Source organism: Methylovulum psychrotolerans, from assembly GCF_002923755.1.
GTDB classification, from domain to species: Bacteria; Pseudomonadota; Gammaproteobacteria; order Methylococcales; family Methylomonadaceae; genus Methylovulum; species Methylovulum psychrotolerans.
The window spans coordinates 392,038-473,077 of sequence record NZ_PGFZ01000001.1 but is presented as its reverse complement, the minus strand read 5'-3'; the positions used below and the strand labels follow the sequence as shown (position 1 = coordinate 473,077).

At 50.7% G+C, this 81,040-nt stretch carries 67 protein-coding genes, 2 tRNA genes and 1 pseudogene; 37 read left to right on the top strand and 33 right to left on the bottom strand.

Features of this window, described 5'->3' with window-relative positions; all coding sequences use genetic code 11:
* From AADEFJLK_RS25810 to AADEFJLK_RS02205, 3 genes are all read right to left on the bottom strand, one after another.
* Positions 1-403: calcium-binding protein (locus tag AADEFJLK_RS25810; RefSeq protein WP_428839014.1), on the bottom strand; the 403-nt coding region annotated here is incomplete at its 3' end.
* A gap of 401 nt (positions 404-804) precedes the next feature.
* Complete coding sequence (locus AADEFJLK_RS02210) at positions 805-3,906, bottom strand: efflux RND transporter permease subunit (protein ID WP_103973148.1); 3,102 nt, start codon at positions 3,904-3,906, stop codon at positions 805-807.
* Positions 3,907-3,909: 3 nt separating this feature from the next.
* The gene (locus AADEFJLK_RS02205) at positions 3,910-5,010 is read right to left on the bottom strand and encodes an efflux RND transporter periplasmic adaptor subunit (RefSeq protein ID WP_103973147.1); all 1,101 of its coding nucleotides are present in this window, start codon (positions 5,008-5,010) and stop codon (positions 3,910-3,912) included.
* A gap of 567 nt (positions 5,011-5,577) precedes the next feature.
* On the opposite strand from AADEFJLK_RS02205, the gene AADEFJLK_RS02200 reads away from it, so the two are divergent.
* The 6 genes from AADEFJLK_RS02200 to AADEFJLK_RS02175 all read left to right on the top strand — a co-directional run bounded on the left by AADEFJLK_RS02200 (position 5,578) and on the right by AADEFJLK_RS02175 (position 13,654).
* Positions 5,578-7,386, top strand: a complete 1,809-nt coding sequence (locus AADEFJLK_RS02200) for a DUF2341 domain-containing protein (RefSeq protein WP_249027954.1) — start codon at positions 5,578-5,580, stop codon at positions 7,384-7,386.
* Between the two features lie 28 nt (positions 7,387-7,414).
* Positions 7,415-7,819, top strand: a complete 405-nt coding sequence (locus AADEFJLK_RS02195; protein WP_088619391.1) for an ExbD/TolR family protein — start codon at positions 7,415-7,417, stop codon at positions 7,817-7,819.
* Between the two features lie 9 nt (positions 7,820-7,828).
* Entirely contained in the window at positions 7,829-8,494 is a 666-nt protein-coding gene (locus AADEFJLK_RS02190; RefSeq protein ID WP_088619390.1) for a TonB C-terminal domain-containing protein, read from the top strand.
* Between the two features lie 20 nt (positions 8,495-8,514).
* Positions 8,515-10,212 carry a putative porin gene (locus tag AADEFJLK_RS02185; RefSeq protein WP_103973145.1) on the top strand — a complete coding sequence of 566 codons (1,698 nt, stop codon included), beginning with the start codon at positions 8,515-8,517 and terminating at the stop codon, positions 10,210-10,212.
* Positions 10,212-11,060, top strand: a complete 849-nt coding sequence (locus AADEFJLK_RS02180; protein ID WP_103973144.1) for a hypothetical protein — start codon at positions 10,212-10,214, stop codon at positions 11,058-11,060. Before AADEFJLK_RS02185 ends, AADEFJLK_RS02180 begins: the two co-directional genes overlap by 1 nt.
* Before the next feature lie 209 nt (positions 11,061-11,269).
* Positions 11,270-13,654 carry a tetratricopeptide repeat protein gene (locus AADEFJLK_RS02175; RefSeq protein WP_103973143.1) on the top strand — a complete coding sequence of 795 codons (2,385 nt, stop codon included), beginning with the start codon at positions 11,270-11,272 and terminating at the stop codon, positions 13,652-13,654.
* 296 nt (positions 13,655-13,950) lie between these two features.
* Here the strand turns inward: AADEFJLK_RS02175 and hda are convergent, their stop codons facing one another.
* Genes hda through wrbA form a run of 3 tightly spaced genes read right to left on the bottom strand, consistent with a single transcriptional unit; the run spans position 13,951 to position 15,621 of the window.
* Positions 13,951-14,652 carry a DnaA regulatory inactivator Hda gene (gene hda, locus AADEFJLK_RS02170; protein ID WP_103973142.1) on the bottom strand — a complete coding sequence of 234 codons (702 nt, stop codon included), beginning with the start codon at positions 14,650-14,652 and terminating at the stop codon, positions 13,951-13,953.
* Between the two features lie 2 nt (positions 14,653-14,654).
* On the bottom strand, positions 14,655-15,008 hold the full coding sequence (locus tag AADEFJLK_RS02165; protein ID WP_198328556.1) for a DUF2069 domain-containing protein: 354 nt from the start codon (positions 15,006-15,008) through the stop codon (positions 14,655-14,657).
* Between the two features lie 19 nt (positions 15,009-15,027).
* Positions 15,028-15,621 carry an NAD(P)H:quinone oxidoreductase gene (wrbA, locus tag AADEFJLK_RS02160; protein ID WP_103973141.1) on the bottom strand — a complete coding sequence of 198 codons (594 nt, stop codon included), beginning with the start codon at positions 15,619-15,621 and terminating at the stop codon, positions 15,028-15,030.
* A gap of 161 nt (positions 15,622-15,782) precedes the next feature.
* Between wrbA and ubiA the strand changes: the two genes are divergently transcribed.
* The 3 genes from ubiA to AADEFJLK_RS02145 all read left to right on the top strand — a co-directional run bounded on the left by ubiA (position 15,783) and on the right by AADEFJLK_RS02145 (position 19,777).
* Entirely contained in the window at positions 15,783-16,640 is an 858-nt protein-coding gene (gene ubiA / locus AADEFJLK_RS02155) for a 4-hydroxybenzoate octaprenyltransferase (RefSeq protein WP_088619384.1), read from the top strand.
* Positions 16,641-16,894: 254 nt separating this feature from the next.
* Positions 16,895-18,256: a Trk system potassium transporter TrkA gene (gene trkA, locus AADEFJLK_RS02150; protein WP_088619383.1), complete on the top strand. Its 1,362-nt coding sequence runs from the start codon at positions 16,895-16,897 to the stop codon at positions 18,254-18,256.
* 63 nt (positions 18,257-18,319) lie between these two features.
* Positions 18,320-19,777 carry a TrkH family potassium uptake protein gene (locus AADEFJLK_RS02145; protein WP_088619382.1) on the top strand — a complete coding sequence of 486 codons (1,458 nt, stop codon included), beginning with the start codon at positions 18,320-18,322 and terminating at the stop codon, positions 19,775-19,777.
* Between the two features lie 54 nt (positions 19,778-19,831).
* Here AADEFJLK_RS02145 and xseA read toward each other — a convergent pair whose 3' ends face one another.
* The 4 genes from xseA to AADEFJLK_RS02125 form a co-directional block, all read right to left on the bottom strand.
* Positions 19,832-21,181 (bottom strand): exodeoxyribonuclease VII large subunit, encoded by a 1,350-nt coding sequence (gene xseA, locus AADEFJLK_RS02140; RefSeq protein ID WP_103973140.1) that lies wholly within the window; start codon positions 21,179-21,181, stop codon positions 19,832-19,834.
* A 183-nt stretch (positions 21,182-21,364) separates the two neighbouring features.
* The gene (glyA, locus tag AADEFJLK_RS02135) at positions 21,365-22,618 is read right to left on the bottom strand and encodes a serine hydroxymethyltransferase (protein WP_088619380.1); all 1,254 of its coding nucleotides are present in this window, start codon (positions 22,616-22,618) and stop codon (positions 21,365-21,367) included.
* 41 nt (positions 22,619-22,659) lie between these two features.
* Complete coding sequence (locus tag AADEFJLK_RS02130) at positions 22,660-24,000, bottom strand: glycerate kinase type-2 family protein (protein WP_103973139.1); 1,341 nt, start codon at positions 23,998-24,000, stop codon at positions 22,660-22,662.
* 6 nt (positions 24,001-24,006) lie between these two features.
* A complete protein-coding gene (locus tag AADEFJLK_RS02125; protein WP_103973138.1) occupies positions 24,007-24,864 on the bottom strand; it encodes an NADP-dependent methylenetetrahydromethanopterin/methylenetetrahydrofolate dehydrogenase in 858 nt (285 codons plus the stop codon).
* 211 nt (positions 24,865-25,075) lie between these two features.
* Between AADEFJLK_RS02125 and AADEFJLK_RS02120 the strand changes: the two genes are divergently transcribed.
* Positions 25,076-26,053, top strand: coding sequence for a malate dehydrogenase (locus AADEFJLK_RS02120; RefSeq protein ID WP_103973137.1), 978 nt, complete (start codon positions 25,076-25,078; stop codon positions 26,051-26,053).
* 127 nt (positions 26,054-26,180) lie between these two features.
* Here AADEFJLK_RS02120 and AADEFJLK_RS02115 read toward each other — a convergent pair whose 3' ends face one another.
* From AADEFJLK_RS02115 to hflD, 4 genes are read right to left on the bottom strand one after another with little or no spacing between them, the layout of a single operon-like run.
* Positions 26,181-27,473 (bottom strand): GldG family protein, encoded by a 1,293-nt coding sequence (locus AADEFJLK_RS02115; RefSeq protein ID WP_103973136.1) that lies wholly within the window; start codon positions 27,471-27,473, stop codon positions 26,181-26,183.
* A complete protein-coding gene (locus AADEFJLK_RS02110) occupies positions 27,470-28,222 on the bottom strand; it encodes an ABC transporter permease (protein ID WP_103973135.1) in 753 nt (250 codons plus the stop codon). The genes AADEFJLK_RS02115 and AADEFJLK_RS02110 overlap by 4 nt, the downstream gene beginning before the upstream one ends.
* On the bottom strand, positions 28,219-29,145 hold the full coding sequence (locus AADEFJLK_RS02105) for an ABC transporter ATP-binding protein (protein WP_103973134.1): 927 nt from the start codon (positions 29,143-29,145) through the stop codon (positions 28,219-28,221). The genes AADEFJLK_RS02110 and AADEFJLK_RS02105 overlap by 4 nt, the downstream gene beginning before the upstream one ends.
* Positions 29,146-29,150: 5 nt before the next feature.
* Positions 29,151-29,774, bottom strand: a complete 624-nt coding sequence (hflD, locus tag AADEFJLK_RS02100; RefSeq protein WP_088619373.1) for a high frequency lysogenization protein HflD — start codon at positions 29,772-29,774, stop codon at positions 29,151-29,153.
* A 169-nt stretch (positions 29,775-29,943) separates the two neighbouring features.
* Here hflD and AADEFJLK_RS02095 point away from each other — a divergent pair, with 169 nt between their 5' ends.
* From AADEFJLK_RS02095 to AADEFJLK_RS02070, 6 genes are all read left to right on the top strand, one after another.
* Positions 29,944-30,159: a heavy-metal-associated domain-containing protein gene (locus AADEFJLK_RS02095; protein WP_088621579.1), complete on the top strand. Its 216-nt coding sequence runs from the start codon at positions 29,944-29,946 to the stop codon at positions 30,157-30,159.
* Between the two features lie 19 nt (positions 30,160-30,178).
* The gene (locus AADEFJLK_RS02090; protein ID WP_103973133.1) at positions 30,179-32,410 is read left to right on the top strand and encodes a heavy metal translocating P-type ATPase; all 2,232 of its coding nucleotides are present in this window, start codon (positions 30,179-30,181) and stop codon (positions 32,408-32,410) included.
* A 72-nt stretch (positions 32,411-32,482) separates the two neighbouring features.
* Entirely contained in the window at positions 32,483-33,109 is a 627-nt protein-coding gene (locus AADEFJLK_RS02085; protein WP_103973132.1) for a paraquat-inducible protein A, read from the top strand.
* Positions 33,106-33,735, top strand: coding sequence for a paraquat-inducible protein A (locus AADEFJLK_RS02080; RefSeq protein WP_088619370.1), 630 nt, complete (start codon positions 33,106-33,108; stop codon positions 33,733-33,735). The genes AADEFJLK_RS02085 and AADEFJLK_RS02080 overlap by 4 nt, the downstream gene beginning before the upstream one ends.
* Positions 33,732-35,345 carry a PqiB family protein gene (locus AADEFJLK_RS02075; protein WP_088619369.1) on the top strand — a complete coding sequence of 538 codons (1,614 nt, stop codon included), beginning with the start codon at positions 33,732-33,734 and terminating at the stop codon, positions 35,343-35,345. Before AADEFJLK_RS02080 ends, AADEFJLK_RS02075 begins: the two co-directional genes overlap by 4 nt.
* Before the next feature lie 2 nt (positions 35,346-35,347).
* The gene (locus AADEFJLK_RS02070; RefSeq protein WP_103973131.1) at positions 35,348-35,926 is read left to right on the top strand and encodes a PqiC family protein; all 579 of its coding nucleotides are present in this window, start codon (positions 35,348-35,350) and stop codon (positions 35,924-35,926) included.
* 1 nt (position 35,927) lies between these two features.
* On the opposite strand, the gene bchE is transcribed toward AADEFJLK_RS02070, so the two are convergent.
* The 4 genes from bchE to AADEFJLK_RS02050 all read right to left on the bottom strand — a co-directional run bounded on the left by bchE (position 35,928) and on the right by AADEFJLK_RS02050 (position 41,525).
* Positions 35,928-37,472 (bottom strand): magnesium-protoporphyrin IX monomethyl ester anaerobic oxidative cyclase, encoded by a 1,545-nt coding sequence (gene bchE, locus AADEFJLK_RS02065; RefSeq protein WP_103973130.1) that lies wholly within the window; start codon positions 37,470-37,472, stop codon positions 35,928-35,930.
* Between the two features lie 155 nt (positions 37,473-37,627).
* On the bottom strand, positions 37,628-39,058 hold the full coding sequence (gene pntB / locus AADEFJLK_RS02060) for a Re/Si-specific NAD(P)(+) transhydrogenase subunit beta (protein ID WP_103973129.1): 1,431 nt from the start codon (positions 39,056-39,058) through the stop codon (positions 37,628-37,630).
* A 13-nt stretch (positions 39,059-39,071) separates the two neighbouring features.
* Positions 39,072-40,616, bottom strand: a complete 1,545-nt coding sequence (locus AADEFJLK_RS02055; RefSeq protein WP_103973128.1) for a Re/Si-specific NAD(P)(+) transhydrogenase subunit alpha — start codon at positions 40,614-40,616, stop codon at positions 39,072-39,074.
* A 126-nt stretch (positions 40,617-40,742) separates the two neighbouring features.
* On the bottom strand, positions 40,743-41,525 hold the full coding sequence (locus tag AADEFJLK_RS02050) for a DUF5765 domain-containing protein (protein WP_103973127.1): 783 nt from the start codon (positions 41,523-41,525) through the stop codon (positions 40,743-40,745).
* Positions 41,526-42,253: 728 nt separating this feature from the next.
* Between AADEFJLK_RS02050 and AADEFJLK_RS02045 the strand changes: the two genes are divergently transcribed.
* The 3 genes from AADEFJLK_RS02045 to rsfS are packed head-to-tail and all read left to right on the top strand — an operon-like array spanning position 42,254 to position 44,525.
* Positions 42,254-43,510: a glutamate-5-semialdehyde dehydrogenase gene (locus AADEFJLK_RS02045; protein WP_103973126.1), complete on the top strand. Its 1,257-nt coding sequence runs from the start codon at positions 42,254-42,256 to the stop codon at positions 43,508-43,510.
* Positions 43,510-44,136, top strand: a complete 627-nt coding sequence (gene nadD / locus AADEFJLK_RS02040) for a nicotinate-nucleotide adenylyltransferase (RefSeq protein ID WP_088619362.1) — start codon at positions 43,510-43,512, stop codon at positions 44,134-44,136. Before AADEFJLK_RS02045 ends, nadD begins: the two co-directional genes overlap by 1 nt.
* Before the next feature lie 35 nt (positions 44,137-44,171).
* Complete coding sequence (rsfS, locus tag AADEFJLK_RS02035) at positions 44,172-44,525, top strand: ribosome silencing factor (RefSeq protein ID WP_088619361.1); 354 nt, start codon at positions 44,172-44,174, stop codon at positions 44,523-44,525.
* Between the two features lie 67 nt (positions 44,526-44,592).
* On the opposite strand, the gene ntrC is transcribed toward rsfS, so the two are convergent.
* The 4 genes from ntrC to glnA all read right to left on the bottom strand — a co-directional run bounded on the left by ntrC (position 44,593) and on the right by glnA (position 50,504).
* Positions 44,593-46,002: a nitrogen regulation protein NR(I) gene (gene ntrC / locus AADEFJLK_RS02030; protein ID WP_088619360.1), complete on the bottom strand. Its 1,410-nt coding sequence runs from the start codon at positions 46,000-46,002 to the stop codon at positions 44,593-44,595.
* A complete protein-coding gene (gene glnL, locus AADEFJLK_RS02025) occupies positions 45,995-47,044 on the bottom strand; it encodes a nitrogen regulation protein NR(II) (protein ID WP_088619359.1) in 1,050 nt (349 codons plus the stop codon). Before glnL ends, ntrC begins: the two co-directional genes overlap by 8 nt.
* Before the next feature lie 585 nt (positions 47,045-47,629).
* Positions 47,630-48,913: a tyrosine-type recombinase/integrase gene (locus AADEFJLK_RS02020; protein ID WP_103973125.1), complete on the bottom strand. Its 1,284-nt coding sequence runs from the start codon at positions 48,911-48,913 to the stop codon at positions 47,630-47,632.
* 181 nt (positions 48,914-49,094) lie between these two features.
* Complete coding sequence (gene glnA / locus AADEFJLK_RS02015; protein ID WP_088619357.1) at positions 49,095-50,504, bottom strand: glutamate--ammonia ligase; 1,410 nt, start codon at positions 50,502-50,504, stop codon at positions 49,095-49,097.
* A 473-nt stretch (positions 50,505-50,977) separates the two neighbouring features.
* Between glnA and AADEFJLK_RS02010 the strand changes: the two genes are divergently transcribed.
* Positions 50,978-52,339, top strand: coding sequence for a porin (locus AADEFJLK_RS02010; RefSeq protein ID WP_103973124.1), 1,362 nt, complete (start codon positions 50,978-50,980; stop codon positions 52,337-52,339).
* A 101-nt stretch (positions 52,340-52,440) separates the two neighbouring features.
* On the opposite strand, the gene AADEFJLK_RS02005 is transcribed toward AADEFJLK_RS02010, so the two are convergent.
* Positions 52,441-52,704 carry a hypothetical protein gene (locus tag AADEFJLK_RS02005; RefSeq protein ID WP_146054490.1) on the bottom strand — a complete coding sequence of 88 codons (264 nt, stop codon included), beginning with the start codon at positions 52,702-52,704 and terminating at the stop codon, positions 52,441-52,443.
* 396 nt (positions 52,705-53,100) lie between these two features.
* Between AADEFJLK_RS02005 and AADEFJLK_RS02000 the strand changes: the two genes are divergently transcribed.
* The 3 genes from AADEFJLK_RS02000 to AADEFJLK_RS01990 all read left to right on the top strand — a co-directional run bounded on the left by AADEFJLK_RS02000 (position 53,101) and on the right by AADEFJLK_RS01990 (position 55,080).
* Positions 53,101-53,439: a P-II family nitrogen regulator gene (locus AADEFJLK_RS02000; protein WP_088619354.1), complete on the top strand. Its 339-nt coding sequence runs from the start codon at positions 53,101-53,103 to the stop codon at positions 53,437-53,439.
* A 13-nt stretch (positions 53,440-53,452) separates the two neighbouring features.
* Positions 53,453-54,856 carry an ammonium transporter gene (locus AADEFJLK_RS01995; RefSeq protein WP_088619353.1) on the top strand — a complete coding sequence of 468 codons (1,404 nt, stop codon included), beginning with the start codon at positions 53,453-53,455 and terminating at the stop codon, positions 54,854-54,856.
* Between the two features lie 134 nt (positions 54,857-54,990).
* Positions 54,991-55,080, top strand: a tRNA-Ser gene (locus AADEFJLK_RS01990).
* Positions 55,081-55,265: 185 nt separating this feature from the next.
* Here the strand turns inward: AADEFJLK_RS01990 and AADEFJLK_RS24315 are convergent.
* From AADEFJLK_RS24315 to AADEFJLK_RS01945, 9 genes are all read right to left on the bottom strand, one after another.
* Complete coding sequence (locus AADEFJLK_RS24315) at positions 55,266-55,409, bottom strand: hypothetical protein (RefSeq protein ID WP_170065011.1); 144 nt, start codon at positions 55,407-55,409, stop codon at positions 55,266-55,268.
* A 43-nt stretch (positions 55,410-55,452) separates the two neighbouring features.
* On the bottom strand, positions 55,453-55,725 hold the full coding sequence (locus AADEFJLK_RS01980; RefSeq protein WP_103973121.1) for a hypothetical protein: 273 nt from the start codon (positions 55,723-55,725) through the stop codon (positions 55,453-55,455).
* 86 nt (positions 55,726-55,811) lie between these two features.
* Complete coding sequence (locus tag AADEFJLK_RS01975) at positions 55,812-56,816, bottom strand: tetratricopeptide repeat protein (protein WP_103973120.1); 1,005 nt, start codon at positions 56,814-56,816, stop codon at positions 55,812-55,814.
* A gap of 244 nt (positions 56,817-57,060) precedes the next feature.
* Positions 57,061-59,178, bottom strand: a complete 2,118-nt coding sequence (locus AADEFJLK_RS01970) for a YfjI family protein (RefSeq protein WP_146054489.1) — start codon at positions 59,176-59,178, stop codon at positions 57,061-57,063.
* On the bottom strand, positions 59,175-59,525 hold the full coding sequence (locus AADEFJLK_RS01965; RefSeq protein WP_103973118.1) for a CHC2 zinc finger domain-containing protein: 351 nt from the start codon (positions 59,523-59,525) through the stop codon (positions 59,175-59,177). Before AADEFJLK_RS01965 ends, AADEFJLK_RS01970 begins: the two co-directional genes overlap by 4 nt.
* A gap of 109 nt (positions 59,526-59,634) precedes the next feature.
* Positions 59,635-59,847: a hypothetical protein gene (locus AADEFJLK_RS01960; RefSeq protein WP_103973117.1), complete on the bottom strand. Its 213-nt coding sequence runs from the start codon at positions 59,845-59,847 to the stop codon at positions 59,635-59,637.
* Between the two features lie 390 nt (positions 59,848-60,237).
* The gene (locus AADEFJLK_RS01955) at positions 60,238-60,420 is read right to left on the bottom strand and encodes a helix-turn-helix transcriptional regulator (RefSeq protein ID WP_103973116.1); all 183 of its coding nucleotides are present in this window, start codon (positions 60,418-60,420) and stop codon (positions 60,238-60,240) included.
* A 177-nt stretch (positions 60,421-60,597) separates the two neighbouring features.
* Complete coding sequence (locus AADEFJLK_RS01950) at positions 60,598-61,404, bottom strand: hypothetical protein (protein ID WP_103973115.1); 807 nt, start codon at positions 61,402-61,404, stop codon at positions 60,598-60,600.
* Positions 61,404-62,600, bottom strand: coding sequence for a tyrosine-type recombinase/integrase (locus AADEFJLK_RS01945; RefSeq protein WP_103973114.1), 1,197 nt, complete (start codon positions 62,598-62,600; stop codon positions 61,404-61,406). The genes AADEFJLK_RS01950 and AADEFJLK_RS01945 overlap by 1 nt, the downstream gene beginning before the upstream one ends.
* Before the next feature lie 430 nt (positions 62,601-63,030).
* Between AADEFJLK_RS01945 and AADEFJLK_RS01940 the strand changes: the two genes are divergently transcribed.
* The 14 genes from AADEFJLK_RS01940 (at position 63,031) to AADEFJLK_RS01875 (ending at position 80,876) form a co-directional block, all read left to right on the top strand.
* On the top strand, positions 63,031-63,669 hold the full coding sequence (locus AADEFJLK_RS01940) for an HAD-IA family hydrolase (RefSeq protein ID WP_232463807.1): 639 nt from the start codon (positions 63,031-63,033) through the stop codon (positions 63,667-63,669).
* Between the two features lie 239 nt (positions 63,670-63,908).
* Positions 63,909-64,436 (top strand): hypothetical protein, encoded by a 528-nt coding sequence (locus AADEFJLK_RS01935; RefSeq protein ID WP_232463806.1) that lies wholly within the window; start codon positions 63,909-63,911, stop codon positions 64,434-64,436.
* Between the two features lie 307 nt (positions 64,437-64,743).
* Positions 64,744-65,478 carry a DUF5765 domain-containing protein gene (locus AADEFJLK_RS01930; RefSeq protein ID WP_088619351.1) on the top strand — a complete coding sequence of 245 codons (735 nt, stop codon included), beginning with the start codon at positions 64,744-64,746 and terminating at the stop codon, positions 65,476-65,478.
* A gap of 233 nt (positions 65,479-65,711) precedes the next feature.
* The gene (locus AADEFJLK_RS01925) at positions 65,712-67,616 is read left to right on the top strand and encodes an ATP-binding cassette domain-containing protein (protein WP_103973113.1); all 1,905 of its coding nucleotides are present in this window, start codon (positions 65,712-65,714) and stop codon (positions 67,614-67,616) included.
* A 77-nt stretch (positions 67,617-67,693) separates the two neighbouring features.
* Positions 67,694-67,781: transfer RNA gene (locus tag AADEFJLK_RS01920), tRNA-Ser, on the top strand.
* A gap of 164 nt (positions 67,782-67,945) precedes the next feature.
* Entirely contained in the window at positions 67,946-69,151 is a 1,206-nt protein-coding gene (locus AADEFJLK_RS01915) for a tyrosine-type recombinase/integrase (protein WP_103973112.1), read from the top strand.
* A gap of 107 nt (positions 69,152-69,258) precedes the next feature.
* Positions 69,259-69,783: a hypothetical protein gene (locus tag AADEFJLK_RS01910; protein ID WP_146054488.1), complete on the top strand. Its 525-nt coding sequence runs from the start codon at positions 69,259-69,261 to the stop codon at positions 69,781-69,783.
* An 85-nt stretch (positions 69,784-69,868) separates the two neighbouring features.
* Positions 69,869-70,117, top strand: a complete 249-nt coding sequence (locus AADEFJLK_RS01905; RefSeq protein ID WP_103973110.1) for a helix-turn-helix transcriptional regulator — start codon at positions 69,869-69,871, stop codon at positions 70,115-70,117.
* Between the two features lie 395 nt (positions 70,118-70,512).
* The gene (locus tag AADEFJLK_RS01900) at positions 70,513-70,773 is read left to right on the top strand and encodes a hypothetical protein (protein ID WP_103973109.1); all 261 of its coding nucleotides are present in this window, start codon (positions 70,513-70,515) and stop codon (positions 70,771-70,773) included.
* 122 nt (positions 70,774-70,895) lie between these two features.
* Positions 70,896-71,246, top strand: a complete 351-nt coding sequence (locus tag AADEFJLK_RS01895; protein WP_103973108.1) for a CHC2 zinc finger domain-containing protein — start codon at positions 70,896-70,898, stop codon at positions 71,244-71,246.
* Positions 71,243-73,387, top strand: a complete 2,145-nt coding sequence (locus AADEFJLK_RS01890) for a YfjI family protein (protein WP_146054487.1) — start codon at positions 71,243-71,245, stop codon at positions 73,385-73,387. Before AADEFJLK_RS01895 ends, AADEFJLK_RS01890 begins: the two co-directional genes overlap by 4 nt.
* Positions 73,388-73,563: 176 nt before the next feature.
* On the top strand, positions 73,564-78,555 hold the full coding sequence (locus AADEFJLK_RS01885) for a DEAD/DEAH box helicase (protein WP_103973106.1): 4,992 nt from the start codon (positions 73,564-73,566) through the stop codon (positions 78,553-78,555).
* Positions 78,556-79,157: 602 nt separating this feature from the next.
* A complete protein-coding gene (gene hemL / locus AADEFJLK_RS01880) occupies positions 79,158-80,438 on the top strand; it encodes a glutamate-1-semialdehyde 2,1-aminomutase (RefSeq protein WP_103973105.1) in 1,281 nt (426 codons plus the stop codon).
* Positions 80,439-80,453: 15 nt separating this feature from the next.
* Positions 80,454-80,876, top strand: a complete 423-nt coding sequence (locus AADEFJLK_RS01875; protein WP_103973104.1) for an HIT domain-containing protein — start codon at positions 80,454-80,456, stop codon at positions 80,874-80,876.
* A gap of 44 nt (positions 80,877-80,920) precedes the next feature.
* Here the strand turns inward: AADEFJLK_RS01875 and AADEFJLK_RS25420 are convergent.
* Positions 80,921-81,040: pseudogene (locus AADEFJLK_RS25420) on the bottom strand (IS1595 family transposase); the annotation flags it as partial.

The following is an 81,040-nucleotide window of genomic DNA, read 5'->3' as shown; positions in this document are numbered from 1 at the left end:
GCCAGTTGGTGTCGCTGTAATAAAAATAATTGTCGATGGTGACCTGGTCGCCGCTGCCGTACTGGAGGACGAGGCCGTAGTTGCCGTTGTCAAACAGGGCGGTCAGGCCGGACGACGCGAGGTTGGTGAACTGCACGGTGTCCATGCTGTTGTCGGTGTCGTAGTTGTAAACCTCGTCTTGCCCGTCGCCTATGCCGAACACATAGGTGTCCATTCCACCATCACCTTGCAGGTAGTCGTTGCCCGTACCGCCTTTTAAAATATCATTACCACTACCGCCATTTATGTAATCATCGCCCCCTGCACCATTAAGGGTATCATTGCCCCCATTGCCATAAATGGTATCCGCCGCACTTGTACCATTGTAGGTGTTATTATTGTTATTGCCGTTATAGGTTGCCATCGCTTATCCTTAAAATACATTAATGTATTGATAATATTGTTATTTTTTCGATATTATACTGCGTCTTATACTGTATGCCTAAGATAGGGATGCCATCGCCAATTAATCGGCACAGACCAATCCGGCTTTAAGGCCGACCGTTAGCCTGTATGTTTATTCTGTCGTTTGCTGAATGTCGGCCCCATAGTTTTACCCATTATTTGGTTTTTTGCCATTTTATTTTCCAACCCAGCATATTTTAAAATTCATTATTTAAAACAGATATTTATTACGAAGGACACGAATTTTTTAAGTCGTTTCTCGATGTCTTTCAGGTTGACTTTATCATGAAAGGCTTAACGAACTATGAATGGCCATGTGTACAGAAACTAAAAGTTAACCGTTTAGAATACTTGCCAGTATCAACGCTTTTCCTCAAACCACCGATACAGCGTCGGCAGCATCACCAAAGTCAGCAATGTTGAGGTAATTAGGCCGCCGATAACCACGATGGCTAGGGGTTTTTGCACCTCCGAGCCTGGGCCGTTGGCGAACAGGAAGGGTACTAGGCCGAGCAGGGCGATGGTGGCGGTCATCATGACGGGGCGGAAGCGTTGGGCGCAGCCTTGGCGGATGGCTTCCAGTTGGCTGAGGCCGCTATCGCGCAGGTTACGGATGTAAGACACCAGCACCACGCCGTTCAGCACCGCGATACCCCATAAGGCGATAAAACCGACCGAGGCGGGGACGGACAGGTATTCGCCGCTGATGAACAGCGAGACCACACCGCCGATGGAGGCAAAGGGCAGGACTAAGATGATGAGACTGGCAAAACGTAGCGAGTTAAAGAGCATGAACAATAAAAAGAAAATCGCGCCGATGGTGATCGGGATGATGATTTTTAAATGCCCCAATGCCCGTTCCATGTTTTGGAACTGTCCGCCCCATTCCAGATAATAGCTTTCCGGTAGTTTGACTTGGCTACCGACCGCCTGTTGCAGTTCGGCGACGAAGCTGCCCAAATCCCTATCTTTGACGTTAACGCCGATGACAATCCGGCGTTTGCCCATTTCGCGGCTAATTTGTGAGGGGCCATCGTTCAGGCGGATGTCGGCCAAATCGCCTAAGGGAACCCGTGCACCGTTGGTGGAAGTTAACAGAATGGCATCAATGGCTTCGATGCTGTTGCGGAAGCTTTCGGGTAGGCGCACAGCGGCGGAGAAGCGGCGTTCACCTTCGTAGATTTCGGTGGCGATTTTGCCGCCGATGGCGGTTTCGATGACATCATGGATGGCGGCGGCGTTAATGCCGTGTCTGGCAATAGCTTCGCGGTTGACGGTAATGGACAGGTATTGTTGTCCGGTCAGGCGTTCGACGCGGATGTCTTGAGCACCTGGGATAGTACCGGCGACTTTGGCGATGGTATTGGCGGTATTTTTAAGCTGTTCCAAATCATCGCCGAAGACTTTTATCGCCAAGTCGGAACGTACTCCGGTGAGCATTTCATCAACGCGGTCGGAAATGGGTTGGGCCATGACCACTTGCACACCGGGCAGGCTAGTGCTGAGTTTATTGCGGATGGCATCGGCGATGGTGTCTTGATTCCAGCCCTTTGGCCATTCGTTTCTGGGTTTCAGGCTGACGATAGGTGTGGATTCGTTTTGGCTTTGCGGGTCGGCGGGGCTTTCGCCGCGTCCGATGTTGGTCACAGCCAGGCTTACGCCGGGAATGTCCATAATCATGCGCATGGCGGCCATTTCCATGTTAATGCCTTCTTGCAAGGAAATGTTGGGGACACGGTTAATGGCGGGGACAATGGAGCCTTCTTTCATTTCTGGGATAAAGGAACTGCCCAAGAACGGCATTAACGCTAGCGTACCGGCAAACAAAGCCGCCGCCACAGCAACAACTAGCTTGCCGTGCTGTAAGGACAAGTCGAGCAGTTGCAAGTAGGGCTTTTTCATGACCGCGATAATGCGGGTGTCATGGTCTTTATGAGAGTGGCCTTGGAGCAGAAACGAACACAGCACAGGTGTTAAGGTCAGCGATAAGATGAGCGAAATCAACAAGGCAATGGCGATGGTGTAGGCGAGGGGGGCGAACATTTTGCCTTCCATGCCTTGCAGGGTCATTAAGGGCAAAAACACCACGATGATGATGCCGACCCCAAACAGAACAGGGGTGGCGACTTCTTCCGCCGCCGCCATGACCACTTTCAGGCGGCTGGTCGTGCCGCCTTTGCGTAAGGTCAGCAGTGTGAAGGCGTTTTCGACTACTACCACCGAACCATCGACAATCAACCCGATGGCTATCGCTAAGCCGCCCAAGGACATTAAGTTAGCGGAAAGCCCCAGTTGGTTCATGACAATAAAAGTAATCAGCGGAGTGATGAGTAGGGTGCAGACCACGATGACGCTGGAGCGTATGTCCCCTAAAAACAGCAGCAAGATGACGACGACCAGGGCGACCCCTTCCAGCAATACTTTGGTGACGGTGTGCAAGGCCGCATCGACCAGTTCGCTACGGTCATAATAAGGGACAATTTTCAAATCTTCCGGCAACATGTTTTTGTCGTTGATTTCCTGAACCCGTGCCTTGATGCGGCTAACCACTTCTTTGGCGTTGCCGCCGCGCAGCATCATGACAATACCGCCTACGGCCTCGGTATAGCCGTTTTTTAGCACAGCACCCACCCGGCCTTCATGGCCTATTTTCACTTCGGCGACATCATGGATATGAATGGGGACACTGTTTTCTTCTTTCAGGACGATATTGCCAATATCGGTGACATCCCGGATCAGACCCACGCCACGGATCAGGTATTGCTCGGCATAATGCGGCAACACCCCGCCGCCGCTGTTGGCATTGTTTTGGGCAAGTGCGTCAAACACTTCACTAAGGGCGATATGGTAATGGTGCATCCGGTCTGGATTGACCAGCACTTGATATTGCTTGTTATAGCCGCCTTGCGAGTTGATTTCCGCGACTCCGGCAATGCCGCGCAATAAGGGGCGCACCACCCAATCTTGAGCTTCCCGACGGCGCATCAGTTCTTCGGGGCTTAAGGCACGTTGCCCGTCATCAGTCCGCTCCAAGGTATATTGGTAGACTTCACCCAGACCAGTCGAAACGGGGCCTAAAATAGGCATGACTCCTTCGGGCATGGTGTGGCTGACTTCCATCAGCCGTTCCATGACCAATTGCCTGGCGAAGTACACGTCCGTGTCATCCGTGAAGACGAGGGTGATCAGCGACAGGCCGTTTTTGTTGAGCGAGCGCATTTCCGTTAGTCCCGGCAAGCCGGTCACGGCAATCTCCAGCGGTACGGTGATAAAGCGTTCGACTTCTTCAGGCGAGCGTCCGGTGGCTTCGGTGGCGATTTGCACTTGGACGTTAGTGACATCAGGAAAGGCATCAACCGATAGGGATTGCAGGGCTTTTATGCCAAACAGACCCAAGCCCACCGCCAATACCAGCACCAAAATACGGTTCTGTAAACCGCCATGGATCAAGGCTTCAATCATGGTTTACCCCAATTCTTTGCGTTGGCGTTCGCTGTTCAGGTGGAAGCCACCCTCGATAACGACTTTTTCGCCTTGTTGCAATCCGTCAATAACTTGGCGTACCGTGCCATTACGCGCACTGAGTTTAACGGGTTTTAAGGTAAATTCATCCGGCGCGGTTTGGACAAAAACATGGTCACGGTCATCAACGCGGATAATCGCCGAGTCGGGCAGCGCCAATTCTTGCGTACTTTGCTTATAGATGACTAAGGTGGCCAGCATTTGCGGCTTAAAAATGCGCTGGGGATTGGGGATGTCCATGCGCAAGGTGACGGTGCGGGTTTGCGGATCGACCATATCGGCGACATAAATCAAGCGCCCGCGTTGTTCTTGTTCGGGGATAGCCGCTAAGGTGACCGAAGCCTCATCGCCTTCATGCGCCCAATGCGCCTGCTGTTCGGGTAGTTCGGCCACCACCCAGACATGGGAGAGGTCGGCGACCGTGAATAGTGCGTCGCTAGGTTGTACCACTTGCCCTAAGGTGACGGTGCGCTCGACGATAGTGCCTTGGATGCTGGCAGTGATCGGCAGTAGCGAATGGATTTTCCGCTCTTTTGCCAAACGCGCCAAATCTGCGTCCGACATGCCAAATACCCGCAGTTGGTCGGTCGCGGTACGCAAATCAATATCGGCTTCGCTCAGCAGGCTTTCCCGTTCCTCCAATTCCGCCTTGGGGATGATGTCGCTAGCAAACAGGCGTTTGGCGCGGTTGGCGACCAATTGTCGCAAAGCCAATTGCGAGCGGGTCTTTAAATAAGCCGATTGGGCCATGCCCAGTTCGGTGCTGTTGAGGGTCGCCAAGCGTTCGCCCTTGTGGACTTCTTGGCCGATAACCGCTTGGGTTTCGGTAATGCGTCCGGTGACGGTCGCACCAATACGGGCAATCCTTTCTTGGTCGAGTTCGACCCGGGCGGGTAAGCGCAAGGATTCATGCACTTGGCTGGAGCCTAAGGTAATGATTTTTATTTGTTGCATCAGCAGTGGCGAAGCCTTAACGGTGAGGGGCGTTTGCGCGGCAGCTAATGGGGCTAACAGCAATACTATTAATAAATATATAAACTTCATAATATTAGGTTCTCTATAAAGAGGGATTGACTAAAGCTCTGCCGATCTTTGGTTACTATTACGGGGTAGGGTGGGGCTTATCAGGGCGGCCTTGGCTGTTTCGCCTTTGTTAATGCCTTTAAGGCAGGCTTTATTGAGCCATCATGGTGCATGACAGTGATGGCCGGCTTTAGCTAGACAGCCGTAATCCCCAGCACTAACGTATTTAAGCTTTTAAAATAGTTGACGCTTGCCCGTCTTATGCCTATTAAACCCCATTTGTCCTGAAACCCATAGTTTAAAAGTCATTCGCCGCAAAGGCCATAGCCTTTTTCAAGCCTTAACCTTGAGTTCTTCATAATAAAAAGGATTAAATTTAAACTACGGCTTTCAAGTCATTTTAGGAGGTGTCATTGTCCAAGCAATATGTATACCTTTTATATGATCTATTCCGCACAAATCTGCGCTTATACCCATCGGCTAACGTCTATAGTCCGTTAATTTTAGCCGTTATGGCTGGGTTTTTTGAGAAAACCCGCCAATTTCATAATACTGTAACGAAATTTTGTGATAATTGAGTCATTAATTATGAAATTGAGAATAGCAATGAAACGGTTTGGCCTCCTACTGATTCTTTTAACACTCTTCCCGTCATTCGCCTCTGCATGGTGGAACGATGATTGGGGCTATAAGAAGAAAATAAGCTTTGATGCAAAAAAAATGCAGCAAGACGGGGTCACTATGCCCCAAGATGCTTTTGCCTTGGTGCGTTTGCATACAGGTAACTTTACTTATTTCTTAGATCTTGCCGAAAAAGGCAAAGATATCCGTGTCTTGGCGGCTGATGAAGCGACACCGTTAAAATTTTATATCGAAAAACTCGACCCCGTTAACGAAATGGCCTTTATCTGGGTGAAATTGCCGAAAGACATTAGCAAAGACCCCGAGCCCAGTTTCTGGTTGTACTATGGCAATGCCGAAGCGGTTGATGGCCAAGATGCCGCTAACGCCTTCGATGCCAGCGAAGTCTTGGCATATCAGTTTGACCAAGCGGCCATTAAAGATTTGACCGCCTATGCGCATGTCGCCTCAGACGCAACGGCCACGAATAGCGAAGGGGGCTTGATTGGTGCCGCCGCCGCTTTCCAAGGTAGCCAAATTATCCGTGTCGCCAGCGCACCGTCACTGGCAATGTCCCCAACGACTGGCTGGACAGTGGAAACTTGGGCCAAAGTTGAACAGGCCCAGCAAAATGCCGTTATTTTCCAACGGGCAGGCGTTACTTTGGCGGTAAAAGAACTGACCCCCACTTTGCAAGTGACCGATGCCTCAGGCAGCAAAAAAGAATTTGCCGCCACTGCGCCGTTAACTGCCGCGACTTGGCAACATTTGGCGGTGGTAGCCACTGCCAGCGACATCACCCTTTATGTTAATGGCGCGGCGGCGGGTACTTTTCCGGTAACGCTAGCGGAACTGACAGGCGATTTGACCTTAGGGGCTGACACTAGCGGCACTAGAGGCTTGACTGGAGCGTTAGACCAATTCGTGGTCTACAAAATCGCCCGCGATGCCAATTCCGTTAAATTTGACGCGCAAATGCAAGGCGCAAACTCGGCGATGCTGACTTACGGCGAAGACGCTACGCCTGATAGTGAAGAAGGCGAATCTTATATTATGGGTACGCTTAACAGCGTGACCATCGACGGCTGGGTCATTATCGGTATTTTGGGCGTGATGTTTGTCATCAGTTGGATGGTAATGATTTCTAAGGCGATTATCCTCAGCCGCACCGCCAAACAAAATAAAAAGTTTGAAGAAGCCTTTGCTTCTTTAAACGTTCAAGATATGGCCTCGTTAAATCATGAAGACACCGACGAAGATGCGGATTATGAAGAATCACCCTTGTTATTGTCGCTGACGGCGAGCCACGGCGAATTCACCGGCTCTTCGCTGTACCGCGTTTACCATGTCGGTGTCGAAGAAATGAACCGTCGTTTAAACAAAACCAAAACTAACGATATTGCGTTGAGCGCCCAGGCCATGAATGCGGTTAAAGCGTCAATGGATGCGGTTGTGGTGCGGGAATTACAAAAGCTGAATGCGCAAATGGTCTTGTTGACCATCGCTATTAGTGGTGGCCCCTTCTTGGGGCTATTGGGTACGGTAGTCGGGGTTATGATTACCTTTGCGGCAATTGCCGTAAGCGGCGAGGTTAACGTCAACTCTATCGCCCCAGGTATTGCGGCGGCGTTAACGGCCACCGTTGCCGGCCTGATGGTGGCTATCCCTTGTCTGTTCGGTTACAACTATTTGGGCGGACGTATCCAATCCATTACGGCTGACATGCACGTTTTTGTCGATGAGTTCATCGCAAAAATGTCCGAACAGCATACCTAGGATCATCCCCCGTACCTGAGCAACCGTTATGAAAGTACAAGAAGAGAATGCGGCGTATGACGAGATTAACGTCACGCCGATGTTGGATTTAGCTTATGTGTTATTGGTGGTGTTCATCCTGATGTGTACTGCATCGGTGCAAGGCATTACCGTTGATCTGCCTAAGGCCAGTGATGCGCCAAGCCTTGCCAAACCACAGACCAAGGCCATTACTGTTACCGCTGACGGCACTATTTTTTTGGATACTTATCCGGTCGATATGGCGCAACTGGAATCTATGCTCCAACAGTTTAAGGCGGTCAACCCTGCCTTGCCCGTGGTTATTAAGGGCGATGCCAGCGTGCAGTACGTCAAGATCGTCGATGTACTGGCATTGCTGGGTAAACTGGACATTACCCAGATCGGGTTGGTTACGCAAAATCTGGTTAAATAAAAACGCCCAATGACGACAAAGAAGAAACATTTTCGGGTTTATTTGCCCACCATTATCGGTGGCCTCATCTTGCTGGCCGTTACGGTACTTATTGTCCGGGCGATCAGTAATATGGAAGATAAGCCGGAGAAAAAAGAACGCACCATCCAAAAGATTACCTTAACTAAACCGCCCCCCCCTCCGCCTCCCCCCCCTAAGGTGGAAAAACCACCTGAGCCGCAGATGGAGGAAAAGGTTGAGCAAGAGCCTGAACCGGAACCCGAAGAAATGCCTGATGTCGCCGATGCACCACCGCCCGGTGATTTAGGTTTGGATGCCGAAGGTTCGGCGGGTTCTGACGGCTTTGGCTTGGCGGCGCGTAAAGGCGGCAAAGGCCTATTAGGTGGCGGTGGCGGCGGCGACCCTAACGCTTGGTATGGCGGTATTATTAAAAACGATATTTTGGATATTCTTTCCGAACACGAAGAGCTGCGCATTAAAGGCTACACCGCAATCGTCAAGTTATGGGTTGAAGCAGATGGCACCATTTCCCGCTTCGAGCTAGCGAAAGGCAGTAATGACAGCGAAATAGACGAGCTGATCAATCAGTTATTGACCAAATACAAAAAGGTCAACGAACCGCTCCCCGTGGGGATGGAACAGCCGATTAAGCTAAGAATTACATCAAAAATCTAAATTAATGTACAGGTAGACAAATGGATAATAAAAAGCAGCTAATGACCATGGTGCTTTGTGGTATGGTGGGCATGGCTCATGCGGGCGAAAAGGAAGAATTGCTCAAATTGCGCAATACCACGACCAATTTGATTAAAGAATTAGTCAAACAGCATGTGTTGACTGAGCAGGCCGCCCAAGAAATGATCAAACGGGCCGAGGCTGACGCAGAGGCACAAGTCGCCGCCCAGCAGGCCGCTAAACCGGCGGGCAAAGATGTGCCGCCCGAACAAGGTGAAGTCAGGGTGCCTTATGTGCCCGACTTCATCAAAGACGAGTTGCGCCAGCAAGTCCGTAACGAATTGCGCGGCGATGTGGTCAAAGATGTCATGCAACAAGCCAAAACCCAAAAATGGGGGATGCCTGAAGCCTTACCTGAATGGATTAGCCGCTTTAAATTATCCGGCGATTTACGCCTGCGTTCGCAAACCGAAATAATGGCACAGGGTAACGCGCCGCTGGGTTCTTATTATGCTAACTTCCAAAATATCAACCAATTCGGCGGTTTGACGGCGGCGGGCTTAAATGGTTACTTAAACACCAATCAAGATCGGCAGCGCTTTCGTGAACGCTTGCGTTTAGTGGTCGATGCCGATGTCACCGAAGGCCTGAAAGCCAGTGTGCGTATGGCGACCGCAAACGTTTCCGCTGGTGGTAATAATCTATGGTATGACCCGACATCGACCAACCAAACGCTGGGCAATTACAGCGGCCAGTATCAGTTCTTAGTCGACCGGGCGTTTCTTAAATACGACGCAACTGATAAAGACGGCTTTAAATGGTTGACCTTAACAGGCGGTCGGATTGCCAGCCCTTGGTATGTCGGCGGCGGTGAGTTCAGCGGCGGCAGCGAATTGGTTTGGGATACGGACTTAAATTTTGAAGGTTTCGCCGCCACGACGCGTAAGGCATTAGGCAATAATAACGGCCATTCGTTATTTGCCACCCTTGGCGCTTTCCCATTACAAGAATCGGCGTTAAGCTCAGGCAATAAATGGCTGTATGGCTCACAAGTAGGGGTGGATTGGGGCTTTGCCAACCATGACCAGTTTAAAATGGCCGTGGCGTTTTATGATTATGAAAATATCAAAGCCAAACCCAACACCAATACGCCAGCCACTTGTGACACCAATAACGCGAATAACAATTTTTCGGTGCCACAATACATGCAGTTTGGCAACACGGTCGGCATTATCTGTTATGACAGCAACAACATTCCGGCCCGTTATGGTTTAGCCTCCGATTACCGGATCGTGAACGCTAATCTTGCATACGACTTTGCGATGTTTGCCCCACACCATTTGATTGTCGGTGCGGATTATGCGAAAAACGTCGGCTTTGACCAGGCGAGTGTGCAAAGATTGGCGAAAACCACCGTGGGTGACAATACCAATGCTTGGCAAGTGCGGGTCGATTTCGGTTGGCCAAGGGTAAACCGTGCGCATCAATGGAACGTCTTTAGTATTTACAAATATGTCCAAAGCGATGCCGTCTTGAGTGCCTTTACTGATTCTGATTTCCATTTAGGCGGTACGAACGCCAAAGGTTGGGTCATCGGGGCAAACTATGGTCTGATGAAAAATGTTTGGGCGACTGGCCGCTGGTTAAGCACCGATGTGATTACTGGCCCACAATACAGCAATGACGTATTGCAATTGGATTTGAACACGAGCTTCTAATGACTGCGGATAACACTATTATGAAATCAGTGGCTAGGGTTATATTGCTGGCGGCGGTAGCGACAGGTGCGGCGACTGCCGCACCGCGTGACGCGGGCGGCGGCAACGCGAAGGCGGCGGTCAATAAATTACAGACGATGGTGAAAGAAATCACCACCGAGCGCGACACCCTAAAAGCCGAAAACGCCAAGGTGGCCGCCGAATTGGAGGCTTTAAAAAGCCAACAAAAGCAAAGCCAAGATGCTGTTACGGCGGCAGGGCTTGAGAAAAATAAATTGGCGGAAGATTTGGCGGCGCAAAAATCCACCGCCGAAGAAGTCCATCAACGCCTTGACAACACCACCGCAAAATTGCGCGAAGTGGTGGATAAATACAATGCCTTAAATAAAGCCAAAAATGATTTGGCAGTGGCCTATACGGCGTTGCAAAATGCCCAGCAAGCGACATCGTCAGACTTAAAAACCTGCGAAGCCAAAAACGTTAAGATGTTTGAAGGCGCGAAAGCGGTCATGGACGGCTACCAAAGCTGCCAAAAACGCGGCATTGTCGATACGCTGATCGGCTCGGAACCGTTTTCTCAGGTCAAGGATGTCGAATTTGAAAACGCCATGCAAGATTACGAAGATAAGCTGAGAAAGCAAAAATATCAAGGTAAAAAAGCCCCGTCTTCAGCGCCTGCACAAGCGCAGGCACCAGAAGAGCAGGCCGAACCGGCAGTTCCTCCTACCGGACAAGCGGCAAAACCAGCGGCTCCGACTGCCGCCGCCCCTACAGCACAAACTGCCAAGCCAGGAGCCGTACCTAACGCGGCCAAACCTGCTGTACAACCCGCCCCAAGCAACAAATAATCGGGTTATCTTGTTTACTGCCAAGCCCTACCGGAGAATGCCACGGCATTCAGGTAGGGCTTTTTTTATCGAATACGGGTATATTTATGCCCGGAACAGCTTTAATAAGCCTTATCCTTCCTAAATCAGCAGATCCAGCCGTTTTGCTTACACACTTCCCCCTCTTTTTCATGATGTCGCTTGCCAATGGCTAGCGATAGGATTTGACTATGCCGACACTAGCACATTCTGTAAAACTTTTACTTCTTGCCTCTCTGCTCAATGGCTTATCCGCTTGTGACCAGAATTCCAAAAGCTCGGAAGCTATCGAAAAAGGCCGCCAAGCCTTTAAGGCGGGTGATTATAAAACCGCCCAAGCGGCTTTTGAGCAAGCTATTGGCGATGACCCTAAAAATACGGCAGGGCGGTTTGCCGTTGCCGAAGCATTAGGGCAATTAGGCGATGTGCAAAGCGCCGTCAGCCAATATCAAGAAGTCGCCAAGCTAGATCCTAAGCATTTGCAAGCGCGGTTAAAGCTGGGCAATATTTACTTGCTGGCGGGTAAACCCGCGTTGGCCGAACAAATGGCGAAAGAGGCCTTGGCTATCGCCCCCGATGACACGGATGCCATGGTCTTAATGGGCAGTGTCTTAGCAGCAGAAAACAATAGCGACGGCGCTTTTGTCCAAGCCCAAGCCGTATTGGCGAAAAAGCCCGACGATGCCGCCGCGACGCTGTTATTGGCCTCGTTACACGCGAAAACCGGCCAAGCCGATGCGGCGTTAAAGTTGCTGCAACAGTTTATCGGCAAACATCCCGAACATGTTGCCGCCCAACTCATGCTGGCGAATTTGTACAACCAATTGGGGCAAACCGATAAGGCAGAGGCCAGTCTGACTGCCCTGATTAAAACCGAACCGCAGCAACTTGACCATCGCCAACGCTTGGCGGCCTTGCTGTTGGGGCATAAACAGGCCGATGCCGCCGAAAAGGTCTTGCGTTCCGCCGTAACGGACTTACCCGACAATGAATCGGCAAAGGTGCTGCTGATAGAATTTTTAGCCGTGCACCGCTCGCCAGAGGTCGCGATAGCGGAAGTGTTGCCTATGTTGGATTCTGAAACGCCTTATTATGAATTGCGCTTTAAGCTAGCCGATTTGCAATGGGCGCAAAAACAACCGGATAAGGCCGAAGAAACCTTAAACGACATTATCAGCTTGGATAAGGACGGCAAAGAGGCTGCGAAGGCGCGTAATAAATTGGCGCGTTTGTATAAGGCGACCCAACGTTTTGATGAGGCCAAGGCCTTAATTAAAACCTTATTGACCGCCAATGCCAAAGACCTTGATGCGCGGATTTTAGACAATGAAATGGCCTTGGCGGAATACCGCTTAGGCGAAGCGATCAGCGGCTTTAGGAACTTGCTTGCTGAATACCCTAACAATACCCAGTTACTCAAACTGTTGGCGGCGGCGCATGTCACCAATAACGAACCCTTGTTAGCCCGGGAAAATTTAGCTAAAGTTATCGAATTGGTACCCAATGATGAGGCCGCCCGCTTAGATTTGGTCAATTTATTGCTGCAAACCGGTGCCAAAGACCAAGCCACTGAGCAGCTTAATGCCTTGTTTAAGCGCAATCCTAACAGTAAAAACGGCTTGGAAGCGTTGTTTAGGATTTATATGGCGCAAAAACAATGGCAACAGGCACTGGACATCGCCAAGCAATTGGAAACCGCTTATAAGGACGACGCGGCAGGCTTTTATATGACCGGCTTGGTGTACCAAGCCGCCGGGCAATTGGATAAAAGTGCCGCCAGTTTTGCCCAAGCCCTTGCTAAGCAGCCGGAGGCGGTTGAACCGCTGACCCAATTGGTAAAAACCTATTTGGCGTTAAAGCAAACCGATAAGGCGGTGCAAAAGCTGCGCGAATTGACCGTGCAAGACGCCAAACATTTTTATGCCTATTCCTTGCTCGGTGATGTTTATGCCAACAGCAATAAAACCGCCGAGGCGATAGCTGCCTATCAAAAAGCTATTGCCATCAAGCCCGAATGGTCTGATGCGTATCGGCATTTGGCGGTGCTGTACCTTAACCATAAACAAACCGATAAAATGCTGGAAATCCTCAATGAAGGCAAGCGCAACACCCATAATGCCTTGGATGTTGTGACGGATTTGGCGGCGGTCTACCATCAGGCTGGCCAGCACCAACAAGTCATTGCCTTATACGAAGAGCTCTATCAGCTCTATCCGCACGCCTTAGCGATACGGCAACGCTTGGCCAGCTACTTGTCGTTGTACGCGCCAGAGCCTACCAATATAGCGAAAGCCGCCAAAATTGCCGAGCCGCTGGCGAATACCCCAGACCCGCAAATGCTTGATACTGCCGGATGGATTGCCTATCAGCAAAACGATTATCCGAAAGCCCAAAGCCTCTTGGCAAAAGGCCAAAAACTGAATGCCGAAAATCCGATGCTCAATTATCATTTAGGCATGACTTACTTACGGCAGGGCGATAAAGTACAGGCAAAAGCTTTGTTAAACAAGGCACTTGCCAGTAAGCAAAAATTTATCGGTCTGGAAGATGCCCAAGCGGCAGTGAAAGGCTTATGACAAATTGGGGTGTAAAGGTTAAAGCCCTTGCACCTCCAATTAACAGATTAGCCTAAGCCATATCCAGAAAAAAGCGGTAATTGTAATCATCCAAAAATGGCTCAGGGTCACGGTGATAACTTTCCCATTCCCTTTTTCTGGCTTTGGTTCTGGCGGGCAGGTTTAGTCCGTGAACACGCCTACTTGATGTAAAGCCAGGGCTTCTATGCGATAGGGATTAGTCATAATCAGGCCTTCAGAAACTGAGTAAAAAAAGCGTCAAACACAAGCGCGTACATAAACACTTAACACCTTGCTCATACGGGATGTTGCAGAATCTTTTTCACAAAAGGCAGGGTAATCTTATGCTTCGCCGCTAACGAGGCGCGGTCTAAGGTGTCCAACAACCGCCAGAGCGAGGCCAAGTCACGGTCGTAATGGGTCAGTAAAAACCGCCCCGCTTGCGGGGATACTTCAAAACCCATTTGGTTGGCCTTAAATATTAAGGCATTGATGCTGTCATTTTCGGTCAGGGGCTTTAGCTTGAGCGTCAGGCCCCAATTTAGGCGGGTTTTTAAGTCAGGCAGTTGAATGTCCAGCGTTTGCGGCGCGGCATTAGCGGAGAGTATCAGCTTATGCTCATAGCTACGGTGGCGGTTGAAAAAATTGAAAAAAGCTTGTTCCCAAGCCGTGTTATGGGCGATATGGCCGATATTATCGACACAAACCAGATCAAATTCGTCCAAATCCGCCAGTATTGCCGGGTCTGGCAGGGCAGCTTGTGCAGGCAAGGAAAAATAAAACGCATCCAGGTTATATTGGTGTGCCTGATGGCAACAGGCTTGCAATAAGTGGCTTTTGCCTAAGCCCTTATCACCCCAGATGAACACTTGCTGTTCGCCGGTACCGTCCAGGCATTTTTTCAGATGGTCAATAATTTCTTGATTACCGCCAGGGAAAAAATCGTTAAAGGTCTGATTGGCTCTAAATTCAAAATTAACGGGGAGTTGTTCGGCCATAATCAGGGGGCAGGGGGTGAAAAACGCAAATACAGGGTAGTGCCGAGAAACAGCATAAAGCTCAGTAAGGCTTCTAAAGAAGCGTACAGCCGCTCATCGGCATTGCTGTAAGCTTCCATGGTGCCGTGGATGAAATAGAACAAGCTAATATAGGCCGCCCAAGTGCAGCTTTTCCGATGGCGGTTTAACAAGCCGCGCATGGGCAACAGTAAGGGCGTGACACTCAGCAATAACATTAAAGCTACCGGGAGTTGGCCGGAAGGGGCAAGAACAGTGTGCCAAAGCATTAATAAGGCAAACAGCCCAAAAAAGCCAATCAGGGCGGCAATGTAAAAATACTGGGCGTTCAGTTTCATGGGGTAGGTAGCGGCAATGTTAAACAGATTTTAAAGACAGGGCGGTTTTTGCCAAGCGTGCGCCTAGGGCTTGGCACAAGATTTTTTCGTGGTCGGTCAGCCCCGCACCTTCCGAAGCCAAATGGCTAGGGCCATAGGGTGTGCCGCCGGCAGCGGTCTCGCGCAGGGCGGCCTCGGTATACGGCAGACCCATCAGTAACATGCCATGATGCAATAAGGGCAACATCATGCTTAATAAGGTGCTTTCTTGGCCACCGTGCAGGCTGCCTGTAGAGGTGAATACCCCGGCCGGCTTGCCGACCAACGCCCCGGTAAACCACAGCGCGGTGGTGCCATCAAGGAAATATTTCAGCGGTGCGGCCATATTGCCGAAATGCGTAGGGCTACCGAGTGCCAAACCGTCGCAGTTGTGCAAATCGTCCAATGTGGCATACAAGGCACCATGTTCAGGGATGGTGTCGGCGAGTTTTTCACAAACCGCCGAGACATCCGGTACTGTCCGCAATATGGCTTCTGCACCCTGTACCGACTCCACCCCCCGTGCGATATGGTTAGCCATAGTGGCTGTCGTGCCATGACGGGAAAAATAGAGGATCAGGATTTTTGTAGTCATAGAACAGCCTCTTAATGGTCAGAACAGGGTTATGCGCATGGGTGATGGTTGCGGCAACGGAAAGAGCGGCAGATAGGCCAAGCACACGCTTAGCGAAACAAAGGCTATAATAGCATTTTTACTTCAACTCATACGCTGAAAAAGTATCAGCAGGTTTGGCAATGATAATCGAAAGGCTCAAACAATACGCAGTACTGGCCCGTTTTGACCGCCCCATAGGCATCCTAATTTTATTATGGCCGACCTTATGGGCCTTATGGGTAGCCAGCGACGGAAAACCTGATACACTGGTTTTTAGCGTCTTTGCGTTGGGGGTCGTGCTGATGCGGGCGGCGGGCTGTGTCATTAATGACTATGCCGACCGCGATTTTGACCCGCATGTGGAACGTACCAAACAACGGCCTATTGCCGCCGGGAAGGTCAGCCCCAAAGAAGCCTTGGTGGTGTTCGCTGTGTTATGCCTGACCGCGTTCGCGCTGGTCTTGTTGATGAATACCTACACCATTTTGCTGTCTTTTGCGGGGGCATTTTTGGCCGCCAGTTATCCGTTTATGAAACGCTACACCCAATTGCCCCAAGCCTATTTAGGCATGGCGTTCGGTTGGGCGGTACCTATGGCGTTTGCCGCCCAAACCAATACGATTCCGGCAGTGGCTTGGGTGTTATATTTGGCGGTAATGCTCTGGGCCTTAGTTTATGACACCATGTACGCCATGGTCGACAAGGACGACGACCTGAAAATTGGCGTTAAATCGACGGCCATTTTGTTTGGCGCTTATGACCGCCAGATTATCGGCCTGTTACAAGTTATTATTATCGGCCTGTTACTGACTGTAGGGCAGTGGCAGCACTTGGCTTGGCCGTATTATCTGGGGGTGCTGGTTGCCGCAGGCCTGTCGGCCTATCAGCAAAAGCTGATTTTTCAGCGCCAAAAAGCCCAATGTTTCCAAGCGTTCTTAAACAATAACTGGTTTGGCATGGCGGTTTTTATCGGCTTGGCTGGAGCTTATTTAGTGTAGGCAGGAGCGGGCGCTATGAGTGCATTAAGAAAACACCCTCCCTTAAGTGAAGAAGACGCTGTACTTTCTTAGGGCTATAGCAAACCCAATCTGCTGTCCTGCAAGGTTTTAAGCAATGGGAAGGGTTAGCAAAGACTCAAATAAGCGCAGATAGTTCAGATGGAAATTGAAAAAAAGCCCTATTACCGCTATAATTATTAAATTTTTGTGACGGCATTCTCAAAATCTGACGGTTTACAAAAGGGATAAGCACATTGAAAATAGTGATTTTAGGCGCAGGCGTTACAGGATCCTCGGTTGCCGAAGCGTTGGCAAGCGAAGAAAACGATATTGTTGTCATCGACTTTAAACCGGAGCTGTTAGAGGCTCTAAAAGAACGGGTCGATATTGCCACGGTCACGGGTAACGCAGCCCATCCTAGCGTCCTTGAACAGGCGGGGGTTGGTATCGCCGACATTGTCATTGCGGTCACAGACCGGGATGAAACCAATATGCTCGCCTGCCTTATCATTAACACGCTCTATAAACGCCCCAAAACCATTGCCCGTGTCCGGGCCATCGATTACCTGACCCATCCCCACTTGTTTAGCCCCAAAGGCATCCCCGTCGATTTTGTCATCAGCCCTGAGCAGATCGTTATGGAATCCATCCGCAATCTGATTGAATTTCCGGGTGTCTTGCATATTTCCGATTTTGCCGGCGGCTTAGTGCGGCTGTTCTCCGTCAAAGTGGTTGCCGACGGCTTTCTGACGGGTAAAAAAATTAAGGCCTTAAAAGAAAAATTCTCGAACGGCAAAATCCGTATCGCCGCCATTTTCCGGCAGGGGCAGCCGTTGGTCGTTAACGGCGAGGCCACCATAGAAACCGACGATGAAGTGTTTTTTGTCGCCCCGCGTAAAGAAGTGCGGCGGGTTTTAAAAGAGCTGAACAAATTGGAGGCTCCCTTAAAACGCATTATTATTGCGGGTGGCGGGCATATCGGCAAGCGCTTGGCATTGGCTTTGGAAAAAGACCATCAAGTCAAAATTATTGAAAAAGACAGCCGCCGCGCTAAGAAAATAGCCGATGACCTGCACAACACCACCATCTTACTCGGCGATTGTGCCGATGAAACACTATTGATCGATGAATCCATTGAAAGCACCGATTTGTTTTGCGCCATTACCAACAATGATGGCGTTAATATCATTTCCGCATCATTGGCAAAAAGTTTAGGGGCGCGTAAGGCCATTTGCTTACTTAACCATGTTTCCTACAGCAAGCTATTGCCGGGGACGGGCATTGATGTCGCCGTGCTGCCCAATCAAGAAACCTTGGGCAGCATCCTTAAGCATGTCCGCCGTGGTGATGTGGCGCAAGTCAGTTCCTTATGCGGCGGTACTGCCGAAGCCATCGAGGCGATTGCCCATAAGAGCAAAGGCCTTAATTCTGTGGTCGGGCGGCCTGTCCACAGTATCAACCTGCCTGAAGGCATTGTTTTGGGTGCTTTAATCCGCAACCAGCAGGTTATTCCCGTCCATCACGATACCTTATTTGAAGAAAATGACCATGTAGTCATGTTCGCCATTGATAAAAAGCTGGTCTCCAGTATTGAAAAAACCTTTCAGCCGATTTAACCGCGTAGCTTACTACAGCTCCCACCCCATTAGCCGCTAGGCATATTTCATCCTACCATTGCCATGAATGTCATTTTTACTATCATCCATATTTTCGGCTTAGTGACAATGGGCTTTAGCGGTCTTATGCTAACCTGTTTAATAACGGCATTGTTTGCTGCCGATCCCGCCGTCAATGCCTTTCTGATGTCTGCGCCCATTACGTTATTAGCGGGCATGGCCATGTTTCTTCCGACCTTAAAAACGCCCAAAAAAGTGTCGCGGCAAGCGGGTTTTTTATTGGTGTCGATGACGTGGTCGTTAATCCCGGTTTTTTGTACGCTGCCGCTGCTGTTTTATATGCCGCAACTCAGTTTTGTCGATGCGTATTTTGAGGTCGTTTCAGGGTTGACCACCACGGGAGCGACGGTTTTGAGCGGCATTGATAACTTGCCCATGTCAATCAACTTGTGGCGGCATGAATTGAATTGGATTGCCGGTATGGGCATTATTATTTTCGCGGTCGCCATTTTGCCGATTTTAGGTATAGGCGGGATGCAGCTTTACATTGCCGAAACACCGGGCTCGGTTAAAGAATCGGATTTACCACCGCGTATCGCCCAAACTGCCAAAGCCTTATGGATGGTGTATGCGGGCATTTCGCTGGTTTGTATTCTGGCCTTAAAACTGGCGGGCATGAATTGGTTTGATGCCATTTGCCATGCTTTTGCAGCAATGAGTTTAGGGGGCTTTTCAACCCATGACAGCAGTGTCGGGTATTTTAATTCCTTGCCGATTGAAATCGTCCTAACTGTATTCCAGTTGATTGCCGCCATTAATTTTGCCTCCCATTTTATCGCCCTAAGAAAGCGGTCTTTCAAGCCGTATATTTATGATATGGAGGCTAAAGCGTTTTTATTGCTGGTACTGAGCAGTTGTGTCCTAACCGCTTCAGTCTTATGGCGTAGCGGCACTTATCCTGATTTTCTGACTGCCTTACGCCATGCGACATTTAATCTGGTGACCATCGCCACCGATTGCGGCTTTGCTTCCCAAGATTTTAACCAATGGCCTATCTTTGTGCCGATGTGGATGTTGTTTTTAAGCTGTTTGTCCGCATCATCCGGTTCGACGGGTGGCGGTATCAGAATGATCAGGACTATTATTTTAATGAAACAGGCGCGGATGGAGTTGTTCAAGTTTATTCATCCGGCGGCGATACGGTCATTACGGATCGGTGATACCGTCATTAACCACAACATCGTCACCTCGGTGATGGGTTTTATCTTCTTATATTTCATCAGTATTGTCATACTGGTGTTCACCTTATTATTTAGCGGCATGGATTTTATTAGCGCGTTCAGCGCCATTATTTCCTGCTTTAACAATGCCGGCCCCGGCCTTAACCAAGTCGGCCCTGCCGGTAATTACGCTAGTCTCAGCGATTTCCAAACCAGCGTCTGCACCTTCGCCATGCTTTTGGGGCGAGTACAGATTTTCTCCATCGTCATCCTGTTTGTGCCGGAGTTTTGGCGTAAATAAGCCCTATTATTTGAGGTAAATGCAGGTTTATCCGCTATTGGCCGCATCCTCGCATCATTCCTCAACCGATAGCACTGCACTGGACACCCTACCTTGCCCTAAGCGCACAGCCAGTTTATCGCCGACCTTAAGCTGTTGGCTGGAGCGGATAATCTCGCCGGATTCGGCGGCACTGACCAGGGCGTAGCCCCTGCTTAAGGTTGCCAACGGGCTGACCGCATGTAAGGTTTGGCTGGTCGCCGCCAAGCGTTGCCTAAAGCCCGTCAGTTTATGCGCCATAGCCTGAGCCAACCGTTGTTGCAAATACTGCTGGCGTTGGCCTAATTGGCGGATTTTTGCCGCCGGATGGTGTTGCCATAACCGGGCTTGTTTCGCTTCCAGCCAATGCCGATGCCCACGCCACGTTGCCGCCATGACTTGGTTTAGGCGCATATCCAATTCATCCAAGCGCTGGGCATTACGCGCCAGCCGTTGCCCCGGCTGTTGCTGTTGCAGGCGTTGTGCCAGCCAAGCCAAGCGTTGCTGCTGCTGGCCAATTTTGCGGCGCATCAGTTGCTGCAAGCGTTGTTCGGTATCGGCAAACTGCGCCAACCAGACTTGCCCGTCCGGCACGACGTGTTCGGCGGCGGCCGAAGGGGTCGGCGCACGGAGATCGGCGACAAAATCGGCAATGGTAAAATCAGTCTCATGGCCGACCGCCGAAATCACCGGCAGACGGCTGGCAAAAATCGCCCGCGCCACCCGCTCTTCATTAAACGCCCATAAATCTTCCAAAGAACCGCCGCCGCGCCCGACGATCAGCACATCACAGCGCCCTTCGGCATTAGCGGTCGCCAAGGCTTGGGCAAGCTCGTATTGGGCATTGTCGCCCTGTACCGAAACGGGATAAATAAGCACCGCCACCGCCGGAAAGCGCCGCTTCAACACGCTCAGAATATCCCTGACCGCCGCGCCGCTAGGCGATGTTATCACCCCAACAGTGCTGGGTAAGGCAGGTAAAGCCTGTTTATGGCGGGCATCAAACAAACCTTCCTCCGCCAATTTGCGCTTAAGCGCGGCAAATGCCTGTTGCAGTTCGCCTTCTCCGGCTGGCTCCAGGCTTTCGACAATCAATTGATAATCGCCACGCGGCTCATACAAACTGACCTGCGCCTTGACGCGTACCTGCTTACCGTTTTCCGGCCTGGCCTTTACGCCGCGCTGGGAATTTTTAAACATCGCACAGCGCACCTGCGCTTGGGCATCTTTTAACGAAAAATACCAATGCCCAGAAGAAGGCGTGCTTAAATTAGAAATCTCCCCAGCCACCCATACCGAGCAAAAATGCTCACTCAGCAATTGCCCGGCGGCACGGTTGAGTTGGGAGACGGTTAGGGTGGCAGAGGCTTCGGTAGGGTAGGGCATAGATTAAGCTATTTTATTGCGGACTTAGTGTTTGTTAAATCCTAACCAAGCTGAAAACGGTTAAACATAATCCGCCACGAAGGACACGAAGAGGCTAACTGAAAACGTCGTGTCCTCTTCGTGATGAATGATCTTTAAGTCATAGGTTTAGGTGCTATAGGTTGCATTAGGCACAACCATTGATTAGCCATAAACCGGAAACCTAGCGCAAAGCTCGGCGACCCGGCTCTGCACAGAGGCAATTACCGTTTCATCGTCCAGGTTTTCCATCACATCACACATCATGTGGGCAATTTCGGTCACTTCTGCTTCTTTAAAGCCACGGGTGGTGGGGGCAGGGGTGCCGACGCGGATGCCGCTGGTGACGAAAGGCGATTGCGGGTCATTGGGTACGGCATTTTTGTTGACGGTGATATGGGCGCGGCCTAAAGCGGCATCGGCAGCTTTGCCGGTAATGCCTTTAGAGACCAAGGACACCAGCATCAGATGGTTATCAGTACCGCCGGACACTACGTCAAAGCCGCGTTCCATAAACACTGCCGCCATGGCTTGGGCATTGGTGATGACTTGTTGTTGGTAGGCTTTAAATTCCGGTTCCATCGCTTCCTTAAAGGCCACGGCTTTGGCGGCGATGACGTGCATGGAGGGGCCGCCTTGGATGCCGGGGAAAATGTTCGAGTCGATTTTTTTCTCCAGATCCGGGTTACTACGGCAAACAATCAAGCCGCCGCGTGGGCCGCGTAAGGATTTGTGCGTGGTGCTGGTGACGGCATCGGCAAAAGGCACGGGGTTGGGGTATAAACCCGCCGCGACCAGACCTGCGACATGTGCCATATCGACGACAAAATAAGCCCCGACTTTATCGGCAATATCGCGGAAGCGTTGCCAATCCCAAATTCTGGAATAGGCGGAAAAGCCCGCGACCAACACTTTAGGCTTATGCTCTAAGGCTAGGGCTTCAACTTGCTCATAATCAATCTCGCCAGTGTCGGCATCAAGCCCATATTGCACCGCGTTGTAGAGTTTTCCGGAAAAGTTCGGTTTTGCCCCATGGGTTAAATGGCCGCCACTGGCTAGGCTTAAACCGAGAAGGGTATCGCCCGGCTGCATCATCGCCATAAATACGGCCATATTGGCTTGTGAGCCAGAATGGGCTTGAACGTTGGCATAGTCTGCGCCAAATAACGCCTTGGCGCGGTCAATAGCGAGCTGTTCGGCTTTATCGACAAATTCGCAGCCGCCGTAATAACGTTTGCCAGGATAACCTTCGGCGTATTTGTTGGTCAGTTGTGACCCTAACGCTTCCATCACCCGTGGACTGGCATAGTTTTCTGAAGCGATCAGCTCAATATGGTCTTCTTGGCGCTGGCGCTCTTCTTCCATAGCGTTAAATAAGTCATCGTCAAAGCCTTGGATGGACATGGATTTATTAAACATGGTATCTCCTGATTGTGGGTTGTTCGGTAAGAGGCATAAGGCTAAACGGCTGCGGGTATCAGCAGCAGGACTTGCAGGTCGGCGACATTAGTGCCTGTCGCGCCAGTGACCAGTAAATCGCCGGCGCGTTGTAAAGCTGGGTAGGAATCGTTATTTGCCAAGTGGGCCGCTGCCGAGTCTGGGCTTATCATACGGCTTATTGTACCTGCGTCAACCAAGCCCCCGGCCGCGTCGGTCGGGCCGTCGCGGCCATCAGTGCCGCCGCTTAAGAAAGCCCATTGGCCACCTAAACCTTGTTGTTGTGCGGCCAGGGCAAATGCTAAGGCCATTTCTTGGTTACGCCCGCCACGCCCGTTGCCTTGTAAGGTGACGGTGGTTTCGCCGCCCGCCACTAACGCTACGGGCTGCTGTAGGGTTTTGGCGTACGTCACCCAATCCTTGGCAACTGTGCGGGCTTCGCCGCATAAATGGCCGCTGTACAACTGGCTAGGATAGCCTAGTCGCCGTGCGGTCTGAAGCATGGCATTGACGCTGAGGGCATTGCTGCCAACTAAGGTTTGGCTGTTACGCGAAAAAATCGTGTCATTCGCTTTGGGGGTTTCGGCGATAGCGCCCTGTACCCCTTGGTGCAAATGCTGTTGCACGGCGATGGGGATTTTGTCCCAAGCCTGTCTGGTTTTTAAAATGGCAACCGCATCGCTATACGTCGTCGGGTCGGCGACTGTAGGGCCGCTGGCAATGGCGCTGAGGTCGTCACCCAACACATCCGATAAAATCAAGGCATGGACATCGGCGGGATAAGCCAGTTTTGCCAAGCCACCGCCTTTTAATTGCGACAAATGTTTGCGGACACAGTTAATTTCATTAATGGTCGCGCCGCTCGCCAGCAACACATCGGTGGTGGCGACTTTTTCTGCTAAGCTAATGCCGGACACAGGGTAGGGGATTAAGGCGGAGCCGCCGCCACTGACTAAAACTAACAGCAGTTCGCCTTGCTGGGCATCACTGGCTATCTCGGCAATGCACTGGGCGGCATAAAAGCCTTCCGCATCAGGCAAAGGGTGGCCTGCCCCGACAACTTTAATGGCCGCCAAATCGGTGACGTTTTCATAATTGGTCACGGCAATCGGGTGAGCATCCAGCAAATAGGCGGGAATGCTGTCGTGTGCGGCGCTTGCCATCGCACAGGCTGCTTTGCCGAAGGCAATAAGATGGATTTTTGTCCAGCGGCGGGTGTGCGTGTTGCCGTCATTCAGACGGATGTCCAGCAAGGTGCCGTTAGCCGTCAAACAGCGTTTAACGGCTTGGTAAGGATCGGCGGCGGCAACACCCGCCTGAAAAATAGCTTGGGCGTGTTGCCTTAATTGCGCGGTTAAGGGCATCAGCTATTAAGCCATTTCTTTGGCTAAGGCGAAGATATTTTCGGCATCCAGCACCTGTTTGTTATCAGTAAATAATCGGGCGATACAGGCGCGGTGCAAGGCTAGCTTTAATGCCCCGAAGCCAATTGCCCCCCACATAATTTTACCGTGCCGCATAATGCCTTTGTCCATCATATCCATGCCGCCTATCCCTAAGGGCGGTGTGGCATTGGCATCAGCCAGCATTTCCAGGTGTGGGTTATCCTGCCAATGTTCGGGTTTCAGCAATTCAACTCCGGCCGCTCCGGTCGCCAACACAATCTGGGCATCGGCAATGGCGGCGGCGCGGGCATCATGGTCGTATGCTTCCACAGGGGTCAGTTCAACGCCAAACCGCGCCCGCATCGTGTCACAGGCTTGTTCGGCACGCGCTAAGGTCCGCGCCGTTAAGGACACGCTGGCACCTTCTTGAGCGAGCATGACTGCCGCCCGTTGCCCGACCGGGCCAGTACCCGCTAAGACCACGGCTTTTTTGCCTGCCAACGTACCGCTAACCGCCAGTTTGGCGACCGCCGCCGCCGCCGTGGTGTTGCTGCCATTGCTGTCCAGCATGACCGACACTTGAAAACCAGGGAAAAAATGGCTTTGCACGGCGACCAATAAGGTTTGTCCCGCGATCATGTCGCTGCCGCCAATAAAAATAGCGGTATTTTTTTTGTCTTTGGGGGCGCGGGTAAAAATAGCGCCTTCCACCAAGGGTTTGACAGTTTCTGGAGTCAGTCCGCCGTAACCGATAACGTGATCGGCACCGCCGTCATAGCCGACCACCGTATCAAAAACGGCCGGGTGCAGATCGGTATCGAACTGAAATAACAACTTTTTCATGATTAACCTGATAAGTCTGTGTGAAAAAAGGTGGGGTTCGGTATTATACGCGATATTGTAACCCTGCTAGGCTGAAGCCAGTTAGGATTTAAAATGGATAATGCGTGATTTTATTCAGCTATGAGTGATACGATTGCAGGAATTGTAGCGATTAGTTTTGGTCAGAAAGGTAGCAGTTAATAATGATAACAATAAAAGCACAGGAACATAGATGAAAACCCCTATCCATATCGCAGTGACCGGAGCCGCCGGACAAATCAGTTATTCTTTGTTATTCCGTTTGGCGGCAGGTTTGCTGTTAGGCCCCGATCAACCCATTGTCTTGCATTTGCTGGAAATTGCCCCGGCAATGCCCATCTTAAAAGGCGTGGTCATGGAACTGCAAGATTGCGCCAGTCCCTTATTGCACCGTATTGTCGTGACAGACGACCCGCTGGTGGCGTTTAAAAATGTCGATTACGCGTTTTTGGTCGGTGCGCGGCCGCGCGGGCCGGGTATGCTGCGCAAAGATTTACTGGAAGTCAATGCGGAAATTTTTGCCGTGCAGGGCAGAGCCTTAGATGCCGTGGCCAGCCGGGGTGTCAAAGTGTTGGTGACGGGCAACCCCGCCAATACCAATGCGCTGATCGCCATTAAAAACGCCCCTGGCTTAAAGCCGGAAAACTTTTCCTGCATGAGCCGCTTAGATCATAACCGCGCCATCAGCCACCTGGCGGAAAAATGCGGGGTGCTGGCCACCGACATTAAAAATATGACCGTCTGGGGCAACCATTCCTGCACCCAATACCCGGATCTGCACCATGCCAAAGTCAAAGGCCAAGATGCCTTATCGTTGGTGCCGAAAAAATGGTTTATTGAGGATTTTATCCCCACCGTCCAGCAACGCGGCACGGAAGTGCTGACAGCCAGAGGGCAGTCCAGCGCCGCGTCCGCCGCCAATGCCGCCATCGACCAGATGCGGACGTGGATATTTGGCACCGATACCAGCGATTGGGTCAGCATGGGGATTTTGTCTGACGGCAGCTACGGCATAGAAGCCGGGCTGGTCTTCTCGTATCCGGTCACTGTGCTTAACGGCGAAGTCAGCATTGTTAAAGGCTTGGATATTAACGAGTTTAGCTTGCAACGCTTGCGCGTGTCGGAAGCGGAATTGAAAGAAGAGCGGGATGCGGTCAGATATTTGTTTTAATAGGGCCTAAGGGCACGTTGCCGTAACGGACTGCGTTAAGGCATGTCTAGGAATAAGTCAGTCAAACGCTAAAGAATGTAGGATGGAGGGAGCGCGGGCATCTTGCCCGCGTTCCCTCCATTGCTCTCTACTGGCGTTTACGCCGATACCAAATGACAAAGCCTGTCACCACCAAGGCCAGCGGTAGGCCGAGCAGAAAACCGAAGCCGATGACGGCGACGGCAAGAGACGGCAGGTTTAAGCTTTTGTCGGTCGCCGTTTGGATGGGAATATCAATAAATTCGTCATTTTGCAGCAACCAGTTAATGATGCGCATCCCCACATCCAAATTGCCGACATTGCCCAGATAAGCGTTAGCCAGAAAATCACTGTCGCCGATAGCCACTATCCGCTGCTGCTTTTTATCGGCATTACGCGTCAGGGTATAGGCAAACACTTGGCTAGGGTTGGCAGACATTGCCGAGACTTGCCCGGCACTTTCCAACAACGGCTTGGCCTGGAAGGGGCTGCTTTTATCGGTGCTTAAGGCCACCGCCGCCGGATAAACGCTAATCAATTGCAAGCCACGGGTGATCGGGTGGTCGGGGTAAGCGCTGGCAATCACAAAGCTAGGGTCGTCTATGCCATACAGACGGGTGCTGGTGTCGATAATCGCCGTGGGCGCTTGCTGCAAGCCCAGGTCTTTTTGCAAAGCCGCCAGATGCTGGTTGCCCGGTTCGGCCAGCAGCAACAGATTGCCGCCCTTATCGATATACTGGCGGAGCATCGCCAGTTCGCCCGGCAACAGCGGCACACTGGGGTCTGCAATCACTAATGCCCCGGAATTGTCGGGAATACTGGTGACATTCGCCAGATTCAGCGGTAAGGCGGTGATGTTGCGCAAGGCCAATTCTTTGCCGAATTGCCCCCAGGCAAAATTAGCGACACCGTCGGGTGCGCGTTCGCCGTGTCCGGTCAAAAAGCTCACCCAGCGCCGCTCGGCGTGGCTCAGTTGCAGCAACGCATTGCTCAGGGTCGATTCGTCAACAAACTTCAGTTTTTCCGTATGTCCGCGATACTCGACCAGCACCATGCCTTCCGGGCCGATTTCCAATTCACGGGTTTTTTCCGGCTGGCTGTCAGGATCGATAAAACTGAGCGAAAAATTCGCTTTGTGGCGGCTGTAGCGTTCCAGCAATTGGGCAATCTGTAAGCGTACCGGCTGGCCTTTTTTCAGATAAGCCGTAATTTTAACGTCGTCCGGCATGGCCGCCAATAATTTTTGCGAGGCGACCGACAAGGTGTTGCCGGCATGGGCGGTCATATCCCAACGTAGCGGATACAAGGTGCTTAACCAACCGGCTAAGGCCAATAAGCCCAGTATCGCCAAAGTTAACAAACGGTTTTTTAAACGCGGGTAGCGGGTTAGGGATAGGTTCATTTTTGGTAGCGAAGGTTAGCCAAGCTGCGGACACTGAGCAAGAGAAAGCCGCCGATGAACAGCAGAAAATAGCCGACATCAACAGAGCTAAGCAAACCGCTTTGCAGGTTTTGGAAATGCCGTAACAAAGACACATAGTCCAGCCAAGCACTGCGCGTGTCGCGCATCTGCGTCCCCGTGTCAACTAGCCATAACAGCAATAGCAGGCCAAAGCTGCCGATACCCGCAACAATCGGGTGCTGGGCGAGGCAGGATAAATACAGTCCGGCGGCGGTCAGGGCAGCTACTAGCAACAGTAAGGCCAAAACATTGGAAAACAGTTTGCCCATATCCAATTCGCCGCCTAATAATAGCGATAAGGGCATAATAGTGATTAATAAGACCACCACCGCCAATAGCCCAAAACAGCCTAAAAATTTGCCGATGATAATCTCACTATTGGTAAGTGGCGCCGACAGCAACAGCGGCAAGGTTTTGTTGCGGCGTTCTTCGGCAACTAAGCGCATAGTCAGCAGCGGTACGACCAGTAACAAAATAATGGCGGCATTGCCGAACAGCGGCGGCACCACAATATCGGTCAGGCCGGGGCCGCTGGGGATGGCTGACAATTTAGGCTGCAACACCATGAAAGTCTCCACTTGTTTTAGGAACAAATAGCCCAATATTAGCTGCAATACCGCCAAAATACTCCACGCAATCGGGGAGATGAACAGGGTCTTAAATTCGCGTGTGGCGATGGTCAAGATCATGGCCGTTTATCCTCGGTCAGGCTGATAAAAATATCTTCCATCGATTTTTTCAAAGGGGTGAGTTCCTGTAATTCCCACCCGGCGGCGATAATGGCCGCAGTCAGGGCTTGGCTGGGGTTGGCGCTGAGCCGATAATGGATGTGCAAATGCGTGGCGGTTAAGGCTTCAATGCGCAGTACGCCAGGGATGGCGGCTAAGCTGTCGGTATCGGGGGCAAGCCGGGTAGCCACTTGCAAAATGCCCGTGTCCATAAATTGTGCCAGTCCGGCAATGCTTTCATGCAGGATAAGTTGCCCTTGGTGGATGATTTGCACATGGGTACAGGAGTCCTGTACTTCACTGAGGATATGTGTCGAGAGGATAACCCCGTGGCTTTGCCCCAACTCACGGATTAAGGCGCGGATTTCGCGGATTTGTAAGGGGTCTAAGCCGACGGTAGGCTCGTCGAGAATAATCACGTCAGGGTTATGCAAAATGGCTTGGGCGATGCCTAAGCGCTGTTGGAAACCTTTAGACAATTGCCCGATCAGCCGCCGTTTGACTTCCAGAAGGCCGCAGCGTTCTTGGGCTTGGCTAATGGCGGGCAATAACGCGGTTTTGCTGAGGCCGTGCAGTTGTCCGCAATAGTGTAAATATTCCTGTACAGTCAGGTCTTTGTAGAGTGGCGGGGTATCGGGCAAATAACCCAGGCTTTGTTTGGCGGTTTTTGCATTTGCCGACAAATCAACACCATTGATTTTAATGCTGCCGGAACTGGGGGTCAGTAAGCCGCAGAGCATTTGCATGGTCGTGGTCTTGCCCGCACCGTTAGGACCTAAAAAGCCCAGCACTTCGCCGCGTTTAAGGGTAAAACTCACATCTTTAACAGCACACTGTTTGCCGTAATAACGGTAAAGATGTTCGGCCTCTATCAATAAGGTCATGGGGCTTATACCTGAGTTAACAATTTCTCTAATTCGGCTTGGATTTTTTTCCGGTAAAACAAAAATTTCCAACGGGTACCGCCGCATTGCCGCCATAAGATAACGGAGCGGATGCCCGCTAACAAGCACGCGCGGATTTTATCGGCGGTATGGGTATTGGTCAAATAATGGCTATCGCCGTTGACCATGATTCTGGGTTGCAATTTGCTGATAGTGTTGCTGTAAATATCGGCAAGGTTGGCAATGACATTTTCATGCAGCAAACCGAAATGGCCGGCTTGTATCTGGGCTTTTTCAACGCCTGTCGTGATAATTCTGAGCGATTTGGGTTGTTTGGACAATTGGTTTTCCAAAAACACTAATGACGCGGAATAACGCGCCTGTTCGGCATTGGCGATTTTATAGTTGGTCATTTGCTGTTGTAGTTGCACTAGCCCCAAATGAAGCCCCGCCAAGCTACCATAAACGTCAAGCACCGTATCGGTATCTATTTTTAACACACTGCCTATACTCGCCTCCATAGCGGTGGCATCGGCGGTTCCGGTGGTGGCTAGCTGCTGCACCAAAGCGGCGGCTTGGGCGACTCCGGCTAGCGCGATAGTCTGGTGGGTGATGGTTTGTAATTGCATAGTTATTGCTATGGTTGGGGAGGGTTGCTATCGTATCAAGAATAAACGCCGCTGTTCAATTTAGTTTAGCGGATAAAGGGCGTAATATAGGCCATGCTAAGAACTTTATAGCTTACAGTTGGCAATTGTCCATAAAAATAACAATAAATCATCATTGGAGAAAGAAATCATGCGTGAATCGGTCATATTAAAAGTAACTGGCATGAAATGTGGCGGCTGTGAAGCCAATGTGACCCATAAGCTGAATGATATTGATGGCGTGGTCTACATTAAGGCTTCCAGCCAAGAGCAACAAGTGCAAGTTGATTTTAATGCTGAAAAAACCACGCTTGCCGCGATTAAAGATGCCATTACCAATGCGGGTTATACCGTTGTCTCCCTTTAAGTCCGGCATTAGGTGACCCATGAATACTGAAGAACATAACGATGCTATGCGCCTGTCTATTGCGGGTATGCGTTGTGCGGGCTGTGTCAGTGCCGTGGAAGGCGCTTTAGCGGCAGTGCCTGGCGTTACGGCGGTCAGCGTTAATTTTGCTGACCATTCGGCTTCGGTCAGCGGTTCAGCGGATGCCGGGTTATTGACTGAAGCGGTCAGGCAGGCGGGTTACGATGCCGCCGTGATGGAGGGGCTTGAAGACTTGAGCGCCCAAGAGCAGCAAGAGGCTGTCCGTTATCGGCAGTTGCTGAACAAAGCCATGGTGGCGGGCGGTTTTGGGCTGTTATTAATGTTGGGCGACCATTGGCAATGGTTACCCGCCATAGGCTCACCGGCGGGCTTATGGTTGTGGCCGGAACTGGCCTTAATCAGCTTAGGCATTATGGCCTATTCCGGTTGGCATTTTTATAGCGGGGCGGTTAAGTCTTTGCAGTTGGGGCAAGCCAATATGGACACCCTGATTGCCTTAGGTACGGGGTCGGCTTGGCTGTATTCCTGTGTGGTCATTGATTACCATGCGGTGTTGCCGTCACTGGCAAAGTACGCCTATTTTGAAGCGGCGGTGGTTATTTTAGCCTTCATTAATTTGGGTACGGCCTTGGAAACCCGCGCTAGAGGCAAAACCTCTGGGGCAATCCGCCAGTTAATCGGTTTGCAGCCGCGCACCGCACGAGTGCTGCGGGACGGCGCGGAAATTGACATTGCCATAGAGCTGGTCGGTTTGGGCGAAACGGTACGGGTTCGGCCAGGTGAGAAAATCCCCGTGGACGGGCTGTTGCTCTCAGGCCACTCGACGGTTGACGAATCTATGTTGACGGGCGAGCCACTACCTGTGGAAAAAGCCGTCGCCTCTAAAGTGGTGGCCGGCACGGTTAACCAATCCGGTAGCTTTTTGTTTACCGCCACCCACATAGGCCGAGACACGGCTTTAGCGCAAATCATTAAAAGCGTCCGCCAAGCGCAAAACAGCAAACCCGATATTGCCCGTTTGGCGGATAAAATATCCGGTGTTTTCGTGCCGGTCGTTATCGGTATCGCTGTGCTGACTTTTCTGGTCTGGTGGTCGTTCGGGCCAGCCCCGTCATTAGGCTATGCGTTTGTCACCTCAATGACGGTGTTGGTCATTGCTTGTCCTTGCGCCTTAGGTTTGGCGACACCGATTTCGGTCATGGTGGCGGTCGGGCGGGCGGCGCAAGCGGGCATCTTGATCCGTAACGGCGACGCATTGCAAATGGCGGGCAAACTGACCTGTCTGGTGGTCGATAAGACCGGCACAGTGACGGAAGGTAAGCCGACCGTCGCCGTGATTGAACCGATGGCCGACTTGGACGCAAACGCCGTGCTGCAATTGGCGGCGAGTATTGAAGCGGCTTCCGAGCATCCTTTAGCGGCAAGCATCTTAGCGGCTGCCAAACAAAAACAGTTGCCCCTTAAAACTGTCAGCGATTTTGCCGCCATTACAGGTTTAGGTGTCAGCGCAATCTGTGAAGGCCAACGCCTGTTGTTCGGCAATAAGGCGTTAATGGATAAGGAAGGTGTTAAATTTACCCGCTATAATAACAAATTGGAAAAATTGTCGGCATTAGGGCAAACCCCGATGTTATTGGCGGTAGATGATAAGATTGTCGGCATGATCGCCGTCGCCGACGCGCTGAAAAAAGACTCCCAAGCGGCGGTCACGCAATTGAAAAGCTTGGGTATCCGCATTATTATGGTGACTGGCGATAACCAGATCACCGCCCATGCCATTGCCAAACAGGCGGGCATTGCCGAAGTCAATGCGCAAGTGTTGCCGCAGGATAAGGCGGCTTTAATTAAGGCCTTGCAAGAGCGCGGCGAAATTGTCGGCATGGTTGGGGATGGGATTAACGATGCGCCCGCCTTAGCACAGGCCGATGTCGGCTTAGCGATAGGTACAGGTACCGATGTCGCGATAGAAAGCGCCGATGTGGTGATCTTACAAGGCTCCTTGTTGAAAGTGCCGGAAACCATCGCCTTATCGAAAGCCACCGTCGCCAACATCCGGCAAAACTTAGTGGGGGCGTTTTTTTACAATGTCCTCAGTATTCCCGTCGCCGCCGGATTGTTGTATCCTGTTTTCGGCATTCTGTTAAATCCTATGATTGCAGGGGCGGCAATGGCCATGTCGTCATTGACCGTTGTCACCAATGCCAACCGCTTACGTTGGATGAAGTGGTAAGCAAGACGGGCTGTGTGCGCTAACACGGCCCCTCTTATTAAAACCCAATATCAGATGTACCGTCACCCCCCTATGAGCAAGCCGCTAGATGTCTGCCCTGAATGTGATTTGGTGCTAAAGCCTGTGCAGTCGGCCATCGGGACAAAAGTCGATTGTCCGCGTTGCGGTTATTTACTGCATAGGCCGCGCCCCCAAAGTATTGAGCGGGTTTTGGCCCTATCCGTCGCCGGTTTGATTTTGGTGCTCCCCGCCAATCTTTTGCCGCTGATCGGCATCCGTTTTATGGGCAACAGCAACGAAAGCACCCTCTGGGCGGGTACGGTCGGACTATTTGCCGAAGGTCTATGGTTGGTGGCCCTATTAGTGTTTCTGGCAAGCATCTTTGTACCGTTGCTGAACATTACCTTGGCCTTTCTGGTCAGCCTGCACCTTTACCTGAAACGCCCGCATCCCCATCTCGCACATTGGTTGCGCTGGTGGCAACATTTGGAGGAATGGGCGATGCTGGAAGTGTATATGCTGGGCATTATCGTCGCTTGCGTTAAACTTTCGGACACCGCCGATGTGCAGTTTGGTTTTGGCCTATATGCTTTTATCGCCTTGTTGCTGGTCAATGTCATGTTAGCAACCAGCTTAGACAGTTATTTGTTTTGGCAAAGCATCGCCGACTTAGACAAAAAAACCCATGAAAACCCATGAAAACCCCTGAGCAAACCGCCTTAGCCCAACATTTGCTACGTTGCCCTATTTGCGGCCATCTGTGCAAACTGCTCAACCGCCGCCACGCCCGTTTATGCCCGCTCTGCGGGGAGCCGTTGCATGTCCGCAGGCCACATAGCCTGCAACAAACCTGGGCCTTATTGCTCAGTAGCTATGTGCTGTACATCCCCGCCAACATTTTCCCGATTATGACCGTCACCCAACTCGGTATGACCGAACGGCACACCATTATCGGTGGCATTATCGCCTTGGTGGAAAAAGACATGGCACCTATTGCGGTGCTGGTTTTCATAGCCAGCATCGTCGTACCGCTGTTAAAATTAATCGGGCTGAGCTTATTACTGCTCAATGTCCAACTACGTTGGCAAGCCCGGCCACATTTATGGATGCGCATTTATCGCCTGATTGTGTTTGTTGGGCGTTGGTCTATGTTAGATATTTTTATGATTTCCATTCTGGTTGCCGTGGTCGATTTAAGCGGCGGCGTTTCACAAGTGATCGCAGGTTCGGCGGCAACGGCTTTTGCGGCGGTGGTGGTGTTGACCATGCTGGCGGCAAAAAGCTTTGACCCGCGTCTGATCTGGGATAAGCAGCATAAGCTATGAACGATTTTATTGACCCCGATGCGTATCAGGCCGAAGAGCCTGTCATTGATAAAAAACTCCGTTTCCCTTTGGTGTGGTTGTTACCGCTGATTGCCCTGCTTATCAGCGGTTGGCTGATTTATAAATCGGTCGCCGCCAAAGGCCCGACAATCACCATCAGCTTTCCTAATGCCGACGGCTTGGAAGTGGACAAAACCAAAATCAAATTCCTGAATGTCGAAGTCGGCAAAGTGACCGATATTACCATCAGCGACGATCTGCAAACTATCCAAGTGAGCGCCCAAATGCACAGTGAGGCGGAGCGTTATCTGAAAGAACAGACCAGTTTTTGGGTGGTCAGGCCGCAAGTCGGCTTAGGGGGCGTGTCGGGTTTGGGTACATTGTTATCAGGGCCTTATATTGAAGTGAAGCCCGGCGATGGCGGCGACCAAACACACTTTGTCGGCCTAGTTGCCCCGCCATTACTGAAAACCAATGCCGAAGGGCGGCAATTTGTTTTGGAAACCAATAACCTGGGTTCCTTACATGCGGGGACGCCGATCAGTTTTCATGGCATCAGTGTCGGTGAAGTGCTTAGTCATGAATTGTCCACTGCCGCCGATGCCATTAAGCTAAAAGTGTTCATCAATAAACCTTACGATCAGTTTGTCAGAAAAAACACCCGCTTTTGGATGGATAGCGGCGTGGATTTGTCCGCCAGTGCCGACGGCTTTAAAGTCCGCACGGGCCCGCTGATTTCCTTATTGAGCGGCGGCATTGCTTTCCGCACGTCTGTTTATGATAAGGCCGGCGATGTGCAACCGGAGAACAGCGAATTTACCCTATACGACAATTATGAGCAGTCCGAAGAAGTCTTTTCCGGCGACACCCTAAAATACGTCATGTACTTTAACGGTTCCGTGCGCGGCCTGACCGAAGGTGCGCCCGTACAGTTGCGCGGTATCCCTATCGGCAAAGTGTCCCATATCAAACTGGAACTGGATGAAAAAACTGCCGAAATCCGCATTCCGGTTACTGTAGAGCTGCAACCTAACCGTATTGAGACGGTCAATAATTTGCCGGACATCAGCCATAAAGACATTATGGAAGAATTGGTTAAAAAAGGCTTACGCGCCCAATTGCAAACCGGCAGTTTATTAACCGGACAACTGCTGATTGATTTGGATTTTCACCCCAAAAATAAAATTAGCCTGACCAGCAACAATTCCAGTATCTATCCTGAGTTTCCGACCATACCCAGTTCTTTAGACCAATTTACCCATTCTGCCCAAACCATTATGGATAAAATCGCTAAATTGCCTTTGGAAGAATTGACCGAAGAAACGACGAAAACGATGCAGACCTTGCAAACGACGTCAAAAGCGGCCACCGATACCTTGGTCGGCGCTAAAGATACGTTGTCCGGTGTTAAAGAGACATTGGTCAATGCCGATAAGACTATCGCTGCCGCGCACCAGTTATTAAATTCATTGGAGCCGGGCTCTACAACCCATTATGAATTAGATAGGCTATTGCAAGAGTTTTCCCAAACCGCTAGTTCGGTCAAACAGTTAGCCGACTATTTGCAACAACATCCAGACACCTTAATTCGCGGGAAAAAGGCCGATTGATCATGATAAAAAAATCTCTAGCGTTATTGGCTATGCTACTGGCCGGGTGCGCTTCGACCCCGGCGACGCATTTTTATGTCTTGGAAGCGGTTAGCCAACCTGCCGTACCCACCGTTAAGGATATGAAAAAACGCCTGATCGGTGTCGGCCCCATTACCCTGCCGCCCTTATTAGACCGTAAACAAATAGTCACCCGCACTTTGATGAACGGAATTGACGTGGCGGAATTCCATCAATGGGCCGCCCCGCTAAAAGATAATGTCTTGGATGTGCTGACCCAAAACCTGACCCAATTACAACCGGAAAATTTTATTAGGCCCTACCCATGGAGCGCTTACGGCACGGTCAATTATCGGGTGCTGGTGGACATCACCCGCTTTGATACCCGTCCGGGCATTGCGGTTAATTTTGAAGCGACGTGGGCAATTATGGATGAAAGTAACCACAAAATTATTGATAATGGCCGTAGTAAAATCAGCCATGCGCTGATAGACACCTCGTATCCGGCTAGCGTACACGCGCTCAGCCAAGTATTGGGGCAGTTTTGCTCGGAATTGTCGGTAGCTTTGCAGAAACTGTAAGCTAAAGGGAGATATTGGTTTGGGCAGCCACTTTTTTATGTCCCTTAGCCAATGCTTGTTCTTGCTTATGCAGCGATGTCCCCCAGAATTCCTCTAAGGTTGGCCCGTCTGCTAAAGGCTTAATCCGGCACAGAAAGGCTTTAATTTCATGTAACCATACCCGTCTGCCCATGCGGGTATACCAGCGCATGGCATGGCGGAATTCTGCATCATAACCAAAAAAAAGCCGCAAGATAGCTTTAGGACGGGCCTGCATGACCAGTTCAATCGTTTTTGCCCATAAAAACACCCGCCACGCCGGCACTTGTGTGGTGGCTAAGACTTGGTGCTTGTAATCCCATTTACGCGTATCGGTCTGGATGACTTTTCGGTTGGCGACTGTGGGGAAATAGGGTGTCCAACGGTGCGGGGTCACATAAACCAATTGGATTTGGTCAGGATCGTAGGCCAACAAAAATTGTAATGAGCGCCAATAATTGCGGTCGGTCTCTTCTTCGAAACCGATAACGTAAGTCGCCATAGAAATGATGCCGTGCTGACGGAGCAAGCGGATAGCCTCCTTGTCCTCGGTTATAGTCGTGCCTTTTTTGATGGTTTGCAAGGTTTCTGCATCATAGCCTTCAATGCCCAGCAAAAAACGGATGACCCCAGCTTTTTTGTATAAATGTAAAATGTCCGCGTCCCTGACAATATCGCCCGCGCGGGTCGAGCCTACCAGCGTTAAGTTGACATCTTCGGCAATCAACGCCTCAAGAAAAGTCCGCCATGCTTTTTTCGAGCCGGTCGGCAACTCATCAGCAAAGTTAATCAGCTGAACACCCTGTTCCCGATGCAGTCTGGCCAGTTCTTTGGCGAATTTTACCGGATCCCGATGCCGCCATTGTGTCCAAAAGCCGCGCTGGCCGCAATAACTGCATAAATAAGGGCAACCCCGCGAAAATTGCACTACCACCGCCCGTCGGTGGCCCCAATACGAATAGCGGCTATGGTCAATCAGCTCCCAGCCCACACGGAACGCATCCAAATCTTTGAGCATTTCCGCAGGCGGCGTGGCGACAGTTTTACCCGCTTTCCTAAAGGCAATGCCTTTCACGGTTTCCAGATCGGTTTTTGCCAGTAATGCCTGAACTAATAAAACGGTTGTGCGTTCACCTTCGCCGCGCACGATGTAATCGATTTGCGGGTTACCGTCCAGCACATCTTGCCAATGGTAAGTCGGAAACACGCCACCGTAAATTATTTGGATGGCGGGCAGGGCGGCTTTAGCCAAGGCCGCAATCTGCATGATGGTCTCATGTGCTGACGTGGAACCCGAATGCCCCATCAGCAGCAAATCCGGTTGCACGGCTTTAATCTGTCCGGTAATCGCCGCTAATGGCAGCGGGCCGAATTCGGCATCTAACAATTCGACATTAAAGCCCGCATCTAGCAGTGGCCCGCCAACACTCAGTAAACCCAGGGGCGGCAACTGCTCTTTGGGGATACGGCTGCCTATCGCTGTATGGGGTGGGTTAACCAGCAGTATTTTATAAGGGTTACTATTCATCGTCTGCTCGCTTAGATGTGTTGCGCAAGGATTATCGCTAAAGCAATAACTAGCAGATATACCGTTTTGATAAAGGGCTTCGTAGCGGGGAAAGGCTCCCACCCAATGGCATGGGCAAGGAACCCTGACGGCCTATGCCGCCAGGGAGGTGTGGTTTAACCCCTCAACGCCTTCAAAACCGCCTGCATGGTCGCATTGGCATCGCCAAACAACATGCGGGTGTTTTCTAAGACAAACAGCGGGTTGCCTACGCCGGCATAACCGGAGGCCATGCTGCGTTTGAGGACGATGGTGGTTTTGCCTTTCCAGCATTCCAATACGGGCATTCCGGCTATCGGGCTGTTTGGGTCGTCTAGGGCCGAGGGGTTAACGATGTCGTTGGCACCGATGACGATGGAGACATCGACATTGGCAAAATCGTCGTTAATCTCTTCCATTTCAAACACGATGTCATAAGGTACTTTGGCTTCTGCCAAGAGTACGTTCATGTGGCCGGGCATACGTCCGGCGACCGGATGGATACCGAAGCGGACTTTTTTGCCTTTCTCACGCAACAGTTTGGTGATTTCGTAGACGGTGTGCTGGGCTTGGGCGACGGCCATGCCGTAACCGGGGATGATCATGATATTTTTGGCATCCAGCAACAGTTGTGCGGTTTCGTCGGCATCAATCGGCTGCACGTCGCCTTCGATCACCGCCGCTGCACCGCCTGAGGCGGTACCAAAGCCACCCGCGATAACGCTGAGGAAGTTACGGTTCATGGCATGGCACATGATATAGCTCAGGATTGCCCCGCTGCTGCCGACTAGCGCGCCAGTGACGATCAGCAAGTCATTGCTTAACATAAAGCCGGTCGCCGCCGCCGCCCAGCCGGAATAGCTGTTGAGCATGGACACGACCACTGGCATATCGGCCCCGCCTATCGCCATAACCATGTGTACCCCAAAAACCAAGGCAATGACGGTCATGATCAACAAGGGCAACGCGCCGTTATGGTTAAGGAACAGCATCGGCAAGCTGCCGCCGCCCTCTTCGGTTTGTCCCAGGAATTGGGCACCGAGTATGAACACGGCAACCAACAACAGCAGGTTAAACCAGTGGCGGCCAGGCAGTAACAGCGGTTTGCCGCTGATTTTTTCGCTCAGCTTGCAAAAGGCGATCACTGAACCCGAAAAGGTGACGGCACCAATGAGGATGCCGATATAAATTTCGATTTCATGGATGGTTTTTTCAACCCCTTCCAAGCCGCTGGCGCTGTCCATAAAGTTGGCGAAACCGACCAGTACCGCCGCCATGCCGACTAAGCTGTGCATGATGGCGACCAGCTCAGGCATTTGTGTCATGGCGACTTTAGCGGCCAACATAGAGCCGATTGTGCCGCCGATTAATATCGCAATGATTAAGATAGGATAAGCCGAAATGCTCACCGCCCCGCTTAAGGCGGTGGCGATAATGGCAATCGCCATACCTGCCATGCCGTAATAATTGCCGCGTCGGGCGGTTTCTTGGTTGCTTAAACCGCTTAAGCTCAGAATGAACAGAATGGCGGCAATAATGTAAGACATTGTAACTAAACTATGGGACATTTCGCTTCTCCGCTTATTTTCTGAACATGTCTAACATGCGGCGCGTGACCAAAAAGCCCCCACCGATGTTGATGGAGGCAATCAAGATTGCCAAACCCGCCAGTAAGCCGACTGCGGGTGACGATACTTGGACAATCGCGCCAATGACGATAATGCCGCTGATGGCGTTGGTGACGCTCATTAAAGGCGTATGTAGGGAGGGCGAAACATTCCAGATAACTTGATAGCCGACAAAACAGGCCAAAACAAACACCGTAAAATGGGTCATGAACGATTCGGGCGCAACCGCGCCGATACCGAACAAGGCCAAGCCGCCGATGAGTAACGGCAACAGTTGCTTAAGCACAGAGGGTGGAGCAGGTGGGGCTTTAATAACCGCTTCGGCTACCGCCGCAGGTTTTGCCGCCGCGACGGAGAGAGTCGGGGGGGGCGGTGGCCAAGTGATTTTACCTTCTTTAATGACGGTTGCACCCCGGATGACCTCATCCTCCATATTGACGTTAATAACGCCATTCTTGCCCGGGCACAGCTCGGTCAATAAGTGCCGCAAATTGGTGGCGTACAGTTGGCTGGATTGGTTGGCTAAGCGGCTGGGCAAATTGGTGTAGCCAATAATAGTAACATCATGGGCTACCGTCACTTTGTCTTTCTCGGTCAATTCGCAGTTGCCGCCCTGTTCTGCCGCCAAATCGACAATGACGCTACCCGCTCTCATGGATTGCACCATCTCGGCGGTAATCAGTTTAGGGGCGGGTTTACCGGGGATCAACGCCGTAGTGACGATAATATCGACTTCTTTGGCCTGTTCGGCAAATAAGGCCATTTCGGCGGCGATAAATTCCGGTGACATGGTTTTGGCATAACCGCCAACCCCCGCGCCTTCTTCCTTAAAATCGAGCATTAAAAATTCCGCATCCATGCTTTCGATTTGCTCTTTCACTTCGGGGCGGGTATCAAATGCCCTAACAATCGCCCCCATGCTTTTCGCCGTACCGATTGCCGCCAAACCGGCGACCCCGGCACCAATAACTAAGACCTTAGCAGGGGGGACTTTACCCGCTGCGGTAATTTGCCCGGTAAAAAAGCGGCCAAAATGCTGGGCCGCTTCGATAATCGCCCGGTAGCCGGCAATATTGGCCATAGAGCTGAGCGCGTCCATTTTTTGGGCGCGGGACATGCGCGGCACGCTGTCCATTGCCAGCACAGTGGCGTTTTTATCCGCTAAGGTTTGCATCAACTCGGCGTTTTGGGCAGGCCAGATAAAGCTGATCAGCGTCTGGCCTTCATGCAAGGCCGCCAGTTCATCTATGCCTAAGCGCGGACGGCGTTCAGGGGCACGGACTTTCATGACAATATCGGCATCCTGCCATAAGGTTTTCTGGTCAACCACGGCCACACCTGCCGCTTGATAAGCTTCATCGGAAATGTTGGCGGCCAGCCCCGCCCCACTTTCTATCATGACGCTAAAGCCAAGCTGGATAATCTGGGCGGCGGCTTCCGGGGTCGTAGCGACCCGCTTCTCGCCCCGGTGAATTTCTTTAGGTATACCGATCTTCATACAGTCTCCTGTGAGTTATGTTTAACCAAGGCCAAAGGTTTATGAAAATAGTCAAACCTTCAGCCCTGAGCATAAAAGATTAATGGCGGCTTATCAATGAAAAAACCCGCCTGATGCTTAATCAGTCTAAGGCTTGAGGACAGATGGTACACCTGTTTCTACGCTGTCGCTGGCGGCTTTGTTATAAAACGGCCAGCTTTTTACATGCAGATGTTTCCGAATCGGCGTTTTAATGACCGATACGCACAAGGCGATTGAAAACAGACACCACACCGCCGCATACTCATTCGGGTCATTGGTGGTGACATCGGATATCCAAGGGCCAATCACATAATGGAACGCGACGAACCGCCAAGAGCCGTAAATGACCGGCAAACAGAAAGCGACAAGGATATAGGTAAGGGCATGTAAGCCCCATCGAAAATCAAACAACCAGGTAATCGGATCGGATAACAGGCCATTTAACGGCATGTGCCAGGCGATATGCCACGCGCCGTGGGTAGAACACACTTCCGGGCCGCAAAAGCCTTCAATGCCGACATTGCATGTCCCCGCCCAGACGAACGGGTACATTTTTACCAGCATCGCCAAAGAGCCTACGGCACAAATTGTGTACACAGCGGTGCGTATTTTCAGCTTTACCGCTTCGGGAATAAAATACATCGCCACCATATTGACAAAAAACGGCTGGAAGGCGACGTGCAGATAGCCAAATAAGGTGAGTATCTGATTATTCGGATTGTCACACAAATCAATATAGACATAGGTAAATGCCTGTAACAATTCCATTAGGGCGAAATAAGTCAGCGGAATCCATAACTCTTTGGATTCGCCCTTCATAGCAACATAGACAGCGGTACTCAGACCTGCGGCGGCCAAAACGCCTGACGCTTCTCCACTCCAACACATAAAACTTAACCTCTTTATTTATTATTATGTACATACCGCCAGTTCACACAACCTCCAAAGGGTGTGGGCTGCAATAACGGTACTATCCTTTTCTTAAACGGGTATAAAATTCGTTTTGCCCTAGGCTTGTCCGGTTGTGTCAACCCGAAAAGCCCGGCTACCCATTTTAGCGTCTTTAAGGCCTGCCAAACAGTCCGGCATCCAGCAAAACCCTTTTATTCTATTACAAATAAACAGGGATTGATAAATAACTGACGTTACGAAGTAACGTGCTTTACCCCCGTTTGCCGCGCCGAGCATCGCAGGTTTTGTCGGGATCAGCCCGAATACCCATAGGGCATAAAGGGGCGCGGCAAGGATGCCGCGCGTCGGCAGAGGGGCAGGAGCCCCTTCTGCCGACCCCCGACAAAACCGAGAAGCGCAGGATCAAGCGGCAATCGGGCCGCCTTTTCTTTGGATACTTTCTTTTGGCGGAGCAAAAGAAAGTATCTCGCCTTCGGGTGCGAGAACCCGATTAAAAAAACCATCGCGATAGCGACTCATCGCTACATTTTTCAATATCGCAAAAGTGACTGCGTAACATTAGTAAATAACCTCTACCGTTTGCCGCCATTTAAGCCTTCGTCACATTAAAAATGCAAAATCAGTGACTTAACCGATAGAGAGGCTGTTAATGCTAAGCATTAGCCGTTATAATCATCCGTTAACCTCCAACCTGTTGGTGAAAAATGGACATTAAAGACTATATGCAAACGCTGGGCAGTAATGCCAAGCACGCAGGGCGGGTACTCAGCCGCACCGAATCAGGCCAAAAAAACCGCGCCTTACTGGCTATCGCCGACGCGATTGACCACAGCCGCAGTGTCTTGGCGAGCGAAAACCAAAAAGATTTGGTGGCAGGCTTGGCCAATGGCCTGCCCGCCGCCGCGCTGGATAGGCTGGCCTTAACGCCCAAAGCCATTGATGCGATGATCGAAGGCTTAAAGCAAGTTGCCGCCCTACCGGATCCGGTCGGCGAAATCACCGATTTAAGTTACCGTCCCAGCGGCATCCAAGTCGGGCAAATGCGCGTGCCTTTAGGCGTTATCGGTATCATTTACGAATCCCGTCCGAATGTGACGGTGGATGCGGCGGCGTTGTGCCTAAAATCCGGCAACGCCTGCATCTTGCGCGGCGGTTCCGAATCCCTGCATTCCAACCAAGCGATTGCCGCCTGCATTAGCCAAGGCTTACAAGCGGCAGAATTGCCCGACACCGCCGTGCAGATTGTCGCCACCGCCGACCGGGCCGCCGTCGGCGAACTGATCACCATGAACGCCTATGTCGACATTATTGTGCCGCGCGGGGGCAAAAGCCTGATTGAGCGTATCAGCCAAGAAGCGACCATTCCGGTCATTAAGCATTTGGACGGCATTTGCCATGTTTATATCGACGACCAAGCCGATATTGCTAAGGCGGTGGCGATTGCCGATAATGCCAAAACCCACCGTTATGGCGTGTGCAATGCGATGGAGACCCTGTTGGTCGCCGAAAGCATCGCCCATCGGGTGTTACCGTTATTGGCGGACATTTTTTTGGCAAAAGGGGTCGAATTGCGGGGCTGCCTAAAAACCTGCTCACTAATCCCCGAATGTAGCCGCGCCACCGAACAGGACTGGCATACCGAATACCTCGCGCCGATTTTGTCTATCCGTATTGTCGATGGCATAGACCAAGCGATGGAGCATATCAGCCACTACAGTTCGCAGCATACCGAAGCCATCGTCACCGAAAACTATACCTTAGCGCGGCGTTTTCTGCGTGAAGTCGATTCCAGCTCAGTTATGGTTAATGCCTCCACCCGTTTTGCCGATGGCTTTGAATACGGCTTGGGCGCGGAAATCGGCATCAGCACCGACAAGTTGCACGCCCGCGGCCCTGTCGGCCTAAAAGGCTTAACCTCATTAAAGTTCATCGTGTTAGGTGACGGGCATATCCGGCAATAATGATAGGTGTGTTAGGCGGGACGTTTAATCCCATCCATTATGCGCACTTGCGCTGTGCCATCGAAGTCAGGGACTTATTCGGTTTGGCGCAAGTGCGGCTAATACCCAACGCCCAGCCGCCGCACCGGCAAGCGCCGCAAGTCAGCCCCGAAAGGCGTGCTGACATGCTGGACTTGGCGTTGGTCGGCCATACTGGCTTAATCTGTGACCGCCGTGAGTTACAACGCCCACAGCCTTCCTTTATGGTCGATACATTGGCCTCGTTGCGCGGCGATTTTCCCGATCAGCCTTTGCTGCTGTTTATCGGCAACGATGCCTTTAACCATCTGGGCGGCTGGCACCGTTGGCAACAGTTGTTCGATTACGCGCATATTGTCGTGATGACCAGACCCGGCAGTACGGCCAAGCGCGTAGAGGGGTTCTTACGCGGTCGCTGTACGCGCAATAGCCAAGACTTATGCGGTGTCTTAGCGGGAAAGCTGTTTTTTCAGGCCGTCACCGCCTTGGACATTTCTGCGACAGCCATCAGAAACTGTATCGCCAGACAGCAAGACCCCAGTTTTTTATTGCCTGATGCGGTTATCGCCTACATCAGGCAACACCAACTTTATCAAGTGCCCGAATAAGCTTCGGGCGCACACTTTTAACGTCAGGAAATTGAATGCAAACAGAAGAATTATTGAAAATCGTCCAAACCGTTTTGGATGACCGCAAAGGTCAACACATCACGACGATAGATGTCAAAGAAAAGACCAGTTTTACCGATTATATGGTATTAGTGACCGGCACCTCCGACCGCCACTTAAAATCCATGTGCGAGCATGTCGCCTCGACCGTGAAAGAACAGGGCTTAACGCCGCTGGGTATGGAAGGTGATTTGGGTTCCGATTGGATTTTATTGGATTTGGGTGATGTGATTGTCCACGCCATGACCGCCCAAACCCGTGAGTTTTACCAATTGGAAAAATTATGGTCGGTCGACGCGCCTAGAGAAAGGGCTTTCGTGGCTGGTTAACGATAAACGGGGGCTTAGGGATGGCATGGACTGGCGGGTCAGCAGTATCCTGCCAACCCGCTAAGCACTAATCCTCTATCCCCAATTCCTTAATCTTACGCGTCAGGGTGTTGCGCCCGTAACCCAGTAAAATGGCCGCTTCGTGGCGTTTGCCATGGGTAAAGTTCAGTGCCGACTTAATTAAGATGGCTTCCACCGTCGGGATCGTCTGTTTGGCGACTTCGTTTTCTTTATTAAACAATTGCTGGTCGACCCAAACCCTCAGTAACGATTCCCAATCGGAACCGGCGGTAATTTTTTCCGCCGGGGTATTAAGCAATTCCGGGGGCAAATCATGCAAATGGATCTCCCGCCCTGATGCCATCACGGTTAGCCAACGGCAAATGTTCTCTAATTGCCTGACGTTACCCGGCCATTCCAACGTGCTTAAAAAACCTTCCGCTTCGGCTTTTAACGTCTTTATCTCGGTATTTAGCTCTTGTCCGGCTTGGTTTAAAAAATGCCGTAATAATAACGGGATGTCCTGCTTACGGTCGCGTAAGGGCGGGATGTGGATGCGGATGACATTCAGGCGATGGAACAAATCTTCACGGAAACGGCCTTGCTGTACCAGCACCTCCAGATTTTGGTGGGTGGCGGCAATGATACGCACATCGACTTTTACCGAAGCATGGCCGCCGACCGGATAAAACTCGCCATCGGCCAAGACCCTTAACAAACGGGTCTGCAACTCGGCGGGCATGTCGCCTATTTCGTCAAGGAATAAAGTGCCGCCGTTGGCTTGCTCAAAACGCCCGGCCCGCCGCGCCGCCGCGCCGGTAAACGCGCCTTTTTCGTGGCCGAATAATTCCGATTCCATCAAATCTTTAGGAATCGCCGCCATATTCAGGGCAATGAACGGATTTTTGGCGCGTGGGCTGTGCCGATGCAAAGCCTTGGCGACCAATTCCTTGCCCGTGCCGGATTCGCCGTTAATCAGCACGGTGATATGGGACTTTGCCAAGCGGCCAATGGCCCGAAACACCTCCTGCATCGCCGGGGCCGCGCCAATAATCTCCGGTGTCGCTTCCAGCGTGGCATGTTCCTCGGTAACAGAATGCTGTTGCCGCCCGTGGATACAGGCACGGTGCGCCAAATCCACCACTTCTTTAATGTCAAAAGGCTTCGGCAGATATTCAAAAGCCCCGCCATGAAAAGCCGACACCGCACTTTCCAAGTCAGAATGCGCCGTCATGACAATGACGGGCAGCTTAGGATGGTTGTCTTGAATTCTTTTCAATAACTCCAATCCATCCATGCCCGGCATTCTGATGTCGGTAATTAACGCGTCGGGGATATCATGCTCTAAGGCAACCAGCAACTCTTTCGCGCCCGAAAAGCTGCGGGTGTTGATGGCGGCTTTTTGTAAAGCCTTTTCCACCACCCAACGGATAGATTTATCGTCATCAACAATCCAGACGGTTTCGGAGTTATTCATTGCCGGTCTCCACGGGTAAATAGATTGAAAATACGGTATTGCCAGGTTCGCTGTTGCATTCAATAATGCCGTTATGCTGGTTAATCAGGGATTGGGCAATTGACAGCCCCAAACCCGTGCCTTCGGCCCGGCCTGTTACCATGGGATAAAAAATTTGGTTCAGCATATCCGCATCTATGCCTGGGCCGTCGTCAATAATGTCCACTTTTGCCGCCAGCTTGTAATGTTTGCGGCCTATCGTCATGTGCCTATGGATACGGGTTTTGATAATAATATGCCCTTTGCCTTCGGTGGCTTGGACTGCATTACGGGTGATATTTAAAATTGCTTGGATCAGCAAATCCTTATCACCGAGTATATTTGGAATACTTGGGTCGTAATCATGTTTTACCATGAGATTGCCGCTGGATTCGACCTGCACCAATTGCCTGACGCGCTCCAATACTTCATGGATATTCAGGGATTTTTTATTGGGGAGCTTATTAGGGCCAAGCATTTTATCCATCAGACCTTGGAGGCGGTCAGATTCGGCAATGATAATTTGCGTGTATTCTTTCAGTTCAGGGTCATGCAATTCCAAGTCCAACAATTGCGCAGCCCCCCGCAAACCGCCCAAAGGGTTTTTGATTTCATGCGCCAAGCCCCTGACCAATAATCTGGCGGTATTTTGCTGGGTCAGCAGGCGCTCTTCTTTAGAAATGCGCAAATGCGAGTCCACTTGCTGAAGCTCAAGCAGAATTTCGATAATTTCATCTTTATTTAACAGCGGCGTGGCGCTGAGGTTAACGGTGATATTCTGGCTCATCCGGTTGAGCGTTAATGACCGCTCAACCAAGGGCTCGCCCATGGTCAAGCATTGTTTTAGATTTAACAGCAAAGCTGAGTCAGACGACTTAAACAAATCGCCAGCATTTTGATCGACCAAGTGATGGAAGCTGTCCGCCAGCAAAATTTCCCCAGCCGTATTGATATAGGTAAGGACTAAATCCCTATTAAAGAGCAATATGGCGGTGTTAAGGTGGTCAAGAATGCGTTTATACATGATGTGGGTAAGTCCATTTTAAGTTACGCTAGGGTATAGCAATTATTAGACCAATTGTCTACGGTGCGTGTAAGGGTTATTGCAGTTGCACCTTAGGCGAATCAGAAGGCTTTTAGCCGCACAAGTATAACCTATGAGGCAAAAAATGCGCCATAGTGGTGCGTTTTAGCTTGGCTAAAATAGTGCGGATAGGATTATAAAAAGTGATAAATAAAAAACGCCCCCATTCGGGGCATTTTTAAGAAAATACGGCAATAATAACTAAATGGATGTTGCTTGGCTTAATGGGGCAGGGAAAACGAGCCCTCCGTCCACCACCACATTTTCTGTGCTGTGCTGTGGGGTATCGGTTTTTACAGTCCCCCTCCAAAAAATCCGAGCGAAAGGGATGCTATCGGGATCTTGGCACGACATAGTGCCATGTACTAGGGTAGATAGTACATGGCACTATTTTTATCAAGGCCTATAGTGGCAATAAATGAAAACAGGGGGCTAAATAAGGGGCTTTTGTGCGGGACGGTCATTTTGCGCAGAAATTTACCCGAAAGCACAGCTTGCCTTATTGGAGTATCCGGTTTGCGGTGATCACAAGACTTTTCTAAAGGTCGCCTGTATCACCGTCCGCTCGGTCATCACAGTATCAAGAAAATTGGCCCATGATTGCAGCATCTCTAGCCGCTGGTTTTTATATTGGGCATGAGAATAGGTACCTGCCATGCCGGGGATGGCGTGGCTTAAGGCAGTTTCCACCACTTCGGGGGAGTGGCCTTGCTCCCTAAGATGTGTCGATGCGGTGTGGCGATGGTCGTGGATGTTGTAATCGGCAATCTCACCCGCTGCCAAGGCCGCGTTATGAGCGCCGTCAAGATTATTGCTGTGCATGGCTCGGTTTGGGTTGGTGGGCATGGGCAGAACCCATGGGCTGCCGCCGCCAAAGCGTTGCAGTTCTTGCAGCATTTCTGCCGCCTGAGCAGGCAGCATGACCAAGTGGTCTTTTTTCGTTTTCATACGCGCTGCGGGTATCAGCATTTCGCCTTTGTCGAAATCTATTTCACACCACGCCGCGCCGCATAATTCGCTTTTGCGTAACGCCAACATTAAGAGCAGGTGCAGAGCCAGTTTGTAGCCCCGATAACAATCCGCTTGGTACAGTCCGGTTAGGTAACGCCTGATTTCCGGTGTCGATAGCCAGCGGGTGCGCTTGGTGCGGTTGCCGACTCTAGCGGCCTTAATCAATACTGCCGGGTTGTGCGTGCAATAGTCATGCTCAACGGCATAGCCGAATATCCGGTTCGCCCAACCATGGCAGGAAAGGGCGGTCACCACGCCTTTATGCTCTCTCAAGTCATAAATTAACTCTCTCAGCAAGGCCACATCGATTAATTCCAGCGGGGTATCTGCTAGTTTTGGCAATAAGTGCAATCTGACCGGCGCCCAGCCTTTATCAGGGGCTTTCCACTTTTTATCCACCCACTCCGCTTTATACTTGCCAGCGGCTTCGCCAAAAGTCATCATGGCTTGGATGGCTTCGGCTTTTTGGTGGGCGATGGCCTGAATTTCCAGTTCTTTAATGCCGCAGCCGTCAATGACCATCCGTTTGGCTTGCGGATGGTCGAGCAGCGTTGCCGGGTGCTTGCCAAATTCGACAAGCTGTCTGGCCACCGCATGAATCTTACGCGCATTGTCCAAGGTCATTTCTGGGTAATTGCCGTATCCGTACCGGAATTTTTTACCGTTAAGCCGTAATTCACCGCGCCAAAACTTCCCTCCCGCTGCCCGTATCACTAGCACCAGCCCCTTAGCATCGGCTTTTTGGTAGTCCTTGCCGATCGCTTTTAATTTTCTGATTTCCGTATCGGTCAGCGCCATTTTCACCCCCTATTTTTTGATATTGCCGATAATTCTACAGGAAACGGATGGGGCAGGGGGCAAAAATAGCGGATTTAATGCTTTAGCACAAGGGTAATCATGGCATAAAAAACCCCGCTAAGCCAAAGGGCTTGCGGGGTCATTGTATAAAGCGTGAGCCTGTATGGAACAGGCGCAAACGTTACAGGCTGTAGTACATGTCAAACTCGACAGGGTGTGTGCTCATGCGCAAACGAGTCACTTCCTGCATTTTCAGTTCGATATAACCATCGATTACGTCATCCGTGAAAACGCCGCCACGAGTCAAGAACTCACGGTCTTTGTCCAGCGCGTCCAATGCTTGGTCGAAAGCGTGGCACACTTGTGGGATAGCTTTTTCTTCTTCAGGTGGCAAGTCGTACAAGTCTTTGTCCATCGCTTCGCCTGGGTGGATCTTGTTTTGGATGCCGTCCAAGCCGGCCATCAACATCGCAGCGAACGCCAAATAAGGGTTGGCGGTGGAGTCAGGGAAGCGCACTTCGATACGGCGACCTCTAGGGTTGCTGACGAAAGGGATGCGGATAGAAGCGGAACGGTTACGCGCTGAATAAGCCAGCATAACAGGAGCCTCAAAGCCAGGAACCAGACGTTTGTAGCTGTTGGTTGAAGCATTGGTGAACGCGTTTAAGGCTTTGGCGTGCTTAATGATGCCGCCGATGTAATACAGGGCTGTTTCGGACAGGCCACCGTACAGATCGCCTGAAAACAGGTTAACGCCGTCTTTAGCCAAAGATTGGTGGACGTGCATACCGCTGCCGTTGTCGCCGACCATAGGCTTAGGCATGAAAGTAGCGGTTTTGCCGTAAGCATGGGCGATATTGGCGACCACATATTTCAGGCCCAACACTTCGTCGGCCTTTTTAACTAAGGTATTGAATCTAACGCCGATTTCGCATTGGCCAGCTGTCGCCACTTCGTGGTGATGGACTTCGGTCATCATGCCGAATTGCTCTAAAGTCAAGCACATGGCAGAGCGCATGTCTTGGAACGAATCGACTGGCGGAACGGGGAAGTAACCGCCTTTAACGCCTGGGCGGTGGCCGATGTTGCCGTCTTCATAGACTTTTTCTGAGTTCCAACCCGCTTCTTGCGAATCTATCTTATAAAAAGAGCCGCTCATGTCAGTGCCCCAGCGAATATCGTCAAAAATAAAGAATTCGTTTTCTGGGCCAAAGAATGCCGTGTCGGCAATGCCGGTTGATTTCAAATAAGCTTCGGCGCGTTTGGCTAATGAACGGGGGTCACGCTCATAACCTTGCATGTTTTTAGGCTCGATAATATCGCAACGGATAATCAGCGTGTTGTCGTCATAAAAAGGATCCATAACAGCGGTTGACGGATCAGGCATCAGAATCATGTCGGATTCGTTGATGTGCTTCCAGCCCGCGATAGAAGAGCCGTCAAACATATTGCCTTCTTCAAAGGTATCTTCATCAATCGTATGGGCAGGGAAGGTAACATGCTGTTCTTTACCGCGGGTATCACAAAACCGGAAATCGACGAATTTCACGTCGTTTTCTTGAATCATCTTAAGTACATTTTCTACAGACATCGTTGTCTCCTATTTATGGTTATTATAATGAAGCCAGCATTTTTACTGCTGAACACTCATAACGATAACATTTTTTTTGCTGGCTTAGCCAATAAAAAATGCACTGTGTGGGAGAGCGTTTAGGGACGCATTTTTGTTGGCACGATCTTCTTCATTTAGGCATTTTATTGAAATGTATAAAAAATCACTATCGATAACAAATAAGTTAGCAAAAAGCTACAATTGTTGCTATTGTGGCTGTGCTGCAACTTAATTGCGCACAAAAAAGCGTTAAATAATTTATTTGCACTAATATAGTGCAATATAAGTAATCTATCACAACTAAAAATACACTAACAAATTGTTTTTAAAGAAAATTTATATATGGCATAATCATTGCTAAACCTTATTCAGTGTTTTTCTGAAATACTGAAACTGTTGCTAAAAAACAACAAATCTTATTATTCAGACCTTATTTTAAGGGGGCTTCAAAAATGAAAATTATTTTAAAACGCAAAAATCAGATATTGTTTGCGGCGATCAGCGGCATATTATCAACGGCAGGCATGACAGACGCAAACGCTAGTGGCGCCTATAAGGAAATTGAAAGCGCGTTCGACCACTCCGGCTTCGTCGTCGGCGCTTGGGCGAATGCCGGCGTTACCTATAACGGCAACGAACCCGAAAATAATTTTAATGGCCCGATAACGTTCGGCGACCGTGCTGCCGAGTTCCAAGTCAACCAATTGAACGTGTACCTACAACGCGCTGTAGCGACTGAAGGCAGCAAATTTGACCTAGGCGGCCGCTTCGACTTTATGTACGGCACCGACTCCATCTTTACCCAAGCTTATGGCGTACCGTCCTTTGACGTTAACAGCGCTGCGGCGTTGCAACGTAGCGACTGGGACTTGAGCATGCTGGGCAGCAACAGCAACCGCTTCTATGATATCGCCTTGCCACAAGCATACCTGGAAAGTTATGTGCCAGTCGGAACGGGTTTAAACCTGAAAGTAGGTCACTTTTACACGCCGATTGGTTATGAAACCGTTCCTGCACCTGATAATTTCTTCTACACCCATGCTTACACCATGCAATACGGCGAGCCTTTCACGCACACCGGCATCTTGGGCAATTACAACGTCGACAGCAACTGGGCGCTGATGGGCGGCCTGTTGACCGGCAGTGCAACAGGCGGCTGGGATGGCGGCTGGGATCGCCAGTTGGGCAATTGGTCTGGCATTATGGGCGCCACCTACACCACCGATGACAAAGCGACTTCTTTGAACATCGCGGGTACTTATGGCGACACGTCCGAAACCAGCAAAGCCACTTGGGCATTGTATAGCATAGTCTTAAAGCATAACATTAACGAAAAAACTCATTTGGTTTTGCAACATGACCACGGCTTTGCCGACAATACCTATAACTATGCCACAAGCACACCCAACTCAGTGGATGCCGAATGGTATGGCGTTAACTCCCATCTGTACTATGACATCAGCGACAAAGTGGTCGCCGGTATCCGTGCCGAATGGTTCCGCGACCAAAACGGCTTGAGAGTGTGTTCGCCCGGCAGAATTGGCGCCGCTACCGATAACCAAGGCGTCAGCTATGCCGCCGCCGGACAATATCTGTCAAGCTGCGCCCCAGCCACTTATTATGAATTTACTGCTGGTGTTACTTGGAAGCCTAAAGAATGGTTGAGATTGCGTCCAAACGTCCGTTATGACATCGTTGGCGATTCACATGGCTACTCGCCGTTTGTTATCCGTGGCAACAGCTTCGCCACCACCCCCGGCAACAATGTTACTGATCAAATCACCTTCTCTACCGACGTGACAGTAACGTTCTAACCACGCCGCTTTGGCATAAGACCCGCCAATTAGCGGGCCTTATTAGCCGCCGCCCCTTAATTTAAGATCCGCAGCGGCAAGCTTTTGCCACTGCAACCCCGTTAAAAGCGCACCCACACCAGATGGGTTGCCGCTATCCGCTCGGCTTGGCTAAATACCGCGTATTTAGCCAGCTTCTGCCAGCCATTATTTTTACCATAACCCGAATTGCCGACAACCTTCTGAAGATACCGACAGCCCTTTATCTCCGGCGGCTGCGCCACCTGCGGCATGGCAAAACTTACCGAAGAAAAGCCCGACAGACACAGGATAAGCCCGAGTAAGGGTAACAGATGCCGACAGGCGGAGAAGGTGTGGTAAGCCATATATTTTTCCATAATATGATTTTTTTAATAGGGCAGGGTGGTAACAATCCTGTTGGCCTAATCCGCCAGCGGATGGCAGATCCGCTGGCGGATTTTCATTCGCCTTCGGCAAATTCTGTGATAAAGCCGCTTTGGCGGAATGGGGCTGGGCTAACAGCATTGAGGAGAGGGGCAGCAAGCCCCTCTGGCAGGGAATGATACATGGTATCGACTCGAAATTAAATGCCCGCCCGCCCCTTTTTGCACCTTAATCCTACAAACCGCTCTATTTTAGTGCGCTATTGGCAAGGTATCAAAGAAGGTAGCCAGATAACAAGCCTATTGATTACCCTGAACAATTGGCACACTCCATGCTTTAGCTAATTCTGAATCGTTACTATACGCAAAGAGGATGAAATGAAACTAATAACCGCTATTGTTAAACCATTTAAGCTGGATGATGTCCGCGAGGCTCTTTCAGACATAGGAGTTTCGGGTGTCACCGTTACCGAAGTCAAAGGCTTTGGTCGCCAGAAAGGTCATACTGAGCTGTATCGTGGTGCAGAATATGTTGTTGATTTTTTACCAAAAGCCAAAATTGAAGTCGCTGTGGGCGAAGCCTTGGTCGATGCCGCTGTTGAAGCGATCACCAAAGCCGCCAACACCGGCAAAATTGGCGACGGCAAAATATTTGTAACTAATTTAGAGCAGGTTGTTCGGATCCGTACCGGCGAAACTGGCGATGAAGCACTGTAGTTAAGGAGAAAACATGAAACAACATAAATCACTCATCACTACACTGCTAGCATTCGCCTTGTTAGGGTTTAGTCAATTCGGTTTCGCCGATGCCCCCCCGCCTCCGACTGTCAACAAAGGCGATACCGCTTGGGTTATGGTTTCGACCGTCTTAGTCATCCTCATGATCGTGCCGGGTCTTGCGCTGTTCTACGGCGGTATGGTGCGTGCCAAAAACATGCTGTCAATCCTTATGCAGGTTTTTGTCATTTTTGCAATGACGGCTATCCTTTGGGCCATTTACGGTTATAGTATCGCCTTTACCGAAGGCAATGCCTTCTTCGGCGGCCTTAGCAAAATGTTTTTGGCAGGCATTACGCCCGACTCTATGGCGGCAACCTTCTCTAAAGGCGTTGCCATCCCGGAATTTGCTTATGTTGCCTTCCAGTTGACGTTTGCAGGCATCACTCCTGCTTTGATTGTCGGTGCGTTTGCCGAACGGGTCAAATTTTCAGCCATCTTGGTCTTCATCCTGTTGTGGTTTACCTTCGCTTACTTGCCCATCGCCCACATGGTTTGGTACTGGACTGGCCCTGACGCGTATACCGATGCGGCAGCGGCAGAAACGGCAGGCGCAACCGCCGGCTTCCTGTTTCAAAAAGGCGCTTTGGATTTTGCAGGCGGCACAGTTGTGCATATTAACGCCGGTATTGCCGGCTTGGTCGGCTGTATTATGGTCGGCAAACGCTTGGGCTATAAAAAAGAATCCCTCGCCCCACACAGCGTTACCTTCACCATGGTCGGCGCCTCCTTGTTATGGGTGGGTTGGTTTGGCTTTAACGTCGGCTCAAACTTGGAAGCTAACGGCCTTGCCGCACTGGTTTTTATTAACACCTTATTGGCCACCGCAGCGGCGACCTTGTCTTGGGTTGCGGCAGAATGGCTGATGCGCGGCAAACCCAGCATGTTAGGCGGCGCGTCAGGCGCTATCGCCGGCTTAGTTGCCATCACTCCCGCTTGCGGCTGGGCAGGCCCTATGGGTTCCATTTTCTTAGGCCTGTTTGTTGGCGCGGTCTGCTTCTGGTCGGTCTCCAGCATGAAAAACATATTCGGCTATGACGATTCCTTAGACGCTTTTGGCGTTCACGGTGTCGGCGGTATCATCGGTGCGTTGGGTACGGCGGTGGTCGCCAGCCCTGCGTTAGGCGGTACTGGCGTTTGGGATTATGTCACTAATGCTGTCGCCCCTGACTACAGCATCATGACTCAGTTAATCAATCAAGCTTGGGGTGTCGGTGTTGCCATCGTCTGGTCAGGTGCCGTGTCTTTTGTCGCCTACAAGTTGGTCGATATGGTTATTGGCCTGCGCGTCAGCGAAGAAGTCGAACGGATCGGTCTTGACGTGTCCGAGCATGGCGAATCCGCTTACCACGACTAAAAATTTGCAAGGTCATCCAAAGCAAAAACGGGTGTCCGCACCCGTTTTTTGATAAGCCTTTGTCGGATTATCCGGCAATAAATAAAACCAAAGCTTGACAAGACAACCTGTACTGTATATCATGTACGGCTGTTGGAGAGGTGGCAGAGCGGCCGAATGCGGCGGTCTTGAAAACCGTTGAGGGTTGATCCCCTCCCAGGGTTCGAATCCCTGCCTCTCCGCCATACTATCAATGTAACATATTGTTTTTATTGAAAAATAATTTTACAAATCAAAGCCTACCGTATTCCCTACCGTGCTTTCGGCATTGGGAATATTAATCCTGCTTAATTTCTTTTTATCCGCACCTGTTGCCGGATTTTAGACGCAAAAAAACACCCGAAAGCGGCCTTTATCTGGCGCGTTTCAATCAATCCTTAGGATTTTCTTGGGGTCTTTGCTGAATCGCCCGCGCACGGTCGTAAAACTCTGGCAAGCTATTGACCCTCTCGAAGGCTTCGGGCGGCACTTCGCACCCCCAGTTATACATCCATTCAAGCGGTATACAACGCATGTCATTGGTCTTGTTCGCCGCCTCCAGCTTCGCAACACGTTGCTTAATGCCCATTCTTGGCCTCCAGTGCTTCAATACGCTTTTCAAGGTCTGAACCTTCGATAGCCTTGCCGACTGCCTGTAAGCACCATGTAAGCTTGGTGGCTTCCTGCACGTCCACTAGGCCGCTTCGGGCTTCGCGGTAAACCTTTGCCATCTCGCGCTTAACATCCCCTAGGCTGTCCAGTTTGCACCGATACCGCTGCCCCTTGTGTGGGGGTAGGGTCTCGACTTCGCCCGTTATGCCGTCTATCTCTACGGGTAGGTTATTGTTCATTTATGGGCCTCCTATGAGCCAAAATTTGCCCGTTGCCGACATTCTTTAATAGGTCAGTAACTTATATACTCCCTTTACTTAAGACTTCATTCATACCAAGGCATATCAGCAATCCGAGGAACATCATAATTTATCTGATATTTTTTTATTGTATTATCATCATTAAAATAAATATCATTAGTATCATCCGACATTTTCTCCAATACTAATTGGCCTCGCGTAAAAAAATCAATTCGCTTATCGCAATATTCATCTGTGATGCCTAAATAGTTACAAGCTTTTTTTGCGTTTGATATTTCTGTTGGGCAATAATCAAGCAGTTTCGCTGTCCAATAATACATATTTTTTCGAGTTAATGATTCGTGTTTGGCAAGCCATTGCTTTTTAATCTTTGGTATGTTTTTATATGCGCAATTACTTATATCTAAAAACCCGGTCTGTCCGTCAGCAATTTGATGCCAGTAAAGACTATCAGACCAATATTTAGATTGGTATGGCCAGCCTGGTAAACTATGATCACTCGAATACACTTTTGTTAATCTAAAAATTGCTTTTACATTCCTTTGTGATGCCGACTTGTGAAACCACGCTATGGCTTCATATCTATCACTTTCATTTACCACTTCATTTCTAGCATACGCCATACCTAAATTATATTGCGCTTCGGCATTTCCTTGTTCGGCGGCTTCGGCATAAGATATAATTTTGAAGTTTTTTTGTGCATCAGCGTTCCCCTGCTCGGCGGCCTTGCGATACCACATGGCCGCTTGGTTTTTGTCTTTGGCTACTCCTTGGCCATTGAGATAACAACCCGCCAAAAGCCCTTGGGCAATGGCTTGTCCTTCTTGGGCGGCTTGTTGCCAAAAGGCAAGGTAAATGGGGCAGTCTTTTGAATAATAGCTTTCACTTGAACCGGTTTTCTTAATAATTCTATCTCTTTCTGCTTCCGTTATCTTTAAGGAAGCCTGTGTATTATGTGCTTGATCAAGCATTGGGTCGGCAAAGTTTGGGTGAGTTTCATTTTTCGGAAAACATCCGGTTAAACCGCTGATTGCAAAAATGCACACTAAAGCCCAAAATGATTTTTTCATTTAAAATTCCTGAAAGCCCAATTAAAAGGATGATGGATAATTTCTAGGTAGTATAAGTTAAACCTAATACTTTTAAAAATTACCGCACTTCACGGGTTTGCTGGCGCGTCGCCTAAGTGCCGCCATGCCATTCATTCTGTAAATCCTTGCCGGAATGTCCGGCCTTAAATATGATTTTTCTGGAAATGTGCGGGGTATGCCCCTACTAAACCTACTTTACTGGTTTGGTAGGTTTGGTAGGCTCTTAACTGGCGCGTTTTTGAAATTTCGGGTGTATTGCATATTTTACGGAAGGCCTCCCGCCTAATGTGCCTCCGGGCTGCCTGTGTTCCCGAAGCCATCCGTAATCAACCAGCCGCGCCAACGCCGCTTTAATTGCATCCAATGTGTCAAGCCCCGTCCAGCCGCCGCGCTTCACATCCCCCGTCCCAAACCAGTCCGGCAATTTTCCCGATCCGATTTTGGCCAGAATGGTTTTTGCATTGGCATCCACGGGGTCAAGTGCGGAACCGTAAACCCGCAACATGTGGGTTTTAAGGTAATCGCACCAAGCCATAGCCTTTTTTACCGCGTCAATGCCCACTGTGTCGCCGTGATAAGGGTCATCAGCCAAGTGAACAAGTACGGCAAGGCTTGGCATCATTGACTTGTATTTGCCAAGGTGTGATTCAATCGCGGGGTGGATGTCATCCGCCCTCAATTCTTCGTGAAGCCTGCAAAACCAAGCGTCAAACGCTTTTTGCCCATCTTCGCTGAACCGTGCGGCTTCCATGTACCCTTCCCAATCATTAAGCCGGGTGAAAACATCTGCGGCGGCATCCTTGGCGGAATTATCCGGCCATTGGTCAATGTGCCGCCAATCGCCCAAGTCAGGCCACACCATTAGCTGGAACCGTTGGATCATGCCGTCATCGCTTGCAGTGCCATTTTTCGCATCATTAAGATAAGGGCGCAACACCCCCGGCTGGATATTGCCCAAAATTGATAGGCAAACGCTACTGATGTCGATTGTTCCACGCCCTATGCGGTCAAATGTATAAGAACCCAAGCCATTGAAAGCCTCGATATAAAAGGCGCGGTCATTGCTGCGATCCTCGCGATCAATCGTCTTTAGCCAGCCGCTGATTTCGTCCCGATACAGTAGTAAGCCATTGGGGTTTTCATTAAGCAACTCACCCAGTTTTTCTATGGTCGTATCATTGATGATATAGCGGCGGCGTGTGGGCTTGTCGGATTCCGACGGGTTATCAACCAGCAACCGCCTTGCATCGTCAAATTTCTTGGCCTTGATCAATTCCTTTGCCTGTTTCTCTGCCAATTCGCGGCCACCCTTATTAATGAACTGCTCCACCTCATTGGCTTCTAATGCCTGTTTAAACGCTTCCTTAGCCGTGATTTCCAGCCAGTTCAGCGGCTTCATGGCTTCATTGGCGGCGGGGGTCTTCATGACGCTTGGTCGTCCGATATTCAGTCCCCAGAGGTTTGGGCTAACCGTCCAGTCATCTTTTGATTTGGGTTTGATCAAGCCTTTCTTGCCGACAACGGCGGACAGGGCAATTATTGCCGCCACGGCTACATAGTCGGGCGGGCATTGCATCCGGTGCGCAATGTCCGCAACCCAAGCCCTAAAGGCATCGGGCAACGCATCCAATGGAAAAGGTGCAACCGGCTTTAAATCCGCCTTTATCTCAATGGGTTCTGGCCAACCGCTTGGCAGGCCATCGTCAATTGTTGCCCAATCGCCCGGCACGGGTTCGGCATTTTTTACCTTGGCCTGTAATTCAGCCATGGCCCACGCGGTCGAATCCGCCGGAAATGGCGCGTAACCATCCCAATCCGGCGCGTAGTTTTGCAACCAGTCCACAATATCGCCGCCGTCCGGCAAGCCTTCCAGCCGAATTATTTTAACGGTCGGCGGTGAGTCCAAGGCCATTAACGCCCTGTAAACGGTTTGCGCGTAGTGTTCGCCCGGTTTGTCATTGTCAGGCACAATATAAACGGTCTTGATACCATTGAACGGTGTCCAATCGGTGTTGTTTGCCGCGTTTGCGCCGCCTAGGGAAGTGACCGCGCAAACACCAAGCCCCTGCAATGCCGCCGCTGGTTTCTCGCCCTCAGGAATCATAACGGCTTTGTCTTTCGGTTGTTTTTCCAGCCTGTCCAGCCCAAACAAAGGGCGCGGGTCATCAGGTGCGCCCGCCGCCCAACCGGAACTGCTGCGTTTAAAAAATGGCACGATGTCTTTCTTGCCGCTGCCGTCCTGATACCTGCCAACAATCCCGATAATTTCGCCTTGGCGGTCACGATAAGGCCATGCGTGGATTAAGGGCTTGCCCTTATAAATTTTGGGTATGCCGCTCATAAAAGCCCCCAATCGTCCGCCAGCTTTGCCAGCGCATCGGTAAATTTAAGCCCGTACAGGCTCATGGTGAAGGCGATCACATCACCGCCCCCCACGCCACATGAAAAGCATTTAAACGCGCCTGTCTCCAGATTGACGCGAAAACTGCCCGCCCTGTTGTCGTCATGGAACGGGCATAAACCGCCGTCGTTCCAGCCGTGTTTTTTTAGCGGTGCGCCGGGCAGTTCGTGGCGGTAAAAATCCGCCGGGCTTAGGGTTTGCCGGATATGGTCGGCGTTCAATGGGCGGGTGTGCCGCCGTTGGTTTATGGGTAGCCCTGATGGTCGGCTATAGTTTTGTTTGCTCATGTTGGTTTACCCTTGCATTACGCGGGTGGCGCACGGCTTGGCAATCGGGTATTATTAACCCTGCTGATTGATTGCTGTTACCGCACACAAAAGCCCGCTAATTATCCGATTAGTGGGCTTTTTTATGCCTGTTGGTTTTGCGTTCTGCATTCTTCAGGGTGAAGGGCGGAACGCAAAACGGCAAGGAACAGGCCGTGCAGGTTTTGGGTATCCCTAAGCCCTGTTTGTCGGCGGCTGGGTTCTCGCGGGTGCGAGGTGGAGGGTTTGGGGCGGCTTGGCCTTGGGTAGGCGGATTTTGGGCGTGGGTGTCTTGTGGGTTCATGCGGTGAATCCTGTTCTAAGAAGGGATAACCGCCGCCCATGCTTCCTACGGCATGGGTGGCGGGATTGAGTGGGTGTAGGAATACCGCGAACAGGTGCGGCCAGCCTTTCGGCTGCCCAAACAATCCCACCATAATGAATAGGCGGCGCAAAGCCAGCCTAAATGAAGGGCATAAAAAAGCCACAATGGGCTGTGGCGAATTTTCGCCTGTTCCAAACGGGTTCCTACGCCCGACTACCAGCAATGCACTGACAGTGTAGCGATTGTCCAGTAATAGCCGTGGCGGTGTCAAGCCGTCCGCCCGATTTTCGTACCCTTGCCTAAATATTGCTATTGTTCCGGCGTTAAACGATGGTAAAACCTTGGCATTCCTGTTGTGCGTTGTACCGATCATGCAGCACCGCCCGCGCTCTGAATGTCGGTAAGGAAGCGGTCAAGCTCGGACTGCATCACGCCAGTAGCACGTTTGCTTATTTTTACAGTTGCCAGTTTTTCATCTTTTACCAATCGCCAAAACGTGGCCATTGAGATTCCTAATGTTTGGCATACGGCCTTGGGTCTAACAATTTGCATTTTTTTACCTTCTGCTGTTGTCTGAGATTTTTTGACATTATAACTAATTGATTAGTATCAAAAAATATAGAAAACAGCCGTCCCTATAATTTCTATAATTCCCTATAATTTACGGCCTTAATTTTCCTGATGGCACAAAAAAGGGGCTTTTCGCCCCTATAATTAATTCCTTCATTTTCACTTGTTGCTTGGCCGTCCAGCCTTCTTTTTTATCCCGTGCGTGTCTGCGTATCTGCCCCAGAATTCCGTCCTAAAAGAATTAAGATTGATTTTCCACAACTCCCCGTTTGTTTGCGCCATCTGTTCAAAAATTGTTTTTACCTTTAAAACAGTTATGTCTACTTTTGACTCTTCAAGCCAAGCATTAAAACTAGCCTCCCTCAAATTGTAGGTATCACCACCTGTAACGGTGGTGGGCTTCTTTTCCGATCCGCTACCACCTCCCAAAGTATGGTTAATACCGTACTGATTGAGGAATGCAACCAGCGCGGTGCGGTCAAAGCCTATTTGCCAACGGCGAAAAAACTTATCCATCCTGTATTGCCCGCTGTGTATATCTCGCCCCGGCCCCACTGCTATCTTTTTGGGTATTTCTCTGTGCTGGAGAACAGAAAGCTCTTCCTTCTCGTGGTCGTCAAGCGAGGGCATTGCCCGCAAAAATGCCAGACGATGGTCAATATAACGCTGTTCGGCTCTATGGGTCTCTGCCCTAAGTGTGGACTCACGTTGATACCAGCCCGCCATGTGTATTAGCATTTTCATCCCTTCGTCACAAACGGCATCATTCTGTAAGTATCTGCCCGTTTCTTTATGACGTTCCATCCATTTTGGGCGCAAGTCAGGGAAATTGTGCAATACCTCATGAAAAGTTGCCGCCACTTTGGAAAATTTCAGCTCGGCGGCTTCGTCGGCATCAACCCTAGGGCTTACGGTTACGCAATCGGCCATGCTGTTAAGCACGTCATCTAGGCTAACAAATTCCATCACTCCTCCGCCCCATTACAAAACCCCGCCCATTCATTCATGATGTTAAGCCGTTTTTCCAGCAAATCACCACGCCGATAAGCCGCCTCCGCTTGGTTCTTAATCGTATGGGCCAGGCACATTTCCAGTACAAAGTTTTCATGGTGGGTGGTTTCCGCCGCCCAATCCCTGAACGTGGAACGGAACCCGTGGACGGTCAAGCCTTTGCGCCCCATGCGTTCCAGTAGTTTGAGCATTGCCATATTGCTTAAGCCGCCGCCGCGTCCGCCAGCAAAAACATAATCATTTTGCTTTATCACTTGCATGGCTTCGAGCAAAGCCAGACACGCGCCGGACAACGGCACAAGATGCTCTTTATCGGCTTTCATCCGCTCCGCTGGGATTGTCCAGACTTTCGCCCCCAAGTCGATTTCACCCCATGTTGCCCCTATGGTTTCGTTAGTCCGTGCCGCCGTCAATAGGGTGAATTCGAGGCAACGCGCCGCTAAATTGTCTTGCTGTTTGAGTTCGGACATAAAAGCCGCCATGTCGGCATAGGGTAGGGCGGGGTGGTGTCGGGTGTTTTGCACCTTGTTGGGTTTGGCTAGTAGCTTGTCAAGGTGTCCGCGCCACCGCGCCGGATTGTCGCCCGTGCGATACCCGCTAACCGTTGCCCATGACAGAACCTGTTCAATGCGTCCGCGTACCCGTGAAGCGGTCTCATTTTTGGTTGTCCATATAGGATTAAGGCAATCCATAATTAAGGCGGTATCAATCACTGACACGGGCAAGTCACCGATAAAAGGGAAAGCGTAATCTCTGAGGGTGTTTTGCCATTGCTGAATATGCTTGTCGTTCTTCAATTCGTGTTGGTGTTTCTGAATGAAAAGCTCCGCGCATTGTTTGAAGGTTATGGCTTTGGTTTTGGCAAGCAAACGGGCTTGGTCGGCCTTGCGTTTTTCTGTCAGCGGGTTTATGCCTTTGCGTAATTGCTTGCGGTAATCCTCTGCTTTTTCCCGCGCGTCCGCTAACGATAGGGTAAACAGGCCACCTAAGCCTATTTCGTGTTTTTTTCCCTCACGCCGATAGATAAACAGCCAGCTCTTAGAGCCTGTGCCGCTAATTTGCAAATACAGGTTGCCGCCGTCACCGTAGTAACCCGGCTCTTTGAGAGAGTCAACTTTCTTGACTGTCAATACTTTTGAGTTTCTTTTCATATCTACCCCATCAATCCTACCGTGCTATCCTACCGTACTATGGGCAGTGGATTTTATGATAATATATGATAAGAGCTGATACAATCTATTTGATATAAGCTTATGAATCAATGGCTTTTTGAGACGTTTTGATTTTTAATGATTCATGAGTTTGGCGGACTGCCTCTCCGCCATTTAATTATGTAAGCTATTAATCTTTATGGTTAAGAATAATAGTTAAGTTTATAACCCATGCTTTACCCACCCACCTTTATCTTATGCAACAGCCCTGTTGCAAATCCAAACTAAAAATCGTTTTATCATATACACTGCTATCAGTGTACAAAAAAATCGCATTCCCATTGAAAAAATCCTTAGCCTGCCCAAAAGCCTTTAAATAAAACGGCATTATCAGCTTCCAAAACCCAATAAAGCCATGACCACTATCTGTGTGATTTTTGATTTGGACGGCACACTGATTGACAGCGAGGGAATTTGCAATCAAGCCTTTCTTGATCTGCTGCCACAGCTAAATGATACGGTTGCGTCATTGACGGCGCGGTATCGCGGCAAAAAATTAGCCTTAATTCTTACAGATATTGAGCATCGGCTTTGCCAGACGCTGCCAAGCGCGTTTGAAGCCCGTTATCGCCAGCGTGTCGCGGAACTGTTTTCACATGAGCTGAAACCTATGCCGGGTGTGCTTGAAATGCTCGAACACATCAGCTTTCCTAAGTGCATTGCTTCAAGCGGGCCGCTTTTAAAAATCCGTCAGGCACTGCAAATTAGCGGCCTCGCACCTTACTTTGGGGACAACATCTTCAGTTCCTATGAAGTAGGCTCTTGGAAGCCCGAACCGGGTTTGTTCCAACACGCAGCAAACGCGATGGGCTTTATGCCCAGCCAATGCGTGGTTGTAGAGGATAGCGATGTGGGGATTGAAGCAGCCGAGGCGGCAGGAATGGCTGCATTCCAATATATGCCCAACGGTGACGCTTTACCCTGCCGAAGCGGAGTGCCGTTTGACGATATGTCGCAACTTCCTCTTCTCCTTAGGCACTTTGCCAGCAGCAGCAACCAACACCACTAGCCTATTGCCTGTCCCGCCCTACCGTACCCACTACCGTATTTCCGGCTTGAGAAACGCCAACGCCATAGCACTTACCCGACCCCATCCAGCTATCGGATAAGGGAGCGACAACACGCTTGGCACACTTAAATCCCTATTAATAATACGGTTTTTGATGTTTTGAATGGCAAAAACCGCGTTAATTCGTTTAATCTTCATAAAAATTATGCTAAAGTCCGCATCGTCATGTGGCTAATTAAATGCGCTTTATATCTAAGCAGTTGCAGACCCAAAAGAATAATAACAACAAACGAGGTTTATTAATGAAATTATTAACAAGCACTGCGCTAGCGGCTACATTGGCTCTTTCTTTAGGATCGTTTTCGGCGAACGCCGATGTGTGTTTAGGCATGGCCTGCATGTACAACAGAATGACTCCTGTCGAAGGGATTGACGCGACTATGGGGGAGATTACACAAGCGTTGAAATCCATCAATGATAATGCCGGGGCTGATGCGATTATCGAAAATATCAAAGAAGCTTTAAAGTTAAGCAAAGAAATCAATGCCAACGATAAAGTTGACCGGAACCGGAACCGTGCCAATGATTCTTTGAAAAAAGCCCGGGGAGCCGTAAAAGAGGGTGACTTGCCGAAAGCAACAGAGCAACTAAAAGAAGCTGAAAAACGTTTTGCCGAACTTAAAACCATGCTTGACTTAACCTTAGATGATAGGGTCTCGCAACAAACCCCCATGATTAACCGTATTTTGGACACGCCTGACCGATAAGCGCCAACTAACCTAGAAGCTTATCCGCCCTCGTTAGTAGGGCAAAATGCCCAAAACTGCGGGCGGCGATCTATGCTATCGCCGCCCGCAGTCAAAGCTAAGCCAGCTTATGGGGGCATTCAGCGCCATCTATCCCACTCTATCCGCAATAAAAAACCCATAATCTAAAGGGCAGTAACCAATAACCTTGTAAATTAGGTGCTATTAGCTATCGACAACTCACAATTGCCCCGATTATACTCTACGGTTAGTCATACGACTTGAGGTTACCCCTTTTTTCATCAACCTTAAAAGTATAGGTTTACTTATGTGTTTCAGTGCAAATATGTCGCTCGGCCTAGGTGTGGTCGGTTTTGCCGCCTCCGCCGTAACCTTTTTCGATAAACAAGAACCTTTGTGGGTACGCTCCGCTAGGGCGTATGCCATCTTCCACTTCTCCTTAATGGAACTGATCCAATATTTTGCCTATCCGGTCGCTGACCAGTGCGGCTATGGCTCGAATTTATTCTTAAGCGAGCTGTCGACTTACCATATCTGTTTACAAGCCTTTGCCATCATGCCCGCCTTGGCGACCTATTCATCCGACCCTACTGCGCTAAAAAAAGCCGCCCTGTTAGGGGGAGGGCTGAGTGCCATTTTTTTGGTCTGTAGTACGCTGCCGACCACCTTACAGCTTACCAATGAGCCCGGCACGTTTATAGGCAATATCATCGCCTGTATGCAAATGGGCAAATACCATATTGCCTATAGGATTGCCAGCGCTTATGGTGAAGTGATTATGTACGGCTCATTGTTCGCTTTAGCGCTGAGCGGCTTTGTCTGGAAAAACAATCAGCGTATCGCCACTTACCATTTCGTCATGGCGATTTTTACCCTGTATGTACCGCAATGGCTGTTTGGCGTGGACACCGGCGAAGCGGGGGCGATTTACTGCTTTTACTCCATCCCCATTACCGCCAGCTTTATGCCGCAGTTTAAAAAATTCTTCACCGCGCAAGTTTACGGTTATGAAGAAGACGAGCCTTTAAAAGAAAGCACTTAGAAGGGTTTAACAGTAATGGGCTTAGGCCTTTCAGATTTTCATCCCCGCAAGGGCGCAAGAAACCTGAAAGGCCTAGGTAACATCTGCATAGGCTGCACCCATCCAAAAATCAAGCGATAACCGCCTGTACGGCCTCTAACAAAACAACGGCACTAAAAAACCGCGCCCAAAGCCGCTGACTCTATATAATAGACGGCTTTATCCTCTCTCTTAGCTTCTGTAGACATTCATTCATGCCTTTATTACGTTTAACCAACACCTCCATCGCATTTGGTACCCACGCCTTACTCAAAAACGCCGATTTTCAACTGGATGCAGGGGAGCGTGTCGGCTTGCTCGGACGCAACGGTGAAGGCAAATCGACCTTAATGAAGATTATTGCGGGCAACATCTACGCCGACCACGGCGACATCTGGCGGCAACCCGAACTGCGTCTGGCATGGCTGGAACAAGCCCCGGAACTGCCGGACGGCGCGACCATTTACGATGCCGTGGCCGACGGCCTGGGCGAACTGGGGCATTGGCTGACCCGCTACCATGCCCTGTCCATGACGATGGACTACGAAGACCCTAAGGCTCTGGATGAACTGGGCGATTTGCAGCACAAGCTCGAAGCCCATAATGGTTGGCACTTTCAACAACGGGTCGAAACCACCCTCAGCAAACTCGGCTTACCCGGCGAAAAAGACGTTAACAGCCTGTCCGGCGGCTGGAAGCGCCGGGTCGCCCTAGCTCGTGCCTTAGTCATAGACCCCGAAGTCCTGCTGCTGGACGAGCCGACCAACCACCTCGACTTTGAAAGCATCACTTGGCTGGAAGAACAAATCCTCGCCTTTCAAGGCGCGGTCTTGTTCGTCACCCATGACCGTTCCTTCCTGCAACGTCTGGCCACCCGTATTGTCGACCTGGATCGCGGCAACCTCGTGTCTTGGCAAGGCACTTACGACGACTATCTGCGCCGCAAAGCCGCCGCCTTGGAAGACGAGGCCAACCAAAACGCCGAATTTGACAAAAAACTCGCCGATGAAGAAGTGTGGATACGCCAAGGCGTAAAAGCGCGGCGCACCCGCAACGAAGGCCGCGTCCGCGCCCTGGAAAAATTACGCGCCGAACGCGCCGAACGCCGCAATACCCAAGGCACCGCTCGCTTGGCAATGGAAAAAGCCGATGCCTCAGGCAAAAAAGTCATCGAAGTTAAAGACATTTGTTTTGGCTATGGCGAAAAAATGCTCATTAACAACTTTTCCGCCCTGATTCAGCGCGGCGACAAAATCGGCCTGATCGGCGCAAACGGCGCGGGCAAGTCCACGTTATTAAAACTGCTGCTCAAACAATTGGAACCCAGCACGGGCAGCATAGAGCAGGGCACACGGCTAGAAATTGCCTACTTCGATCAATTGCGCGACCAACTCGACCCCGAAGCCACCGTCGCCGAAACCGTCGCCAATGGCAGCGACTACGTCGAAATAGCAGGCAATAAACGCCACGTCATGTCCTACCTGGGCGATTTCCTGTTCGCCCCCGCGCGTGCCCGCTCGCCCGTCAAAAGCTTGTCAGGGGGCGAAAAAAACCGCCTATTATTGGCACGGCTGTTCACCAAGCCCGCCAACCTCATCGTCATGGACGAACCGACCAACGATTTGGACTTAGAAACCCTAGAATTGCTGGAAGAAAAACTGATTAACTACGAAGGCACCTTATTGCTGGTCAGCCATGACCGTGCTTTCCTCGATAACGTCGTCACCAGCGTCTTCGTGCTGGACGGCTCCAGTAAAGTGCAGGAATTTATCGGTGGCTATACCGACTGGCTAGACTATTGCCAAAGCAAACCCGCCAGCCCCGCACCCGCGAAAAAAAATCCGTCCGCCCAAGCAGCACCAACACCGGAACCCAGCAGCGGTGCGAAAAAGAAAAAGCTCAGCTATAAAGAACAACAAGAGCTTAAGCAACTGCCGGAGCTGATAGACCAACTGGAAACCCAGCAAGCCGCCTTAACCCAACAAATCGGCGACCCCGGCTTTTATAAAAACGCGCCGGATAAAGTCAATAAAGCCCTGGATGACTTAAAGAAGCTGGAAACCCAATTGGAGCAGACCTATCAGCGCTGGAACGATCTGGAAGCCGCCAACGAAGCGTAAAAATCCCAAAACCGCTTGCAAAACAGCCCGATTTGCCTTATCCTATCGGGCTATCTGTAGCTCTACAGAAAGTATCAGGAGAGATGGCCGAGCGGTCGAAGGCGCACGCCTGGAAAGTGTGTATACGGTAACGTATCGAGGGTTCGAATCCCTCTTTCTCCGCCAAACAAGCATCCGCCGGGGTGCAAAGAAGTACAGAAACCCGCAAGCTGTAAGGCTTAGCGGGTTTTTTATTGTCCAACGAAGTGCAACAAGATACATTGACATACCCCTAAGCGTGGGGGTATCTTTGGGGGTATATTGCATCCTTCCAATGGAGATACCCCCAAATGGCCTTATCTGACCCCACCTGCAAGAACGCCAAGCCCAAAGAAAAGCCCTATAAGTTAGCGGATGAAAAGGGTTTATATCTTTTGGTTAAACCTAACGGCTCTAAATATTTCCGCTTTAAGTTTCGGTTTGCCGGACATGAAAAGGTATTGGCCTTGGGGGTATATCCTGAAATAGGCCTTAAGCAAGCGCGTGATAAACGCGATGAAGCCCGTAAGCAATTGGATAGCGGCATAGACCCTAGCTTAACCCGCAAAATCGAAAAGACAGGCAGTGCGGAAAACACGTTTGCCGCGATTGCCAAGGAATTCATGGCGGCAAAACCCAACTGGAGCGAAAGCCACCGCAAACACGTTAATGAATGTTTTGAACGTGATGTATTCCCGTGGCTTGGCAATAGGCCGCTTAAGGACTTGTCCGCCGTTGAGGTGCTGGCGACCTTGCGGCGCATTGTTGACCGGGGCGCGATTGAAACCGCCGCCAGAACCAAGCAGTTTATCGGGCAAGCCATACGCTACGGGATCGCCACGGGCAGGGCAGAGCGCGACGTAACCGCCGACTTGCGCGGGGCATTGCCTTCGCCTGTACGCGGCCACTATCCGGCGATAACCGAACCTAAGCCGTTAGGGCAATTGTTACGCGATATTGATGCCTATAAAGGCGGTTTTGTGGTCAGAACCGCCCTGCAATTGCAACCCTTGATATTTGCCCGACCTGCCAACCTTGCGGCGGCGGAATGGGCGGAATTTGACCTTGAAGCGGCGGAATGGCGCATAGCCAGCGACAAAATGAAAATGAAGGACGCACACATCGTGCCGTTAAGCACTCAGGCAATCGCCTTGCTGAGAGACATTCAGCCGCTTACGGGCAACCAACAATATGTCTTTGCCAGCAATCAAGGGCAAAACGGTGAAAAGCACATTAGCCGTGAATCTATCGGCATGGCAATCCGGCGCATGGGCTACCAAGGCCAGCATACCGCCCACGGGTTCCGCACCACCGCCAGCACCCTTTTACACGAACAAGGCTTCCATTCGGACATGATCGAACGCCAGTTAGCCCACGCCGAACGCAACCGCGTAAAAGCCGCCTACAATCGGGCGCAGCACCTGGCCGAACGCCGGAAAATGATGCAGTCATGGGCGGATTATCTGGACGGTTTGAAGAATGGGGCGCAGGTGATCGCGTTCAAAAAGGCAGGATGACAGTATAACCAAATTTAACCGGATAGCCCGACGGGGCGACAAGTAGGAGTCATTACCCTATTTCCGGTTAATCCTTCGTAATGATTGCACTTGATGGAGTGTGTTTAATGAAAAACGACATAGACTATGAGCTTAAGGTTAAATGGGCGTTGCGTCTGCCGGATGAGGTTAACACCGACAACGCCTTAAACTCATTGCAAGTTTTACAGCATTTTTCAGCAGCCGTAACCAATGGAATACAGCCAGACGAAAAGGTTATGAAAGCAATTGCAAAGGTGTTTTCATCTTATATCTGCCAGCACCAAATTGTTGGGGAACCGGAAAAATTCAAATCATTAGACGAATCTTTCAATTTAAAGCCCAAGAAAGGTACAGGACATCCTATTAAGCAGTATAGTAATCATGCTGTAAGGCTGGGGTTTCTTCATAACATGTTTTTGTACCGGATGGCTACCAAGAACCGTGGGGAACCGTCAACGCTTATGGAGTCGGCTGAATGGGTATCAAACAGTTGGAAAATCAACGGCGAGTCAATAGATGCCGACACGTTAAAACGTTATTACACTGAGATAGGCGGCGATGACTTTTTTATAAATCAAGCGTATGCCTTTGAAAAGTATATGGGGATTTAAAACGGCTTTTTGAATCCCTGACAAGTTAAAAAATATGCCTAGAATACCGTAGCTATGTACAACAAGCATCAAAGAGGTGCAAAGCATGGCTACACAATCCAACCACCAACCCCACCACCTGCAAGAGTGCGCATTATTGCGGCTTTGGCAAATTATCGGCAACCCGAAGGCTAACCCGCCCATTCCCGCCATTCTGCCCATTGGCCGAACCACGTTTTTAAACGGTGTCAAATCGGGAAAATACCCCAAGCCCGTTAAATTGGGAGAGCGTTCGGTTGCTTGGCGTTCCGAGGACATCCGCGCTTTGATTGAATCAATGGGCGGTGCTGTATGATCGACACAACGCACAATAGAAATAACAAGGTTTATACAAGGTTTAACGCCGGAAAAATAGCAAGGTTTAGGCAAGGGTACGAAAATTGGGCGGACGGCTTGACACCACCACGGCTATTACTGGACAATCGCCACACTGTCAGTGCATTGCTGGCAGTCGGGCGTGAGAACCCGTTTTTTAGCATAGGCGATAAAACGCCACGGTTATCTGTGGTTTTTTTACGTCCTTCATTTTGTGCGGCCTTGTGTCGCCCATTCATTATGGCGGGCTGTTTTGGGAAGCCTTCGCGGCTTGCCGCACCTATGCGCGGTATTCTCACCCCATTACAGTCCGCCACCCATGCCGTGAGAAGCATGGGCGGCGGTTATCCCCTTCTTAAGCATAGGTTTCACCGCATGAACCCACAAGACACCCACGCCCAAAATCCGCCTGCCCAAGGCCAAGCCACCCCAAACCGTCCACCCCGCACCCGCGATAACGAAGCCCAAACCTTGGGGAAACCTTGGGGTTGTTCATCACAGACCGCCCCGCACCCGCGAGAACCCAGCCACCGACAAACAGGGCTTAGGGATACCCAAAACCTGCACGGCCTATGCCTTGCCGTTTGGCGTTCCGCCCTTCTTGAAGAATGCAGAACGCAAAACCAACAGGCATAAAAAAGCCCACTAATCGGATAATTAGCGGGCTTTTGTGTGCGGTAACGGCAATCAATCAGCAGGGTTAATAATACCCGATTGCCAAGCCGTGCGCCACCCGCGTAATGCAAGGGTAAACCAACATGAGCAAACAAAACTATAGCCGACCATCAGGGCTACCAATAAACCAACGGCGGCACACCCGCCCATTGAACGCCGACCATATCCGGCAAACCCTAAGCCCGGCAGATTTTTACCGCCACGAACTGCCCGGCGCACCGCTAAAAAAACACGGCTGGAACGACGGCGGTTTATGCCCGTTCCATGACGACAACAGGGCGGGCAGTTTTCGCGTCAATCTGGAGACGGGCGCGTTTAAGTGCTTTTCATGTGATGCGGGGGGCGGTGATGTGATCGCCTTCACCATGAGCCTGTACGGGCTTAAATTTACCGATGCGCTGGCAAAGCTGGCCGACGATTGGGGGCTTTTATGAGCGGCATACCCAAAATCTATAACGGCAAGCCCTTAATCCACGCATGGCCTTATCGTGACAGCCAAGGCCAAATTATCGGGATTGTTGGCAGGTATCAGGACGGCAGCGGCAAGAAAGACATCGTGCCATTTTTTAAACGCAGCGGTTCCGGTTGGGCGGCGGGCGCACCTGATGACCCGCGCCCTTTGTTTGGGCTGGACAGGCTGGCAAAACAACCGAAAAATAAAGCCATTATCCTTCCTGAGGGCGAAAAATCAGCAGCGGCAGGGCAAGGGCTTGGTATTTGCGCGGTCACTTCTTTAGGTGGCGCAAACGCGGCAAACAACACCGATTGGACACCCTTCAATGGTTTCAAGACCGTTTATTTACTGCCTGACAATGACAAACCGGGCGAACACTACGCGCAAACCGCTTACAGGGCGTTAATGGCCTTGGACTCACCGCCGACCGTTAAAATAATCCGGCTGGAAGGCTTGCCGGACGGTGGCGACATTGTGGACTGGTTACAAAACCACGCGCCGGATTGGGATGGTTACGCGCCATTTCCGGCGGACTCGACCGCGTGGGCGGTGGCTGAATTAAAAACCAAACTGAAAACCGCCGAACCCGTGCCGGATAGCTGGCGTGTGGCTGATGAAAATATCAACGTTCCTGAATGGGAAGCCCCCACGCCGATTAGCATCACCCTAAAGCCCGTGCAAGCCTTTGACGGCACGATGTTACCCGATGCCTTTGCCGTATGGGTTCAGGACATAGCGAGGCGGCAAGCTTCACCCGTTGATTATGGGGCAATCGGGGCAATGGTGGCCTTGTCGTCGGTGATCGGCAAAAAGGGCGCGGTTCAGCCCAATAAATGCAGTGATTGGATTGTCGTGCCTAACTTGTGGGGCTTGGCAATCGGCAGGGCTTCCGCCAAAAAATCCCCCGCCTTGTCAGAAGTGCTTAAGCCTTTGGATCGGCTTGAAATTGACGGCAAGCAACAATTTGACGCTGAAAAATCCAGAAACGATGCCGAACTGATGACCGCCAAAATCATACGGGATATTGCCGAAAAGGACGCTATCGACTTACTTAAGAAAAAAGACAACAAAGCCGAAAACCGAGCGGTGGCGGAAATTCTGTTACGCGAGTCCGCCGACAGCATGGCGAACATACAGGCCCCCACTAGGCGGCGTTTTAAGGTCAATGATGTGACCATCGAAAAATTGGGCGAACTGTTAAACGAAAACCCAAACGGGTTGCTTTTGTACCGTGACGAAATCGCCGGATTTTTAAAAACCATCGACCGCGAAGACCGCGCCAATGACCGCGCCTTTTATCTGGAGTGTTTCGACGGCAAAGGGCGGTACACTTTCGACCGTATAGGGCGCGGCACAATTGATATAGAATCGACGTGTGTGGCCTTGTTGGGCGGCATTCAGCCGACCCGCTTACAAGGTTATTTACATCACGCCATGAACGGCGGTTCGGGCGATGACGGTTTTATCCAACGGTTCCAATTGATGGTTTACCCTGATTTGACCAAAGACCACCCCATCGACACCTACCCCGACACCCAAGCCAAAAACGCCGCTTATGCCGTGTTTGACCGCTTGGCCGTCTGGGAGGGTTTTGGCGACAATCCGGCGCGGTTCGCACCCGATGCCCAAGCGGTTTTTGATGATTGGTATCTTGACCTGTTCGACAGGCAACGGGCGGACGACATCCACCCCGCGATTGAATCGCACCTAGGCAAATTTAACAGCCTTGTGCCTTCATTGGCGGTGATTATCCACTTGGCCGATGACAGTACCCATAATGACAGGATAAGCCTGAAATCCTTATTAAAAGCCATTGCGTTTAGTGGCTACCTCGAAAGCCATGCCATGAGAATTTATGGCAGTGCCATTGACCCGATAGAAGCCCATGCCAGCACGATACTGAAAAAAATCCAGTCCGGCCATTTACAGGACAAGTTCACCCCGCGCGAGATAAAACAAGGCGGCTGGACGGGCTTGGACACAATGGACACTATCAACGACGCATTGGCGGTATTGGTAGAGTTGGGTTATTTGCGGCCATTCATCACTAAAAAGCCGTCCGGTGGCAGGACATCAAAAAAGTTCTTGATACACCCCGAAATAGCAAAAGCCCCCAAGTAAGCCACCTACAAAACCTACGAAACCCCAAAAAACACAGTTTTGTAGGTTTCGTAGGCGGGTTGCCTAAGCGTTTTCAGATTTTTACGGCTAATCAAACCTAGCCATAAATGCCCGCTTGCCCATACAATGGGATAGACTTAACCCCTATAGCCTATCGACCATTGCCCCATAATTTCATGACCGCCTTACAGACCCTGCTTGACACCTACCGCGAAGCCGCCCAAACCGAACGTGAAAAAGGCACTTACTTTGAAGACCTAATTTGTGTGTATTTGCGCAACGAGGCCAGCTATAAGGATTTATATAGCCAAGTATGGACGTATGCCGATTGGGCGCGTGAACAGGGCTTAAACGCGCAGGATGCGGGTATCGACTTGGTGGCGAAGACATCCGGCACGGACGAGTACCACGCTATACAATGCAAGTTTTATGCGGCGGGCTATCGGGTGCAGAAGTCCGACATCGACAGCTTTTTCACCGCGTCGGGTAAAAGGCCGTTCAGCCACCGGATCATTATCAGCACCACCAACGACTGGAGCGGCCACGCCGAGGACGCGCTGCAAGGCCAGCAGCCGCCCGTCACCAAAATAGACCTGAACGACTTGGAAAACAGCCAAATTGATTGGGCGAGTTACCAGCCAAACCTACCGCCCGCGCTTAAGGCCAAAAAGAAGTTACGCCCACATCAAATATCGGCTGTATACGGTGTCAGCACGGGCTTGGAGACCGCCGACCGGGGCAAGCTGATTATGGCGTGTGGCACGGGTAAAACCTTTACCAGCTTGAAGATTGCCGAACGGATCGCGGGCAAGGGCAAGCGGGTGCTGTTTTTAGTGCCTAGCCTGTCTTTATTGTCGCAAACCCTGACCGAGTGGACGCAGGAATCCGCCGCACCGCTACACAGCTTTGCCGTCTGTTCTGATAGCGACATCGGCCACAAGCGCAAAAAAGACGACGACATCGTGCAGACCTTCACCCATGAGTTGCGCTACCCCGCCACCACCAACGCGCAGCGGCTGGCCGTGGAAATGGCGAAGCGTTCCGACATCCACCACATCAGTGTGGTGTTTTCCACTTACCACTCCATTGAGGTTATCAGCAAAGCCCAAAAAGAATACGGCTTGCCTGATTTTGACTTGGTTATCTGTGACGAGGCGCACCGCACCACCGGGGCGACCTTTGGCGACGAGGACGAATCTAATTTTGTCAAAATCCACGATGCCGACTTTATCAAGGCCAGCAAACGCCTGTACATGACCGCCACCCCCCGCATTTATGGCGAAATGGCGAAGGCCACCGCCGAAAAGGACAGCGTGGCCTTGTGTTCTATGGACGATGAAACCCTGTTCGGGCAGGAGCTTTACGTCATCAGCTTTTCGGAGGCGGTCAAGCAAGGCTTGTTGGTCGATTACAAGGTGATCGTGTTGTCGATAGATGAAGGCCATGTAAGCCGACGGCTGCAAGAGCTGTTGGCCGATGACAGTAACCAGTTAAAGGTGGACGATGCCGCCAAGATCGTCGGCTGTTGGAAAGCCCTGTCTAAGCAAGGCACACGCCAAGACTTGACGGACGATGCCGACCCGATGCGCCGCGCCGTGGCCTTTTGCCAAGTCATCGAACCCGCCACCAACCCGAAGACCCACAAAGTCAGCTCTAAAAACATAGCAAGGATGTTTAAGGCCGTGGTGGACGCTTACCAACAAAACGAGCAGGAACAGGGCGACGCGCCCCGCACCGACACGGCAACGTACCTGCAATGCGAAGCCGCACACATTGACGGCGGCATGAACGCCAGCGAAAAGGAAGCCCAACTCACTTGGCTGAAAGCCGCAACGCCTGACAACACTTGCCGGATATTAAGCAATGTCCGTTGTTTGTCCGAAGGCGTGGACGTACCCGCCTTGGATGCCGTGTTGTTTTTGACCCCTCGCAACTCACAAGTGGACGTGGTGCAATCGGTGGGACGGGTGATGCGCCTGTCCGAGGGCAAAAAACGCGGCTATATCATCCTGCCCGTGGTCATACCCGCAGGTATGGAACCCCACGAGGCCCTGGGCGACAACAAGACCTATAAAGTCGTCTGGCAGGTGCTGCAAGCTTTACGTTCCCATGATGACCGTTTTGATGCCATGATTAATAAACTGGACTTGATCGGCAAGGACACGTCCAAAATGGAGGTTATCGCCATTACCGACAAAATCCAGAAAAAACCCAAGAAACCCGCCGACACCAACACCACTAAGGCCGCTAAAGCCAAAAGCCAATACGGCATAGGCGAAACCGTCAAAAAGCCCAAACAAACCGACGCGATAGAAACCTTTGAGGTGGACGACATCCAACGCGCCATTTACGCCAAGGTGGTGCAAAAGTGCGGCAACCGGAGCCATTGGGAAGATTGGGCGAACGACATAGCCAAAATAGCGCGTACCCACATTACGCGAATCCAAGCCATTTTGGACACCCCCGCCAACGTGGCCGAAATAACCGCGTTTAAGGCCTTTGGTGAGGAATTGCGCGACGACCTGAACAACGCCATTACCGACAGCGAAATTGTCGAAATGCTGGCACAGCACCTGATAACCAAACCCGTTTTTGATGCCCTGTTCCAAGATTACAGTTTTGCCCAGCATAACCCTATGTCGGTAGCCATGCAGGACATCTTGGACAAATTGCAGGAACACCACCTCGACAAGGAAGCCGACACCCTGCAACGCTTTTATGACAGCGTGAAGCTACGCGCCCAAGGGATCGACAACGCGGCGGGCAAGCAAAAGATTGTCGTCGAGCTGTACGACAAGTTTTTCCGTAACGCCTTTCCGCGCATGACCGAAAAACTGGGCATTGTTTACACCCCCGTGGAAGTCGTGGACTTCATCATCCATAGCGTCAATGACGCGCTACAAAACGAGTTCGGGCAGACCTTGGGTGATGAAAACGTCCACATCATCGACCCGTTTACCGGAACCGGAACCTTTATCACCCGCTTGCTGCAAAGCGGCCTGATTAGCCCCGCGCAACTGCCCTACAAATACGCCAACGAAATACACGCCAACGAGATCGTTTTGCTGGCCTATTACATTGCGGCCATAAACATAGAGGCCGTTTACCATGACATCGTGGGCGGCGCGTACCAGCCTTTCAACGGCATTTGCTTAACCGACACTTTCCAACTGTACGAAAAAGAGGATTTAGTCAGCCAGATGCTGGTGGACAACCACGCGCGGCGCAGCAAGCAAAAGGCCTTGGACATTCGGGTTATTATCGGCAATCCGCCGTATTCAGTGGGGCAAGGAAGCGCGAACGACAATAACGCCAACGTGGCCTATGAATCGCTGGATAACAGAATCCGTGCAACTTACGCGGCAAATTCAAAAGCAGCTTCAACAAAAAACCTTATGGATTCCTATATCCGTGCTATCCGTTGGGCAAGCGACCGTATAAAAGATACGGGCATTATTGGTTTTGTGTCTGGGAGCGGCTTTATTGAAAAAACGGCAATGGACGGTATCCGTAAGTGTCTGGTCGATGAATTTAGCAGCGTTTATGTTTTCAACTTACGCGGCGATATTCGTAAGAACATGTTAAGCAAAGGCAGGGCGAAGGAAGGCCAAAACGTGTTTGGCAGTGGCAGCATGACCGGGATAGCCATTACTTTTTTTGTTAAAAACCCTGATGCCCAAGAACAGGGGAAAATCTATTATTATGATGTGGGCGACGATTTAAAACAAAGTGAAAAGCTAGAAAAGTTGAATAGCTTAAGAAGCCTTAACGGCATTACGGCGGCGGATGGCTGGATAACACTTACACCTGACCAGCATAATGATTGGTTAAAACAGCGTGATGACAGTCTTAGTAACTTTATGATATTAGGTAATAAAAAAGATAAGTTTACTGAAAATATGTTTGAAAATTATTCACTTGGAATTAATTCTAATCGAGACGCATGGGTATACAACTTTTCAAAAAATCAACTATCCAAAAACGTTGAATCGACAATTGCTTTTTATAATTCTGAATTAGAAAGATTTAAAAATAGTGAATCAAATGGAATATCTGTTGATTCAGATAAGTTTGTCAGCAATGATGAAACTAAAATTAAGTGGTCTAGTAGCTTAAAAGCAGATTTTAAACGTAATAAAAAGGCACGTTTTTCTGAAAAGCGGATCGTTGTCTCTATGTATCGCCCTTTTATTAAACAATATTTGTATTTTGATGGCATGTTTAATCATCGTACAGGACAAATGCCGCATATTTTTCCAGATTCATCAGTAGAAAATAAGGTTATTTGTGTCAGTGGTGTGGGGGCAAGAAGTGGCTTTTCTGTGCTGATTAGCCAGACCTTGGCTGATTTAGAAATAATTGAAAAAAGCCAATGTTTCCCCCTAAAGCTTTACGAACCCGCTATTAATGCCGATGACGGCCAGCAACCCAGCGGCGTGAAACCCCAAGGCGACTTGTTCAGCACCGACCAGATCGGGCTAACGGTGGACGTGTTTGAGCAGGTGGCCGACCAGCCGCGCTATACGGTTAAGGACGGCATTACTGATGCGGGGCTTGCCCACTTCCAAGCCGCTTACCCTAAGGAAACCCTTAGTAAAGAAGATTTGTTTTATTACATCTATGGCCTATTGCATTCAGAAGACTATAAAAGTCGCTATGCCGACAACCTCACCAAGGAGTTGCCGCGTATCCCTTGCGTGAACAAGGCGGCGGATTTTTGGGCGTTCAGCAAGGCGGGGCGGGCTTTGGCGGAGCTGCATATCCATTATGAAACCGTTGCACCGTACCCCGTGACGTTGGAATGTGGAGCCGCCGCTTTTGATGACCTTAAGGACACGGATTTTTACGTCACACAAATGAAGTTTGTCAAAAAGGGCGACAAGTCGAAAGTGGCTTATAACCATAAAATTATCATGACTGATATTCCGGTAGCGGCTTATGACTATGTGGTGAACGGCAAGCCCGCGCTGGAGTGGGTAATGGAACGCCAAGCAGTCAGTACCCATAAGGACAGCGGCATTAAGAATGACGCTAACGACTGGGCGATTGAAACAATGGGCAACCCGCGCTATCCGCTGGAGCTGTTCCAACGGGTTGTTACGGTAAGCCTTGAAACCATGAAAATAGTTAACGCCTTGCCGCCTTTGGAGATCGAAAAAAGCCATTAACGGCAGTTTGTGAATTAACCCCATGTAGCATAGGGGTTGCTGGCTTGTTTTGGAGTTTTTGAGGACTATAAAAAGGGGAGTTCAACCAGTACGCGCGGGCGAGGGATTATAACCCTTAGCTAAACCTTATCATTGGCCGTTAGCAACCAGTACGCGCGGGGGATTAATCGGAGCCGGAAACCTAGCAAAACATTTTTCATCCTGCGATAATTAGATGGCACTGGCCTGTTTGTGCGGAAAACAGGGGCAACCTTTAGCATGTGGGGGTACTTTTGGGGGTACATTTTAAAAACAAACATTTAAAACCCTTATAAATAAAGGCATGTAGCGGATTGTTTGGTTGTCTATTTCGCCAAACAAGCATCCGCCGGGGTGCAAAGAAGTACCGAAACCCGCAAGCTGCAAGGCTTAGCGGGTTTTTTATTGTCCGGTGAAGTACAATGACATATACCTACATCATAAGTGGCAGGCAATCGCACTATTGGCGGGTTTATGGGTTTTTCTGGCTCGCCTAAAATCTGAACTGTTGATTTTAATATTAAAAACTTGATCATCGGGTAACCCCTTTTTTTCAGCCCTTCTTTTTTTCCTGGTTATTGACTATGACTGATGCGACTTTATTATTTTCCGATGCTAAGCAAGTTATCCCTGGCGGTGTAAATTCCCCCGTGCGTTCGTTTAGCGGGGTCGGCGGCACACCCGTGTTTATTGACCATGCCAGCGGCGCGTTTATTTATGATGCCGACGGCAAGGCCTATATTGATTATGTCGGCTCATGGGGGCCGATGATTTTAGGCCATGCCCATCCTGAGGTCATCGCGGCGGTACAGGCCACCGCCGCAAAAGGCTTAAGCTTTGGTGCGCCCACCGAGTTGGAAACCCTCATGGCGCAAACCGTCTGCCGCTTGTTGCCGTCTATGGATTTGGTGCGCATGGTCAGTTCGGGTACCGAAGCGACCATGAGCGCGATACGGTTGGCGCGGGGCTATACCGGACGCGATAAGATTGTTAAGTTTGAAGGTTGCTACCACGGCCATTCCGATTCCTTGCTAGTTAAAGCCGGATCGGGCGCGTTGACGTTTGGTGTACCCAGTTCGCCCGGCGTACCTGCCGCGCTGGCGGAACACACCATTACCCTGACCTATAACGACAGTGCGGCAGTAGCGCAATTGTTCGCCGAATGCGGCGGGCAAATTGCCGCCATTATCGTCGAGCCGGTGGCGGGTAATATGAACTGCATCCCACCCGTGCCTGGCTTTTTGGAAACTTTACGGCAAGTCTGCGACGAACACGGCAGCGTGTTGATTTTTGATGAAGTGATGACCGGGTTCCGGGTCGGCTTGCAAGGGGCGCAAGGCCTTTATGGCATCACCCCGGACTTGACCACCTTGGGCAAAGTTATCGGCGGCGGGATGCCCGTCGGGGCGTTTGGCGGTTGCCGGAAGATTATGGAAAAACTGGCTCCGTTAGGACCGGTGTATCAGGCGGGTACTTTGTCGGGTAATCCGGTGGCGATGGCGGCGGGTTTGAAAACCTTGGCCCTGATTAGCCAAGCGGGCTTTTATGACACCCTCAGCGCGAAAACCGAGCGTTTGGTGACGGGCTTAAAAGCGGCGGCGCAACAAGCGGGCATCCCTTTGAGTACCCATAACGTCGGCGGCATGTTCGGGCTGTTTTTTAGCGAAACCGCCAACATCACCCGCTTCGCCGAAGTGATGCACTGCGATCAGGAACGCTTTAAACGCTTTTTCCATGCCATGTTAGCGGAAGGCGTGTATCTGGCCCCGTCGGCGTTTGAGGCCGGCTTTGTCTCCATTGCCCATACCGATGCCGACATCGACAGCACCATCGCCAAAGCGGCGGCGATCTTTAAACACCTGTAACCCTAGACCCCGACCATGACCGACGCTTTCCAATTGCATCCGCGCCTACAGGAAGACTGTATCTTGGTCGGCGCTTTCCCGCTGTGCCAGTTATTGTTAATGAATGATAGCCAATATCCTTGGTGTATCCTCGTGCCGCAAGTGCTGGGGCTACGCGAGCTTTACGAGCTAAGCCCAGAACAGCGCCAGCAGTTTACTGAAGAGTCCTGTTATTTGGCGCAGCAGTTGGCGGATTTATATCAGGCCGATAAGATGAACATCGCCGCCATTGGCAACATGGTGCCGCAACTGCATATCCACCATATTGTCCGCTACCAAAGCGATAAGGCTTGGCCCGCGCCCGTGTGGGGGAAGTTTGCCGCTGTGGCTTATACGCCGGAGCAATTGGCTGGGCGGCTGGGGGAGCTTAGGGGGGCTTTGGTGGGGTTGCGGAATTGAGTTGGGTTTTTGAGCCTTAGGAACGTGCATAAAAAACCTCCTGATTAGCAAGATGCTTCAGCCGAGGGGATCCAAACCTCTGGGCGAGGCCCAACGGCGATGGCGGCAACAAGCAGGCGCATGGGAAGCCTATCGAGCTGGAACCTGCGGTTGAAGCGATAGGC

Excerpts from the sequence above, each read along its gene's own strand:
- AADEFJLK_RS02125 (WP_103973138.1), bottom strand. The coding sequence starts at position 24,864 with ATGAAAAAGTTGTTATTTCAGTTCGATACCGATCTGCACCCGGCCGTT.
- hflD (WP_088619373.1), bottom strand. The coding sequence starts at position 29,774 with ATGCAATTACAAACCATCACCCACCAGACTATCGCGCTAGCCGGAGTC.
- AADEFJLK_RS01925 (WP_103973113.1), top strand. The coding sequence starts at position 65,712 with ATGCCTTTATTACGTTTAACCAACACCTCCATCGCATTTGGTACCCAC.
- AADEFJLK_RS01950 (WP_103973115.1), bottom strand. The coding sequence starts at position 61,404 with ATGGAATTTGTTAGCCTAGATGACGTGCTTAACAGCATGGCCGATTGC.
- AADEFJLK_RS02145 (WP_088619382.1), top strand. The coding sequence starts at position 18,320 with ATGAATGTCATTTTTACTATCATCCATATTTTCGGCTTAGTGACAATG.
- AADEFJLK_RS01960 (WP_103973117.1), bottom strand. The coding sequence starts at position 59,847 with ATGAACCCACAAGACACCCACGCCCAAAATCCGCCTACCCAAGGCCAA.
- AADEFJLK_RS02090 (WP_103973133.1), top strand. The coding sequence starts at position 30,179 with ATGAATACTGAAGAACATAACGATGCTATGCGCCTGTCTATTGCGGGT.
- AADEFJLK_RS01980 (WP_103973121.1), bottom strand. The coding sequence starts at position 55,725 with ATGAACAATAACCTACCCGTAGAGATAGACGGCATAACGGGCGAAGTC.
- AADEFJLK_RS02205 (WP_103973147.1), bottom strand. The coding sequence starts at position 5,010 with ATGAAGTTTATATATTTATTAATAGTATTGCTGTTAGCCCCATTAGCT.
- AADEFJLK_RS02185 (WP_103973145.1), top strand. The coding sequence starts at position 8,515 with ATGGATAATAAAAAGCAGCTAATGACCATGGTGCTTTGTGGTATGGTG.
- AADEFJLK_RS01905 (WP_103973110.1), top strand. The coding sequence starts at position 69,869 with ATGGCTACACAATCCAACCACCAACCCCACCACCTGCAAGAGTGCGCA.
- AADEFJLK_RS01955 (WP_103973116.1), bottom strand. The coding sequence starts at position 60,420 with ATGCAAATTGTTAGACCCAAGGCCGTATGCCAAACATTAGGAATCTCA.
- pntB (WP_103973129.1), bottom strand. The coding sequence starts at position 39,058 with ATGTCCCATAGTTTAGTTACAATGTCTTACATTATTGCCGCCATTCTG.
- glnL (WP_088619359.1), bottom strand. The coding sequence starts at position 47,044 with ATGTATAAACGCATTCTTGACCACCTTAACACCGCCATATTGCTCTTT.
- AADEFJLK_RS02045 (WP_103973126.1), top strand. The coding sequence starts at position 42,254 with ATGGACATTAAAGACTATATGCAAACGCTGGGCAGTAATGCCAAGCAC.
- glyA (WP_088619380.1), bottom strand. The coding sequence starts at position 22,618 with ATGTTTAATAAATCCATGTCCATCCAAGGCTTTGACGATGACTTATTT.
- AADEFJLK_RS01900 (WP_103973109.1), top strand. The coding sequence starts at position 70,513 with ATGAACCCACAAGACACCCACGCCCAAAATCCGCCTGCCCAAGGCCAA.
- AADEFJLK_RS02130 (WP_103973139.1), bottom strand. The coding sequence starts at position 24,000 with ATGCCCTTAACCGCGCAATTAAGGCAACACGCCCAAGCTATTTTTCAG.
- bchE (WP_103973130.1), bottom strand. The coding sequence starts at position 37,472 with ATGAATAGTAACCCTTATAAAATACTGCTGGTTAACCCACCCCATACA.
- AADEFJLK_RS02190 (WP_088619390.1), top strand. The coding sequence starts at position 7,829 with ATGACGACAAAGAAGAAACATTTTCGGGTTTATTTGCCCACCATTATC.
- AADEFJLK_RS01970 (WP_146054489.1), bottom strand. The coding sequence starts at position 59,178 with ATGAGCGGCATACCCAAAATTTATAAGGGCAAGCCCTTAATCCACGCA.
- rsfS (WP_088619361.1), top strand. The coding sequence starts at position 44,172 with ATGCAAACAGAAGAATTATTGAAAATCGTCCAAACCGTTTTGGATGAC.
- AADEFJLK_RS02050 (WP_103973127.1), bottom strand. The coding sequence starts at position 41,525 with ATGTGTTGGAGTGGAGAAGCGTCAGGCGTTTTGGCCGCCGCAGGTCTG.
- wrbA (WP_103973141.1), bottom strand. The coding sequence starts at position 15,621 with ATGACTACAAAAATCCTGATCCTCTATTTTTCCCGTCATGGCACGACA.
- AADEFJLK_RS01975 (WP_103973120.1), bottom strand. The coding sequence starts at position 56,816 with ATGAAAAAATCATTTTGGGCTTTAGTGTGCATTTTTGCAATCAGCGGT.
- AADEFJLK_RS02075 (WP_088619369.1), top strand. The coding sequence starts at position 33,732 with ATGAACGATTTTATTGACCCCGATGCGTATCAGGCCGAAGAGCCTGTC.
- AADEFJLK_RS02055 (WP_103973128.1), bottom strand. The coding sequence starts at position 40,616 with ATGAAGATCGGTATACCTAAAGAAATTCACCGGGGCGAGAAGCGGGTC.
- AADEFJLK_RS01875 (WP_103973104.1), top strand. The coding sequence starts at position 80,454 with ATGACCGACGCTTTCCAATTGCATCCGCGCCTACAGGAAGACTGTATC.
- AADEFJLK_RS01995 (WP_088619353.1), top strand. The coding sequence starts at position 53,453 with ATGAAACAACATAAATCACTCATCACTACACTGCTAGCATTCGCCTTG.
- AADEFJLK_RS02080 (WP_088619370.1), top strand. The coding sequence starts at position 33,106 with ATGAAAACCCCTGAGCAAACCGCCTTAGCCCAACATTTGCTACGTTGC.
- AADEFJLK_RS01930 (WP_088619351.1), top strand. The coding sequence starts at position 64,744 with ATGTGTTTCAGTGCAAATATGTCGCTCGGCCTAGGTGTGGTCGGTTTT.
- AADEFJLK_RS01935 (WP_232463806.1), top strand. The coding sequence starts at position 63,909 with ATGCGCTTTATATCTAAGCAGTTGCAGACCCAAAAGAATAATAACAAC.
- ubiA (WP_088619384.1), top strand. The coding sequence starts at position 15,783 with ATGATAATCGAAAGGCTCAAACAATACGCAGTACTGGCCCGTTTTGAC.
- AADEFJLK_RS01915 (WP_103973112.1), top strand. The coding sequence starts at position 67,946 with ATGGCCTTATCTGACCCCACCTGCAAGAACGCCAAGCCCAAAGAAAAG.
- xseA (WP_103973140.1), bottom strand. The coding sequence starts at position 21,181 with ATGCCCTACCCTACCGAAGCCTCTGCCACCCTAACCGTCTCCCAACTC.
- AADEFJLK_RS01965 (WP_103973118.1), bottom strand. The coding sequence starts at position 59,525 with ATGAGCAAACAAAACTATAGCCGACCATCAGGGCTACCCATAAACCAA.
- AADEFJLK_RS01890 (WP_146054487.1), top strand. The coding sequence starts at position 71,243 with ATGAGCGGCATACCCAAAATCTATAACGGCAAGCCCTTAATCCACGCA.
- AADEFJLK_RS02010 (WP_103973124.1), top strand. The coding sequence starts at position 50,978 with ATGAAAATTATTTTAAAACGCAAAAATCAGATATTGTTTGCGGCGATC.
- AADEFJLK_RS01910 (WP_146054488.1), top strand. The coding sequence starts at position 69,259 with ATGAAAAACGACATAGACTATGAGCTTAAGGTTAAATGGGCGTTGCGT.
- AADEFJLK_RS24315 (WP_170065011.1), bottom strand. The coding sequence starts at position 55,409 with ATGCGTTGTATACCGCTTGAATGGATGTATAACTGGGGGTGCGAAGTG.
- AADEFJLK_RS02085 (WP_103973132.1), top strand. The coding sequence starts at position 32,483 with ATGAGCAAGCCGCTAGATGTCTGCCCTGAATGTGATTTGGTGCTAAAG.
- AADEFJLK_RS02115 (WP_103973136.1), bottom strand. The coding sequence starts at position 27,473 with ATGAACCTATCCCTAACCCGCTACCCGCGTTTAAAAAACCGTTTGTTA.
- glnA (WP_088619357.1), bottom strand. The coding sequence starts at position 50,504 with ATGTCTGTAGAAAATGTACTTAAGATGATTCAAGAAAACGACGTGAAA.
- ntrC (WP_088619360.1), bottom strand. The coding sequence starts at position 46,002 with ATGAATAACTCCGAAACCGTCTGGATTGTTGATGACGATAAATCTATC.
- AADEFJLK_RS01895 (WP_103973108.1), top strand. The coding sequence starts at position 70,896 with ATGAGCAAACAAAACTATAGCCGACCATCAGGGCTACCAATAAACCAA.
- hemL (WP_103973105.1), top strand. The coding sequence starts at position 79,158 with ATGACTGATGCGACTTTATTATTTTCCGATGCTAAGCAAGTTATCCCT.
- hda (WP_103973142.1), bottom strand. The coding sequence starts at position 14,652 with ATGGCCGAACAACTCCCCGTTAATTTTGAATTTAGAGCCAATCAGACC.
- AADEFJLK_RS02200 (WP_249027954.1), top strand. The coding sequence starts at position 5,578 with ATGAAATTGAGAATAGCAATGAAACGGTTTGGCCTCCTACTGATTCTT.
- AADEFJLK_RS02175 (WP_103973143.1), top strand. The coding sequence starts at position 11,270 with ATGCCGACACTAGCACATTCTGTAAAACTTTTACTTCTTGCCTCTCTG.
- AADEFJLK_RS02005 (WP_146054490.1), bottom strand. The coding sequence starts at position 52,704 with ATGGCTTACCACACCTTCTCCGCCTGTCGGCATCTGTTACCCTTACTC.
- AADEFJLK_RS02105 (WP_103973134.1), bottom strand. The coding sequence starts at position 29,145 with ATGACCTTATTGATAGAGGCCGAACATCTTTACCGTTATTACGGCAAA.
- AADEFJLK_RS02195 (WP_088619391.1), top strand. The coding sequence starts at position 7,415 with ATGAAAGTACAAGAAGAGAATGCGGCGTATGACGAGATTAACGTCACG.
- AADEFJLK_RS02210 (WP_103973148.1), bottom strand. The coding sequence starts at position 3,906 with ATGATTGAAGCCTTGATCCATGGCGGTTTACAGAACCGTATTTTGGTG.
- AADEFJLK_RS02020 (WP_103973125.1), bottom strand. The coding sequence starts at position 48,913 with ATGGCGCTGACCGATACGGAAATCAGAAAATTAAAAGCGATCGGCAAG.
- AADEFJLK_RS02070 (WP_103973131.1), top strand. The coding sequence starts at position 35,348 with ATGATAAAAAAATCTCTAGCGTTATTGGCTATGCTACTGGCCGGGTGC.
- AADEFJLK_RS02095 (WP_088621579.1), top strand. The coding sequence starts at position 29,944 with ATGCGTGAATCGGTCATATTAAAAGTAACTGGCATGAAATGTGGCGGC.
- AADEFJLK_RS02165 (WP_198328556.1), bottom strand. The coding sequence starts at position 15,008 with ATGAAACTGAACGCCCAGTATTTTTACATTGCCGCCCTGATTGGCTTT.
- nadD (WP_088619362.1), top strand. The coding sequence starts at position 43,510 with ATGATAGGTGTGTTAGGCGGGACGTTTAATCCCATCCATTATGCGCAC.
- AADEFJLK_RS01885 (WP_103973106.1), top strand. The coding sequence starts at position 73,564 with ATGACCGCCTTACAGACCCTGCTTGACACCTACCGCGAAGCCGCCCAA.
- AADEFJLK_RS02120 (WP_103973137.1), top strand. The coding sequence starts at position 25,076 with ATGAAAACCCCTATCCATATCGCAGTGACCGGAGCCGCCGGACAAATC.
- AADEFJLK_RS02000 (WP_088619354.1), top strand. The coding sequence starts at position 53,101 with ATGAAACTAATAACCGCTATTGTTAAACCATTTAAGCTGGATGATGTC.
- AADEFJLK_RS01945 (WP_103973114.1), bottom strand. The coding sequence starts at position 62,600 with ATGAAAAGAAACTCAAAAGTATTGACAGTCAAGAAAGTTGACTCTCTC.
- AADEFJLK_RS02110 (WP_103973135.1), bottom strand. The coding sequence starts at position 28,222 with ATGATCTTGACCATCGCCACACGCGAATTTAAGACCCTGTTCATCTCC.
- AADEFJLK_RS02180 (WP_103973144.1), top strand. The coding sequence starts at position 10,212 with ATGACTGCGGATAACACTATTATGAAATCAGTGGCTAGGGTTATATTG.